The following is a 115,343-nucleotide window of genomic DNA, read 5'->3' as shown; positions in this document are numbered from 1 at the left end:
CCGGTATTATACGATCAGACAAATGGCCGGCGCTATGATGTGGATGCAGGCAATGCTTCTTTATTAAAAGTATTCTTACCTGCTGCGGGACAGACACAGGACCTGGTGCTGGTGAGTCAGGCTGCTGCCAATATCAGAACCGTCCCTTCGCTGGAACCACGGACATTTGTAAACTATGCCGCCACCCAGAACCAGGGGGATTACCTGATGATCACCGACCGGTCGTTGCTCACAGGCAGCAATGGGTCGCAACCTGTAAATGATTACCGCGATTACCGGGCGTCTGCTGCAGGAGGCGGGTATAATGCAAAGATCTATCTGATGGATCAGCTCATCGACCAGTTTGCATTTGGTATCAGCTATCATTCCCTGAGTGTCCGGAATTTCCTTAGGTTTGCCAGGGCCCGGTTTTCGGCAGCTCCTAAAGAAGCATTCCTGATAGGGAAAGGCGTTTCTTACTATGTTTCCCGTTCCTATCCGTCCGGGGCACTCGGAGCTCAACTGGCGCAGCTTAACCTGGTACCTACTTTCGGGTATCCTGCATCAGATGTGTTGCTGAGCGCGGAAGGCAGCAGTTCTCAGCCGCTTACCTCCATCGGAAGGCTGTCTGTTTTGAATGGGAATGAAGTGGCCGTTTACCTGGAAAAAGTAAAACAATACGAGCAGCAACTGGCAAATACACCTCCGGGCATCAATGAAAGCAGCTGGAAGAAGAATGTGGCTCATATTGTAGGAGCCAGTGATGATGCCACCAGCAGTTTGCTCTACAGCTTACTGGAAAAGCAGAAGGCGATCATAGCGGATACCCTGTATGGGGCTTCTGTCAGCGATTTTTTAAAGAGCGCATCCGGGGAATCACAGGGATCCAGCAACGACCGGCTCCGCAACCTGATCAACGGTGGTATCGGAATGCTTACTTATTTCGGACACTCTTCTTCCACTACACTCGATTATAATCTAGAAAATCCCGGGAACTATTCCAATGCAGGAAAATATCCCCTGTTTAATATGATGGGATGTAATGTTGGAGATATCTTCGGTTATGACGTGAACCGGCCGGGAAGACCTGAAACCATTTCAGAAAAATACCTGCTGGCAAAGGACGGTGGAAGCATCGGTATGCTGGCGGGTACCAGTGTAGGATATATTTCCACACTGGATTTTTACAACACCAAGTTGTATACGCTGATGTCCGGAAAAGACTATGGCCAATCGATCGGTACCCTGATGGCCAGTACCATTGCCGCGGTATTTAAGGAATCAAGCGAAACTCCTTTATTACAAAGGGCACAATGCGAGCAATACACACTGAATGGCGATCCGGCTATACGGTTATACCAGTTTGATAAGCCGGATTATACCATCGAGGACGCATCAGTGAGCATTACACCGGCCTTTATATCGGTTGCCGAGAAAGATTTTACTGTCAAAGCAACGATCCATAACCTGGGAAAGGCGATCAGTAAAAAAGTAATTGTAGAGCTGAAGCGCACCTATCCCGATCAGTCATCTGAGGTTTTTAAAAGAGATACACTTTCTGCGATCCGGTTTTCGGATTCTGTTACTTTTACCATACCTGTAGATCCCTTACGGGATAAAGGAGCGAATAAGGTCACGGTTTCTATTGATCCGGACAACCTTATCCCAGAGCTGAACAAAGGCAATAACGCTATTACCAAAGATATTTTCATTTATCAGGATGAGCTGCGGCCTGTTTATCCCTATGATTACGGGATCGTCAATAAGCAGAATCTCCTGTTTACCGCTTCCACAGCCGATCCGTTTGCTGCGTCGAAACAATACATTATGGAGCTTGATACATCCAGGCTGTTTAATTCGGCGGCAAAAGTTACTACTACAAAAACAGCATCAGGAGGCATTGTTGAGTTTCAGCCATCGGTCTCATTCAGAGATAAAACAGTTTATTACTGGAGGGTGGCAGATGTACCGGCAGCCGGAGAAACGCCGCACTGGAATTATGCTTCGTTCACCTATATAAACGGGAACCAGACGGGATTCAGCCAGTCGCATTATTACCAGCTGCAGGATTTAAATCTTTCACAGCTGAAAGCAGGAACGGGGGACCGTTTGTTTCACTTCGATTCAACCATATCTTCTATATTTACGAGCACGGGATTCTTTCCCAATGCAAACGCAGCTTCCGACCTGGAACTGCGTATCAACGAGGTTACTGCCCAGCGATGGATGCTGAGTCCTGCCAGCGGTGCAGGAAATGTCAACAATTATACACTGCGTTTTTATGTGGTTGAGAACAGGATGATGCGTACCTGGAACAACGAGGACCTGGGTACTTCAGGTAAGTACGGGAGCGTAAGACCGATCCCCGCACAGAGCAACACAATACCGACATTCTTTCAATTCAAGGTCAGGACCCCGCAGGAGCGAAAGAATGTGATGGATTTTATGGATTCGATCCCGAAGAACTATTTTATTGTTATTACGAACAGCCCGATGCTTCCCAATGTGCTGCCTTCCGAATGGAAGGCCGATGAGGCGGTTTACGGTACCGGCAATACCCTGTATCATAAGTTGCAGAAAGAGGGCGTTACTATTCTGGATAATATCAAAACAGATGCACCGTTTTTGCTCTTCCTGCAAAAAGGATCGGGCCGGCCGCTTAAAGAAGTAATGGGATCCGTTCAAACAGATAAACTTGCAGAAACAGTTGATGTAAGAACAATACTGCACGAAGGCAGCTACCAGACCCCTTTATTTGGACCGGCAAAAAAATGGCAGACGTTGACCTGGGATGGCGCAAGCCTTGAGAGCCCCGGCACCGATATTTTCAGCCTTGAAATTTTTGGTGTTACTAAAAACGGGAATGAGACCTCACTGCTGCGGGATCTTTCGCCTGCAGACAAGACCATCGATTTGTCGTCGATTGACGCAAAACAGTACCCGGGTTTGAAAGTGATGCTACATGTGAAGGATACCACGCATTTTACACCCTACCAGCCAAAAAACATAAAAGCATTCTATCAGCCGGCACCGGAAGGGGCATTGGCTCCTAATTTGTATTTTTCAGCGAAGGATACGCTGGATCCGGGCGAACCGCTGAATCTGGGGATCGCTTTTAAGAATGTAAGTGACTATAATTTTGACAGCATGACAGTACGGCTCAGTATCCGGGACCGGAACAATGCTGAAACCGTTATTCCGGTGCCAAAACAAAAGGCGCTCGCTGTGGGTGACACCATAAAGCTGAACATTCCTTTGGCCACCCAAAAGTATTCGGGGAACAATACCGTGTTCCTTGATATTAACCCGGACGATAACCAGCCGGAACAGTACCATTTCAATAATTTCTTCTATAAGAATATTTATGTTCGCAGCGATTCATCCAGTCCGTTTATGGATGTAACATTTGACGGAACACATATCCTTAACAAAGACATTGTTTCCAGTAAGCCGGATATCCTGATAAAACTGACCGATGATGCCAAATGGCTGCTGCTGGACAACCCGGATCTGATCCAGGTACAGCTGGTCAACAAAACAAAAGAGATCACCTATAACTACAAAGTAGGTACAGATACCCTGCGGTTTACTCCGGCCGGGCAGGACGGAAATAATACCGCCACCATGAATTTTAAACCGCATATGGATGACGGAGATTATGAACTGCTGGTAACTGCAAAGGACCAGAGCGGCAACGAAGCCGGGCAGATCCGCTATAGGGTAGCCTTCCAGGTGATCAACAAGCCGATGATCTCGAACATGCTGAACTATCCCAATCCTTTTACCACCGCCACGGCGTTTGTGTTTACGCTTACCGGTGCTGAAGTGCCGCAGAATATACGGATCCAGATCCTTACCATCACTGGGAAGATCGTGCGGGAAATCACAAAAGCAGAGTTGGGGCCGCTCCGCATCGGAAGAAATATCACTGAGTTCAGGTGGGATGGCACCGATCAGTACGGGCAAAAGCTTGCAAACGGTGTATATCTTTACCGTGTAATCACCAATCTGAATGGCAAGTCGCTGGATAAATACCGGGCAAAAGATGACAATACGGATAAGTATTTCAACAAGGGGTATGGCAAGATGTATTTAATGCGGTAACCGCAAGATCTCTGGTATAAAGCGGCGTTTCTTAAGTTTGCGTAAATGGAACTATTCAAAAACAGGTTTTCCAATTCCTTTGACTTTTTGAGATTAGCCGGCGCGGTAGGGGTGATCTATTTACATTCCTATCATCTGTTGAAACAACAGCATGCTGTTGCCCTGGATCAGCTATTTCAGCACCGGATCAACCTGACGGTTATCATGCTGGGGATCTTTTTTACGGTAAGCGGTTTTCTCATCGCCAGAAGTGTTGAAACATCTGTTTCGCTGAAGAACTATATATGGAAACGGATGTTACGGGTTCAGCCGTTATTAACGGTTGTCTGTCTTCTGACCGTTTTCCTGATAGGGCCCTTATTTACAGAAACAGGGGTGGGGAACTACTTTAGAAACCGGGACTCCTGGATGTATTTAAGGACCATTCTGCCCGTTTTCGGGATCCAGTTCCACTTACCCGGCGTGTTTGAACACAATACCGGAGAAAGCGGCGTGAATGGTTCGCTGTGGACATTGATCATCGAAGAACGGGTTTACCTTGCAATGTGTCTGCTGTTCTATGTGCAACGGAGCCGTACAACGATCTTTATGTTGTTTGTTGCTATACTGAATATCCTCTACCTGGTCAACTTTTTTAAATGGGGCGGTCTGAACATTCCCTGGCTTGACAAGTATGAGGCACAGTACTTCTTACTTTTTTTTAACGGGGCACTGGTCTATTTTCTTAAAATTCCGCTTCACCGGATCAATACCGTTACCGGGATCCTGATCGTAGCGGCTATTTATTATCTCACACGTAATACTGTCTGGTCAACCTTATTTGTATTGCCATTGCTGATCCTGCTGATCGGTAGCAGGAAAACGATCGTTTCTGCTATTGCAAAAAAAGGAGACATCACTTATGGATTGTACGTATTGTCTTTCCCCGTACAGCAAATGCTGATCTACCTGTCTGAAAATACGATCCGTCCGCCCGTGCTTTTTCTTTGTACGCTATCGGTATGTATTCCCCTTGCTTATTTATCCTGGCATTTTCTTGAAAAAAAAATCCTAAGACTTCGCAACCGGATCCGGTAAAGCTGTCAACGGTTGCGTCTGTTTCAGTATGTATTTCCCGATCACGTCAAATTCCAGGTTCACAATACTTCCTTTTGTTACTGCCTGCATATTCGTGTGCGTAATGGTGTAGGGGATGATGGCGACTGTAAAGGTTGTTTCCGTTACATTAAAAACCGTGAGGCTGATACCATTCAGGCTGATCGAGCCTTTTTCAATAACAAGAGGAGCGAAGTTGCGCCCGAATTCAAAAACGAATTCCGTGCTTCCGTCCTTAGAGATCATATCAATGCAGGTTGCCATACTGTCTACATGCCCCTGAACAATATGTCCGTCGAGGCGGCCATTCATCACCATACAGCGCTCCAGGTTTACAATTGTACCGGTTTGCCAGCTGGCCAGGTTACTTACTTCCAGGGTTTCGGCTATCGCCGTTACCTGGTGCCGGCCGTTCTCTACAGCTTCAACGGTAAGACATACTCCGTTATGACTGATGCTTTGATCCGTTTTTAATTCAGCAGAAACCGGACTTTCCACCCAAAAAGTGATATTGCTGCCTTTTTCTGTCCGGGAAATCACGGTTCCCATCGCTTCGATAATTCCTGTAAACATGCATCAAATTTCCGGGACAATCGGCACCTGTCCAAATCCTGGGTACGGTCTTGAAAAAATTTGGCAGCTGCCATTGGAGAATTATCATAAAAGCCCTATCTTTGCAGCCTTAAAAACTACCAAAGGAGGTATAAAAGATTTATGTTAATTATTGATTCTAAAGACTGCGAAAACATTGATAAGGCTTTAAAGAAGTACAAGAAGAAGTTTGAAAAGTCAAAGACGCTGTTGCAATTGCGTGAGCGCCAGCACTTTACAAAGCCTTCTGTGAAGAGCCGTGGTCAGCGTTTAAAGGCCATTTACAAGCAGCAGATAGCCAGCGGAAAAATAGAATTATAAAATAGTTGATATTTTATATAATATTGTGACCTCAAGCATAGCTTGAGGTTTTTTTATGTCCGGACAATTGTCAGCCCATATCGATGCCTTTGTAAATTTCCTCCGCTTCGAGAAGCGGTATTCTCAGCATACAGTCATAGCTTATACAACCGATCTGCAGGAGTTTACCAGTTTTCTTAGTGCGATCTATGGGGATATCCGTCTCGAAGAGATCTCCTACACTTTTATCCGGAGCTGGCTGGCCCACCTGATGGAGCAGGAGATTTCCCCCCGGAGCATCAACCGGAAGATCTCTACCCTTAAGTCCTTTTTCAAATATCAGATCAAAACCGGTGCGGTTGCGGAAAACCCTATGTTCAAAATCGTTGCGCCAAAAGCAGGCAAACGGCTTCCGTCATTTGTAAATGAGGAGGATATGAAGACGCTTACCCAGGCGCTCGAGACCGCCACGGAAGACTGGAAAAGCCTGAACGCCAAGATGCTTATCGAGCTGTTTTATGGCACCGGCATGCGGCTGAGTGAGCTTCTCCAGCTTAAAGAAACACAGGTGGACCTGTCCCGTAAACAGGTAAAAGTGCTGGGGAAGGGCAATAAGGAGCGGGTGCTGCCCCTGGATACCAGGCTCATGGCATCGGTCCGGGAATATCTACAGCTCCGGCGGAAACATTTTACCGAACTGCCGGAAGAATTGCTGGTAACGGAAAAGGGACGGAAACTCTATCCGAAATATGCTTACCTGCTGGTAAAGAAATACCTGTCTGCGATTGCCACCCTGGATAAAAAAAGCCCGCACGTGCTGCGTCATACCTTTGCAACCCATCTTATGAATAACGGCGCAGAGATAAAAGCCGTAAAAGAGCTGCTGGGGCATGCGAGCCTTGCTGCCACCCAGGTCTATACCCATAATTCCATAGAAAAACTAAAAGAGGTCTACCGGAACGCACATCCCAAAGCCCGCTAAAAATGTGCATAAAAAACCGGCCTGCACTCCTAAAAATTAGCATTTATTTTTTGGGAACCGATATCTTTTTTAATTAACTTTAGACTAAAGAGCGTTAGGTCTTTGACATAGAAAAATATCGATTATTCACTTTTAAATTCAACTATCATGAATGTGAACATTCAAACAGTTAATTTTAACGCAGACAGGAAGTTGATTGACGTAATCAACCGTAAAATGGACAAATTAGCTACATTTCACGATCGCATCATTGGTACGGATGTCTACCTGAAACTAGATAACATAGTGCATAATATCAAGGATAAGATAGTAGAGATCCGGGTACAAGTGCCCCGACATAGTTTTTTTGTAAAAACCACCAGTAAATCTTTTGAAGAATCTTTTGAAAACGCATTTGACTCTTTGGTAAACCAGGTAAAAAGGCGTAAGGAAAAGCTGATCGCCTAAGGCCGTCTGAAAGAAAAATAAATCCTATTATATAGATCTTATATTATTACTGATCCGCTCCGGTACTTGCCGAAGCGGATTTTTTTTTTGCCCGGTTAACAAAGAATTAACGGAGCATTAGGCCGCTTATGCCTTTACCCGCCTGTCTTTACAGAGAAAGTTGCTGAGCGTGAGCGCTTTTGGTCTTTATTAGAATAGTTTGGCACAGTTTTATATATATTGAAAATAGATTTTTAATTCGGACTTTTAAAAACGTATTACTATGATTAAGAAAATAATACCTTTCGCCGTGATCGCAATTATGCTGTTGGCAGTTGCGTGTCGCAATACGAAAAAGGAAGACAGCGCCGGTACGATCTCCGTGCAGGATACATTGGGACTGGCCGAGTACCAGAAATGGAAAATGGAAAATGAAGTGCGCAACCGCCTGCAACAGGAGCAGCAGCTGGAAGAGAATACAACACCGGCCGCCCCGGCCCGCTCTTCTTCGGCCTCGCGCTCCAGGAGCAGTGCAAGCAGCAGCAGCCGCGGCACCTATAGCAGCGGAGGTGGCGGAGATTATTCTTCCGGATCTTCCGGTACGGTAGCAGAAGCTCCCGCCCCTGCACCCCAGCGTAAAAAAGGCATGAGCCATACCGCTAAAGGGGCGATAGTAGGTGCTGCATCCGGTGCCATTATCGGAGCTGTGGCAAACCGTAAGAACCGTTTGGGCGGTGGTGTGGTTGGTGGTGTGATCGGTGCTGCAACCGGTGCCGGCGTGGGTGCCATCGTAGATAAAAAACAACGCCAGCGCGATGGTTATTAAATACTATTGATGTCGTTAAAAAGCCCGGATCTGACACCGGGCTTTTTCGTAACTTTTACAGATTCTTGGCAGAGTATTTGTTTACTATTGAATATCACTTTTGAAAACAACTTAAAATTATGAAAAGAATACTTGGACTTACCCTCGTTGTTGCTGCTTTTGCAGCCTGTAATAATCCTGAAACACAAACTGCGGAAACTACGCCTGATTCTTCCGGAGCTCCGGTTGTTACTGTTGATACCACAGTAGCTCCGCCGCCTACTGTTCAGTATGTAGACGGAGATGTGATCCTTAAAGAAGGAAAGGTATTTGTGTATACGAACGGTAACTGGGTGGCTGCCGATAAGGAGATCAAGCTGGATAATGGTACTGTTATTACCCCTGCGGGAGAGGTGAAGAAAGATGGTAAAGTGGTAACACTGCAGGAAGGTGAATATGTAAATAAAACCGGCAACTTCTTCGACCGGACCGGTAATGCGGTTGAAAACGCCTGGGACCGTACCAAAGAAGGTGTATCAAAAGGTGCTGAAGCAACAAAAGAAGGCGTTGAAAAAGCTGCTGAAAAAACAAAAGCAGGTGTGGAGAAAGGAGTAGAAGCCACCAAAGATGCCGCTCATAAAACCGGTGACGCTATTAAAAAGGGTGCACAAAAAGTAGGAGATAAAACCAAAGAGATCGTTGAAGATATAAAAAAATAGTTACGATTTTTCGATTATGTTTTGATGACGGGCCCGGGTAACCGGGCCTTGTTTTTATGGATGACCCTGCAGCCGGATCGATCCGACGGTACCGGCAGGCCCTGCAAGAAAAGCAACCTTCTTTGTTCTGTTGATAAATACGGAGTTGAAAGTGCCGGCCGAAACCGGTGTCCAGTTCTGCCCCCCGTCGGTAGAAAGATCCACGCCATTCAGCCCGCAGGTGATCCAGACCGAATCATCTAAAGCTGCTACTGCACTACGGTAGCCGCCCGGACCGGTCACGGGCTGCACAAAGGTCTTGCCGTTATCCCTGCTGATGACCAGTACACTGTCTTTCCGTGCCGGTTGCTGAAAATCGCCGCCGGCCACCATCAGCGCCCGGCCAAAGGCCGCAATACCATTGGCGCCGGTGCTGGAGCTGCCCTGCATCAGGGGCAGCGTAACGGTCGTATTGCCGGTGATAAGCCGCGAGGCATTTCCGCCGCTCACCAGCATCAGCTGCCCGCCGGCGCTGGTGAGGTTGCTTCCGCTCGCTGCAAAAAAAGCTTCGCCAGCTAATGGCTGTATTGAAGCAAATACTGCTGCCGGTTGCCAGGAGTCGCCTCCGTCCCTTGTTTGGGCAATGAATATTTTATTATGCACCGGATCCCCGATCACATAACCGGTCTTTTGATCGTCAAAGAACAAGGCATCCAGAAACATGGCGGAGTCTTTGTTTTCATAGACCTTTTTCCAGCTTTTTCCACCATCTGTTGTTTTTAAAAGATAGGCCGGACTGCCGATGGCCATTATCAGGGCCGTATTTTCATCCAGTACCGCGATATCACGAAAATCGTTTGTTTCGTAGCCCTTGACCTGTTGCCAGGTCCAGGTAGCGCCATTATCCGCGGAGCGGCCGGTATAGCCATTGCTGCCACTGGCCCAGATCGTGTTTTTAAAGGCATCCAGGCCTCTTAAATTGGTCTTGGTGCCTGTAGTAAGCAGTTCCAGGTCCTGTGCCTGGGTCCGTCCGCAGGTGATCCCGCAGACCAGGAGCAGCAATAGATGTTTTAACATATTGGAAGATTTGTTTGCTAAGATAGCAGGTTTATCACAGAAAAAGCCCCCGGAAACGGGGGCGAAACCAGGTCAGCTATAACCGGCCGCAATACCGTTTCCCGTTGCCGGGTCACTTCAGTTAATGATAAACAGGGAAGGGGGCTTAGTCCTCATGCCCTTTATGATGCATCTTCATTTTCCCTTTCCATTTTTTCATGGCTGCCGAGTTGATCTGCATCCCCAGGCTCATGGTCAGCCCCCTGTTGGTGAACGTAGGCGTTTCACTGTTGTTATTAGGCTTTTGCTCCACAAAGCCGTGATAATAGTTGATCTCATGATTAAGATAAAAACCGTCAAAAACGCGGATGTTTACACCCAGTGAAGCATTGCCGCCCACATCTATTTTTGTATTCATGGCTTTGGTGGTGTAACGCCCGGCAAAAGCATCCTCATCTGTTTTGATAAAAGATTTACCGCCCACCAGGAATTGGACGGAGGGCCCTATCGTCAGTCGCGGACGAACCCGCTGTTCCGCATCGCCAAAATTAAAACTGGCAAAAACAGGGATCTTTATATAATTCGCTCCTGCGATAAGGCGGTTATCCGTATCCTCATCTTTAAAGCTGGCGCCCTGGCTGCTGAAATAAGTACCAAAGCCAACGCCTGCCCGGTCGCTGAAATTGTAGGTTGCCGCCCGGCCCAGTTCAAAAGTAGGGTGGAACTGCCGCTTGGCACCTTCCGGTGTATTTCCCACCGTCCAGCTATGTCCGAATGCGGCCCGGTCTCCGATATTCCAGCCTGTTTGTGCGGTTGCGATCTGACTTCCTGTAATCAGGAGCATCGCTGAAAAAAATAATTGTTTCATCTTCTAGGATTTTGAATGTTTAGTGGGCATCGATCACCGGCGGTGACTGCCGGGAATATTCCTCTGACCCGGTTGTTCCGTTGTCTTCGTTATATATTGGATCTATTTATCAAGTAAAAAGCCGGCAAAATCATGCCAGAACAACCAGGGGGCGGTAAATTTCCCTGATCCGGCAGGAAAAACGGACAAAAACAGAAGAAGGGATATTGCCTTTTGTGTACTGGTGATTCTTTGTTAATTTTGCAACCTTATTTTATTGAATTTTAATGAATATGATCCATATAACATTTCCCGACGGGGCAAGCCGTGCCTATGAGGCCGGAGTAACCGCTTTGGATATCGCGAAATCCATATCCGAGGGGTTGGCAAGAAAGGTAATTGCAGCAACAGTAAACGGTGAGGTTTGGGATGCGACGCGTCCCATTGACAAAGACAGCACGCTCGTATTGCTGACCTGGAGCGATACGGACGGGAAGAAAGCCTTCTGGCATTCTACCGCCCACCTTATGGCAGAGGCCGTAGAAGCTGCTTTTCCCGGGGTTAAATTCTGGGTAGGTCCCCCGCTGGAATCCGGAGGCTTCTATTATGATATGGACCTGGGCGACCGGAAACTTTCGGAAGAGGACCTGAGCGCCCTTGAAAAAAAGATGAACGAACTGGCGCGGCAGAATAATGCCTATGTGCGGAAGGAAATCCCCAAAGCAGAAGCCATCAGCTATTTTACTGAGAAGGGCGACGAATACAAACTGGACCTCCTGAATAACCTGGAGGACGGGAACATCACCTTCTACACACAGGGGAACTTTACCGACCTCTGCCGCGGGCCGCATATACCGGCAACCGGTATCATTAAAGCCATAAAGCTTACCAGTGTGGCCGGGGCTTACTGGAAAGGGGATGAAAAAAATAAGATGCTGACCCGGGTTTATGGTATCAGCTTTCCCAGTCAGAAAGAACTGGATGAATACCTGCAGATGCTGGAAGAAGCCAAAAAGCGTGATCACCGCAAGCTGGGAAAGGAACTGGGTATTTTCACCATGGATGATGATGTGGGTCAGGGATTGCCTTTGTGGCTGCCGAACGGTACCATCGTTATAGAAGAACTGGAAAAACTGGCAAAGGAAACCGAAGAGGCGGCAGATTACAAACGGGTGGTTACCCCGCATATTGCCAAGGAGAGTATGTACCTTACCAGCGGGCATCTTCCCTACTACCAGGACAGCATGTACCCTCCCATGGAGGTGGACGGGCAGAAATATTACCTGAAGTCGATGAATTGCCCGCACCATCATAAAATATTTGCGGCGGAACCAAAAAGCTACAAGGATCTTCCTTTACGCCTGGCAGAATACGGAACCTGCTACCGGTATGAGCAAAGCGGTGAGCTGTTCGGATTGATGCGTGTGCGCTGTCTGCATATGAATGATGCGCATATCTATTGCAGCAAAGAACAGTTTGCGCAGGAATTCAGGGCTGTAAATGATATGTACCTGAAGTATTTCAAGATCTTCGGTATCGACCGGTACGTAATGCGTTTATCGTTACACGACCCGGAAAAACTGGGACAGAAATACATTAATGAACCTGAACTGTGGCTGGAAACAGAAGCGCTTGTACGGGATGTTTTAGTTGAATCCAATATCCCTTTTGTGGAAGTCAAAGGCGAAGGGGCTTTTTATGGCCCCAAGATCGATGTACAGATCTGGAGTGCCATCGGGCGTGAATTTACGCTGGCCACGAACCAGGTGGATTTTGCGCAGGGCAGAAGGTTTAACCTGCAGTATACTACTGCGGATAACGGACATGATGTGCCCCTGATCATTCACCGGGCACCGCTGGGAACCCATGAGCGGTTCATCGGCTTCCTGCTGGAACATTATGCGGGCAAGTTCCCGGTATGGCTGGCCCCGGTACAGGTAAAGATCCTGCCGATCAGCGATAAGTTTTCAGACTATACAAAAGAAGTGTATAAGGCGCTGCGCAGTGCCGGCATCCGCGCCGAAATTGATGACCGCAATGAAAAGATCGGTAAGAAGATCCGTGATACGGAACTGATGAAAGTGCCGTACATGCTGGTGCTGGGTGAAAAAGAGGTGAACGAGCGGAAAGTGGCGATCCGCCGCCAGGGTAAGGGAGATGCCGGTACCAGGTCAATAGAAGAATTTGTTGCCGCGGTGAAGCAGGAGATCGAGAACAGGACAGACGCGATCTGAGGAGGTGTTTTATGCCTGTAACAGGAATTGAAGGTTTGTTCGGTTAAAGAACTACTTTTACATCCGATATTTAAAATTTTATAATTAATGAGTTTTACCGTAGCAATAGTAGGAAGGCCAAATGTGGGGAAAAGCACGCTGTTCAACCGCTTGCTGGAGCAAAAGAAAGCAATTGTGGATGATGTGAGCGGTGTTACCCGCGACCGCCAGTACGGGATCAGTGAATGGAACGGTAAGACCTTTAATGTAATTGATACGGGAGGTTTTGTACATGGCAGCGATGACGTATTTGAACGGGAGATCGCCAAGCAGGTATTGGTGGCGGTGGAAGAGGCCAATGTCATTCTTTTTATGACGGATGCGGCAACCGGCATCACCGACCTGGACGACTCCATGGCCAAGGTTCTACGTAAAAGCACCAAACCCGTTTTTTTGGTGGTGAACAAAGTAGATAACAATGAGCGCATGCTGGAAGCCAGTGAGTTTTACAGCATGGGCTTTGAACAGATCTATTTTATAGCCTCCGCATCCGGAAGCGGGACCGGTGAACTGCTGGATGCCGTAACGGACCTGATGGTGGAGGAGACCGGTATTGACGAACACATTGCGCAGCTTCCGAAATTTGCCATCATCGGGCAACCCAACGTAGGGAAGTCGTCGCTGCTGAATGCACTGGTGGGCGAAGAGCGTACCATTGTAAGCAATATCGCCGGCACCACGCGGGATACCATCCATACCCATTATAACCTGTTCCAGAAAGAATTTGTACTGATCGACACCGCAGGTATCCGCCGGAAGGCGAAAGTGCATGAAGACCTGGAATTCTATTCCGTGATCCGTGCCATCAAGGCAATGGATGAAGCGGATGTCTGCATCCTGTTACTGGATGCTGAAAAAGGGATCACTGCTCAGGACCTGAACATCTTCAGCCTGGCTGCAAAAAAAGGAAAAGGCATTGTGCTGCTGGTAAATAAATGGGATCTGATACAGGATAAAAAAACAAATACCGCTAAGGAATATGAAGATCAGCTCAAAAAACGGCTGGCGCCCTTTAGCGATGTTCCTATTTTATTTGTTTCGGCAACAGAAAAGACCCGTATTTATAAAGCAATAGAAATCGCGCTTGAGGTGTATCAGAACCGTCAGCGGCGCATTCCCACCAATAAACTGAACGAGGTAATGCTGAAAGCCGTGGAAGCACATCACGCACCGGTGGTACGCGGGCATTCCATCAAAATCAAGTTTGTGACCCAGCTGCCTACCGTGGTTCCTTCATTTGCATTTTTCTGTAATTTTCCGGATGATGTAAAAACCCCTTACCGGAACTACCTGGAGAACCAGCTCCGTAAGAACTTTAATTTCAGCGGGGTTTCTGTGCGCCTGTTCTTTAGAAAAAAATAACAGGCCGGCGGGTTACTTTCCCCTGAACAGTGGTATAATTAGGAAATAAAAGAACGTTATGAAAAATCAATTAAAATTGACCGCTTTGGGAATGATCGTGCTTATGGCCTCCTGTAACCTGAGCTCAGGCACCAGCGGACAAACGGATGCGGATTCGTTGTCATCTGATTCCCTCTCAAAAGTTACGGACAGTACTACAAAGGCCGTTACGGATAGTGCAAAAGCCACAGGAAAGGGCATCGATAGCTCATTGAGAAGCCTTGGAGACTCGTTAAAGGCAGATCTCCGGGAGGTAAAAGACCGTTCGGTGGAACTGGGTAGCAAGGCCCGGGAAAAGGCACAGGAAGGGATCAATGCCATAAAAAATGGTGCTGAAAAAATCGGAACTGCCGCAAAGGCCGGCGTTGAAGCTGGTAAAGAAGCGTTAAAAAAATAAAACCTGCAAAACAGGTAGTTGTTGCATCCGGCGGTCTGTCCGCCGGATGTTTTGTTTTGGAACAGAATTTGTTTTAACCGCCGCAGAAGCATAAATGATCTGATATGAAAACAAATTTTTTTACAATAGTTTTTATCGCTCTCGGAGGGCTGTTTTTTACCGCCTGCAATACGGGAGCGGATGTGAAAAGCGTTGACCTCGATTCGCTCCGTGCCGATTCTGTATGGAAGGTGCGGATCGCAGACAGCATCAACCAGGCGAGGGGGATGGGGGATGTTCCCTCGGGCCCGGATACCGGCAGCGCCATTGATATTGAAACAGTAACCAGCGGGATGAAAGAAGGATTGAATAAAGTACAGGAAGGACTGGACAAAGCAAAAAAGCTGACCGACGAGAGCAGCAAGAATGCCCGGGAACTGAAGGAGGGCATCCGCAAAACATCGGATGCCGTTCATAAAACGGTGGATGAGGCCCGTAAAACCATTAATGGAGAATAGTGGTTACGCGATCTGTGCAGACAGTAATTCGATTTCTTTTTTAAACCGGATTGTCTCTTCTGCCTGTTCGTTGATGAATTGATTGTCCTCCAGTTTTCCGACAACTGCTTCCATTTCTTCTTTGGAGTCATAAACCATTTTCCGGAACGGATTCTCATAATCCTTTTCTTTTGACAGGTAGACGGATTTTTCGATCCATACCTTCATTTCTACTGCCTTTGCCAGAAGGTCCCGGAGCATTGGGGCTTCAATATCGCCCGGTTTAAAATCCGCGATCTCCATAAGCGCCCGCAGTCCATGTCGCAGTTTTAACACCGGATAGCGCAGTGCCTGATCCTGATAAAAAGCATGGATCTGTTCCCAGCCTTCGGGAAGTCTGTTGGCCTCAATATCATGCAATAATCCGCGCACCTGGTCTTCCGGGATCAGCTGCCCGCCCACATTTAACCAGGCGGTCCGTTCGCCGGCGGTTTCAAAGAGTCCCCGCACAGCGGCGCTGGTTTTATCGCTGGTTTGCTGAAGATGTTCGATCAGCCGGATGGTGCCGTAATAAGCGATCATTTTCCGGCAGATCGCATAGCCTTCCTGTACTTTGAGGAGGTGTACCGGTCTGCCGGAATTTTCAAAGCCGGATGCCCGTATTTCCAGGGTATTTACAACAGGAGCCTTGTTATCCAGCAACTCTTTTCCCTTTTGTTCATAATCCTTGTTGCTTCCGATCAGCTGGTTCTTTTTATAAAATGCCTGCCCGGTAAAACGGCGCAGCAGCTGCAGGGAATAAAAAAGCTCATTTACGGTATCCGGTGCCAGGAAATCATATTCCAGTAACTGGATTTTATCTTTTCGCCGGTCCCGGTCTGCAAACTTGCGCTCATTACGCAGGATGGCGTACATATTATACAGGAACCAGTAACCGGGCATTACCAGCAACCGGTCGTTATGCACATCATTACTGACAAGACAGAAGGGCATGGGAATATGCAGCTCGGCAGGATAGTCTCCCTTGGCGATCATGGTAAAGGAGGCAAATTTGGAATTATGTTTCAGGCTTACACAGAGCCCCGGCCAGAACCCTCGTCCAGCCTGTATTTCACCATCCGCGGCGCGGGAATTATGATTGGAGCCAATGGTGGCGCCTGCGGCGATATTGCTTTGTCCCATTACAAGGGAGGCGCATAAAAAGGAATTGTTGTGGTGCTGCTCATGCGCCGGGAACAACAGGGTGTTGAGCACCTCGCAACAGGAGATAGTGGCGTTCTCCCCCAGATAGGAATTGATAAGACGTGCGCCATATTTGAGCTGGGAAAAAGGAGCCAGGATAAAACGTACGGCTTTCACCCCGTAGAACGCGCGGCTTCCGGCACCCATAACACCGTTTACCATTTCGCATCCCTCACCAATCTGTGATTTGGCGTGCTCATTGGAATTGATGGTAAGGTTCTTTAGCTTGTTGGCACCTTTGATATAGGCATCGCTGCCGATCTTTACATCTTTTATGATATGGGTGTTTTTGATGACCGTCCTTTTTCCCACGGTGCCATAGGTGCCCCGGAAAGTGCCGAATTGCCGGTCGGTAAATTCCTTAAAGGTCTGCTGTAATTTTTCGCTGGCCCTGTATCGGGACCAAAGCCACGCGTCGCCAGGCAGCATTCCGTCGAACGGGATCACTTTCCTGCCGCCATTTTCATTACAGATCTCCAGCCAGATGCGTACGTCTTCGGATTCACCATCTTTTACAATGCCGTTGCCAAACTTGCTGTGAGAGGTGCAGGACATTTCATTTACATTGATAAGGATGGCTTCGTCTTCAATGATGTAATGACTGAGCATCCGTACATTATTAATGGCTACATTGTTACCGATATCGCAGCTCACGATCAGGCTCCGGTAAAGCCCCACGGGGGTGCGCAGCTGACTGAACTCCAAAAAATACGGTTCCAGTTTCCCGATCCGCACCAGTCCGAAAAACGTACACTCTTCGATCAGCAGGATATCGATACCTTCCCGCACAAGAACATGCGACCAGTTATCGGACCGGTTGCCGTTTGATTTGAGGATCGCAATTTCCTGCCGTGTCAATGGCCGGTAATCGGTAGCAGGGTTTTGCTGAAAACGGATATAGAACTCGTCTTTTCCTTCCGGAAGAAACTCATGGGGAATAAAATTATATCCCAGGGTTGCTACCGGGTGCTTTTTTATCAGATTCATGGTAATAGTAGGGGCTTATTCAACAGTAACGCTTTTAGCTAAATTCCGGGGCTGGTCTACATTGCAGTCCTTTGCCACTCCAATGTAATAGGAAAGAAGCTGGAGCGGAATAACGGTAAGCATGGGTGCCACGATCTCGTCGGCTTCCGGGACGCTTATATAATCATCACAAAGCGCAGCGCTGGAGGTATCGCCTTCGGTAATGATCCCGATCACCTTTCCTTTGCGGGCCTTGATCTCCTGCATATTTGAGATGACCTTTTCGTGATAGGCATCCCTGGTGGCAATAAATACCACGGGTAGCTGATCATCTACAAGGGCGATGGGGCCGTGCTTCATTTCAGCAGCGGGGTAACCTTCTGCATGTATATAAGAGATCTCTTTCAGCTTCAATGCGCCTTCCAGTGCTACGGGAAAATTGTATCCGCGTCCAAGGTACAGGAAGTCTCTTGCGTCTTTGTATTTTTCGGCGATGGCCCTGATCGTTTCATGGTGATTGAGGATCCAGGCTACCTTCTCCGGAACGGCATCCAGCTCCAGTAACAATTTTTTATACCGGTTGGAGTCGATGCTGCCCTTTATATAAGCGATCTTTAATGCGACCATGGTAAGCACTACCAGCTGGGCTGTAAATGCCTTTGTGGAGGCAACGCCGATCTCGGGACCGGCATGGGTATAAGCGCCGCCATGACTGATCCTTGCAATAGAGGAGCCTACCACATTCACCACGCCCAGGATAATGGCGCCTTTTTCTTTTGCCTTTTCGATCGCTACCAGGGTGTCGGCTGTTTCTCCGCTCTGGCTTACGGCAAGGATCACATCCCCCTTATTTACGATGGGATTGCGGTAACGGAATTCCGATGCGTATTCTACTTCCACATTGATGCGGCATAGTTCTTCAAAAATGTATTCCGCCACAAGACCCGCATGCCAGCTGGTACCGCAGGCAATGATAATAATACGGTTGGCGTTGATGATCTGTTCGGCGTATTGCTGGATGCCGGACATGGTGATGGTCTCATTGGCCGCATTCAGCCGTCCGCGCATACAATCGAAAATGGTTTGCGGCTGTTCAAAAATTTCCTTCAGCATGAAATGGTCAAATCCCCCTTTTTCAATGGCCGCCAGCTCCAGGTCCAGCTTTTGCACATAGGGAGTGATCATTTCATTACCCAAGTTTTTTAATATCAGCTGATCCGGCTTTACAATGGCCAGTTCATAATCATTGATGTAGACCACTTCCTTTGTATACTCCAGCATCGGGGAAGCGTCGGATCCAAGGAAATGCTCATTCTTTCCCACACCAATCACCAGCGGGCTCCCTTTTCGGGCCGCGATAATGGTATCCGGATTCTCGGCCTCCATTAGAAGGATCACATAGGCTCCTGTAACTCTTTTCAGCGCAATACGCGCGGCTTCTTCAAGCGTGCAGTTATTGTGCTGCTTGATATCATCGATAAAATTGAGCAATACCTCCGTATCGGTATCACTCTGGAATTCGTATCCCTTCTTCAGCAATTCGCTTTTCAGCTGGGCATAATTCTCAATGATCCCGTTGTGGATCATAGCGATCGTTCCGCTTTTGGAAATGTGCGGATGCGCATTTTTATCGCTGGGCTCACCGTGTGTGGCCCATCTTGTATGGCCGATGCCGGTGGTACCTTCCACATTCCTGGTGCCGATTTCATCTTCAAGGTCGGCTACCTTACCTTTCTTTTTGTAGATCTTAAGTTGTTCTTTGTCTAACAGGGCAACTCCGGCGCTGTCGTATCCCCGGTATTCGAGTCTTTTTAGTCCTTTCACAATAACCGGGTATGCATCCCGGGTACCGGTGTAACCAACGATTCCGCACATGATGTTTATTATTTTTTAGTAAAGAGGACGAAAGTAAATAAAATTTTGCGCAATCGATTGCGCATCTTTATTAAATTATTGTTTAAAGGAGTGTTCCCTTCAGTACCATATAGGCTACAGAAAAATAAATGATAATGCCCGTTACATCCACCAGTGTAGCTACAAAAGGAGCAGAGGAGGTAGCAGGGTCGAGTTTAAGACGTTTTAATACGATGGGCAGCATGGAACCGATCACACTTCCCCACAGCACAATACCGATCAGCGTAAAGAAAATAGTGATGCCTACCAGCAGCCAGTGCTGGCCATAGTCGTATAAATGCAGCCGCTGCCAGAGCATGATGCGCAAAAGTCCGATGGTTCCCAGGGTTAACCCCAGCATCAGACCGGAAAGTAACTCGCGGCGCATTACACGCCACCAGTCGGCAATGGTAACTTCCCCCAGGGTCATGGCCTGGATGATCAGCGTGGAAGCCTGTGAGCCGCTGTTACCGCCACTGCTCATGATCAGCGGAACAAAAAGAGCCAGCAGGGTCGCTTTCTCAATTTCCACCTCAAAAAACTGCATGGCCGTCGCTGTAAGCATTTCACTCAGGAACAGGATAATGAGCCAGCCCACGCGTTTTTTATACAGTTTAAAAAGTTTGATGTCCAGGTAGGGCTCTTCAAAAGCCTGCGTACCCCCCATTTTCTGCATGTCCTCGCTGTACTCTTCCGTTGCTACCCATAACACATCATCGATGGTAACGATACCCAGCAGCTTATTGCTCTGGCTTACTACGGGCAATGCGATCCGGTTGTTCATTTTGAACACCTCACTGGCCGTTTCCTGGTCGTCGTATGCATTCAGGGAGATCACCCGGCGCTCATCCATAAGGTCGGAGACCAGCGTATCCGCAGCGCTTAGGATAAACTCACCGATCCGGATATCATCCAGCAGTTCGCCCTTATGATTGATGATATAAATCACGTTGATGGCCTCACTGTTCTTTCCATATTTACGGATGGTATCAAAAACCTCTGCCACCGTATTGTAGGGGTACACATAAACATAATCGGGGTTCATCAACCGCCCGATGCTGTTTTCAGGGTAGCCCAGCAGGGACAGGGTGATCTTGCGTTCTTCCGGATCCAGCAATTTGATGAGCTCGCGGACCGCACCGGAGGGTAATTCTTCCAGAAAATCCGTACGGTCATCCGCCGGAAGGTCGTTGAGCAGCTCTGCTGCTTTACTGGGAGGAAGTTTATGGATGATGTCTTTCTGATTGCTTGTCTCCAGTAGTTTAAAAACGCTGGCCGCCCGGTGCATCGACATGTTTGCAATGATCTGACTGTCGAATTCCGGCATTTCGTAGATGAGGTCAACCACATCCGTAATATTCTGGGCATCCAGGAATTTCTTAATGTCCAGTTTGTCTTCCGTGGCGATGACCTCTTTAAAAGATTCTACCAGTGTTTTATCTTCCGCTTCAAAAGACATGCGTCAAACGTACATAAAATTTTTTATACCCTATTCAACAAACGGGGTGAAAAATTTTCCGTTCCGCCGCCCATTTATCCGCCCGGAAGATTTCAGGCGTAATTGGGCGGTAAAAAAGAAGTTTTGTAAGTAAAGATTTCCGATTTTTGACTATTAATTTTTTATGAAAACAGTTTTTCAAAAGACAAAACAGCCGGAGTGATTGCACCTTGTTTATATATTGCCGCAACCGTGGAAATGGGAAAGGGGGTATTTACCGGTTCGCCCGTTACCGCAGGTTCCGTTATTGAAATAGCGCCGGTGATCGTGATGACGCAGCGGGAACGGGAGTTGCTGGATCAAACGCAGCTGCATGATTATATTTTTGAATGGGGAAGCAACAGCGACCAGTGTGCGCTGGCCCTGGGATGGGTTTCCGTTTACAATCATTCCTATTCTGCCAACTGTGAATATGAAATGGATTATACTACAAATTCCATAGCGATCCGGACGGTACGGGATATTGAAGCAGGGGAACAATTATTTATCAATTATGGCGGCAGCTGGGATGAACAGAAACCGGTGTGGTTCGAAACGAAGTAGAGGGAAAGGGCCGGAAAGTGAACAGGGAATAGGGAAAAGCGGGGCTGACTGCTCAAAGCTGATGGCTTGCAGTTATTCGAAATAGATCCGTACGGTCTGGTATAAGAGCTGGTTTTGCATGATATTGGACGACTGGCTGGCCTTGTCTGAAAACCCCTTTAGCCCGAATAAGCCAGCGGCATTCCCCTTGTTGATAGCGATTTCCAGGTAGCCGGCGCTGTTAAAAAGCGCCAGTTTATCGCCTTCCCGCACATCGGCATAGGATTCTGAGATCTTATCGATCATCTCATCCCTTTTAAAAACGATCTTAAACGTGCGGCCGTTACGTTGCTCCTCGAACTGTTCCCGGGTGATATTTACAATAACGTTCTCAAAATTGTCGATAAAGATGATCTGTCCTTCGATATAATTGCTGTTTACCAGGGGCTGCAGGGGGTTCTTTTCCCTGAAATTAAAGTCGGGTATGCCGATCTTTTGTATCGATTCCCCGTTTACCAGCCGCTCCACTGTACGGGCCATTACTTCGGTTACATAGAGCGTATTCTTCACCGCCTTTTTTTCCAGCGGAACGCCGATAATGATATCGGGTTTTTCCTCCAGGATCATGCTCAGCAGCCCGTTGTCGGCACAGATGATGTACTGGTTCTTATGAAAGGCCACCAGCAGGTTTTCCGGCCGGGTGCCAAAAAGGTTCACCAGGATGAGATGGAAGGTAAATTCCGGGAAATTTTTAAAAGCCCCCCTGCAAACATAGGAGGCCTGGGGAAAATTAAAAGGGGTGATGTTGTGGGAGATATCCACCAGATGCAGGTCTGCATTTACTTGTAACAATTGGGCCTTTACCGCACCCACTAAATAATCCTGGTAGCCAATATCGGATGTTAATGTTACAAAATTCATTTCCTGCGCTGTAGATTCACTTGTTTTTTGTTACGGATATATCCTGCAAAGTAAGCGACCATTTACTATTTTATCAACTCTTTGTTTTTGAAGTAAAATTTGTGAACCAGCCTGTCCGCCAGCGAGGGGAAGAATTTATTGAGAAAAACGGTTTCTTTTCCGGTGGTCGTCATTACAATGGTTCGCTTTTTGTTTTTTATGGCCTTCAGGATCCGCAATGCTGCTTCCGCAGCGGTCATCATTTTCCCCTCATCCATGGGGTTTTCTTTTTGTTTTTCACCTTTATCATTCAGGGCATTGTCCCGGATACTGGAAGCCGTAAATCCCGGGCTCACCCACATTACATGCACATTATCGTCCTTCAGTTCTGTCATCAGGCATTCCAGGAAGCCCTGAAGGGCAAATTTGCTGGAAGAATAGCCTGTTCTTCCCGGCAGACCACGGTAACCGGCGATGGAGGAGATGCCCACAATGGTCCCTTTGTTTTTGATCAGCGCGGGCAATGCAAACTTGGTGCAATATACCGAACCATAAAAGTTGACATCCATCAGCTTCCGGATCACGCTCACTTCAAGGTCCTTAAAAAGCCCCCGCATACTGATACCTGCATTATTGATAAGGATGTCTATTGCGCCAAATACTTCAATAGTAGAATCGATAAACCGCTGGCACTCCGTTTCTATGCTTACATCCGCAACCAGCGTATGCAAAAAAGACGAAGGATGTGTTGCCTGCAGGGCATATAATTTATCATGACTGCGCCCACAGGTGGCCACTTTAGCCCCGAATCCCAGTAATATGTCTACAAGCGCCCGGCCGATACCGTCGGTTCCTCCGGTAATCACTACCACCTTATCTTTGTAATATTCGTTCATGCGCCTCTAAAATATTTCAACAAACCTACTTATAAAATATTAAAAAATAACTTTTAATGCCTGGATATATACAACCGCTATTGAAGAAAGTGCTGCTTTGGACCCTAGGTATAATTACAGGCGGAGTAGCAGGAGGTCAGTCCTGGATCCGGATCAACCAGCTGGGCTATACGGAGCAGGATGTAAAAGTGGCCGTTCTGGTATCGAAAGCTGCCATCCGCTGTTCTTCTTTTTCACTTGTGGATGCCGCTACAGGGGCGGTTGTCTTTACCGGGAACAAGGTGCGGTCATTTCCGGCTTATGCTGCTTTTAAAACAGGCTTCCGCCTGGATTTTTCGGCCTTCCGCAAACCCGGCCGCTATTATATAAAGGCAGGGGATGTGGTATCCCCTGCTTTTCCGGTCAGCAACCGCGTTTACGACGGCACCGCGGATTTTATCCTGAACTATATGCGGCAACAGCGCTCCAGATACAATCCGTTCCTGGATGACAGCTGTCATACGGCGGACGGGTTTATCGTATATCATAATGACAAAAGCAAGGATTCCACCCGGATCGATGTGGCCGGCGGCTGGCACGATGCTTCGGATTACCTGCAATACCTGCCTACGTCTGCCAATGCCACGTTTCAATTGCTTTTTGCCTATATGAAAAACCCCGGAAGCTTTGGTGATCATTATGATGCGGCCGGAAGAAAGGGCAGCAACGGTATTCCTGATATCCTGGATGAGGCGCGCTGGGGGCTGGAATGGATGGTTAAAATGAACCCCGGGAAAGAAGAATATTACAATCAGATCGCGGACGACCGGGATCACCGCGGAATGCGGCTGCCCACAAAGGATACCGTGAAATACGCGACCAATATGGGATTGAGCCGGCCGGTCTATTTTATTTCCGGCAAACCGCAGGGGCCTAAATACCAGAACAGGACCACAGGTGTTGCTTCCAGTGCCGGCAAGTTCGCATCAGCTTTTGCGCTGGGCGCGCAATTGCTGGAAGCCCGCGACCCGGCATTTGCAAAAGAACTGGCAGCAAAGGCAAAGGAGGCCTATGCCTTCGGAAAAAAATATCCGGGAAATAACCAGACGATCCCCTTCGGTGCTCCTTATTTCTATGAAGAGGATAACTATGTGGATGATATGGAGCTGGCAGCACTGGCACTTTATGGAATAGACAAAAAACAGGATTATCTGCAGGAAGCTATCGGCTTTGCCCGGAAGGAGCCGGTGACGCCGTGGATGGGGGCGGATACGGCCCGTCATTACCAATGGTACCCCTTTGTGAACCTGGGCCATTATTTTGGAACAAAGCAGGCCGTCCATTCGAAAGAGTACCTCGCCTTTATGAAGGACGGTATTGAACGCGTAAAAAAGCGTGGGGCCGGAAACCCTTTTCTGATGGGCGTTCCTTTTATATGGTGCTCCAATAATCTTACAGTAGCGATCCTTACTCAGATCAGCCTGTACAAAGAAGCCAGCGGGGATCATCAGTACGATGAACTGGAGGCGGCCCTTCGCGACTGGCTGCTGGGGTGCAATCCCTGGGGAACCAGTATGATCTGTGATCTTCCCGAACAGGGGGTTGCGCCCAAAGATCCGCATTCTGCATTTACGCATTTATATGGCTATAAGATCTCCGGAGGACTTGTGGACGGACCTATTTACGGAAGTATCTGGAATAAGCTTATCGGGATCAAACTGTACAGGCCCGATACATTCGCTGCCTTCCAGTCGCCGCTGGTGATTTATCATGATGATTACGGCGATTATTCCAGCAATGAACCTACCATGGACGGAACTGCCAGTCTGAGCTATTATCTTTCGCGGCAGCAGGCTTCTGCACATCAGGAAGAGCAATTCGTTACCGATAAGGAAGGCGCGGTTGTAGGTATCCCCGGTAAAAAAGTGTACCTGATCTTTTCCGCACATGATAACGGAGAGGGCGGACCGTACATCAATGCGGTACTGAAAAAAAATCGTGTAAAAGCCAGCTTCTTTTTTACGGGAGATTTTCTGCGTGATCCTGCTTTCCGGCCCCTGGTGTTGCAGTTGAAAAAGGACGGACATTACATCGCGTCACATTCCGACAAACATTTATTATATAACGACTGGAAGCAGCGGGATTCACTGCTCGTGACCCATGAAGCATTTTCGGCAGACCTGAAAAATGCCTATAATGAATTGCATGCCCTGGGGATTGAAAAAGGAAAATGGTTCCTGCCGCCGTACGAATGGTACAATAAAAAAATAACGGAATGGGCCGCCGGCGAGGGGCTGACGGTCATCAATTTTACACCGGGTACCGGCACCAATGCGGACTATACCTGGCCGGAGCAACCCAATTATAAAAGCAGCGGGCAATTGCTGGACCGGCTGAAACAACGGGAGGCGGAAAAAGGACTGTCCGGGAATTTCATACTCATTCATTACGGAACCGATGACCGGAGAACGGATAAATTTTATAAACACCTGGATGCGATCCTGTCATTCCTGCGATCAAAGGGCTATCAGCCCGACCGGTTGCCCTGACAAACACAGCGGATGCTGAAACATGGTCTATCGGTCAGATCGCAACATACTGATCAGAATTATAAGAAAGAATAAGGTTAGCTGAACAGGATAAAACCGGTTCATGTTTTCCCTTATGGCCGTAGTATGCTGAAGAAAGTCATCTGCGTGTGTTATAACTGCATCCCGAAGCCGGTGCCCCTGCCTGTTGCCAATAAGAAGCCCGTTTAATATTAAAGCTGCAACCAGTATCATTTTTATTTTAAACCACAACCGGCTCCACAGAACCTGTTTATCAAGTACCAATAATACGATCCCGGTAAGGATAATCGTTATGGCGCCGCTCCTTATAAATGTTCCATACCTGGCCATTAACGGTATCAGCCCGGTCGCCCGGCGCTGATCAGCGTCTGCAAGTGTCCAAAAGGTATTAAATGTGAGGCAGTCGATCATCGTGGTGCCGGCCATAACTACGATCCCTGTCACATGCAGCACCAGTATTATCCTGCGGATTAAAAGCGTATTCATAGTGGTTCATCCGTTTACAGACAGGTTCTGTTTAATTGAATTTAAAAACGCTGAGGATATAGATGATAAGGAACAGCAGCAGTTGTATCAATTGCACCAGCGCAAAATTTCTTTTAAGGCCACTCCAGTTCTTATCAGGTTGGGCGTTATCTTCTGCGATCATCTTCTTCAATCGTGTACCCAGTATACGGCGCAGCCCCAGGCCGTTGATGATGATCAGCAACAGTATGCCCATTTTTATACGGAACCAAAGCTGTGCTCCCCACAGGGCATGGAGCTTTACCATCATGGTAATGCCCGACACCAGGATGAGGAGCATCCCGATCCCTAAAAAGCGTTGCAGCGTATAGAGATAGTGCGCTAAAACCCAGCTTTTGCCGGTGTCGCCGCCATAGGCTTTGCCAAAAGCCCTGAAGGCGATGAAGTCGGTAAATGAAGTGCCGGCCATCACCGTAATGCCGATAATGTGCAGCACCAGTGCCGCCTGATAGAATGTTACACTCATAAGATATTGTATATATTATTTTTTGACAGATCTGTTTTTGATACATAACGCATGGCGAGGAATACCAGTACGAGGTCAACTGATACGAAAATAATTCTGGAAACCGGGTCGCCGCTGCAGATATGTGCGATCAGTGCGGATATCATCGAGATTAAAAAACCGGTATAGATCCAATCCTTCACCCGCACCGGAGTAAAAGGGAGTAAGAGCAGGAGGGCACCGGCTATTTTGGCAATTACCAGTTCCAGGCGGAAATAATCGGGGAATCCCAGCTTTTGCAGATCTGCTGCATGCGTATAGGAAAACCAGGCACTGAATAGCATAAAGAAGCTGATAAAGCCTTTGGCAACCCGGTAAAACAGGATTTTTTGATTTGCTTGTTTCATGATTATTACGAAAACGTAGATTTTTTATCAAATATAATTCGTTTTAAGAATAAATAAACGTTTTCGGAATATTTTTTTTATTTTTGCTCCGAAAACGATGTATTATAGTGTTATGAATAAAACGATACAACTGGTAAATCATTGGGGTGATTTTGAAATGAAACACCCGGAAGGAAGCATTGCTGACTTTTGCCGTTATTTCCTGGCGCATCAGCAGAAAGAAAAAGAGGAGGGCACTTTAGTCGGTGGGGTCGTGCCTTTTATTAAAGCGGGATTGCTGCTTAAGATAATTGGCCGCATCAGTAAACTGAATATGTCTTATGCCAATATCGCACTGGAAGGAACAGGGCTTAACCAGATTGAGGAATTTGGCATCCTGCAGACGATCAAGAAGGAAAAATCCCCCCGGAAAACGGAAGTGATCTACGCCAACCTGTTTGAACTTTCCAGTGGCACTGATATGCTGAATCGTATGCAGAAACGGGGACTGATAAAAGAACATGCGGACAAGGAAGATAAGCGCTCCAAGCGGATGGAGCTGACCGAAAAAGGTGAGAGGGCCATAAAAACCAGCACTGAAAAAATAAAAAGAAATGCGACTATGCTGCTGCATGGTCTGGCTGAGGAGGACCAGGAGCTGTGTATACAACTGTTAAAAGGCATAGAGATAAAGTTATCCGAGCAATGGCAGAAGCACAAGGGAAAATCGTTTGAAGAAATTTATGAGGAGCTGATGGAAGAAAAAGCGAAAAAGAAGAAACAGCACTGAGACGCGTCTTCCTAAACCTGGTGGTATCTATTGCCTGCTTATGCCGACCAGAAAGGGATGGGGGCCTGAAAGGACCGTCTCCGCCGGCTCAGATCATCGCGATTGCTTACTGCATACCATCATAATAATGCCCTTTTAAACAAAGCAACTTCGGACGTTTGAACAAAGCCTCCGGCTTTAACACCTGCTACTTTTGTTCCATCAATAACAATTAAAATTTAAAAAATGGAACAGAACAATTATCAGGGAGCGTTGCAAAAACCCCTGGGTTCAGGATTCAATGCCACATCAACAACCAGTGATGTAATTAACGGTATCGACCTTACCGGAAAAATTGCCATTGTAACAGGGGGGAACGCCGGTATTGGTTTAGAAACGACCAAAACCCTCGCAGGCGCGGGAGCTACCGTAGTTGTACCCGCAAGGGATAGGGAAAAGGCAAAGAAGAACCTGCGGGGCGTTGCGAATGTAGAAATAGAATCCATGGATCTGATGAATCCCGGCTCCATTGATCTTTTTGCAGAAAAATTTATAGCATCCGGCCGGCCGCTTCATTTGCTCATCAACAATGCCGGCATTATGTGGGTGCCGCTGCGCAGGGACAGCCGTGGTATCGAATCTCAGTTGGCAACCAATTACCTGGCGCAGTTTCAGTTGACATCCAAATTATGGCCCGCACTCAAACAGGCCGGCGGAGCCCGGGTCATCAACGTTTCTTCGCAGGGACATCAGTTTGCACCCTTCAATTTTGAAGATCCTAATTTTTTGAACCGGGAATATGAAACACTGCAGGGATATGGTCAATCCAAAACCGCCAGCAACCTGTTTGCATTGGAGCTGGATAACCGGGCCAAAGCATTTAACGTACGCGCTTATTCCCTGCACCCCGGCGCTATCGGCGGAACAGAGTTAGGGAGGGAAGCGCCGCTGGAGTTGTTTCAAAAAATGGGCTTCTGCGATGCGGATGGAAATATATTGCCGGAAGTAGCCGCTTCGTTAAAAACGGTTTCCCAGGGAGCCGCTACCACGGTCTGGTGTGCTACTTCGCACCGGCTTCATGATATCGGCGGTGTGTATTGCGAAGATGCCGACATCGCAGACCTGACAACCGAGGGATCCACCACCGGTGGTGTGAGATTGTACTCGCTGGATGCTGCCAATGCAAAACGGCTGTGGGCGCTGACTGAAGAGATGATCGGCTTTAAATTCGATCTGTAAAACCCGGCCGATTTGCATCATATAAACTACGATTCTTTCTATTTTTGCATTACTGGTTTGCTTACTGAATAAACGGGATCATAAAATCTTGGCGATGGAATATCAAGCAAAATATATAACGGATGATATTAAGCTTTCGTGCTACGAAGACCGGTTTTTTAAGTCGGATATCACCTTCGGGCAGCATATGCTGATATGGTTTATTTCGGGGGAGACAAAGATTATTCAGGCGGATGCGACTTATTTTTTTAAGAAAGGCGACATATTTTTAATTCCCAGGAACCAGTTATCCACCATTATCAACTATCCCAAAGACGGGCGGCCACATAAAACCGTTGTAATGCATTTGTCGGTGGAGCGGCTCAGAAATTTTTATAGAAACCTGGATGTAAAACCGAAACCGCCTGCATCCCGGAAAATATATCGTTTCATCAGTCATCCTTTATTGGAGAGCTGCCTGGCCTCACTGATCCCATATTTTGAAATGAAAGAGCTGCCGGAAAACATCGCCTCGCTGAAGATCACAGAGGCCATCAGTATTCTCCGGACGATCGATATAGGAATAGATGGTGTATTGGCTAACTTTGAGGATCCGGGAAAAATTGATCTGGCGGATTATATGGAAAAGAACTTTATGTTCAACCTCCCCCTGGAAAAATTCGGATACTTAACCGGCCGGAGCCTTACAACCTTCAAACGGGATTTTAACAGAGCTTATAATACCACGCCGCAGCGCTGGCTTACGCAAAAGCGGCTGGAACTGGCCCATTACCAGTTTGTGGAAAAGCAAAAAAGACCGGTCGATGTCTGTTATGAAGTAGGGTTTGAGAACCTGTCGCATTTTTCGTATGCGTTTAAAAAACAATATGGGTATACACCTACTGAATTATTAAATAGATTGAATATAATTAGTTGATAAAAACAAACAGATATGCCCTGGGATCCCCAAAAGTACAATCAGTTTAAGCGTATCAGATACCAGCCGTTTTTTGATTTGATGCACCTGATCGTTGAACGTAATTTAAAAACTTGTGTTGATATTGGTTGTGGTACCGGAGAACAAACAAATATCCTCTCGGAAAATTTTAGCAGCGCCACTTTTTTAGGTATTGATGCTTCGGAAGAAATGCTGGCCGGATCGAAGCAATTTGAAAGTGAAAAACTGGCATTCCGGCTATCCTCTATCGAGGCTTTTGCCGCTTCCGGTTCAAGATGGGATCTGATCTTCAGCAATGCGGCATTACAATGGGCAGACGATCACAGTACGCTGTTCCCGGCGCTTATTTCAAAACTAAACGGGGGCGGACAATTTGCCGTACAAATGCCGGTACAACATGAAAACCTGCTCAACAAGCTATTAATGAACCTGGCCCGGGAAAAGCCGTTTGTTGATTTCCTGCAAGGCTGGAAAAGAACATCCCCCGTTCTGAGCATTGATAAATATGCACAAATAATGTTCCGCGGTGGCCTGGAAGAAATTCAGATCATCCAGAAAGTCTATCCGATCATTGCCGGGGATGCAATGCAGTTATATGATTTCATCGCAGGCACAGCACTTATCCCTTATCTGGAAAAGTTATCCGCAACAGCGCAGGTAATATTCAGGGAGGAATTTAAAAAACGGATCAGTGATGCATTCGGAGATTTTCCGGCCATTTATGCATTCAAACGGCTGCTTCTTTACGGTAGAAAAAAATAAGTTTCCTCGCTGACACTTTTGAAGCGGTCAGATGGGAATAGTGCCTGGAAAGGGTCTGTTCCTCCAGGATCTCAATGCCGGTATAAATTGGGAAAAGGAACGAAAGGAGATTCAACTCAAAAACGGAAAGAAAGCGACCCGAAAAAAAAGCCTCAAATATGCTAAAGGTAATATATGACACCGTATCATAAAGTGTTGTTATTTAAATCATATTCCGGCAGTTTCTTCCTTCCAGATTTTCCATAATCCAGAGTTGCATGTTGACTTTAATGGAGGTCAAATTAATTCTACAGAAAGCTTTCGATTATTTAAAATAATTTTTTTTGATAATATTATCCATTCGTGTATATTTACTTTAATATTTAGAAAATATAAATATACTATGTAAGACAGACAGACCTGGAAACCGCTGTTTATGAAAGTTGGATTGCAACCTCAAACCTGCCAGATAATGTGCTTACGACACCAAGGGTAATTTCCAATGAATTCATAATGTATTGTTAGTTTCTGTTGCTTAAAAGTAGGTAGCTGAAAGGTGTTCTTGATTAAGCATCAAGTATCATGCGGGCGCATTTGGACTTGTAGGCGCTGTTATTGTTCTATGGGACCAAATAGGCAGTAAAAATAGGATAGTTGCCAAACTTGATGTTACAAAAGATTGTTTCGGATTCGACTAAATAGTTAAACATCGATTTAATAAAAGACACTCTGTTTATGATAATCTCTTTAAGACATTGGCTGAATTGCCATAGAATTGTGTTGGTTCTATTGATCGTACAGTTTGTATTAAGTAAGACCATTTTTTCACAGAATACGGATATTTTTAAGTCTCCAAAGATAACCCCTTCCAGTCCAAAAGCAAGTGCGTTGTATAAATTCACTGAGACTCCTTTAGATTATTCGACTGGCGCTGCCAATAAGCGGAAATGGAACAAAGGTTCAGAGTTTCAGAATAAAGAATTTAGTGATGGAAGCGGGTTAGAATGGTATGCAACACCGTTAAGAACTCTTAACCCACAAATTGGCAGATGGCATCAGATAGACAGCAAGCCCGACTATGCACAGAGTTTGTATAGTTCGATGGGCAACAACCCTATTTTATATAATGACCCATTAGGTGATACTTTAAGAGTTCAGTTTAGAACAGGCTTTTTAGGTTTAGGCAAAAAACAAGAAGTTGTTTATAATAATGGAAGTTTAACCAATAAGGATGGCGGTGCCTATGCAGGAAAAGTAAAAGGTTATTTGGGTAAAGTTGTTGGGGCATTAGGTTCGCTGAATAAGACAGCAGAGGGGAAATCAATGGTATCGGAGTTGCAAGGCTCTAATAATAATTTTACAATCAAGAATGGTTCATCCAATTCATTTACACCTTCAAATTTGACGGCTTCTTACGGAAATATTCCTTCCCTTCAAAAAGTTTCTAATAGCGCTCTCCCAACTGGTGGCAGTGGAGGAACAATAGTTTGGAACCCTGGTATATCAACAAGCGGAATGAATACCGCAGGAAATACTAATAGACCAACTTACATAGGATTAGGGCATGAAATGGCTCATGGACGAGATGCCAACCAAGGTACATTATACATTGGAAGTGATTATACAAATCCCTTAAACGGAAATTCTTACTTATCAAAAGACCAAGGGTTAAATAAATCGGAGTGGCGTGCAGTTTATTATGAAAATATAATTAGACAGCAAGCGGAATTGCCATTGCGTACACAATATGGCTTGCAAGATAACGGAGGTAGTTTTACAGGAACAGGACCTTCTTTATTAACTCCATCAGGACTTCCAATTAATTTTCCAATACAATAATCAATCTTATGCAACAGAAGTTAATTTTTATAGCGATAATGTTTTTAATCTTCTCTTTTAATTTGCATGCTCAAAAAGAAGCTACTCTTTGTAAAGGGAAGGGATATTGTGGGTATATGTTTGATACAAGCTATATTGTTTTGAAATCCATAAAAGAGCAACAAGGCAGAATTATTTTATCATGCGATGATATACATATAGCGGAAGGAATTTTAAGAGAACAACTGTTCGGTTTGAACGACAGTAAGGAAAATCAATCAAAAGGATGTCCTAATATCAATCGAAAACTTAGTAAATATTGCAGGCAATATTTTGGCTTTATCAATACTAAAGGAGAAAAGATAGTCTGGATAAACATGTTTTGGAATAAAGATTTAAGAGGTAGAGCGAAGTATGATTTAATCAGTGTTAATGATGGTTGTAGCTATTATTGGAATGTAGAAGTTAACATAACGACGAAAAATCTCTCAAACCTTCAAATAAATGGTAATGGATAAAACAAAAAAGTGCCGGACGTTTACAGGTCAGCGATATTTTTTTATAGAAGTCTTTGGGCTTTTCATTTATGGAAATCTAGACTTTGAGTTTAAGCGATGGCCAGAATTTTGTTTCAACCAGCCACATTTTGGGGGCGAAGGTTTTATGACTCTTGCACTTGATAGAAAAATACCTGGAACGAACTTAGAGAAGATTGCTCAGTATGATCATAGCCGTCCTGGAGGAGTTCATTATCCATCTGCCTTAGTTCCTGAAGGTATGAATGTAAATAGAGGAGGGGATATGGGTTTTGTAAAAGACGTAGTTAAATATTCGCCATCAGCTAAGTTTAATGTTTACACCTGAGATGATGAACAGTATACTCCTTTTCGCAGTACTGATACTCAACCAGATCTCGAAAACATAATTATTATTAGTCGGCAAAAAAAAGTAGCATGAAAGCATTAATACTTTGTTTTTTTTTATGTCATTGGGATTCTTTGAAACCGAGCAAATTATTGATAGTTCAAAATGTCAAAAACAGAAACTGCCGGTTTATAATGCAATTAATTGTATTGATAATTTGCTTAAGGAAATAGTAAAGGCAAATCATAAATTTTATAAAAGCAGTCAAGATTTCTATTCAATGTCGTTTAAAAAGAAGAATAATAAACGATATATCGTTATAGAGGTGGGACAATATAAATCTTCTAATGCCCTTGACTATATCGGAGCGATAAAAATTAATAATGCCATTTTTTTATGCCGTGGCGATATCACCTTAGATACCATTTTTCGACGAATAGATCATTCTTTTATTAATGTTTGCCTGAAAAAATCCTCAAATCCAGCAAGTTTTGATTTTGGTACTGAGCCTAGTTTAAGAGGACAATATCAAGAATGCTTAGGGATTGACATAAGTCTGGAAGTTTATACAAAGGCTGCATTGCCCGGTTATAAAATGGAGGAGCGTAATCAATATAAGGAAATGGAAAAATAGAATGAGTATAGCTCTATTCAATTATTTCATTTGTAAATAAAACAAAAAGGCTACAGGAAGAGACGCATTATTATCCGTTTTGTCTAACAAAAAAAATCTCAGTTTTCAAAAGCAAAAGTATCAGAATATATAAAGATGTTTAATGGTATAGAGCAAGCCAAAGAACTGGCCCTGAACTAATATGATGCTTTCTATCGAACACTTGATCCACAATTGAACGGCTGGTGGCAGATAGATCCCAAACAGATTATTCCTTACTTCCGATGCCTATGCTTCTATTTCAACAACGAGCCTCAATGTTGACATTATATATATTGCAAGCAATAAATTAAATTACTTATGATTAATAACTGTCTGATATTATGCTTGATATTTGTTTGCTCCTGCTCTGTCGCCCAAAAACAGATCGTAGTTTATCCGCCGCATATCCTAATTACAAATAGTAAACAAGAATGTGGAAGCATAGAGGTAAAGAACAACGGCCGGCCAATTGGGTACATTGTAAAACCTTTTATTGGAGATACGCCTGATAAAGAAAATCAAATTACTGTTTTTGAAAAATTGTTGCATACTACCCATGATAATTTTTACAATAAATTTTACAGAGTTTATACATTTATTAGTAATACGAAAGGTGAGCAAACTTTAGAAGTAGTAATGTTGACAAACAAGCAAACCACTTTGATTTCCGATTGGAAATGTGAATTACAAGATGTGGATACTTATATGTTGGGTCGTAGGAATACTTTCTCTCCTAAATACCCTCAATTTTTCACCTATATCTGTTCAAAAGGTAGGTTTAAAACTATAAATGACCCAGACTGAAATTTGGTTTCAATTTTACAAATAGAGAAAATTAAATTCACGTACAGCAACTGGCGGTTGAAGCCGTACAGGAAATGCGTATTAAACACCGATGGGAAGAGCTGGATAAAGAAAATGATGCCATCGCGGAGGCTAAAAAAAGTAAGGGACCGTATATCCCGGAGCTTTTGTCCAATGTAGACTCGCCCAAGCAGTTACTGGCCCGCAGCCGTTATCTGCTGTTCAAACATAAAGCTGCCTGGACATCATCCCAATTACATCGGGCCCGGCTACTATTTGAACGCTATCCAGCTATTGAAAAAGTCTATAAACTATCAAAAAAACTAAGTGATATTTTTTCCAACTGTACTGATAAAATAATCGCATTTAAAAAGCTGGCGCTCTGATATAATGAAGTTGAAACATCCGGGTTAAAAGTGTTCCGAACGGTAGCCAGGTCTATCGAAACCCACCATCAAAGTATCCTTAATTACTTTGGTAACCGGAGTATCAATGCTGCTGCCGAATCCTTTAACGCTAAAATCAAAGCCTTCAGAGCCGCTGCAAGAGGCGTAAGAGATATTAACTTCTTTCTTTTCAGACTCGCAAATATTTATGCTTAGTCGCTGCATTCCCAAAATATTCAACCTGATCCGTTTAATGTCTGTTTGGCACCGATTTTTTCAGAAAGTCAATTAAATCATTTATTTAAACGAAAGAAGCACTCAATAATGAGTGCTTCTGTGAACCCCTTGGTACAGAACTCGAACTCGCTATTAGAAGATTTGCGGCGATTAAACCAGCTAAAAGACATTGCAAATCAGACAAATACGACTTCCCCGAAAGTTGATAAACCTACCTCCGCTCAACCTCAACATTCCCCCAAAATGGGAAAACTAAGACGATAAGGTTGATTTATCGCAATAAAATTAAGAACCGCTAAAAGTATCGCTTCTAATAAAAAATATCACCCAAGTTGGGTTTAACTTGGGAAACAAATTCATAGTTAAAGATAAACTTTGTAATCGTAATCTTCCCTTAGTGAAAGCAAATCTTAACTATGAAGCATCCGTTACACAAAATTGTTTCGGAAATCCAAAAACAGGAAAGAAAGTTTTCTGCCGAAACATCCAGCGTTATTGACGAGGCGTATAAGATGACGCTTTATCTTCGGGAACTTCTTTGCACCGTCAAAGAAGATGTGATAAAAGAGGGCTTTTCCTGCAAAGAAGATGAAGTTCATTTTTTCAAACAGGTGAAGCCTAATATCCTGGGGAAACTCATTTACTACAACAAAGTATATAGGATTGAAACAGCTTGTCCCGCAAACAATGGGAAATTGTACCAAAGCTATTTCGCCCTGCAACTAAAAGAACTGAAACAGGAATATAGGGAGTATATATGCAATTCGGATTTTTACCGATACTACCGTTCCGGCAGGACTGACCGGGACGAACAGTATTTTATGTTGGGGAACATTAACTACAATGATGGGTTAAGCAGTTTTGTGTTTGAAATAGACCCAAAATTCTCCACCTATTTCGATTATAAGGTGGCAAAAATCATAGGCAACGAACTCATCTATAATTACCTTACGACAAAGATAACCCCTGAACAAAACCCGGATATTCTGTTACAAAACGATGGAACGAAAGATATTTTCTGGACACAATCAAAGAATGCCCTTATTGAACTGATTTATGCCCTCTATGCGGCTGGAGCCATTGCATACGGGAAAATAGGCATTCGGAAAATCAGCATGGTGTTTCAGATATTATTTCGTGTTTCGCTCAATGACGTTCATAACAGCTTCCACCGAATGAAGACCCGCTCCGGCTCCCGGACGTTATTTATAGACCAACTGAAATCCAACTTAGAAGAATACATGGATAAAGAAGATAGCTTTTAATATCCGTCTTTCCTTAAAAAAGAACAGCATCATTGGTGCTGTTCTTTTTTTGCCCATTTGTCTATATGTGTATATAGACATATCCCCTCTTTGGATGCCTTACCATTTACGAAAAAACGCAGCAAACGGCTTATAAAACGCACTTTATACCAAGTACAAAAAAATAAAAAAATCTGCCTTTTTGATAGACACGTATCGGAAGACAAACCGAGCCATGCAATTCAATTTTGTACCGTAATTAAAGCGTATCGGTATGAACATAGACAGAATGGAATTTATCTCATGGATGGAGCGCATTATGGAACGCTTTAATATCCTGAACGATAATATCAACGATATACAGAAACAGCGCAACAGCATAGACGGTGAAGAACTGCTGGACAATCAGGACTTATTACAAATGCTCAAAATAAGCCACCGTTCATTGCAACGATACCGTTCGTCCGGTAAGCTGCCCTATTACACCATTAGCGGCAAGCTATATTATAAACTATCCGATGTACACCAGTTTATCCGGGAAAGTTTCAATGCGCCCCTGCAACGCACAAAGGACAATACATGACAAACTGCGCCAATAGAAGACAGATACCGCCTTTGCGTATAGCCTCCGGCTACTTTCGGAAAATAACAACATTAAAAAATAAGTATCATGAGTGAACAGACAACGACAAACCCACAATATCCCGAACAGCTTTCGGATATTTTGTTGGTGCTGGATAAAGACAAAAAGAAAATCCAGGCAGTTACAGGGATAGACAAAAACGGAGAACTGCAAACCGTTGATGCCGATAAGAAAAACCAAAGCCAGTTTATGCGGGTGGATAAGAGCGGGGATATATTTTCCAACTTCTTCTCCAACTTTTGGCGGCAGCTTAAAAATCCTGCCCACTTCAATTTCTTTAAAGTCCCGGCATCAGAGGCGGTTGATACTGCCAAAGAAATGCAGAAACAGGTTGATGCGCCAACCAAAGAGGGCGAAGCAATCATGGCAAAGCATGAGGTAAAAGAGCCAAAGGAACAGCAAAATAAAAAAGATATGGAAACAGCACAGACAACGCCTAATGCAACTACAACACAGGCGAAGCCGGAAACAACGGAGTATCGTTTTAAGCCGGAGCAGATTGATTGGGAAACCATGAACAATTTGGGGTTAAGCAAGGAAAGGCTTGAAAAGGCTGGCGTAATGGACACCCTGTTAAGGGGGTACAAAACCAATATATTAATGCCAGTAAGCCTTAACCTCGGTACGGCAGTTACCCGTATGGATGCAAGGCTTTCGCTGCAACCCGGTGAAAACGGAAGCGCAGTAGTCGCCATTCACGGCATCCGAAAAGAACCAAACCTTAATACACCTTTCTTCGGTCATGAATTTACCAAAGAGGATAAGGAGAATTTGCTCAAAACCGGGAACATGGGGCGTGTGGTGGATTTGACCAACTCCAAGACTGGAGAAAAAATACCCTCCATCATCAGCATTGACCGATTGACCAATGAGGTTGTCGCCTTACGGCAGGACTGGATGAGAATACCCAATGAATTTAAAGGCGTAATACTCAATGCAGAGCAAAAACAAACTTTGCTGGAGGGCAAGCCGCTTCTTTTGGAGGGTATGATTTCTAAGAAAGGAGAACCTTTCAGTGCGCCTATTCAGTACAACGCTGATAAGCGTTTCATTGAATTTCTTTTTGACAGGAGCAATGCGCAGAACCAGACACAAAGCCAACAGGCAAGACAGCAGGGACAGCCACCGTATGAAGCATCACACATATATAGAGGTAAAGAGCTGACAGACCAGCAATATGAAAAGTACAATGCGGGTATAACAATTCATATTGATGGGCTAATTGACAAGAAAGGTAAAAGCTATCAGGGCTATATCACATTCAATAAGGAAACAGGTCAAACAGACTTTTCTTTCACCAACCCGAACAAGCTGAAAGAGAAAATACAACCTGCCGAAGCTAATAAAACGCAGGTCGCAGTTAATTCCGATGGAAAAACCAACGAGGCTACAAAGAACATCAATGAGCCTTTGAAGCCGAAGCAGCAGGCGCCGAATGACAAAAAGCAGCAGCAAAAGCAGGATGCGCCCAAAGCCCGGGCTAAATCCAAAGGCATCAAAAGGTAATCACTACAAAAAGGAGGAAATGTTATGAAAGCAGTGATTGCAGAAAAACCAAGTGTAGCCCGTGAAATAGCCGCCTTGTTGGGAGCCACCGATAAAAAGGATGGCTACCTGACAGGGAACGGCTATCAGGTAACATGGGCGTTGGGGCATCTGGTCGGGCTGGCTATGCCGGAAGACTACGGGCTATCAGGCTTCCAAAGAGAAGCCCTGCCCATATTGCCCAATCCTTTTTTACTGACGGTACGGAAGATAAAAAAGGATAAAAGTTTTGTTCCCGATAGCGGAGCGGTAAAACAGTTGAAGATTATAGAGCAGGTCATTGGTCGTTGCAATAGCATTATCGTAGCAACCGATGCCGGGCGTGAGGGTGAGCTTATCTTCAGGTACATTTATGAGTATTTGAAATGTGGCAAACCCTTTCAGCGCTTATGGATAAGCTCACTTACTGAAAAAGCCATTAAGCAGGGTTTTGATAACCTGAAACCCGGAAGCGATTTTGACGGGCTGTATCGTGCAGGGCAAGGGCGAAGCCGGGCTGACTGGTTGGTGGGCATCAATGCTTCGCAGGCATTGAGCATTGCGGCAGGGCGTGGCGTGTACTCGCTCGGACGTGTACAAACGCCCACGCTCGCCCTGGTTTGTAAACGCTATCTGGAAAACAAAAACTTTACCGTTCAGAACTATTGGCAAATACAGTTGGAACACCGTAAGGAGTTTGTTGATTTCAAAAGCCTTTCCAAAACAAAATGGGACGATAAACAACTTGCTGAAAATACGCTTAAATCCATTCAGCGAAGCGGAACGGCTACCGTTACGGCAGCAGAAACAAAAACGGTTTCGGAGCAACCGCCGTTGCTGTTTGACTTAACGGGGCTGCAAAAGGAAGCTAATAAAAGGTTGGGATTTTCAGCCGAAGAAACATTGAACATTGCACAAAGCCTGTACGAAAAGAAATTTATCACCTATCCCCGCACCGGAAGCAAGTACATACCCGAAGATATGTGGGCGGAAATTCCTGCACTCATCAGGGCATTGGAAGCAAGACCATCCTGTAAAGATGCGCTTGCCAAAATTAAATGGGGACGTTTCAATAAACGCATTGTGAACGATGTAAAGGTAACAGACCATCACGGTTTACTGATTACCGACAAAACCCCCTCCGCTTTACCAGCAAAAGAAGATGCCATATACGATATGATTGCCTTTCGCTTGCTGGAAGCCATATCGCAAGCCTGTTCCAAAGAAATAACCGACATCACATTGCAGGCTTTGCATTATGATTTTGCAGTAAAGGGATGCAAAATTATGGAACCCGGATGGCGTGCCATCAGGGGAAATTTTACAGAGGAAGACAGTGAGCCAGTACAGGAATTGCCGGAGTTAAAAGTCGGTGATGAACTGAAAATAAAAGAAGCATCCGTATTGGAAAAGAAAGCCAAACCGCCTGTGCTTTATACAGAGGCGGGCTTATTGGCGGCAATGGAAAATGCCGGGAGGGAAATAGAGAACGAAGACGAACGGAAAGCCCTGCAAGGTATCGGTATTGGTACACCAGCCACGAGAGCCGCCATTATTGAAACCCTTTTTAAAAGGGATTATATCAGGCGTGAAAAAAAATCCCTCATCCCAACCGAAAAAGGATTACAGGTTTACCAATCGGTAAAGGATAAAAAAATTGCTGATGTAGCCATGACCGCCGAATGGGAAATGGCTTTGCAGAAAATTGAAAATAACGAGGGGGATGCAACCGCTTTTCACAAAGACATGGAAAGTTATGCCGCTTCCATTACGCAGGAACTTTTGGATATGAGCATTGCCAAAGAAAAGCATCCCGAACTAACCTGCCCGAAATGTAAAAGCCAGCAACTAATTATCCGGGATAAGGTAGTTAAATGCCCGGACGAGGCTTGCAACTGGCTTCTTTTCCGCAATATCTGCGGCGTGCATTTAAGCATTGCAGAAGTTGAAAACCTTGTAAGGAAAAACAAAACATCCTTTATCAAAGGCATGAAAAGTAAAGCAGGTAAAAAGTTCAATGCCTCTATTGTAATGAATGACAAAGGAGAAACCGCTTTTCAGTTTTAAATAATACCCAAAAAATGAGCGATAATATTGTCATAAGCCGAAAGGAAATAGAAACCCTTATCTATACAGTAAGGGGTAAACAGGTTATGATTGATGAAGACCTGGCTAAACTTTATCAGGTGGAAACCAAGATACTGAACAAAGCTGTGAAAAGGAATATAGAGCGGTTTCCCGACACGTTCTATTTCCAGTTGACCGATGCCGAAAGCAAAACTTTGAGGTTCCAAATTGGAACCTCAAACGCCGGACGGGGCGGACGGCGTTATTTAGCCCACGTATTTACGGAGCAAGGGGTCGCCATGCTATCGGCTGTATTGCGCAGCGATATAGCCGTAAAGGTCAGTATTGAGATTATGAACGCATTTGTAGAAATGCGCAGGTTGTTGATGGGTAACGCTGTGCTGTTCTCCCGGATGGATAAAATAGAACTAAAGCAAATAGAAGCAGACGGCAAATTTGAAGAAATCTTTAAGGCACTGGAAAGCGGCAAGCTGCGCAGTGATAAGGGTATTTTCTACGATGGGCAGATATTCGATGCTTACACTTTTGTTGCTGATATTATCCGAAGCGCACAACGTTCCATTATACTGATTGACAACTATGTGGATGATACAGTCCTTACCCTGCTTGCGAAGCGTGGGCAGGCTGTATCTGCCACTATCTATACAAAGAGCATCAGTAACCAACTGCAACTGGACGTACAACGCCATAACAGCCAGTACCCGCCTGTTACTATCCACGTTTTTGCTCATGCCCACGACCGTTTTTTAATCATAGACGGTACGGAACTGTACCACATCGGGGCATCGTTAAAAGACTTAGGTAAAAAATGGTTTGCCTTTTCAAAGATGAATGCAGAAATCGGCAAGATGCTTAGTTTCCTGAATGGCATATAGCGTGAGGGATAGAAGCGGCATCCTTTTGTTAGGAACGAACAAAAGATATAGCGGATAGCCCGACAGCGTTTGCATTTTTTCAGCGGTTTTTTGTGCGTTGGTAAAATCAGGCGATGACACGCTCAAATAAGACAATAAGCCTATTTTTCGTCCTGCTCATCCATTTTCTTAATGAGACCATCCCGCAACGTATCAATAAATTTTGTTCGATTAATTTTTCTGTTTTTAATTTCCAAATATGTATGGTAAAAATCGCCTAAATCAACACTAAACGCATTCTCAAAATACTTGGCTATCATCCTTATGTCACTGTTCCCATTATCAAAAACACCCTGATAATGCAGCGCATAGATTAGTTCAATCATTGCAACTTTACTACCTGTCCAATTCAATATTTCTGTGGATGCCGAATTACTGTCTTGGGTTTTGCTGTACAGTTGACCTTCGATATAAACTTGTATCAAGTCGTTGGCAATTATCTTAGCAACCTTATAATCATGGGAAGTGGAAAAGGTTTGGTCTGATTGGAAGTAGTAGGTGTCCAGCCACAGTTTTATATCGTGCTTGCCACGTACAAAAAAATTTTCATCAAGAAAAGAATTATTGCTACGATAATACTTATAGAAATCAAGGTTATTATCAAAGAACCTTTTGAGTTTTTTCAGTTCTTTGTTAAGGTATTTTCTTATCGGCTTTGCTCCGTAAGGTTTCCGTGCCTCAATTTTGTAGATAGCATTGTGGTAAATCAGCTTTGCTATAATGGCTGGTTTCTGATATTTGAAAAAGTGTATTTCTTCCTGCACATTTTTAAACCCCGTCTTTAATACATATTCTTTCAATTCAGAGGTCTTATGTAAAATAAGTTCAACTGCTTTTTCAGAGGAAGCTAAAACATTGCCTTGCTCGTATGTCAATTCTTTTATTTCTTCTTCTAACTCCTCCATGATTTTTGTATAAAATCCCGTCATTGACTTTCACTTTAGATATTAAGACTTAATTATTCTATATATGCGGTTCAAATTTTCAGTTATCCCATTGTACCTTTTTCACAGTTATTAGCTCCGGAAAGATTATTAGCTATCATTAAACATTTACACCAAACAGATGCCCCACCAATGCAGACAAGCCCATTGCAATTGTTCCCCAGATAGCAATTCTTACAATAGCTTTACCGATGCCCGCACCGCCTGTTTTTGCCGATACTATTCCCAACAAAATGAGAAAGACAAGCGTAAAACAGTAGAGCCAGTATTCCATCCCCACAATGGGAGCCAGCAGCGTTACTGCTAAAGGCAATATTCCGCCTGCCGTGAAAGATGCCCCTGAAGCCAGTGCCGCCTGCATGGGGTTTGCCTTGCTGATTTCGTTAATCCCCAACTCATCCCTAACATGGGCAGCCAAAGCATCTTTTTCCATCAGTTCCTTAGCTACCTGCATGGCGGTTTCTTTTTTCAATCCACGCCTTTCATAGATTTCTGCCAATATGTTGCGTTCTGTTTCCGGCATATCACGGAGTTCTTTTGCTTCCCTTTCTATGTCGGCTTTTTCAATATCAGTCTGTGAACTTACAGACACGTATTCGCCTGCCGCCATTGACAGGGCTCCGGCAACAAGCGAGGCAATAGTAGCCAGCAATACCGGTTCTCTTGTTGTGCTTGCTGCCGCTATTCCAATAGCCAGACTGGACACGGATATAATACCGTCATTGGCTCCCAGCACCGCGGCTCTAAGCCAGTTGCTACGATTGATGTAATGGTTGTTCCAATAGTTGTCAATCGTAATTTCATTTACCTCTTCCTTTTTGTTTTTCATCGCTTTTGAATTTTTGTCAATTACTATTTTCGTTTAAACAATTTATAAACCTCAAACCACAGAACGGAAACCGATGCAATAAGAGTAGCTATGCTCAATTCTTTTAGCCTCAAACCTGTAACCTTGAAGAAGTCGGACAACGGCGGGTAATACAGTATCGCTAAAAGAAGTACTAAGGTTGAGCCATTGATGACCACAAACAGGGCATTACGATTTTTGAAACTCTCAAACAGGCTGTAATAGAATGAACGGTTGGTCAAGCTCAACAGAATGTTTGCGAAAATCAACGTAGTAAAAACCATTGCCCTTGTCTGCTGCTCACCACCACCGGTCTGCACCGTATATCGGTACGTGAACAATATGCCTGCCGTTATTACCAGTCCCTGAACAATACTTATTCCAAGCTCTTTCCAGTTCAGGAATGTGTCAGTCATTTTTCTTGGTTTTTGCAACATTGCATTTTTTTCCATTGGCTCATTTTCATACACAATGGAACAGGTTGGTCCCATGACCAACTCTAAAAAGATAACGTGTACCGGCGTGAATATCTGTGGAAATGTCCAGCCCAAAAACAAGGGTAAAGACACTGTAAGGATAATGGGAATATGAATGGAAATGATGTACTGAACGGCTTTTTTGATATTAGTGTAAATTCTTCTTCCCGCCACTATTCCCGTAATCAGCTTGTCCAAATCATCGTTGATGATAACTAAAGAAGCAGCGGCTTTCGCAATCTCCGTTCCTTTGCTACCCATTGCCACACCAATATTTGCGGCTTTCAATGCCGGTGCATCGTTCACACCATCACCCACCATAGCTACAACTTCACCGTTTTGTTTTAATGCATTTACCACAGTCAGTTTCACATCGGGGTACATTCTTGCAAACAGCACTTTTTCCTCTACTGCTTCCAATAGTCGCTCCCCGGAATATGCCATAATTTCCGTTCCTTCCACGGCATTGTCGGCATTGACAATACCTGCCTGTACCGCAATACTTTTTGCAGTGTCGGCATTATCGCCCGTAATTACCTTTACTTTAATCCCGGCATCGTATATATGCTGAAATACACAGCGAATGCCTTCTTTAGGTGGGTCATAAAATACTACCAAGCCCAAAAACTCAAACTGAAAATCCTGTTGTCTTTCAGGAAAGGTATTACCTTCAAAATGTGATTTTGCTACACCCAAAACACGAAATCCCTGTTCCCCAAACGCTGTTATCAACCCGCGAATTTTACTTTTTTCGTTTTCAGGAAGTGTGGACACCTGAAGAATGGCTTCCGGCGCACCTTTTGCCGCAACAATCCGGTGTTTCTTCGTATCTTGGAAAATATGCGTCATCATAGGCGGTTTGCCGTCCAAAGGATATTCATGGAACAAGGTAAAGTAGCCTCTATGGTCGTCCTTTTGTGTCTGTCCATATATTTGGTGCAGGGTCTTCTCCATCGGGTCAAAGGGTACTGGCTCGCTGCTCCACATGGCATAGTTTATCAACTCCGAAAGTGAGGTATCGTTAAAGTCCTGCTCATCAAAAATTTTGTCCGAACGGTAATCATACAGATGTTTCAGGTGCATCGTGTTTTCTGTAATCGTCCCGGTTTTGTCGGTACAAATAACAGTCGTACTACCGAGTGTTTCAACCACGCTGCTCCGTTTAACGATGATGCCCTCACGCATCAGCTTCCATGCGCCCAATGCCATAAATGTGGTAAACGCTACCGGGATTTCTTCAGGCAAGACAGACATTGCCAGAGTAAGCCCGTTAAGCAGACTTTCGAGCAGGTTTCGGGTATGGTAATAATTGACAACACAAACCAACAGGAAAATGACAATACCAATCACCGCCATTGTTTTGACAAACTTCCTGATTTGAAGCTGCAAAGGCGATGCAGCCTCTTTTATATCAGATAAAGACGTGCCTATTTTTCCAAGACGGGTTTCCCTGCCGATTTTTTCCACTTCAAAAACCGCCAGTCCCGACACTGCAACCGTTCCGCTGTACACTCTGTTATCATCGCTTTCGCCGCTTTTGAAAACCGACAGGCTTTCACCTGTCAGAGATGCCTCGTTCACCGAAAAATCATTGCTGTGGACTATCTTTCCGTCTGCATTAATCATTTTCCCTTCTTCCGTAATACACAGGTCGCCTACCGTAATTTCTTGGGTAGGGATTTGTACTACTTTGCCATTTCGGACAACAGTACTTAAAGGCTCGTTGAGCTTTTCCAACGCTTCCAATGCTTTTTTGCTCCGGTTGTCCTGATAGAATGAAACAGCCGAAACCGCAACGATGGCAACAAACATGAACAATGCCTCTCCATAATTGCCAATAATTAAGTAAATAACAGAAATGGCAAACAACAGGATAAGCATTGGTTCTTTCAGTATGTTCAAAAGCAGTTCCAGCCAATCGCTTTTGTGGGTGGCATCAATACGGTTGTAACCGTGCTTCTTTCTTGAAGCGGTAACTTCACTGTCGCTAAGACCTTTGAAATGGTAGGGAATATTATAGGACATAGTTAATTAAATATGGATTATAAATTATACTGATTATCTTCATTGCTATTGACGTAATCTTATCATTGAGCCTTTTGTCACATTCATCAATGTTATTTGAATTTTAAATTCAGTGAAATAATATTAGCGTTCATAATATTAGCGTTCATTTTTGTTGACCTGTAATAATGCCCGTAGCGCAGTTCAAGCGTGTTCAGTTGCTTGATGCCAAATACGCCGCCCGGCGGTGTGAAATGAATACCTGCACCTATGAATTGACTGGTAAACTTTGACAGGTCATAATTGCTGGTATAATAGTCTTCGCCTGCCTGATGGGTTTGGTAGCCTGCAAAATATTTGGCGGCACTTTGTTGGTAATACCTGTAAAAAGGGCTTACGGAGAAGAAAGGCGATATTTTTACGGGGACTTCCAGTTCGGCGGTATGGGCATGGACACCCCAATTGTCCGTATAATAACGATAATAGCCACGCAGGATAAAACGGTCGCCTATAAAATAGCTTCCCCTAAAACCGATTGGCAGCTTAAACCTGTTACTTGGCAGTTGTTCCTGATGCACGCTGCCGTCCGTAAAATAAACCCTGTGGAAAGGCAGGCTCAAATAGCCGTGCTGCTGTACCACGTCGGCAAGAAACATTACCTGCAACCGCTCATTGATAATCTGTGAATAGGAGAATGAACCAGCGAACGTGTTTCGTGATGTTGTCGGGTAATCGTCGTGTTCTCTGCCCGGCGATGCCCGTAGCTCTATGGGAGTTACCAAACTTACCTGGTCAAGATATACCTGCAACTTGGCGGTAAACTCGCCCATACGGTTTTTTGTTTTCTGTGCAAACAGAACATTGCCGCCAAGGGAAAGGTAGTCAAACTCTTTGGAGGCTGATACACCTGCTCCGATAGTTGAGCCTTTGGCTTCATTTTCCATTGTCCAGCTAAGCGAGGGGTAAACCCTTGTATCGGCATGGGAAGCGGAGCTGTTGGCTTTCAGGTCAATCATATCCGATGATGCCGAGGTATAGTGGTCAATACCTACGTCCAGCAGGTAGCTATGCTTGCGGTTTTTCCTGTCATAACGGATGAGCTTCACGTCAATCGAGTTGGAAATGTCCGTCAGTTTCTCGGAGCCGATGCCCCCGGTTACGGCGGCGTTATTCCCGTCCTGATGGTAGTAACTGGATACGAGGTTTACCTCCTCCACTTTTAGTTTACGGGCAGTGTAGCCAGTGTCGGGAAGACTGCTCTGTGCGTAGGAATGCAGCATTGCCATAAGTGCGGCTGCGGTGAGATATATTCTTTTCATTTTATTTCTTGTTTTGAATAATTAGTTACAGCCGCAGCCACCGCCGCTTTTTCCTGCATTTGCACCGGAAGCTCCTTCCCGGTAGGACTGGAAATTGAGTTCTGTTTTTTCGATTTTGCGGTTGCCCAACACCATTTCGGCATCGTTGAGCCTGTTTTTCTGGTATTCCTTTACCGTAGTGCAGGAAGAACACAGCGCAAGTGCCGACAGGCTTATGCCGCACAGGGACAGTTTGAGATTATGGAACTTTTTCATTTTAAATGTATGTTTTGGGATGAGTAAACTTTGTTGTTGTCGTCTATGATAATGCAGGCTAAGTTGTCTATCTGGTTGACCATATCCAGCCCGGCCCTGACACCCATAATCGTAACGGGGGTTGCCATTGCATCGGCTATTTCCGCATTGGGGCATATTATCGTTACGCTTTTGATACCTGTCACCGGAAGCCCGGTCTTGGGGTTGATGGTATGCGAATATTTTTTGTCCCCGATAATGACATATTTCTCGTAATTGCCTGATGTGGCAATTGCCATGTTACTGATGTTAAGGTAGGAAAATGGTCGCCCTGCGTGGTCGGGGTCGGCAATTCCAATCGTCCACGGTTTCCCGTCTGCCTGATTTCCCCAAGTGCAGATGTCACCGGAAGCGTTCACTACACCGTTTGCTACCCCTTGTTGCAGCAACAATCGTTTAGCCATTTCAGCGGCGTAGCCTTTGCCGATACCACCAAAGCCGATACGCATACCAACTTCCTTTAAAAACACGGTACATTCGTTGCCGTCCAGCAGCACGTTGCGGTAATTGATAAGCCGAACCATTTCTTTAGCTGTTTCTGCATCCGGCAGGCTGGTCATGTTCCGGTCAAAATTCCAGAGGCGTTTGTCCACCGAGCCGTAGGTAATATCAAAAGCACCGTCTGTAATGGCACTGATGCGCAGGCTACGCTCAATCAGCCCGAACGTTTCCCGGCTTACCTGTACGGGTTGTACACCCGCATTGGCATTGACACGGTTGGTTTCGCTGTCTTCACTGAAAGTTGTGAGCAGTTGTTCTATCCGCCTGATTTCGCCGATAGCAGCATCTATCCTTTCTTCTGCCCACAATTTATCTTCACCTACAACGGTAACTTCAAAAGCATTGCCCATCAGCTTTTCTCCTCTACGAAATTCCTGTAATCTATTCATTCCGGTATTTTTTGTCGTAAACGGTAACGATTTCCTTTATCCAGTCCTCAACGGCTTCATCAGGCATACCGCTCCATGTTTTGAGCGGCGTTCCGTTTTCATCCAGCAACAGGGTGTAAGGGAATGCCCCCTGCGGATTGTATTTGTCTGCCAGTGCCTCGTTTTGTTTTTTGATGTTGCCGTCCAACTGGTTTTTCCTGTTTCGGGGAAAATCGGCATTTACCAGTACCAATAGGCTGTCAGCGGTCTTTTTAAACTCCGGGTTTTCAAAAAAAGACTTGTGCATTCTAATACAGGGTACGCACCAGTCGGAACCCGAAAAGCTCAACAGGATGAGCTTGTGGGTTTGTTTCGCTTCGTTTTGCGCCTGCTGAAAAACGGTTTGCCCGTGTGCCATTGCCAGCGAAAAAAGCAGGACAGTGGAAAAAATTATCTTTTTCATTTTTTCTTGTTTAGTTAATTAATTTGTTATTGTGCTTTGGACAAGGCGGTAGCCCAGTCTATCAGTACCTTTTTGTTTTCTGTACTAAGCCGGGCATCGCCGTGGATTAAGGTATAGGAAGACAAAGGCATCTCGTCTTTTTCAACGGTCTTTGCTATCTCCTGTAATTTTTTGATTTTCTTTTCCGCAGGATAAGTGTCGAACTCATCAAAATTCAAATGCCTTTTTCCATCATTGATGTGGCTGTTAAGCCAAAGAGCTACCGGCTGAATGTTATTGTACCACGGATATTTGGTATTATTGGAATGGCAGTCGTAGCAACTGGTTCTTAACAACGTACCGACATTCTGCGGTACATTGTAATGGCGTTCAATCGCATTGGCTGACACTCCACCGGAAATGTTCTTTGCCGGGTGGTACAGTTGCATAAGCGCAAAAATGGCGACAAGCACAAACAGGACTTTCTTCATTGTTATTTTTTTTTGTTGTTTCATTGTTTAAAATGTTTTAATAATTGTTAGACCTATATTTTTGGACTGGTAAAAAGGAACTAAGGAAAATGCTCCTTTATCTTTTTTTGAAGCAAACCATTTTGAGGTAACGGGAAACAGCCAGTAGGCAATTTCAGTGGACAGGATGCCTATCCCAGCTCCGGCAACGACGTCGCCTACCCAATGCTTGTCGTTGAAAACCCTGTAAATGCCAGTCATTGCGGCAACGGGATACCCCGAAATACTTAACCAGAAATTACTATCCTTGTACTCCCGGAACATAAACTGTGCAGATGAAAATGCCGTAGCCGTATGGCCTGACGGGAAAGACAGGTTATTGGAACCATCGGGACGCTGCTCGTGTACCAAATGCTTTGTCGGCAATATAATAGCTGCGGAAATCAGTTGGGACGTGGCATAGATAATGGTTCTGTCCTTAAAATTATGCTTTCCTTTTACTCCGGCAAGGTTAAGTCCATAGACCGCTATGGCTGGCACATACTGCATATAATTGTCAATTTTAGCTCCGGGCGTAATATGTTCGCTGCTTTCATAGCGAGTGGACTTGTTGAGCGATTTCAGACCGTCCACTGTCAAACTCAACACACCATAGGAAACCAGCACGGAGGGAACTATCAGCTTTTTTGCCGAAAATTTATATGCATTGTCATTAAGGCTCAACGTATCCATATTTTCAGTTTGGGCTTTTAAATCCAATGAAAGTATGGCGGTTATAAAAAGCAATACAAGTTTCATCCTAATCATCTGCCGTATTTTTCAAAACCATTAAAAGATTATAGGCTCCTTTGGTAACAAATGTCTGCCCTGCATATTTTGCCCCATTAATGATTTCCGTAAAACCGTTTTCGGAATTTCCAATTTGCACTTCGGTCATTTCAAACTGCTTATTTCCTTTCTGCACGAAAGCATAGTTCTTGTTTTCAAAACGGACAATGGCATCATCAGGCAGCACAGCGGTATTAGCTCCCGAAATTTCCATATCGGCGTTCATAAACATTCCGGGCAGTAAACTTTTGTCGTACTCCTCAAAATGACAATGGACTTGTGCGGCATTGTCGCCGGAAAGGTTCTTGCTGATTAAAATAACCTCGCAGGGGTATTTCTTTTCGGGATGCGTATTGGTATAAGCCAATAAATGCTGTCCTACTGCCAGCTTGTTCAGGTCTTTGTCAAAAACCGTTAATGCCAGATGAATGTCGTTCGGATTGACCAACTCAAACAGCACATCGCTCGGATTGACATATTTGCCGATGTTGACGTTTACCGCCGATACAAAACCGGAGATGGGAGAATAGATGTTGATACTTTTTGAAATATTGCCTGCGGTTACATTGGCAGGGGGCAAGCCTACCAGCCTTAGCTTCTGTTCCAGCGATTTTATCAGCACGTATTGGGTCTGGTAGGTTGCCTTTGCCTGTTCATATACTTTGTCGCTGGCGGCTTTACTTTCGTTCAGGTCTTTTTGCCTTTTGTATTCACTTTCGTTGAACGAAAGCTGCGCCTTTGCAGTAAGGTAGTCCTGCTGCAACTGTATATACTGCGGGTCTTCCATTATGGCCAGTACTTCGCCCTTGCTTACGTGTAAGCCGGGCAGTAATTTCGTGGACTTTAAATAGCCGCCCAAAGGAACGCTGACAGACACCATGTTTTGTGGCGGCACGTCTATCTTTCCGTTTAGTTTCAGTACCGATGAAATAGTTTTGTTTTCGATGTTGCCTGTTTCTATACCTGCGTTTTTATATTGGGCATCGGTAAGGGCAACTACATTTTCCACTTTGTTGACAGGCTGCTGCTCCTGCTGTTCATTGTTTTTCTTGCCGCCGCAAGAGGCAAGCAGCACCAATGCACTTATAAGGACAATTAATTTTTTCATTGATTTACTGTTATTATTTATTGAGATAAAAATTAAGTTCGGCAATAGCGCTGTTCCTGCTTTTTACCGCTTCTATGTAATCACTTTTGATGCTGACCGACTGACCTATAAGCAACGCCCATTCCAGATAATTGATGTCGCCGTTCAGAAACTGCTTGTTGGCGGTAGTGGTAATGGTTTCGGAATTTTTCAATGCGGTGTTCTCAAAATAAGCGACCGCTTCCTGATATTTCTGGTACTGCTTCAACGCCGAGGCAAAGGCGGCTTCAAAACTTTTCAGGTTGAGTTCGTAATCTTTTGCAGCTACTTCCTCGTTAATTTTTGCTGCATTGATTTTTGCTTTCTGACCACCCGTAAAAATCGGGATGCCCAAACCCACCTGCACCGCCTGAAAACGGGGTGTGCTGTTGTACACCTTATCGTCCGCACCCATTCCTTTCATCCCGGTAATGTTGTAGCCCAAAGTCAGGTCAGGCGACAATTTGGAGCGTTCCATTTTTGTGGCAGCTTGCGCAATTTGCTGTTGCTGTTTCAAAAACTGCATAGCGGGATGTGCAGCCAGTGTCGCAGTATCTATACCTGCAATATTGTTTTCCAATATTGCATTTTCGGACGGGACAAAAACCGTTTCGGTATTCAACAGTAATTGGAACTGCAACTGCAAGATTTCTATATCTTTTTCCAATTGCGAAAGCTGCAACCTGATTTGTCCACGCTGGTTTTCGGCAGTGGTCTTTTCGAGTACGTTGCTCTCGCCCTTGTTGAAACGAAGTGTGGCTTTGTCGAGAAATTCTGCAAAAAGAGTATCGTTCTTTTGCAGCAACGCTTTTTTCTGTTGCAGGTACACGAGCGTGTAAAACACCTGTGCTACCTGCTTTTTAAGCTGCGCTTCCTGTACGCCCACGTTCAGCACGCTGCTTTTCCATTCCTCGTTCAGCAGTTCCTTTTGCCGTTTATAAACGGTCGGGAAATTGATGGTCTGCGAAATGCCCAGCCTTGTGTCTTTGTAAAAACTGTTGATTTGTCCATACTCACCGAAAACCTGCGTTGCCGGGATGCTTGTTCCCGACTGAATAAGTTTCTGACGGTATTCGGTTTTCAGCCGTTCGTTTTTTACAGAACGGTTATTCGTCAAAGCGGTGTCAATTGCCTGCTGTAATGTTATCGGGATTTGGGCATTTGCATTTGTTGCCATTAACAACAACAGAACGGAAACAACCCCTGTTGCTTTTTTAGAAATGGAAACACCTTTATTGAACATCATATACAAGATAGGCAGTACAAAAAGCGTCAGGAATGTGGCAATCAGTAAGCCTCCAATCACCACCGTTGCCAATGGTCTTTGCACTTCTGCACCTTCTCCGTGGCTTAGTGCCATCGGTAAAAATCCCAAAGAAGCCACAAAAGCCGTCATCAGCACAGGGCGCAAACGGGTTTTGGTTCCCATAATGACAATGCGTTTCAAATCGGTATACCCCTCTTTCTTCAGGCGGTTAAATTCGCCCAACAGTACGATGCCGTTCAGCACGGCTACACCGAACAGGGCGATAAAACCGATACCCGCACTCACGCTGAACGAAATACCTCTTATCGCCAAGGCAAAAATGCCACCAATGGCGGAAAGTGGTATGGAGGTGTAGATGAGCAAGCCTTGCTTAACAGAACGAAATGCAAAGAACAAGAGTAGGAAAATCAGTACCAGCGAAACCGGAACCGCCACATACAAACGCTGTTTGGCAGCTTCCAGATTTTCAAAAGCACCACCGTAAGTGATGTAATAACCCGGTGGCAGTTTTATCTGCTGCTGCACTTTCTGCTGCAATTCATGAACAGTGCTTTGGATGTCCCTGCCACGGACGTTGAAGCCCGCAATAATCCGCCGTTGCGAATTTTCACGCTGTATCTGGTTCAACCCTTCTTCTATGTCCACGCTTGCCACGGTACTTAAAGGAATTTGCGTACCCTGCGGCGTTGCTACCAAAAGGTGCTGTACATCTTCCAGCTTCTTCCTTTTGTCTCCCGTAAGCCGCACCACGAGGTCAAACCGCTTTTCGCCCTCATACACCATACCGCTGCTTTCGCCCGCAAATGCGGCATTGACCACACGGTTGATGTCGCTGATGTTCATACCATATTGGGCAATGGCGGCGCGGTTGTATTTGACCACAATCTGTGGCATACCGGTTACAGCTTCCACATACAAGGCTTCGCTACCTTTTACCGTGTTACAGATTTTTCCCAACTTGTTGGCATAGCTTGCCAATGTATCTAAATTTTCACCGAAAATTTTACAAACAACATCCTGTCTTGCCCCCGAAATCAGTTCGTTGAAACGCATCGCCACAGGATATTGGAAGCCAAATGAAACACCCGGAACCGCTTCCAGTTCCTTTGAAATCTTTGCTTCCAGTTCGGGATAGGTTTGTGCGGAAGTCCATTCACTGCGAGGTTTCAGGATAATCATCATATCCGAGGCATCTACCGCCATCGGGTCAGTAGGTACTTCGCTGCTCCCGGTTTTACCTACTACTTTTTCCACTTCGGGAAATTTTTCGAGGATGATTTTGGAGGCTTTGGAAACTGCGTCAATGGACGTGTTTAGGTTGCTGCCCGGCAAAACTCTTGTATCTACCGCAAAATCGCCTTCGGGCAACGATGGGATAAACTCGCCGCCCAATGTAGTTAGCACAAAAGCTGCTGCCACAAACAAGCCCAACACGGTTGCAAGAACAGCTTTTTGATAACGCAAAAGTTTGGTCAGGTATTTTTGGAAAAAACGCTCCAAACGACCCATCATTCTGTCCGAAAACGTTTGTTTGTGCGTAATTTTCTTACTCAAAAACAAGGTACTCATCATCGGTATATAAGTGAGCGAAAGGATGAATGCACCGAGCAAGGCAAAGGCTACGGTCTGCGCCATTGGCTTGAACATTTTGCCCTCAATGCCCTCCAGCGTAAAAATGGGCAGGTAAACGATTAGAATAATGATTTGTCCGAAGACCGCACTGTTCATCATTCCCGAAGCGGAAGTTTGTACTTCCTTGTCCATTTCTGGCTGGGAAAGATTGTTTACATTCCTGAACCGCTTGCTGTGCGACAGTTTGTGCATGACCGCTTCCACGATAATTACCGCACCGTCCACAATCAAACCAAAGTCCAAAGCACCCAAACTCATCAGGTTGCCACTCACGCCAAAGGTGTTCATCAAGATAATGGCAAACAGCATAGACAGTGGGATAACCGAGGCTACGAGCAGTCCCGCACGGAGATTGCCGAGGAATAACACCAGTACAAAAATCACAATCAGCGCACCTTCCATCAGGTTTCTGGTAACGGTACTGATAGCATTGTTCACCATTTTGGTACGGTCAAGGAACGGGTCTATCGTAACTCCTTCGGGCAGCGTTTTTTCTATCTGCGCAATCCGCTGTTTGATGTTTTTAATGACTTCATTACTGTTTGCGCCTTTCAGCATCATCACTACCGCCCCCGAAACCTGCTGCTGACCGTTGTAGGTCATTGCTCCGTAGCGCGGTGCGTTCCCAAAGTGGACTTCCGCAATGTCACGGATTAAAAGCGGAGTGCCATCGGGCAGGTTTTTGACAACGATGTTCTGAATGTCATCCATATTGCCTACCAAACCCTCGCTGCGGATAAACAAAATGGTGGGGCCTTTTTCTATGTATGCACCACCTGTATTTTGGTTGTTCTTTTCGAGTGCGCTGAATACATCGCCAATGGTAATGTTGTAAGCCATCAGCTTTTCCGGCGTTACGGCTATCTCATATTGTTTGAGCAAGCCGCCAAAGCTGCTCACTTCGGCTACGCCTTTCACACCCAATAGTTGCCTGCGGACTATCCAGTCCTGAATGGTGCGCAGCTCCATAGCGTTGTATTTGTTTTCATAGCCTTTTTTGGGACGGACGGTATATTGGTAGATTTCGCCTAATCCTGTTGTTACAGGAGCAAGTACAGGTGTCCCAAATTCTTTCGGTATCTGTTCCTGCGCTTGTTGCAATCTTTCCGCAACCTGTTGCCTTGCCCAGTAAATATCCGTGTTGTCATCAAATACTATCGTAACCACCGACAGTCCAAAACGGGAAAAGCTGCGGAGTTCAAGCAGACCGGGGATATTATTGTTAACCTGTTCAATAGGGAACGTAATCAAACGTTCCACATCGGGGGCACCGAGTGCCGGAGCGGTGGTAATGACCTGCACCTGATTATTGGTAATGTCAGGCACAGCATCAATGGGCAGACGTTGTACTTCATAAACGCCGTAACCGATAAGGGCAAGCATAAACAGCCCTATAATGAGTTTGTTCTTGATAGAGAACTCAATGATTTTATTCAGCATAATAATCTTTTACTTGTTAAATGGGAAAAAGGAAAGAGAATGCAATACCCTGCCGAATGCACGGGGCAGCCACAACCACGACGGTCGTACATACGCCTGTCTTTATCGTTCGGGACACTCCATTGTGATTGTCCATAAGAGGACATTTTTTGCAAACGGAGCAGCTCGGCAAACGGGAAAAACATTACGTTGGCGATACAACGGTCATACAGCTATCGCACAATATCCCTTACCAGAAATATTGTCCAATAACATAACTGCCCGATGGACAGCATCGGGAATGGAAACGGAATTTCTCTTTCAGTGAAATTTTAACAAGCTCTGGGAGGCTGCCAGACGGAAGAATGGTAATTAAAGGAATAACCAATAGTGCTATAAATCAGGGGCTGTTTCTTTTCGATAAAAAATACCTTGGGAGCAATTATAGAAATTGGTGCCGGGGCTACATAGTTGGCAGCCGCAACAGTCGTGTGGATAGGTGTCTTAAATGGCAACTTCATATCTCTGTCATAATCATCATCGTGCGGCGAGCCGTGCATATAGTGCATATCCAGAAAAGCTAAAAAAGTCATATCCTTGTCCAACATCTTATGCTCGTGGTAATGCTGAAAAACCACTGGCAATTTGAGCAATTCAACTGCCTCCGTTGTAGAGAACAGGTAAATTGTCAGGAAAAATATGGATATAAGATTTTTCACTTTACAAAAGTACAAAAAAAAGAAAAATGAACAATAAAATGCTGTAATTTAGATTGTTTCAAGATAACAGGGCTTTTCCTGTCCGTTAGTTTTCACTCCTTTATGTTGCGAAGTATTTTATAGTCAATGTAAAAAGTTCCGAACGGAATAAAGCACGCTACAAGCACTTTCCAAGTCGTTTCTTTGAATTTCCACTTTTGTTCAATCCCTACACGTAGTGCATTGAAAATAAAAAGTAAAAATAGTGCGCCGTGTATAGGGCCGATATTTTTAACCCAATAGGCGTTGTCCAAAACATATTTTAGCGGTACGGCTATAAAAACCAAAACGAGTAATGAAATGCCCTCTAAAAAAGCGAAAAGACGTAAACGTCCGATAGTTGTTGTGAAGTATTGTTTCATAGTTAAAAGGTTCTGAAATTGGGTCTGCTTGACAGTGGTGAAAATGACCAGGGAACGGCAATAAAAATGATAACTAAGACTATGGAAAACCAAATTAGCATTGTCCTGAATTTTTCCCTGTCGGTTGATTTCCGTTTTGCCAATGCAGAGCCGATTGTTAATACAACAATGGCAGTCATCATCAATGTGATGTGTATCAAACCGTAAAATGTCAAGTCCTGATTTTGCAGTGCGGTTGTAGTGTTCGTCCAAAAATATTTTACAATCGGGCTTTGCGTGTAGAGTATCATTCCAATCATTAATTGGATATGCGCAACTGTTGCTGTCCAATGCCGAAAGAAATTATCGGTTTTTGAAAACAGTTTGTTTTGGATGTAACCATTAAACGCACGGTAAATTGAATATACTAAAAAGGCTAAAACAAGCCAGCGTGTTAATGAATGCAGGACTAATAATATTGAGTACATTTTTATGTTGTAACTGTTTTTTGCTTTCTGATTAAATTCCAGACTGAAGGCGCTCCCAGCATAAACCAGACGGCAAGTATTGGGTCGCATACTGCACAACCTGCCGATGAAGACGGGTCAAGATAAATAATAGGATTGCCATAGAAATGATGTACAACATCCCAACCCGCATGTAACAGCCATCCAACGCCGATGAAATAATAGCGCTTCAATCCTTTGAATGCTACTGCCAACAGAATTGCGCCAAAAACAAACTCCCATGCTCCCAAACCGCCTCTCCAGTACATACCTGCGGCTCCTGCTAAGATTATTGCATTTATCTTCTGCCTGTTTGGTTCTTTTACTAATGACATAATTGCAATAAAGGAAAATGCAACAAGTACCGCAGCCGATGCGTTAACGAGCGTAAACTCCGGGACAATGTGATTGTGTGTGTCCATATTTTTAAGATTATTTGTTTAAAATAAAATACTAATTGGTATGTTTTTGGGCAAAAAAAATCTCTGCTCAACTGCATTAATTCTGTGCTGCCGGACGAATAACAATATCACCTACCTCTACATCCTTTGGCTGACTTATGGCATAAATTACTGCGTTGGCAACGGCTACGGGATTTATGGCAATTTGTTCCATCCCTTTCTGAATGGCTGTTTTCATGTCTTCATTTTTCATGTTACTTGCAAAATCTGTTTTTACAAATCCGGGCGAAATGCCTGTAATTCGTATGCTTCCGTCTGTTTCTTGCCGAAATGCCTCTGTAATAGTGCGAACAGCATTTTTTGTTCCTGCATATACGCCCTGCATTGGCACAATCTTTATTCCTGAAGTAGAAATGATATTGACGATATGTCCCGATTGTTGTTTCTTAAAAACTGGAATGGCAGCCGCCATTCCATATAATACACCTTTGAGGTTAATGTCAATCATTTCTTCCCAGCCGTCAATATCAAGTTCATCTATACGGCTTAATTGACTAACACCTGCATTGTTTACAATAACGTCCAATTTTCCGTATTGCTCAATGGCTACATTTACCAACTGAATTAAGTCAGTTTTATTTCTTACATCCGTTTTTGTAAACACAGCCTCACCGCCGTTATTTTTAATTTCTTCAACAAGCTGTCTTAGTTGTTCTGTTCTTCTTGCACCCAAAACAACCTTTACGCCATTCTTAGCTAATTCTACTGCTATGGCTTTTCCTATACCACTGCTTGCACCTGTAATGGCTACTACTTTTTCTTTAATTTCCATTTTATGCGTTTGGTTGTAAAAAAGTCAGCGTATAACCGTTAGGGTCTTTGACAAGCAAAGTTTTTCCAAAAGGTGTATTGTTGATTGTTCCTAAAATGGCAACTCCTTTTTCGGTTAGGTCTTTTTGCAAATCTTCAATAGTACCGTCAATAGCAAACCAAAGTGAAGTACCAACTCCTAATTCCTTGTCGTCAATATTTCCAATTGGTTTCCTGATAGCAAAACTTGCCTCTCCTTTATTGTACCTGAATACAACGGCTTCAGGATTGCTCACTGAAATTTCAAAACCCAACTTGTCCTGATAAAAGGCTTTGGAAGTCTCTAAATCCCTTACCTGAAGGGATGCGAATGCTAATGTTCTCATTGTATAAAATTTAATTGTTGTTCGTATTTTATATTGCTACGGCAAAGGTAAGAAAAAAACATACCGATTAGTATGTTTAAGATGAAAAAACTATTCCAATGTGCTTAGATAGTTTTTAAGTTCCTTTAAATAAGATAAATAAACTTTTTTGCTGTTCTCTAATTTCCCGAAATTTCGTATTCCCCAATAGCCCGATAGTACAAAGATTGTTACTCGTTTTGCATTTACGTCTTTGCGGATAAACCCGTTTTTCTTTCCCTTTTCAATGGTTGCTGTCATTGCTTTTGTCCATTGTTCGGTAAGTTCATTCAATGCTTTATTGAAGTCGGCGTTCCAGGGTGTCATTTCCTGTGCGAAGTTGGATGCAGGACAGCCGTATTCCACTTTCAAAAACTTGTTTTCCATTAAAAGGTTGTGCATTAAATTATAAATAGCATCTAACGGATTTTGTTCGCTTTGCAACGGTTGAATGAAACTGTTTGTGAGTGTTGGTTTCAGAATTTCGTTGATAATGGCAAGCCCCATTTCGTCTTTGTTTTTGAAATGGTAGTAAAATGCACCTTTTGTTACCTGCGTTGTGGCAATAATATCGTCAATGCTTGTTACCTGATAGCCTTTAATGTAAATCAGTTCAAATGCTTTTTGTAAGATTGCCAGCCGTGTTGCTTCTGCTTTTTTCATAAAAGATACTGCTTAGTATTTTTTACAAAGGAACGAAAAAATAACAATTCCTGTATTTGTATTAGAATTGTCATTGCCATAAGAAAATTATTTTGTTACAGTTCCCTTGTACCAATTTCCGTTCCAACAGAATTGAAAGGCGGATAAAACCATTTCTGTAATCGGGTTTTGTGTTTTTGAAGAATAAAGAGAAAATAAAAAAACCTTTCAAAATGGCAATTCAGCACTTTTTGAGTGTGGATTTTTCCTGCATTTGCCAAGTCAAAAGCGGATAATGTTTTTTCTTTTGAGCCGTTGGAAGGACAGACGGAACAGGGCATCAATGCGATTACCCCTGTTGCAACAAATGTTGCAAATCGGGGTCGTTTTTAATACGCTCCAGTTCGCTTTCAACAATCTGCGTACTGTGCAGCTTCACCAGTTTGTAATTGGCTTCTATTTCCTGCTTCATATTATCCATTCCGTTTTCATCGGTGAAAGATAGTATCTGCGGTATCTTTTGATAGGCTTTGGTTTCTGCGGCTACCTTATCATTATCCACTACAATTTCAGCGTGGAAAATCTTTTGCTCGATGCGTTCATCGAAATTATCTGATACCGCACCCACAAACATACCCTGCGTGAGCGTTGAAATTTTGGAAGCAGGTATGAGGCTGTCCATTTGTGTAGATATGGACGTTGATTTATCATTGCGGTTAATGGTCATGCTCTGCCGTTTCTGCAATACCTTACCAAAACGTTCACTTAGGCTTTTAGCGGTTTCGCCCACTACCTGACCGGAGAAAATATTACCGACTGTATTTTGAATAACCTTGCTTTCCTTATCGCCGTAATCACGGGTTAACTGGCTAAAATCCTGGAAGCCTAAGCAAACTGCTACCTTGTTGCTTCTGGCAGTTGCGATAAGTGTGTCCAGTCCCCGGAAATAAATCGTGGGCAGCTCGTCTATGATAACGGAACTCTTTAGCTGCCCTTTTTTATTAATCAGTTTTACAATCCTCGAATTGTACAATCCTAATGCTGCCGAATAAATATTTTGCCTGTCAGGGTTACTGCCTACGCAAAGCACTTTAGGCTCTTTGGGGTTGTTGATGTCCAATGAAAAATCGTTACCTGTCATCACCCAATACAATTGCGGGCTAATCATTCTTGACAAAGGAATTTTTGCCGATGCAATCTGCCCCTGCAACTGGTCTTGCGCTCCGCCCTGCCACGCATCCATAAAGGGCGATAAATAATTTTCCAGTTCGGGGTATGAAGTGAGTATAGTAAAAACGTCTGCGTATTTTTTATTCAGCAGTTCAATAGCGTGCGGGAACGTACAGTATTTACCATTGTCGTAAATTTTCAGAAACCATATAATAGCAGCTAATAAAATAATTGGGCTATCCACAAAAAAATCCCCTTGCTTCAAAATCCAGCTTTTGTTAAGGTTTAGCATGATGGTATAAGCCGCTTCATAAGCATCCGATATGTCCGTCATGAAATCAGGGTTGAGCGGGTTGCATCGGTGGCTCCGGCGTGGGTCGTCAAAGTTTATCACGTAGAACTTCGGCTTAACCTTATACTTATCGGCGTGCTTCAGTAAATGGTTATAGGCAATCGTGGAAAGGTCATCAAACTTGAAATCGAAAATGTACATGGCAAATCCTTTCGAGATATGTTGCTTGATGTAGTTGTTCACGATTGCATAAGATTTTCCGCTTCCCGGAGTACCCAACACAATCGAGGCTCGAAAAGGATTTACTACATTAACCCACCCGTTGTTCCATTTTCCTTTGTAATAAAACTTGGTGGGAAGATTGACGGAATATTCATTTTCCATCAATTTGGTTTCCTGCTGGAAGCTCTCGTTCTCATTATTGAAAACATCTTCCATCAGGTTGTTGCGGAGCAATCGGCTCATCCATACCCCTGCCATGAGCAGGGCTATATATCCCACGCCCGTTGTAAGTATGTACAACGATGTGGCTATGCCCGCCGATAATTTCAGCAATGGCGTATTCAGGAAGAACAGTACAAAGCCGATGGCTAAGGCAGCGTAAATCTTACGCCATGTTATCTTTTCGTTTTTTACGCCTTTTGTACCCAAACAGCTTAAAACCAGTAATACCAGCGCAAAAATTTTGGTGTAAAGCGTATGGGAAAACAGCCCTGCGGTACGATTGAAATTGGTAAGTATCTTACTGACAACATCCAAAGTCCACCCACGTTCGGCAAAGAAGCCGTAGCAGAACCAATAAAAGTGCATCAGCACCAAAAGGATACTTACAGCACGCATAAAAGCCATTATTTTGGCAAGCCCTCTTAAATCGTCTTCTCCTTGCATACTTCAAAAAATTGATGTGATGCAAGTGTAGAAGCTATGAATGTCGGCTTACCAAAAGCGTAGGTAAATGGCTTTTTGTGGCGTTGTTTGGCTTGGGTGTGGTTCTGTTATGCAACGACGAAAATTTATCGCTGTCTTCCTGGTCTTTTGCGTGTTCTCTTTTTCTTCATCCGGTTGGCAAAAGCCTGTTCCTCGTAATCCTCGCCCTGCGCCTCCGGTAGCAACCCGCCCAATCCGTTTATCAGTCCAACATCATCAGTAGCATAATCAGGTTGCTCTTTATGCAGGAAATCAAATAGCTCGTGCGTTTCTTCCTTTTCATCAGCCATGCCTTTGCCTGTGTTAGTGGGCAATACGGTACGGTCGGCATCATTGCGCTGCTCAACTGCCTGTCCTTTCCACAAATCATTAAATACATTGGCAGCAAGATTTTTATCTAAGGCTGAACCGTTCCAAACGGTACGGCTTTCATGGTCTATAAAAGTGATGCCGTATATACGCCCCTCATCAGTGCGGCGTACAACGGTATTGATGCCCTGCTCAACCAGTTGCTTTTTAAAATCCGCTTCACCAGTGGTAATGTGCATGGTTGCTTCAACCGTATTTTTGAGAATGGCTCTTGTGGGGTCTTTTTTCATTTGCTCCTTAGCCTGTACAAAGTGCTTTTGCAATTCCTCCAGCCCTGCGTGTTTGCCAAAGCGGGATGCCTTAAAAGGGTTGCTGGCTTTTTCTCCCTGCGCATTCAAAGCAAAATATACCAGCCCGTTTTTGGGCTGCCCGTGTAGTTCCCCTTTCACTTCTTCAGCAGTAATATTAAAAAGCGACAATAAAGCATTGTACGCTCCGAAGCTGGCATATTGGTAATGCTTAGGCAGGTATCTTACAACTGATGCAATCTGGCTTTTAATATCCCCGGCTCTGTAATCCACCGGGCGAAATACCCGCTCATTCCCGGTGCGCTGCTTTTCGGTGGCGGGTATCAGGTTGTACTTTTGTTCCAACGCCCTGCAAGCATCCATTGAGCGCAGCTTCTCAAACGCATCAGGTATTTTTACACCGTAACGGTCAACGTTGGTAGATACAATATGAATATGGGTGCGCTCAATATCGGTATGCTTAAAGACGATATACGGCTGTTCGCCGTAGCCCATGCGCTCCATATAGTCTTTGGCAATCTGCCTAAAGTTTTCATCCGTTACCTTATCGCCGGGGTCGGGATTGAGCGATATATGCAATACGGGCTTTTCCGTTCTTTTATTTGCTATAAGGTAAGGTTCAAAAGAACGGTATAACTGCGCTACCGTATAACTGCCGTCCGGTGTTTCTATAATCTTTTGGGTGTCCAAAACCTGCCCGTTTTCCTTATCCACTTTAAGCTGGTTGTAAGAAAGTGCGCCTGTCATGTTAGCCCCATGCCCAATTTTAGCTATCATTTTCCACCGCTTTTGCCCAGGTGTTTGGCTTCAAACTCCTTTGTCAATTCCACAATATCACGGCATAATTTCGCCAACGCTGCCGTTTGTTTTTCCAGCTTAAAGAGATAGGCGGCGGCTTTCTTTTCCGAAAAATTGCGGTATAATATTTTTACAACCTGATTATAGTTTACACCAACTGCCCTGAACTGACCGAAAAGAGCAGTTAGCCGGGTGTAATAATCCATTGCAGCCATATCCACTTTTACGCTTTTAATCGGCTTGCTAAACAATAAGGAGGTAACAAACTGTGCTTTGTTATCCGCTCCCGATACTTCAAAAAGCGAAAGGAATTTGGCGTTTTCCTCGTCTGTAAGACGGAAAACGTAACGGTGGATGCTTGGGTTTGCTTTAGGGTTGCGCCCACCTTTGTGCTGTTTCTTTTTCTGCTGTTCACTCATCACCAATCCATTTTAATTCAACAAAACCCCGACTTCGGAGGGTGTTTTTAAAGCCCCCTGCAAGGGCAAGTTGTTTTGAGGCACGGAATGCGTTCCGAGTGCCTCAAAACACAACTTGCTCTGTTCGGGTGAACAGAAAATCCCGCTTGGGCGGGATTAGATATAGCAGAAAAAAACGGCTTAAAGCCGTTCCACCTGTTGCCTGTATCATGTAATGATTTTTCCATTCACCTTTTTATATGGGAGCCGTTACAAAATAAGCGCAGCTTTCCCAAAGCATTGCAGTGTAGCACACTGCCAAAGACTGCCACAGAACGCCAAAACAGGACAGCATCAGGAAAGCAGGTATCTATCTGCATTCCTTTGTACTGGCATCCCGCATTAACTGAATAAGTATGTACAAACGTGGCTGCATAGCTACGCATATATGCAGGCAGTTAAGCAGGTAAGTAATGATGTATAGGATTAGGCAGGCGTGTATAAAATGATATGAGCAGCCTTGTATGTAAACAGATAAAAATGTACGACTGCATTTTCACGCATACAGCTATATACAGTTACAGTCATCAAACAGGATGTATGCTTTTATAGGAATGCCTGCATACAAAAGCCTGTATATAAAAATGTGCAGATGCGCTTTTGCATCACTGCACATACTTAGGTAAACAGCTATAAGGGTACAGCGATATATAAATACATGAACAATTAAAAGCAGCTATGCAGATGGACACAAAGAAACAACCATTGTTTATTGCCTTTTCCTCCCAAAAGGGAGGTGTAGGTAAAAGCACCTTTACCACGCTTGTTGCCAGTCTTCTTCATTATCGGCTCGGATATAATGTTGCGGTCTTCGACTGCGATTTTCCGCAACACAGCTTAATGCAGATGAGGGCAAGGGATAAGAGCAGCATCATGGGCAATGAGGTGTACAAGAGAATGGCTCATAAGCAATTTACGAGCATCAACAAAAAAGCCTACCCGGTTATGCAGCACCGGGCAGACGGTGTGCTGGATGCGGTGGGGCAATTCCTGCAATCTTCTCCCGTTGCGGTGGACGTGGTTTTCTTCGACCTGCCAGGAACGGTTAATTCCGCAGGGATATTGAAAACGCTGGCGGGTATGCACCACATCTTTACGCCCATTATTGCAGACCGTGTGGTTATGGAAAGCACGTTGATTTTTACGCAGGTATTGAACGATGTTATCCGCAGGCACGGGGTAACGGCTATCCAAAGCATTAACCTGTTCTGGAACCAGGTGGATGGCAGGGAGAAATCGGGGCTGTACGGCATCTATGAAGATTTAATCAGCAGCCTGGGCATTCACCTGATGCGCACCAGCATTACAGATAGCAAGCGTTTCCGCAAAGAGGGGGAAGCCGATGCCAAAACCGTTTTCCGTTCCACCTTGCTACCTGCCGATGAGCGGCTGATGAAAGCCTGCCGGCTGGACTTGTTTATGGAAGAATTTTTAAGAACCGTGAAATTGTAAAGCTGTATGGAAAACGAACAAAAAAAGAAAAGCAAGCCGGAGGAAATAGACGAAGAATTTTTGATGAATATTATTGCCGATGGCGTGAAAAAGGACGGCTTGAATGTACCGCCTGAACCGCCCCAAAAACCGGAGCCGGAAAAGGAACCGGAAAAACCAGTAAGCAGGGAACGGAGCCGTTCTAAAAAAGTGAATGAAGCGGATTATGAAAAGCTGTTTTTCAAAAGAGCGGAAACCAACGCCCGTAACGGGAAATCGGTGTACATACGCCCCGATTTTCACGAACGGCTATCCCGCATTGTGCAGGTCATTGGCGAAGACAAGATTACGATATATGCCTATCTCGATAACCTGCTGGAATACCACTTTCAGGAATTTGGCGAAGACATCACCAAAAGTTTCAATGAAAAGTATAAACCCATTTTATAAGCATCGCTATGGAAATAATAATTGTTATCTGTTTGCTTATTGTTATTATCCTTTTGCTAAAAGACAAGCTGGTTATCTATAAGCCAGTGCGCAGGCAGCAAAAGCAGGAAAACAAAATAATGCCCGACCTGCCGGATATTATGGGGCAGCCTAAACCAGTGGAACGCCACACACTGCCAATGAATGCCTCCAAACGCCAAATAAATAAAAGCGACCATACACCTGATAATTTTGAAGCAGAAACCAAAGCAACAGGTTTTGAAAGGGAAATTCCGCAGGAAGAATTGGATGAAGTTTTCGGGAGTGTACCCGATTTGGAAGACAAGGAAGAAGAATGGAACGGATATGGGGATGAGAGCGGCGACAATGGGTTTGCTACGGGGGTTACCTTTGATGAACTAAGTACCGTTGGGGCATTGTTACAGCAAGATGTGCTGGAACCTGCGTTACAGAAAAAAGCGGCAAATATAGTTCAGCGCATACAGGGAACCGAATTGTTCAGCTTGCTTGAAAACTCAATGGAAGGGGCTTCGCAGAAGATAGCAGCGTTGTTGGATAAGAGCCTCTCCGCCGGAACGGATTTCAGTTCTTCCACTTTGCGGAATAGTAGTTTGGAGGGTTTCGACATAGGGGAGTTTGTCTGATAAGACAGCTTCCCTTTGTTTTTTTTGTATTGAAAGATGATGAGAGAATAAAAGCGTATCGCTAAAAATAATGAAGCGTTAAACACAAAAAGTTTGACGCTTTTTTTATGCCCTTTACACATTAGCAATGCCACTTACTGCCAAGTAATTCCAGCGAAAGACACATCATTATCGTGCCTTGTTTTCCATGACACTTTTGCCCCGAACGCTCGCAAGGTGCGGGCAAATAGTAACAAAAACAATTCAGTTTAATTATGGAAAAACAAAGTAAAAAAGTATTGCTGACGGGCGTTGCATTGCTCTCGGCATTTGGCGTGTTCGCACAGGGAAACGGAGGCGCAGGAATTAGTGAAGCCACGCAAATGGTAACATCTTATTTCGACCCCGCCACCAAATTAATCTATGCGATTGGGGCTGTGGTCGGCTTAATCGGGGGTGTGAAAGTTTACAACAAATTCAGCAGTGGCGACCCTGACACAAGCAAAACGGCGGCGAGCTGGTTCGGTGCGTGTATCTTCTTAATTGTTGCCGCTACTATTCTTCGTTCATTCTTCCTGTAAATCCAATGCCCTATGAGTAATTACAACATCAACAAAGGCATTGGAAGAACAGTAGAGTTCAAAGGACTGAAAGCGCAATACCTGTTCATTTTCGCCGGGGGCTTGCTCGGTGTGCTTATCCTCGTAATGATAATGTACATGGCAGGCGCAAACTCTTATCTGTGTCTGTTCATCGGGGCTGGCGGCGCATCGCTCATTGTATGGAAAACATTTGCGCTTAACGGAAAGTATGGCGAACACGGATTGATGAAGATGGGCGCAAAGAAAAAGCATCCCCGTTATATCATCTGCCGCAAAGCTGTACACCGCTATCTGAAGTTCACCCCTAAATCCAGTGGCTTATGAGAAACACAGCAAAAGCCACAACGCTGGAAAGCAAGTTTCCATTACTGGCGGTGGAACACAATTGCATCATTTCAAAAGATGCAGACATTACGGCTTGCTTTCAGGTGCATTTACCGGAACTGTTTACGGTAGCTTCTGCCGAATACGATGCCATTCATTCCGCATGGCACAAGGCTATCAAGACATTACCGGATTACTCCATTGTACACAAACAGGACTGGTACATTAAAGAAAATTATGCACCGGACATTGCGCAGGATGGATTGAGCTTTCTTGCAAAATCCTACCAGCAGCATTTTAACGAACGCCCTTTTCTTAATCATTACTGCTACCTGTTCCTTACAAAGACCACAAAGGAACGGATGCGGATGCAAAGCAACTTTAGTTCGCTTTGTAAAGGCGTTCTTATTCCTAAAGAGATAAGGGATAAAGAAGCCGTTCGCCGCTTCATGGAGGCGGTAGCGCAGTTTGAGCGCATTATCAATGATAGCGGTTTTGTAAAGCTGGAACGTCTTAGCGAAGACGACATTATCGGTACAGCCGACAAACAGGGATTGCTGGAGCAATACTTTACGCTGTCGAGGGAAGCGACAACCGCTATGCAGGACATAGCATTGGGCAGCGAAGATGTGCGTATCGGAAACAAACGCCTGTGTCTGCATACGCTTTCGGACACGGACGATTTGCCCGGAACGGTATCAGCTAATACGAGGTATGAAAAACTATCAACCGATAGAAGCGATTGCCTGTTGTCTTTTGCCGCTCCTGTGGGTCTGCTCCTTAGCTGCAACCACATTTACAACCAGTATTTGTTTTTGGATAACAGCGATGAGAACCTCCGCAAGTTTGAAAAGTCCGCACGCAATATGCACTCGCTGGCAAGGTACAGCCGGGCTAATCAGATAAACAAAGAATGGATTGAAAAGTACCTGAACGAAGCGCATTCATTTGGTTTGTCTTCCATCCGGGCGCACTTCAACATAATGGCGTGGTCGGACGAGCCGAACGAATTAAAGCAGCTAAAGAATGATACAGGCAGCGCACTCTCTTTAATGGAGTGCAAGCCACGCCACAATACCATTGACGTTGCTACGCTGTATTGGGCGGCAATGCCCGGCAACGCTGGCGACTTTCCGAGTGAGGAAAGTTTTTACACGTTCATCGAACCTGCTTTGTGTTTCTTCACCGAAGAAACCAATTACCAAAGCTCGCCATCGCACTTTGGTATTAAGATGGCGGACAGGCTTACGGGCAAGCCTATCCATTTGGATATTTCCGACTTGCCCATGAAGCGGGGCATCATCACGAACCGGAACAAGTTCATACTTGGCCCGTCAGGTTCGGGAAAATCTTTTTTCACCAACCACATGGTTAGGCAATACTACGAACAGGGCGCACACGTCCTGCTTGTAGATACAGGTAATTCCTATCAGGGTTTATGCGAATTGATTAAGGGAAAGACAAAAGGCGAAGACGGCGTTTATTTCACTTACACCGAAGACAACCCGATTGCTTTCAATCCTTTTTATACAGATGACAATGTATTTGATATTGAGAAAAGGGAAAGCATCAAGACACTCATTCTCACCCTTTGGAAACGGGATGATGAAGCGCCCAGGCGTTCGGAAGAAGTGGCGTTGTCCAACGCTGTGAGCGGCTACATCGAGCGCATTAAGCAATTGGATGAACGCCCCTCGTTCAACGGTTTTTATGAGTATGTAAAAGGCGACTACCGCAATGTTCTCGAAGAAAAGCAGGTAAGGGAGAAAGACTTTGACCTCGCAAATTTCCTCAATGTATTGGAGCCTTACTATCGTGGTGGGGAGTATGATTATTTGCTCAATTCCGACAAGCAACTTGACCTGTTGAGCAAACGCTTTATCGTGTTTGAGATTGATGCGATAAAAGACCACAAGATACTTTTTCCCATAGTTACCATCATCATTATGGAGGTCTTCATCAACAAGATGCGCAGGCTGAAAGGCGTGCGCAAACTCATCTTGATTGAAGAAGCGTGGAAGGCGATTGCGAAAGAGGGCATGGCAGAATACATCAAGTATCTGTTTAAGACGGTGAGGAAATTCTTCGGTGAGGCGATTGTCGTAACGCAGGAAGTGGACGACATCATTCAGTCGCCCATTGTCAAGGAAAGCATCATAAACAACAGCGATTGTAAAATCCTCTTAGACCAGCGCAAGTACATGAACAAATTCGATGACATCCAGGCGATGCTCGGACTTACTGACAAGGAAAAAGCGCAGGTGCTTTCTATCAACATGAACAACGACCCATCAAGGCTTTATAAAGAGGTATGGATTGGATTGGGCGGTACGCATTCCGCCGTATATGCTACGGAGGTATCGCTTCAGGAATATCTCGCATACACTACGGAAGAAACGGAAAAGCTCGAAGTGATGCAGCTCGCTCACGAATTAGACGGCAATGTGGAGCAAGCCATTAAGCGCATTGCTCTTGAAAGAAAATCGAAGCAGGACAATTACTAATTCTTAAAAATCAAAAACAGATGGGGAAAGAAAAAATAACGCTGCCCATTGGCAGCAGCAAGGCGCTCATTTTTGAAGCCGACCCCGCTAACAAAGATGAGCAGGATTTCGCAAAGCTGTGTAAAGAAGTCGCAGCCACGAAACCGCAAAGCATACAGGGATTTTTTACACGGCTCAATGAACTGCAACAGAAAAAGCCTCCTGAAGCCAGCAAAAAAATGAGCCGGAGAATGTAAGCAGCCTTTGCAACAGGCAAAAAGAAAAGCAAACAGTTATTAATCATTTTAAAAAATCAGAAACAATGAAAAGAACAATGTTACTGGTGTGTACGGCAATTATGCTTGCCGTTGCACCATCCGCTAAAGCGCAGTTTGTAGTAACCGACCCCGGAAACCTTATTTCCGGCATCCTCAACAGCGCAAACGAAATCGTGCAAACGTCCTCCACCGTATCGAACGTGATTAAAAACTTCGAGCAGGTGAAGAAAGTGTATGAGCAGGGCAAGGAATATTACGATAAGCTGAAAGCCGTAAACAATTTGGTGAAAGATGCCCGCAAAGTGCAGCAAACCGTAATCCTGGTTGGGGACGTGTCTGAAATGTACGTGAAGAATTTCGGCAAGATGATGAACGACCCAAATTTCACTCCGCAGGAATTGTCGGCAATCGCCAATGGTTATTCCATCTTACTGAACGAAAGCACAGCGCTGCTAAAAGAACTGAAACAGATAGTTACCGAAAACGGGCTTTCTCTCAATGACAAAGAGCGCATGGACATCATAGACAAGGTGTATAAAGAGGTTAAGGACTACCACAACCTCGTGCGCTACTACACTAACAAAAATATCTCCGTAAGCATTTTGAGGGCTAAGAAACAGAACAACACCAAAAGGGTGCTGGAACTGTACGGTACTGATGAACAAAAATACTGGTAAGCTATGGAATGGGATAATCTTCATGAACTCCTACGCTCACTGTATGATGAGATGATACCGTTGTCGGCAGATATGGCGGCAGTAGCAAAGGGCATTGCAGGGTTGGGCGCACTGTTTTACGTGGCGTTGAAAGTATGGCAGGCATTGAGCCGGGCGGAGCCGATAGACGTGTTCCCGCTTCTACGCCCTTTCGCTATCGGGCTGTGCATTATGTTTTTTCCAACAATGGTATTGGGTACTATCAATGCGGTAATGTCGCCCGTAGTGAAAGGCACGCACGCCATGCTCGATAATCAGGTGCTTGACCTGCACAAGCTGCAAGAGCAGAAAGACCTTTTGGAAAAGGAGGCAATGCTCCGCAATCCTGAAACAGCTTACCTCGTCAGCGATGAGGAATTTGATAAGAAACTGGACGAATTGGGATGGTCGCCGTCCGACCTGGTTACAATGACGGGCATGTACATGGAAAGGGGGATGTACGATTTAAAGAAAAGCATCCGTGATTGGTTTCGTGAACTGCTGGAAATGCTTTTTCAGGCGGCGGCACTGGTCATAGATACCATACGAACGTTTTTCCTGATTGTGCTGTCCATACTCGGACCAATAGCATTTGCTATTTCCGTGTGGGACGGCTTTCAATCCACCTTAACCCAATGGCTAACCCGGTATATCAGCGTGTATTTATGGCTGCCTATATCGGATATGTTCAGCTCCATGCTGGCAAAAATACAGTCGTTGATACTGGAACGGGATATTTCCATGCTGGCAGACCCTAACTACGTTCCCGATACCTCGAACACGGTGTATGTCATATTCATGCTGATTGGCATTGTGGGCTACTTCACCATACCAACGGTGGCGGGTTGGGTTATACAAGCTGGTGGCGCAGGAAACTTCATGCGCAACGTCAATCAGACCGCAGCAAAAACAGGCAACATCGCAGGAGCCGGAACCGGAGCCGTTACGGGCAACATAGGCGGCAGACTATTGAACAAATAATAATCATCTGTAAAAATGGAATTTAAAACACTAAGAAATATAGAGAACAGCTTTAAGCAAATACGGTTATATGCCATTGTATTTGCTGTACTCTGCATCAGTGTGGTAGGATATGCCGTATGGCAGTCCTACCACTTTGCGGAGTTGCAACGGCAAAAAATTTACGTGCTGGATAATGGTAAATCGCTGATGCTGGCATTATCGCAGGATGCAAGCATTAACCGACCTGTTGAGGCAAGGGAACACGTAAGACGTTTCCATGAATTGTTTTTTACGCTTGCCCCGGATAAGAACGCTATTGAAAGCAATATGAAGCGGGCTTTTAATCTTGCTGATAAATCAGCTTTCGATTACTACAAAGACCTTTCGGAAAAAGGTTATTACAACCGTATCATTTCGGGCAACGTGCAGCAACGCATTGAAGTGGACAGCGTGGTTTGCAATTTCGATACCTATCCTTATGCCGTAAGAACTTATGCCAAACAATTTATCATCCGTTCCAGCAATGTTACAAGGCGCAGCCTTATAACCTCCTGCTACCTCGTGAACTCCGTCCGTTCGGACAACAACCCGCAGGGCTTCAATATCGAAAAGTTTGCTGTGTTGGAGAACAAAGACGTGGAGGTAATAGAACGATAAAATCAATGTTGTTATGGAAGCATTATCAGATTTAAACACGTTTGCCAACATCCTTACAGCTAAAGGATATAGCGGCTATTTCCATACGCAGGGTGCGTATGCCGGGAAGCTGAAAGACAGCATCAGCGAATATCTGGAGAACTGCCGGAAAGGTACGGAGGGCGCACCCAAACCGGATTTAATGCTTACGGGCTACCTGCAATGGGCGGGTGAAGATAAACCGAGGGTGGAATGCTGTATGTGGGTAAAGTACCTGAACGGAAAATTTGACCTCAAAAAAATGCAGGTCGTGAAAAAGGACTGCTTCGGGCAATTACTCAAACAATCGGAGCTAAATAATCTATCCACCATTGCAGCACCCAAAGTAACGGAGGCTATTGCTATGGTTAATGATGCTCCTGCGCAAAAGGCTGTTCCCCGCAATAAGCGGTTCAGGTTCTAAAACGGAATAATAGTCAAGGCATGAAAAATTTAAAAACAATCATTAATCGGTGGCTGGATAGGTTCAATGGACAGTGGCGGACGTTGCCGCTTAAAAAGCAGCAACGCTATATGCTGTTGCTCTTTGCAGGCTATGCGCTGTTGTCCGTTGTCGTCCTGCTGAAAGTATGCTATGATGTTGGTAACTCCGGTAACGGAATAAAGATAGAGCATATTGAAAACCCGGTTATCCAGCAAAAAAAGTCCCCGGTTACACCGCAGGACAGTATAAGAACAATTTTAAAACGTAAAATGTATGAAAGATAACGAAAACAAAAAAGTGAGCTTTCTTGTCGAAGACGATGAGCAGAAAGCCGGAACCGATGCACCGAAAGACGGTGCGCAGAACAAAGCCGAAAAGCTAAAGAAGCCTATCATATTCGCCCTTATGGGCGTGGTATTCTTCGGCTGTATGTACCTCATCTTTAAGCCATCAGCCGATAAGAAAAAGGTACAAAATATTGGTTTGAATGAAGCCGTACCGCAGGCTACCGATGCCGGGCTTCAGCCAGATAAGCAAAAGGCTTATGAGCAGGAAATGCTCGAACAGAAAATGCAGGAAAAGCGGGATGGGCTTACATCCCTTTCTGATTACTGGAATGCGGATAGCGCAGCCGATAAAAAGAAGATAGAGCCGGATGAGGGCAACGAAGACGATTACCCCGGAGGCGGTAAGCCAGGGAACAGCAATCCCGCTTTGAGCAGCTACCGTAATGCGCAAAGTGCGTTAAGCTCGTTTTATGACAACGGCAACAATGAAACGCAGGAACTCCGCAAACAGGTTGAAGAACTGAAAGACCAGTTGGCAGAAAAAAATGTACCGCCACCTACTACCGTTCAAGACCAGTTGGCATTGATGGAAAAGTCCTACGAAATGGCGGCTAAATATCTTCCGTCCGGTGCTGCCCAACCCAATAAGCTGGACACAACCGCTTTAGCAAAAGAGGCTCCAAAGGAACACTTTACAGCTTTTACTCCTGCAAAGAAAAATGCCGTATCTGCCCTGTACCGTGAGCCTACGGATAGCGCATTTCTGGCAAGCTGGAACGAAACCCGCAACAGGGGATTTTATACGGCTGGTGTTTCGGAGCAGGTGGTACAGCCTAAAAACAGCATCAGGGCAGTAGTGCAGGAAACGCAGGTGGTAACGGCAGAGAGCGATGTAAAACTTAGGTTGCTCGAACCTGCCCGTACTCCCACTGTGGTTATTCCTCCGGGAACTACAATAACAGCCAAAGCCAAATTTGAGGGCAGCCGTGTACAGCTTAAAGTAACTTCTATTGAATTGGACGGCAATTTCATTACTGTGGATATAACAGTATATGGCTTGGATGGTCAGCAAGGGCTTAGTGTGCCTTACTCGCCGGAAATGAATGCGCTTACTGAAATCGCTTCCAACATGAGCCAAACCTCCGGCACATCGCTTATGATGACCCGCTCCGCAGGGCAACAGGTAGCAGGCGACCTTTCCCGTGGCGTGATACAGGGTGTATCGGGTTACTTCTCCAAAAAAGTGAGAACGCCTAAAGTAACCATCAAAGCAGGGCAACAACTGTTTCTTGTTTCAAAAAAATAAATGTTCAACGCTAATAAACTAAAAAGAAAATGAAATCAATATTTAAAAGCATACTGGTATTAACCCTGATAATGGGTTATCATATCCATTCCTTTGCTCAACAGGCAACGAATACGGGCAAGTTAAGCATGGGCAAAGTAGAGCCTTACGAAATGCAGGTAACGTATAATAAGACCTCGCACCTGATATTCCCGGCAGCCATCCGTTACGTGGATTTAGGCAGTGAGTACCTGATTGCAGGCAAGGCAGAAGATGCAGAAAACGTACTTCGTATAAAGGCTGCCGTAAAGGATTTTACGGAAGAAACCAACTTTTCCGTAATCACGAATGACGGCAGGTTTTACAATTTCAATGTGTTTTACAGCCCTAACCCCACCTCGCTGAATTATGATTTGCTTACCATGCAAAAAGCATCTGACAGGGAAAACGGGAACGATGTATTGTTTGAGGAATTGGGCAACAATTCGCCATCACTGGCAGGGCTGCTCATGGAAACCATTTACAAAAAGAACAAAAGAATTGTAAAGCATATCGGTTCCAAAAGCTACGGCATACAGTTTTTGCTAAAGGGCATCTATGTACACAACGGCAAATTTTATTTCCATACGGAGTTGAGAAATAAAAGCAATGTTCCATTCAAAATAGACTTTGTGAATTTCAAGGTGGTAGATAAAAAAGTAGCAAAACGTACCGTAGTGCAGGAAAATCCTTTAACCCCTTTGCGTATGTATAAGCCACTGGATGAAATAGCAGGCAATACCGTTGAGCAAAATGTGTTCCTGCTCGACCAGTTTACTATCGCCGATGACAAGGTACTGATTATTGAAATTTTTGAAAAGAACGGCGGCAGGCAGCAAACGCTTCAGGTGGAAAACTCGGACTTGGTACACGCAAGGCAAATAAACGATATGCACCTGAAGATTAATTAATCCCTAAACAGAAAGAACAATGAGGAAATACATTTTTGCCGTAATGCTTCTAATAGCAGGTGTTACGGCGGTACAGGCACAACGGATGATGCCCAAACAAAAAGGGCTGGAAATAAATGCGGGCTTGCTGACCAAAGAAGTGAGCGAAAACTACTACCTGAATGTAATGCTTACCGTAAATGGTAAGAACGGCAATTACTGGCTATGGGGTGCGGAGTACACGCACCAGGTTTCCGATTACAGGGATTTGCGGATACCGCTCGAAGCCTATACGGGCGAAGTCGGTTACAGCCTCCAGTTGTTAGGCAATGCAAGAAAGAGCATCACCCTGAATGCCGGAGTAACCGCCGTTGCTGGTTACGAAACCATCAACCGGAGCAAGGCAACGCTGTATGACGGTTCTACCATACTTAATAAAGACAATTTCATTTACGGAGTCGGTGGGCGGCTATCTTTTGAAACGTATTTATCCGACCGTTTTGTATTGCTCCTGCAAGGGCGTACCAAAGTGGTATGGGGTACGGATTTAAAACAGTTCCGTCCATCGGCAGGCGTGGGATTAAGGTTTAACTTCTAAAAAGAACGAACAATGAAACGATTATTGAATAAAAGCAAATTTTTATGGATGCTTGTTGCGGTCATGACAAGTGCCATCATGCTATCTTCCTGCAATAAGGACGAACTGGATATACAGCAGAATTATCCCTTTGAGGTAAAGGTAATGCCTGTTCCAAAGGGCATTACCAACGGGCAGACCGTTGAAATACGGATTACGATACAGCGAAGCGGGGACTTCAAAGATGCCAATTACTTTATCTGTTATTTCCAATATGACGGGCAGGGTACATTACGGTATTACAATGATGCGCCGTACATGCCTAACGACCTGTACCCACTACCTCAAACACAATTCAGGTTATATTATACCTCGCAGTCCACCGTATCGCAGTCATTTGATATATGGATTTCAGACAACTTCGGTAATGAGCAGCAAGTGAGCTTTGAGTTTAACAGTAGCGATTAAAAACAAAAGTCCTGCCCGATACGGCGGGACTTTTTCATTTAAACCCTATTTATATTTTGTATTTTTGTTACCTGACGAAACAGGTATTTTGGTAAATTCAAAGAGTATAAATTTAACTGGTTATCGTTATGGTTGCATCATTGGTTTTAGGCATAATCGCTTTGGTATTGGGCTTAGGGTTGCGGTACTGGATTAACCGCAGGAAGTTTTACAGGCGAAGCCCAACCGGAGCCGAGGGCTTTTCATCTTATGAAAAGTCAGTTATCGTTACGTTTCTCGAACGCACAGGGAAATGGATAGCCTATATCCTGATTATATTCGGGCTACTGTTTTTATGGAGTTATTCAAGGCAGAAAAAAGCCAAAGAAAAAGCTGTGCAAAATACGGAGATACAAAACCCACGATAAATAACGATACAATATAGGAACGGTACAGGTCTTTACAGGCTTGTACCGTTTTCTTTTGTGCAAAGCATAAAAGAAATAGCAAATATCGGATTGCGTAGAACAATCAACATTGCTATCTTTGCAACTGAAAATATTAGAAAAATTTAAAGTGTTTTTGCTTTAAATCTCGATACTAAAAACTGGTAATTTTTAAATCCCGAGATATAAGTAAGAACGCTCATGCCACGGCGTGGGCGCTCGCTTATTCGGGATTAGGCTACCAGTGCCTTAGTATCGGTAAGTGTAGTTGCCTGCGCTTTTTTTATTTGCAGGTTCCGCAACTTAAAAATAGATATTATGGACACTGCAAATAATACCTTTCCTGCCTTACAATTTCCTGCCTCTGAATTATCGGCTTTTGCGGTTACTATGGGTGTATTTACCATATCCCTGAAAAATGGCAAGCTGGTACAGTTTAAACCCCATAATGTACAAACCTTTTACGAGTGGCTAATAGCGCATGGCGTGAGAGATATAAAAGAAGATGAACGGGCAAAGGAGAAGCCCCCCGATAATACGAAAAGCGGCGGTTGGAAAGCATTATTTAAGTATAAACACAAAAATAAAAACCATGAGTGATAATAAAAACATAATCAGGATAGCACTCATAGACGACCACGACCTGCTAAGGCAGGGCATCTTACAACTTCTCGGAGGGGTCGGTTTTGAAACCGTATTTGAAGCTGAAAACGGGCAATCAGCTATGCAGAAAATAGCAGCCTGTGAAACCTTGCCCGACCTGTGTATCGTGGATGTCAATATGCCTGTAATGGATGGTTTTGAAACAACCAAAACACTGCTCGGCAGATACCCACAATTACGAATACTGGCATTTAGTGTAAACGACAATGAAAAGGACGTGCTGAAAATGCTCGAATGTGGGGCAAACGGCTATATCCTGAAAGGAGCCGACCCTGCGGAGCTAAAAAAAGCCATTGAGATTATCTATGATGGTGGCTGTTATTTCAGTGCCGGAGTTTCAGAAATAGCAAGAGGCTATTTTGAGCAACAATTACAATCTTAGGTTTCTTTGTTACTTTCTTTTTCGCTGAACTCACGAAAGAAAGTAATCCCCTTAAAACAATAAATGGGATAATGAATATCCCACTAACAAAATCTGCAACCTGTTTGGCAAAATGTATTCCGTATGCAGTGGTGCGCAGGCATTACATTTTGGCAAAGGGGTTGTACCGCTTTGTGCAAAAAGACTGTCCCGACCATCGGGAGGAAGTGTCTTTTTGCCGCCCTGTTTTTCGGGCTGGCTATGGGAACGGTACGCTTACCGTTCCCTGTGAATTGGCTTCTTACTATCACGGTTATAATTAATCCTGTACCCGTTGGATTGGATAATACCCTCTAATAAATTCCTTGCCTGTGTAGTATCCCAATCGTCAATTTTGGTCATGTCTAAATAGTGCAGCCTTTCAAATTGCTTTACCATTATAGCAAGTATGTTCAATGCCTTATATTCCGTTTTATCTGCAAGATTGCTCATTTTTCTTTGATTTTAGTTGTAATAATTTTTGGTATATATCCCGCCAATATGCTTGCCTTGCCTTTCCTTGTCGCTTTCCACTGGCGGGACGTGGTGGCAATCTTTAAAATATTCTGCCTGTTCAATGGCTTTGTCAAGGTCGGTTACTTCTTTTCGTAAGCCGTTTAAATCTGTTATGTACTGCATGGCTATTGGATTATTTGCGTTAATAAAATGTCTTCCGTCCAAAATTCTTCGCTCGTATGCTTGCCGTATGCTGTATAGTAACCTGTACCGTTTGCCCGTAATGCTATCCTGTAACAATCCAATCGGTTTTCAGGCGGAGTAAGGCTTGCCAGTTCGTTTTTATCCAGTTCCACAAATGCCCAATCTTTGTACCCCAACAAATTTTCAATGTCGGGCTTATCTTCTTCGCCAGTGTTGTAAAAATCTACGGCGGTATCATAGAAGTTCATAGACTGGAATTGATAATTCCCCTGCAAGGGTGCAAGAAATTCAATGCGCTTTTGCTGTTCCTTTTTCCATTCTTCCGTAATATGGATAATGGCAAAATTGCAGTTATCCCATTCGCTGTTGGTGTTTGCTTTCACCAATAAATATGCGGTTGCTTTATCTGATAGTTTCATTGTCTTTGTTTTAAATTGTTCATATAAATTTTTGAAGATTGGCGGCGGCTTCTTTGTTCTCCTTTGTAATGGGTTGCCATTGGTCAGCCATTGTGGAAAGGATAGCATGGTATATGATTTTGGCTAACCTGTAATCCTGCTCCAAATCGTTTTCATAATCCAAAGCACCGCTATTCAATGCCTTGTTAAATAATTTTTCTATTTCGGTCAACGGTGGGTGCTGTTTTATTAACTCCTTGAACCGTTTTTTTAAATCTTCTTTTGTCATTGCTTTGATTTTTTTACAGGCGACCACCTTTGCGGTCGCCTGTGGTTAATACTAATTGTTAAGGGCTATTTTTCTATCCAAAAGCGTTTCCAGTATTTCAAATTCGCTTTCGTATGTTTCGCCCTCAAAATGATAGAGGTCTGTATCTTCGTCTAATTCAAAAGCATCAAAATCGCTTTGTTCTAAAAAGGTGTTGGTTAATATGCCGTCTGTATATGTTACCCTGCCATATACCAAACAACCTAATTCCTCATAGTCGTATGTAAAATTCACTTTATAGTGTTCTGCTATCTGCCGCACTATTTCAATGTTAGGCGACCATCGGGTATCATAATAAAGTGCGTCTTCTTCTTCCCAGCGAATATCAAAAAACCAATCTCTTTCATCTTTTATGAATGCGGGTAGTTGCCCCTCCCGTGTTGCCTTTTCCTTTTTTGCCATTTGCAGGAACATATTTTTTATGCTCTGCAAAGTGGTTGGGTCTGCTTCAAACCAAACCACATTATTGCACCAATTAGCCATAATCAATTTTCGTTTAATGTTATTTGTAATAATTTTTCACTTCCGAAAAGCAGGTGTATTGCCTGTTTTAATTGGGGGTTACATTCGTCCATATCTGCATATTCAATAAGGCAGTGTACGGCAAACAGGGAATTATGCCCGTCAAAAAAATGGTCAGCAAACCAGCGGGGGCGTTTACATAATTTGTCCTGGTTCTTCTCAATTTCTTTGTGTGCATCCTGTACAAGCCTGTACCAAAATTCTGCGGTGAAAAAACCGCCTTTATGCCATCCCTCACGAAATGCGGTTTCATTTTGCAGGAAATACCCGCATTGCTTTTGTATGGCGTTTTGAATGTTTTGTAATTCTTCGGGAAACAACCCGCTTAGCAATGCGCCTTTATCTAAGTTGTCCATTTTGTTTAATGCTTTCATGTTACTATACTTTTTTGCTGTTAATCAATTTTAATTTTATGATTGCTCTTTCGGGGCAACCCTCTACGGCTGTTATCTGCTGTATTGCGCCCTGTTCCCCGCTTAGCGATACTACCCTAAGCCGTACCGTTCCTTTATCGTGTTTTAGGGTTGCTATATAAGTTTCTATTGTCATTGTCTTTGATTTTTAAAAAGCGACCACCTTTGCAGGCGGTCGCCTGTGATTAAAAACTGTGTTTATGAATTGTAGAATACATAGCCGTCCTCACTCCAATAATCCCCGCAAAACAAGTCTTTGGCGTATGCCTCGTAATCGAAATACTGTTTAGCGAAGTCGCTTAAATCCTCCCTTTCTTCAACAAGTTCCATTGCAAAATCTTCTTCGCTATCGTATTCGCCGATATAGTCGCTTTCAAAGACGCTGATTAGGTCGTCTATATCTTCGGATGATAGGCTACGATGCCCGTTATTGCACCATATTAGAAAAGGTTCTTTTTGGCTTTCCTCCATATTCTCGAAAGCCTCGATAACCTCAAAAATGTTATCGCTCATTCCGCATTCACTTATTAAACCCTCCGGGATGTTTTCGTAATCCTGAAACATAAATTCGGGGTCTTCCTCGTCATTGTGGAGTTCATGACAAGCGGTGTAAAATTCTTTCTTGTTGGCATAGTCGGACAGCTTCAGCCACTTTCCGAATATTGAACCGTCATTGTATTTTCCGTATGTTCCTACATATACGCTTGCTTCTGATATATTGATTTGATGTGTCATTTCTTTAGTATTTGAAAGTGATTGAATTGATTTTTTTGATTTATTCGGTATGGTGGGGAGGTGCTGTTTCGTTTCATTACCATTTCCACTGCTGTTAATCTTCATACCTGACATTTTTTTTATTCGTCTAAGGAGCCGGAGTATGCTATGTTTCGTTTCACGAGCATAAAAGGTTAGTGTTTAGGAGGCACAAGGTTTTGGGAAAAAATACTACCCAACGGGTGGAGATTTTTTCCCAAACTTGCATGACCTTTTGCCTCCGTTAAGAACACGGTCATACCTTTGCTCTTGAAACGAAACGATAAAAGCATACTCGCTTCTTCAATAAAAAAAATCGTGGAAGTAATGAAGATTGCAGTGGGAATGGTATAAAGCGTATAATAACCATTCATCCAGCTACCGGATTTTACTGGCAAAGACAATCGAAGCCAAATAATACTACTGAAAGACAACATCAAAGGCTCATTCCATCAGCTATTTAAGTTTACCAATACGGAATATTCCGACACGGGAACAACTTAAATAAAGTGGAATGGAAAGAGAGCAGGAAAAAGGTTTAACTCCCGAAAGAGTTATGCAAATCTTAGAGAAGAAAGGAACTCATGTAGATATAGAGGAAGCAAAAATCATTTTGGAATTTGTTAAGAAGATTGCTCACATAGCAGTCAACCAATATCTTAGGGGATGCATTTAAAAAACGGTTGTAATGAGGAAAGCAGATTTGTATATACGGGTATCAACCGATGAACAGGCAGACAAAGGGTATTCGCAGCGTGACCAGGAAGAACGTTTGAGAAAGTATTGCGAAATAAAGGGTATTTCTATAAGAGATATTTATATAGAAGACCATTCTGCCAAGTCTTTCAAACGCCCCGAATGGCAGAAATATTTATCCAATCTACGCAAATCAAAGAACAACAAATCAGGGGCGTTATTACTTTTTACTAAGTGGGACAGGTTCAGCAGGAACGCAGGGGATGCCTATCAGATGATTAACCAGTTGCGAACATTCGGAGTTGAACCGGGAGCAATCGAACAGCCTTTAGACCTGACCATCCCTGAAAACAAAATCATGCTGGCGTTCTATCTTGCTGCGCCGGAAGTTGAAAATGACCGGAGGGCATTAAATGTCTTTCACGGAATGCGCCGGGCAAAGAAAGAGGGCAGGTATATGGGTACTGCTCCATTGGGATATACCAATAAAATATCAGAGGATAAAAAGAAATACATCGCTCCACATGAATTTGAAGCCCCTATTTTGAAATGGGCATTTGAGCAGATTATCGCCAATAATTTCAATACGGAACAGATATGGAAAATGGTGCGGGAAAAGACCGATGGTAAAGGTCGGTTTAGTAAAAACAATTTTTGGGTAGCTTTACGGAACCCGTTGTATTGCGGCAAGATTTTCATTCCTCCGTACAAAGAAGAACAGGGTTATTTTGTGATAGGACAGCATCAGCCGCTAATCAGCGAAAAGATGTTTTGGGATGTTCAGGATATTCTCGATGGAAGAAAAAGAGTGGTTAAGCCCAAAATAGTAGCAATGGACAATCTGCCCCTTAGAGGGTTTTTGAAATGTCCTAATTGTGAGCGCATGTTAACAGGAAGTGCCTCAAAAGGCAAAATGGGGATATACTATAATTACTACCATTGCACTTCTTCGTGTGGTACAAGGTTCAAAGCAGAAACAGCGAATGAGGCGTTTATAAAGCAATTACGGTATCTATCTCCAAAAGAGGGTATGGTAGATATTTTCATCGAAGCCTTTATAAGAGATTTCAATAATAAAACTAAAGCCCAAAATAGTGAAAGAGCCAGCATAATAGGTGAGATTGATACCCTGAACAAACGCTATCAAAATGCACTATTAAAAAATGCGGACGGTGAAATGGCAGACGATGATTTTCAGGAAGTAAAAAAAATGACTAAAGGCAGGATTGAAAAATTGGAGCAGCGACTAAACGACTTAGCAATAGTTGGGACTGAAATTAAAGACCTGGTAGCATCAGCTTTAAAAAAGGTTGCAAACATTGACAGACGCTATGAGAATGGGGACATTGAAGAAAAAAGGACTATATTGAGTTCGATGTTCCCCGATTTTTTGGAATTTGACGGTACACGACATCGAACTCAAAGATTAAATTCTGCGATAACTCTTATGTATCAGAATACCAGCAAATTACAGGACAAAAAAAATGGGACAAGCCTTTCTTTTTTAGACTTGTCCCAAGAAGTGATCCCGCTGGGACTCGAACCCAGGGCCCATACATTAAAAGTGTATTGCTCTACCAACTGAGCTACGGAATCATCCCTTGTTCCCGTTTTGGGAGTGCAAAAATAAGTGAATCAATTTATTGTTCCAAAAAAAAATCAGGTTTTTGCAAAAATATTTTTCAAAAAAACCTGAAGATTGTACGGATTAACAGGACGGATACGGAAGCTAATAAGAACAATAGCATTGTCAACCTGAAATCCGGCCTGCCGGGCAGTGGTGGAAAATTGAATGGCGGGCGAAGTAAAACTGTCTTTACCGCTGTTCCTGCAACTGTTGTAAAGAATGGTCATTAAACGATCAATGATCCGGTACAACAACGTAATTCCTTTATTTCTGTTATCTTTAATTCATTATCAGCGTATACAATCCGTTCATGAATTCTACCGCCCGGCAAAATTCCGACAACTACCGTTATGAGGCATTGTTTAACCAGGCTTCCATGGGGATCATTGTGGTAAACAGTGCTGCAGCCATACAATCGGCCAATCCCTTTGCACTCCGGTTATTTGGATATACATTGGAAGAAGTACTGGGCCGGTCGATTGAAATGCTGATCCCCGGCCGTTATCATCACCGGCATGTCAGGCACCGGGAAGCCTATATTCATCATCCCAAAAACCGGCCGATGGGAGTAGGTATGGATCTGTTCGCTGTAAAAAAGGACGGCAGCGAGTTTCCGGTAGAAGTGAGCCTCAGTAACTACCAGGATCAGGAAGAGCAATATGTAATCGCATTTATCAGTGATATCTCCGTCCGTAAAAAAGCAGAAGCGGCGGTGGAAGAATTGAACAATAAGCTGGAGTCTACCGTGGAACAGCGCACCCGGGAACTTACCATTGCCATGCAGGAACTGGAGCATTCAAAAGATGAGCTGGCGAAATCGCTGGAAAAGGAAAAAGAACTGGGCGAACTGAAATCACGTTTTGTGTCGATCGCCTCGCATGAGTTCCGCACCCCGCTCAGTACCGTACTGTCTTCTACGTATCTTATTGAAAAATATACAGCGGCCGAAGACCAGCCCAGGCGCGAAAAGCATTTACAGCGTATTGTTTCCTCGGTGCAGCTGCTGACCGATATCCTGAATGACTTTTTAAGTGTGGGGAAAATCGAAGAAGGGAAGATACAGGTACGGTTTTCGCATTTTGATTTGCAGGAACTGATCGCCGGAGTAGCCCGTGAAATGGAAAATAATCTGAAAAAAGAGCAACAGCTGATCTACCGGCATACCGGGGAAACGGAAGTATACCTGGATGCCTCGCTGCTGAAGCATATTGTGATGAATCTTATTTCCAATGCCAGTAAATTCTCTCCGGAAGGCGGCCGTATCGAAGTGACTACTTCCTGTCACGAAGGAAATGTAACACTTTCGGTCAAAGACCATGGCATTGGTATTTCCCGGGAAGATCAAAAACATCTCATGGAGCGTTTTTTCCGGGCGGCCAATGCCGGCAATATTCAAGGCACAGGACTGGGATTACATATTATATCGAAGTATACCGAACTGATGAATGGTTCCATACAATGTATCAGTGAGCTGGAACAGGGTACCGAATTTATTATTACATTTAACCATATCATAAATAAAGAGCGCCAGGCAGTTTAGCATGAAAACGATCTTACTGATTGAAGATAATGATGACATCCGGTCGAACACGGCCGAAATACTGGAATTGTCGAACTACAAGGTGGTCACCGCAGCTGACGGAAAAGAGGGCGTGGAAAAGGCCATTGCAACGGTTCCTGATCTGATCATCTGTGATATTATGATACCGGTGCTGGATGGCTATGGTGTACTGCATGCCGTGCACCGGAATGCCGGTTTAAAAAATATCCCGTTTATTTTTCTTACAGCAAAAACAGAACGCAGCGATTTTCGCAAAGGGATGGAATTGGGGGCGGATGATTATATTACAAAACCCTTCAGCGGAACAGAATTGCTGAACGCAGTGGACGGACGGCTGAAAAAAATGGAATTCCTGAAAAAAGAATTTGCGTCCGGATTGGAAGGGCTGCAGCAGCTGCTGGAAGTGACGGATAGCAAAACAGCGCTCGCGTCGCTGACAGCGGACCGGAACATCAACCGGTACAAAAAGAAGCAACGTATCTATTCCGAGGGCAATCATCCCGCCCGGCTTTATTATGTGCTCAGCGGCAAAGTGAAATCGTACCGCACGAATGACGACGGAAAGGAGCTGACCACCGAGCTCTACAGTGCCGGCGATTTCCTGGGATATATTGCGCTTCTTGAAGGAACGGTGTATAAAGACACCGCGGAAGCACTGGAAGATGCGGAGCTGGCCGTGATTCCCCGGGAAGATTTTACGGAACTGATCTCCAGTAACCGGTTGGTGGCACAGCAGTTTATCCGGCTGCTTGCCGGGAATATTTCCGCAAGGGAGGAACAATTGCTCGGACTGGCCTATAACTCCCTCCGAAAAAAGGTGGCGGATGCCCTGCTTTTGCTTGAAAAGAAATACCGGCAGGAGGGCGCCGCCCCATTTGCTATTTCCATCAGCAGGGAAGGACTGGCTGCTATTGCCGGTACAGCCACAGAATCGCTGATCCGGACATTGAGCGATTTCAGAAGTGAAAAACTTATTGATATCCGGGAAGGAAATATCGTCATCCTTAACCGGGAAAAACTGGAAAACCTGTTGAATTGAAAAAATGGAAATGAGTATGGTTGGATTATCTATATATTTATTTTAAGTAAATAATATGAAATATTATTTTATGTAAATCCTATAAATATATTAAAACGAAATAAATAAAAAATTTATACAAAATTATTATTAATATAATGCATAATTTTATTTTTTATATAACTACCCGACTTTTTTTATTGTTTCATAATAGTTCCGCCAATTAAATGGCTGTTCCGGGTCATTCAGAGGCAACGTCTGGTACCTGTTTTTATGTGATTATAAAGGGGAAAACCTTGTGCCGGCAATCTCAACAGATTATCTTATTTTGCAGGTTTCCTGTTGAAAGGAGTGGTTTTGTAGAGGTATGACAAGCGAGCAAATTGCATTTTTAATCAATTCTTCACCGGCGCTGCAAATGTTACGGTTGCGTAATGCAGGCTGGGTATTACCATTTTTATATACCGTTTTTAAAGAGAGCCGCCGGATGGTGATCCGGGAGGATCAGCTGGTGCCATTGCTGGCGGAGACCCTGGGAGCACATGCGGACGGCACAGAGGACTGGGAAGAAGCGCGGATCGATTTTGGAGAAGATGAAGAGAGCCGGAGCCGTAAGTACCTGCTCAACTGGGTGCAAAAGCGGATCCTTCAGGACTTTCCCGATACGGAAGGAAATACGAATTACCAGCTAAGCGCGCATACCGAAAAAGTATTTCAATGGATGCAGAACCTGCAGCTGGGACAGCACCACGTGGGAACCGAAAGCCGTTTTAAAATGCTGTTTTCTTCCCTGCGCGATATGGTGGAAAACACTGAGGATGACCGGGAGCGCAAACTTCAAATATTAAAAGACCGCAAGGCAGAAATCGACAAGGAGATCAGGGCCCTGGAAATGGGCGTGGCGCCACAGCGGTACAACAATGCGCAGGTACAGGAGCGGATGGACCTGTTCATCAAACTCTGTTATGAACTGATCGGCGATTTCAGGGAGGTAGAGGATAATTTTAAACAGATCCACCGCAGTATTGTGGAGCAACACACACGTGCCGAACAGAATAAAGGAGCGATCGTAGGTTTTGCTTTTGAGTCGTACGATGCATTGCGCGGCAGCAACCAGGGAAAAAGCTTTTATGCTTTCTGGGATTTCCTGATCTCCCGCAGCGGACAGGAGGAATGGCGGCAGCTTACCGAACAATTGCTGCTGCTGCTCGAAGACCGCCAGCTGGAGGCAGATACGGATTTCCTGCAAAATATCAAATCGTTCCTGCTGGAGCAGGGCCGGTCGGTTTATGATGCCAATGATAAAATGGCGGAAAAGCTCAGCCGCATCATTACCGAAAAGGAAATTGCCCGTCACCGGCGGTTGCGCCAGCAGATCGGCGGCATTAAGGAACTGATCTTTGACCTGATGGAGGAAGAGCAGGTAACCGCAGGCCTGGTGCTCGACGATCCGTCAGATATAAAAATGGTAATGGACCGCGCGCTGACACTGGAGGCAAAGAAAACGGCCGGCGCTTTGAAACAGCCCGCGCCTGCTGTGGAAAAGATTGCAGACATCGACCGGTTTAACCGGCTGCTGAACACCAGCTTTATCGACAAAAAGCAACTCTGGAAAAAAGTAGAGCAGGTGCTGGAACAGAAGCAAACGGCTACATTAAAAGAGATCATTGAAGCCACGGAACTGAAGCATGGCCTGGCGGAGGTGATCAGTTATTATAGTTTTTTAAAGGAAAAATCAAAAAAGGTACAGGTAGTGGGCAATGCGGTAGAGCTGATTCCGCTGAACAGCAATGCCGATAAATTTGTGGAAGTACCTTATTTGTTATTTAGTAAATAGAAGGAACCGGATGGCTGAAAAAATACACACGTTTACCCCCGTTTTTATCAAACTGCTGAAAGGCCCCGTGGAGTACCTGGAAAAGAGTACCTGGCAAAAACTACTGCAATATAAAGCAGAGTTGATTGTCTTTCTGCAGCGGCTTGGATTAACGCTCGTGCTGGATGAGCAGGATGGCTATGCCTATATAAAGCATGCTATTTCCGAAGAAGATGCTGCCAGCGTAAGTTGGGTACAGCGCCGGGCACTGGCCTATGATGAAAGCGTGATGCTGGTGTTGCTGCGCGATATGATGGCAGAATTTGAAGTGGGAGAGGCCACCCAGCGGGAATTGATCAAAAAGCGGAGAGAGATAAAAGAATATGCCGAATTGTTCTTTAAAGAAAATGCCAGCAGGGTAAAAATGCTGAAGGACATCGACCGGCTCATTGAGCGCGCCGTGGAGAACGGATTCCTGGAACGTTCCGGAACACATGAGGCGCCGGATGAACAAAAGTTCCGGATCAAGAAATTGATCAAGGCCCGGGTAGACAGTGAAGTTTTAGAAGATTTTAAACAGCAATTGACAGCACATGCAGCTAAACGTATTCAGCACGGATAATGAAAAGAGCGGCTTCCGTTTACAATATATGGAGGTTTTTAACTGGGGAACGTTTGATGAACAGATCCATACTATCGTTCCCGGCGGCGAGACCAGCCTGCTTACCGGATCGAACGGAAGCGGGAAGACCACCTTTGTAGATGCCCTGTTAACATTGATCGTACCGGAAAAAAAATACCGGTTCTATAACCAGAGCAGCGGCAGTGAAAAAAAAGGCGACCGTACGGAGGAAACCTATGTATTGGGCGGCTATGGTACCATCAACAGCGAAAGCGGGGTTACAAAGGCCCTGTACCTCCGGGAGAACCGGGAAGAAGCGTACAGTATCCTGCTGGCGAATTTCACCAATGAGGCATTGCAGGAAGTGACCTTGTTCCAGGTGCGGTATTTTAATAATGGGGATATGAAACGGATGTTTGGCATCGCTCATAAAAGTCTGCATATAGAAGAAGATTTCAAACCATTTGATCTGGGCAATGCCTGGAAACGAAGACTGGATCAGCAATACAACAAAGGAAGCCGGAAGCAGGTGGAGTGGTTTGATGCCGCCAGCAAATATGCCCATCGCCTGGTGGATGTGCTGGGTATGCAGAGCATCCAGGCACTGACCCTGTTTAACCAGACAGTGGGTATCAAAGTGCTGGGAAACCTGGATGATTTTATCCGCACGCACATGCTGGAGCCGCGCGATATGGAATCGCTGTTCCAGGAACTGAAAAAACACCTGGCTACCTTACTGGATGCCCAGCGGAATATTGAAAAAGCAGAAGAGCAGATCCGCCTGCTGCAACCCATACAGGAGCATTATACGGGATTTAAAAGCTTGCAGGCGCGGCAGCAGGAAGTACAGAAAGCGCTGCAAACCGCAGCGGCCTGGAAGGGGTATACCCAGGATCAATTGTTACAACAGGCGCTGGAAACCGCCCGCGATGCTATTAACGCGCTCGAAGAAAAAACGGCAGCAGCCAAAACAGGCATTGACGCCCTGCATGAAGAGGAACGCATTACCCGGAACCAGATCGATCAGAACCAGGCAGGGCAACGCCTGAAACAACTGGAACAGGACCTGCAGGCATTACAAACCAGAAGGAGGGAGGCCGAAGACAACCTGGCCTTATTTACAGAATGGTGTGCCACATTGCACCTGGAAGATAAAATTGCCTCGGATGAAGAAGCATATAAACGGATGCTGAAGGAAGCCGGTCATTCGGCACAACGGCTCGAAAAAGAAAACCGGCTGAATGAATCGGATGACTTCGATGCAAAGAATCAGCATAAAAGAGCCGGAGAAGCAAAGAATAAACTGGAAGAGGAACTGAATATCCTGCTTCACAACAAAAGTAATATCCCTTCCTATCTGGTACAGGTACGCAGACAGCTGTGCGCTGCGCTGAAGCTGGATACCGCAGCACTGCCCTTTGCGGGTGAGCTGATGCAGGTGGGCCCGGAGGAACAGCGCTGGCAACCGGCAATTGAAAAATTATTATATGGATTTTCACTTCGCTTACTGGTGCCGGATCAGCATTATAAAAAGGTTACCCGCTATCTGAACCAGACCAATACCGGCACACGACTGGTCTATTACCGTGTACTGGATACCCTGCAGATGATCGCGGAGGAGGATACGGTATATCATAAGCTCGACTTCCATCCGGAGCATCCGCTTTCCGGTTGGGTGCAGCAGGAGGTGATCCGGCAGTTTTCCTATACCTGTCTGGAAGATGAAAAAACAATGGAACGTTATGACAAAGCCATTACCATAAACGGATTGATCAAGAACCGCGACCGGCATGAAAAGGACGACCGGCCGGGCAGTAACGATGCCGGGCGGTATGTAATGGGCTGGAACAATGAAAGCAAGAAAGAGGCACTGATCCGCGAACGGAATAAATTAACCGATGAACTTTCCAATGCTGCTGAAATCATTGAGCGGTGCCGCAACCGCGCCGTCCGGCTGCAAAAACAATTTTACGCATTGAACCGTTTGCAGGAGCATAGCGGTTTTGCAGTACTGGATGTAGCGGGTATCCAGCGCGGCATCCATAAAACAGAAGAGCAGCTGAAGGCCCTGGGTAAAAGCAATAACCAATTACAGGAGCTGACGACCCAGCTGGAAGCAATCACCCGGCAGCGCCGCGACGTGCAGCAGCAATGGGAGCTGGCGGCACAGGAGAAAACAACCCTGCAAAACAGGGCAGCTGCAATGGAACAGCAACGGGAACAACTGCAACTATTATTGCAGCATATTACCGAAACGGATAAAGAGGCGCTGCTCCAGTTTCAGCAGGCACATGCCCTGGTACTGGCAGAAGTGACCCTGGAGAATATCGAAACCGTATATACCCGGTTTAAAACAGAACTGGAGAATGAAACGCAGGAGGTCCAGCGCTTATTACATAAAGAAGAAACCTGTTTAAACCGCAGCATCAGCCAGATCAAAAATCCGTCGCCTGCATTATTACAGCGTTTCCCCGATTGGCATGGCGATGTGCAGTTCCTGCCGGAAGAGGCAGCACATGCGGAAGAGTTTAAAGAATGGCTGGATAAACTCACGAGTGAGAACCTTCCCAGGTACCGCCGTGATTTTGAAAATTTTGTGAACGATACCATTACCTATAAGATCGGTGGCCTGAATGAAGAGATGGAAAAATGGGAACGGGAGATCAACAATAGTGTCAACAAGCTGAACCAGTCGCTGGGCGGGATCAATTTTAACAAGTTGCCGGATACCTATATCCAGCTGGGAAAAAGAAAGGTACAGGATGCTACGGTAAATGCTTTTCGTAATGCTTTACTGGACGCATTACCGCAGGCCGCCAACTGGCAGCAAAGCAGCTTTGAAGACAAAGCCCAGCATTTTCGGCAGAAGGTTCAGCCGCTGATCGACAGTCTGGATGAAAGCGAAACTTACCGGGCAAGGGTAATGGATGTACGTAACTGGTTTGAGTTCTGGGCGGATGAGAAATACCGGAATACCGGCGAGCTCAAGAAGACCTATCGCCAGATGGGACAATTGTCCGGCGGGGAAAAAGCGCAGCTTACCTACACCATTCTTTGTAGTGCCATCGCCTACCAGTTTGGTATTACACGTGAAGGAAAAAACAGCCGCAGCCTGCGTTTTATAGCAGTGGATGAAAGCTTCAGCAACCAGGATGAGGATAAAGCAACCTACCTGATGGAGCTATGTAAACAATTGCATTTGCAGTTGCTGGTCGTGACCCCCAGTGATAAGATCCAGATCGTGCAGGATTATATAGCCCATGTGCACCTGGCGCAACGCGTGAACAACCGGCACAGCATCATGTATAATATGACCATCAAAGAGCTGCAGAAGCAGATGAAGAAGGCTTCCTGATCTCGTTCCGGGTTCAACGTTCAGGGTTTGATGCTTACCGGGAAACAGGCGATACCGTTTGATACCTGCTGACCATTGATGACTAAAAGCCAATAGCGGAATGCTATTCAACTTTTTTGCAGGCTCCGTATATTTTTTAACTGATTTATTCAATAACCAGATGCAGTTACCCGGACTGAGCCACGGCACCGGCAAAGTGATCAACATTACAATTCCTCCGCTGCAAAATCCGCGCAATAGTTTTTAATAAGTTGCCTTACTGCGCGGAACTGCTGCTTAATTTCTTCTTCTGTGCCGGCCGCCCTGGCGGGATCCGGAAAATTAGAATGGAATCTTTTTGCTGATGTGGGAAAAAGGGGACAGCGCTCTTTTGCGTGATCGCAAACCGTTATGACAAAATCAAAATCGACATCCTGGTATTCATTGATATTGTTGGATGTGTGTTGCGAAATATCGATGCCATCCTCGCGCATCGTTTCAATGGCTCGTGGATTTACCCCGTGCGTTTCCACACCGGCGCTGTAAACCTCAGCCCGGCCCTCTGCGTAGTGTTTCAGATAACCTTCTGCTATCTGGCTGCGGCAACTGTTTCCCGTGCACAGAACTAAAATTTTCTTTTTCATTGAGGTGATAATTTTCTGAAACTGCAGAACACAAAACGTTGCAGGGTATGGAAGGGAGTGTGGTGATCTGTTGTAATGCAGGTGATCTTTCTGAAAAATGATTTTAACCGGTTGGTCATGGAGCGGGCAGAATAACGCTTTACTTCAATGCCGCTGCATTTCCGGGGGCCATCTGTTGCAAAGGTTCCGATTACCAGGATGCCATTCGGGGCAATACCTTTTTGCGCGGCATTGAGATAGCCGGAAATATCCTCTTCCTTTGTGAGAAAATGAAACGCGGCCCTGTCGTGCCAGAAATCATAGCGGGAGGCGGGCTGAAAATGCGCTGCGTCAGCAACAATCCATTGAATCATTTCCGCTTTCTGACCCAGTCGTTTCTTTGTACGTTCAATTGCCGCCGCAGAAATGTCGAGAACAGTAATATCCCGGTAACCCAGCTCCAGCAGATGGTCTGCAAAGAAGCTGTCGCCCCCGCCAATATCTATAATACGTGCGGTAACCGGAATATTGAACCGCCTGATAAAATCCAGCGAAGCAACAGGAGTGGCCTCATACCAGCTGACTTCATCAGACTGCTTTGTGTTGTAAATCGATTCCCAATGTTCCTTACGGTTGAAGTTGTGCATACGGATGGTTTTTCTTTTAAATGTTTCCCTCTGGTCTTTAACAACAGCCGCCACCTGGTTGGCATCCGGTTGTTGTCACCGGCAATTCGGATAAGCTGCTTTCTGCTTTTTGAGGAACGATGCCGCAGGCGTCTTTTGCCAGGCAGGCCGTTGTCTTCGCCGTCAGGATAAAATGGTGCCCGTTAAAGTCCAGTCCGTACCGGCCGATGGTATCGCCCTGGTATTCTACTTCAATTTCCCCGTCCTGTATCCCCAGTTTTTCTTCCGAAAGCTGAATGATGCGGAGCAGTTTTGCCGGTTTCAGCCGGTGTTCGTAGTCATTGGCATTCCAGAGCTGAAAATTGATCGCGGATTCCCTGCGGAGGGTGCCGCCGCAATCAATAAAATCTTTAGTGACCATTCCTACCTCCGTTACGTGAAAATGATCCGGAACAAAGGCGCCGCCTTCCAATTGAAAGGCAACATGGTTCAGACCGGGCAACAGGCTTTTTAATTCAGATAATTTCATAATGGATTCTTTATTATTGGTATAACGCAATATTACGATGCATTTAAATAAAAAAATATTCAGCAGCAGTTTCCGGGTGCTACCTCGTCTGTAAAAAAATCGGCGAAATTTTTTTTCAGCTTTTCCCATATTTTTTCGTCGATGCAGTAGCAAACACTGGTTCCTTCAATGGTTCCTTTAATAATCCCGGCATTCTTTAATTCTTTCAGGTGCTGGGATATGGTGGCCTGTGCCAGGCCCAATTCTTCCACCAGATCATTGCAGATGCAGGTGTTCTGCTTTATAAGGTGCTGCAGGATCGCGATCCGCGCGGGATGGGCGAACGCTTTAAAAGCTGCTGCCAGCTGATTTTGTTTAAGTGTAAATATTTCGGATCTCGTTAGGCCCATTGCTTTATCAATATATTGCAATATTACGATTAATTGTGAAATTACCGCTGATTTTTTTTGAAACAGTAAAATCGGTATTATCTCAGATAATTTTTATAAGCGGGCCCCCGTTCTGTGGTTCGAGCAGGCCCAGCGGCTTCAACGGGTAACCTTGCCGGAGCATCAGCTCTTCAAAAGCGGCCGTACCTTCTCCGGCAACGGCTACCAGCAATCCGCCACTTGTTTGCGGGTCTGCCAGCAATTGTAACTGCCGTTCCGGAAGAGGGCCGATCTTATCACCGTAGCTGTTCCAGTTGCGGGTAGTGCCGCCGGGCACACAACCCTGCTCCAGGTAATCAAAGACAGTGGGGATCACGGGCACCTTATCAAATTCCACTACAGCGGAAAGTCCGCTTCCGGAGCACATTTCAGCCAGGTGACCGAGAAGGCCGAAGCCGGTTACATCGGTCATGGCCTTTACCGCATCCAGTTCGCCCAGCAGGGCCCCGGCTTTGTTTAATGTAGTCATACTTTTCAGGGCAATAGCAGCATCTTCCGGTTGCAGCAATCCCCGTTTTTGTGCAGTGGATAAAATTCCGACGCCCAATGCCTTGGTAAGATAAAGGCGACAACCGGCAGTGGCGGTTGCATTTTGTTTTAAATGGGGAAGTGCTACCATTCCATTCACTGCCAGTCCGAATACGGGTTCGGGGCAATCAATGCTGTGCCCGCCTGCCAGCGAAATGCCGGCTTCGGTACAAATGGCGCGGGCTCCTTCCAGCACCTGTGCCGCTATTTCCGGCGGCAGCAGGTTAATAGGCCACCCGAGTATGGCTATTGCCAGTACGGGTTTGCCTCCCATGGCATATACATCACTGATCGCATTGGCAGCAGCAATGCGTCCGAAATCGAACGCATCATCCACAATGGGCATAAAGAAGTCTGTAGTGGATATAAGTGCATGACCATTCCCCAGGTCCAGCACAGCGGCGTCATCACGTTTGTCATTGCCCACCAGCAGCCGCGGATCCCGTGGTGCGGCCGGAGCCGTGGTATGGAGTATTTTATCCAGCAGGACCGGACTGATCTTGCAGCCGCAACCGGCTCCGTGAGAATACTGTGTTAATTTATATGTGGTGCTCATGTTGAAAAAAGTAAAAAGTGAAACATCTAAAGTGGAGAGTAGAAGGCGGTTCCTGTTTTTTGCAGGGAGTCGTTTCAGAAAGTTCCGGCCTCTTTTACGGTGGTGAACAGTGCCAATCGCTGAAAGTCGGTTTCGGGATCGGCTCCCGAGATTTCCAGTGTTCTTATTTTATCTGGCGGGCGCAGGGCAAGTCCTTTGCGGTAGGCTTTATCATAGTACACGAGTACTATACGGATAAAATCGGTCATGCGTGCTTCGCGTATGGCAGCCACTGCCTGCCTGGTTTGAAGCGGCCCCAACCGCTTGCGGATGCGTTCCGTACCTTCTACCAGAAAATCCGGGTCAAGACTGCCATAGTCCCGGAGTAAGGTGTTTACCCGTTGTTCCAACGGCACCTGCAGGTCGATGAGCGGTGCATGGCGCATCTGGTGCCAGAGGGGTGCGGGAATACTGCGTTTTCCGATCTTCTGGCACTCATCCTCCAGCCACAGGGGCGCATCAGCGCTCATATCCTTGAGTTGCCAGGCAAGCTGATTCTCAAATTGTTCCTGTGTGGGTTGTATCAATTTATTCAGGGTGCCATAGGAGGAACCCTGGTGTTGCGCCAGCGCTTCCAGGTCGATGGCCTGCTGTCCTTTTCCCTGCATGTATTGCAGCAGACGGGTCTTTCCGGAACCGGTCATACCACCCATGATCCGCAGGTCGTAGGCCGACTCAAAGCGGTGGTGCGTCCAGCGGCGAAAGGCCTTGTAGCCTCCGGTAATGGTATCCGCTTTAAAGCCATACAGGCTCAACGCCCAGGCCATAGCACCGCTGCGCATACCACCCCGCCAGCAATGCACGGCAATATGTTTTTGCGGAGCGAGCCGCAGGCATTCCCGTATAAAGCCGGCCCATTTTGGTCCGGTAAGTTCAAAGCCCAGCAATATAGCCTCTTCGCGGCTTATTTGCTTATACGTGGTGCCTACCTGTACGCGTTCCTCATTACTGAACAGCGGTACATTAAAAGCGCCGGGCACATGGCCCTGTTCAAATTCCGCCGGGGTACGTACATCCACCAGCGGTAAGGTGTCCCGCTGCCGGATCCAGTCGCTTATGGTAATGCTTTGTGTCATATTACAGCGGGTAAAGGTAATATATTTTTACAACGGGCAGGGCCGGACAGCCTGCACCATGCATACCAATAGCAATTCAGGGTGACATTTCGTTTTTAATGTTTATCCATAGCAAAAATTTGCATTACCCCCTCCGGATACGAGCGAAGATCACTTTTTACAGGATGATCAATCAAGGGCTGCCTTTTCTTATCTTTATGTAGTTGGTTTTTGTTAAAATAATATATGCAATACAACGATCGTATGAATTCTTCCCGCAGACAATTTGTAAAAAAAGCGGCCGTGCTGGCCGCTGTACCCGTAATTATGGATTATAAAACAACCGCCCCTCAGCAACAGATCATTCACCATGTGTTCTTTTGGCTGAAACACCCGGAATCGGAGGACGATAAAAAAGCCCTGATCGAAGGTTTGAAAACATTAAAAGCGGTACCGCAGGTACGGCAATTGCTGATCGGCACACCGGCATCTACGGTTAAGCGGGATGTGGTGGACAACAGCTTCCAGGTTTCAGAGATGATGTACTTTAACAGTACCAAAGATCAGGACGATTACCAGGAGCACCCGGTACACAAGGCCTTTGTGGAAAAATGCAGTCATCTGTGGGAACGGGTAGTAGTGTATGATATGATCGTTGATGCAGCCTTCTCCAAATAACTCCCTGCATCAGGACCGCTTTAATTTATACCCGGCGATCAGCATCCAGATCATTCCCGTAAAACGGCCGATGGGTAACAGGATGGAAACCCCGGGGAATGCGATATTGAACATGGCGAGCACTGAAATGGCCGCAATAACCAATCCGCTCCACATCAGCCACCGGGGCAGCATGCGTCCCAGTCCGCCGGTAACTGCCAGCCCGGAAATGAGTAACCCGGACAGGGCAACATAACCGGTACCTCCAGTTGCAAATGCCAGCAGCTGTACGATCCTGGTGGTGCCGGGTGCATCCGTGATAATCGGCTGGGAAAGCACCCAGGTACACAAGCCGGAAATGGTCAGCATTATAGCAGCACCATAGCCGCCAAAGCTGGCAATATTCAGGCCTCCGCGGTGAACACCCTGACTGCTGAGGTGGCCGGTAAAGAAAGCGGTAAAAATACCCAGGGGAAGCGCCGACCAGAAAAGGAACAGCGCGTGAACCTGTACTATATGGTGATACTGATGGTAGTATTCCTGTGCTTTTTGCACCGGATCATAAGGGGTGGGGTAGGACGCACCGGAAGTACCTGCGATGGTATAGATCATACCCACTGCAAATAAAATAAAGTAAACCGTTGCCAGGATGCCTGGCGATGGGCCGCGATTGGCGCTACCCGCAGGTTTTTGATCAATAGTATTCATAATCATTGTTTTTAGGGTTTATTAATATATTTTATGGGCGCAGCGCTCCGGCAGCTGCAGATGGGTTGGCCAGCGGACTGAACTGGATGGAAGCCAGTTGCCAGTTGCCGTCGAATTCCACCCAAACCTGTGTTACTCTTGTGGCCAGCGCTACTTCCTGTCCGTTATAAGTCGCTTTATTCTGCTGAATATTCCGGACAATGGCGGTCTTTTCATAAAGACGGATGTCCACTTCGCTGATATCCATCCGGAGGTACCGGAATTGATGGTGCCTGCCGATCCACTGGGTCTTATCAAGCATAAAACCTTTGGGGCCGATCGAAAAGAAGTCTGCTGCCAGTAATGTTTCCAGAACTGCTGCGTCGGCCGTTAGTTCGGCCTGGTCAAATTTTTGCTGGAGTGCAAGGATGATTTCTTTCATTGTTTTTAATTTTTATGTGATCAGGTAACTTTATATAAAGAACAAAAAGCTTGTACGGGTTTACCGGTGCCATTCCTGGTTTATAAAACGGATCAATGCGGCATTCAACTCCTGCGGACGTTCCTGCTGTATCCAGTGACCACAACCCTCCAGAATGATGACCTCCCTTAGATTGGGCAGGGCCAGCATCATAGGCTCCGTGCTGCCAAATTTTACGGCGGCCTCTTTGGCACCGCCTATAAATAATGCCGGCTGCCGGATGCCTTTTTTGTAGGCTTCTTTCAATCCGGGATAATCGGCATCTGTATTCCTGTAAAATCCCAGGGCACCGGTGATACCTGTTTTTTTATACGCCGTTACGTAATACTCCAGATCGGGGCGGCTCAGCCATGCGGGCAGCGTGGTGGCAAGAGGCAGACTGGTCAGCAGCCGGTCATCGGGCGTGGTTTTTGTATACAGTTTTTCGACGGTGCCCTCGGGAGCATCTCCGGAAAGCCCGTAAAAGAACCGGTTGAAAAAACCTTCCGGATCACTTTCAAACTCGGCTTCCACAATCCCTTTCCGTTCAAAATTGGTAAACACGCTCGACCATTTCTGGCGGATCACGGCAGGGTCTCTCGGTTCCGGATAAAAAGGAATGCTGAGGGCAGCAACGGCGCGCACGGTTTCGGGGTAAAGCTGCGCCATCAGCCACATCAGGTTGGCGCCCCAATCGTGCCCCACCAGTACTACCTGTCCGCCACCAATCTGATCAATGAGTGCCTTTACATCACGGGCATGCTGAAACAGGCTGTAATCGCGGGTCCGGGGGGTTACTTCAGATCCTCCAAAACCTCTCAGGTCCGGGGCTACCGCATGGTAACCGGCCTGCGCCAGGGCAGTGAGCTGATATCGCCAGGAATACCATAATTCCGGGAAGCCGTGCAGCAACACCACCAGCGGACCTTTGCCGGCTTCTGCATAATGATAGCGGATGCCGTTGACCGTTGTGTACTGATGCGTGACCGGCATGGAATCAATTGTTGTTTTCATTGTTTTATAGTTTAATGGATGTATCGGAATGGATATAGTAGCGCGCGCCGTTGGATGCTGTCCGGCAATCAATGCGGCGAGTAATAGCAGGTTGTAATAATTTGTTTCCATAATCGAATATTTTAAAGTGCTGTTATCCTTGTTTTGCAATACAATATTACCCCCCCGGAAAAGAGCCCGGCGTGCAGAAGCGACGTGTCCGGCCGATGTGTAGACACGAAGCGGAATTGTGGAGATGAAAAACAAGGGAACGGACTATTGCCGGGGCCTTTTTCCCGCTGATTGGACGCGGATTATTCTTGCTGATTGTCGCTGGGAATGGTGTGGCTGATACTTCAGCCTATATCTGCGGTGCTCCGGAACCGGCTAAAGATTGTTTCAGCAAAAAGAAGGTTATTTTCTCCCGGGGATTTCGGTAATTACAACTGTTTTTGCCAGGAGGTCGTGTAATGCCCTTCTTTTTGAATGAGACAGTAATGTAAGTATATCAGCTATCATGTACAATGCCGGTGCCAAAAGCAGGAGAAGGCTGATAAAGGTTGTATAAGCTAAATCGGTGTCTGGCTCTGCATAGGTTACTATAGAATCAATGCATGAAAAGAGTACCACGGTAATACATAGAATCTCCCGTATCAATATTTGTCTTAGCGATACTTTTTTTGCTGTTTCATTCTTTACAATTTTCAGATTCATCACCCATTTACCCAGGGTCTGTCCATATCTATATTGCAGGAAAATATAATAAAATAATGAGAAAATATAAAAGATGATATCGGCAATATCAGCGGCAGATTCACTTGCCGGAAAAATAATAAATTTATTAATCAGTGCAAGTAAACCAAATGGAACGAAGTTGATAATAAAAGCAAGTAGCCGGCTGCGGAAAGTACTGTAAGTCAGTTCTGTCATTTATAGTGCAAATTAGTTTTTAGATTTCAGCATTAAAAATAAGAAATTTGTTGCATTAAAAAAGACATTGATCTCTCTTCGCTGATGACTTATACGATCAATCGAAATCTACACTGTGTCCGAGCGAATGATAGGACCGCCCGGGCAGGCCAGCAGCTTCTCCTGCATGTTCCGTTCTTTGGTCTTCGGCAGGGAAAGGACATCGGTGCCACCGGCTGCCGCGGATGGTTGGTTGAGCAATGTCTTCCCTCCGCCGTCTTTAGTGTAGTTAATATTCAAAATTAAAACCGGGGAACATCAGATTATTTTATAGCTTTAAGGATAATGATCACATTTGCGGAAAAAGTAATTCAGTTCAACAGCCGGCTGCGGTATCCCGGGCAGCTGCCGGGTGGATTTCAGGTGATGAACCCCTATCTGGATAACCCTGAAACAATGCAGGTAATGCGTCAATTCTATCATAAATATTACAAGGATACACACCGACGGAAATTTATCATCGGCATCAATCCGAGCCGGCATGGCGCAGGCGTGACCGGCGTCCCTTTTACGGATACAAAAAGACTGGAGAAAGTATGTGGCATTAAGATGCAATCGGCATACACCCATGAAGTATCTTCTGTATTTGTATATGATATGATCGCGGCCTGGGGCGGTGTGCGGGACTTCTATAAAAAATTTTACATCAATTCTCCTTTTCCGCTCGCCATTATCCGGCATGTAAAAGAAGGCAGCTGGCTGAATGCAAATTATTACGATGATCCGGAGTTGTTTGAGCAGGTAAAGCCCTTCATGATCGCATCCCTGAAAAAACACATCAGCCTCGGACTGGACACTTCGGAAGTATTTATCCTGGGAAAGAAAAATGCTATGTTTATTAACCGTCTGAACAGCACTGCCGGGTTATTTGACAGGGCCACGGTGCTGGAGCATCCCCGTTATATTGAGCAATACCGGTCAAGGGAAAAGCAGTTCTATATTGATAAATATATACAGGCGCTTGGAAGTACTGCAATACCAAAGTAATTAAATTGTAACAATGGTTTATGGCTTCATCCGGGCATTATGAACTATTTTAGCAAAAATTAAACGGCATGAAAAAAGTGATCCTGGACCTGGCCACCACACTCGACGGGTTTATTGAAGGTCCCAATGGAGAGATCGATTGGTGTATTATGGATGAAGAGATGGACTTTGACGGTTTTCTCTCGAACATCGATACGATCTTTTATGGCAGGGTAAGCTACGACCAATGGGGCAATTTTCAGCCGGATGCTGCTGCCGGTGCGGCGGAGCGGCAATTGTGGAAGGCCGTGCATTCAAAAAGGAAATATGTTTTTTCGCACCAGGGAAGGATGGATGAAAATGCTACATTCATTACCGAAGCGATCGCCGGCACGGTGGCACGTATTAAAAAGGAAGCAGGCGGGGACATCTGGCTGTATGGAGGTGCCCGTCTTATTCAAACCTTTATCCGGGAAGGACTGATCGATATATACCGCATCTCTGTGCACCCCATCGCCCTGGGCAGCGGCAAACCCCTGTTTGAAGATCTTAAGGAGCAGGTACAGCTGCGCCTGGTTAAAACGAATGTCTTCCGTTCGGGCGTGGTACAGCTGATTTACGAACCAACACGATAACAATTATAAAAGTGCTGCTGTATTTTTTCCCGATTCCGATAATCATTTTTCTGATATCGTAAACATTGAATTACTTGTTTGAAGTTACTTCGCGTTTTACTAAAAGTAAACTTCATGCATACAACAGATATATGTGTTATAGGCGCGGGGCCTGTTGGGTTATTTTCCGTTTTTGAGGCGGGCTTATTAAAAATGCGCTGTCATTTGATTGATGTCCTGCCCCAGGCAGGCGGACAACTTTCTGAAATTTATCCGCAGAAACCTATTTATGATATACCGGGCTATCCGGAAGTAAAGGCCCAGGAGCTCATCGATAACCTGATGAAACAGGCAGCCCCTTTTAATCCCGGTTTCACGCTTGGGGAGCGGGTGGAAAAAATAACCGGTGACACGGCAGAAGGGTTTACGGTGGTTACCAATGAGGGAACGGCTGTTTCCTGTAAAGTGATCGTTATTGCAGGAGGACTGGGCTGCTTTGAGCCCCGCAAACCGGTTATAGAGCGGCTTGCGGATTTTGAAGGGAAAGGTGTGTCCTATATCGTAAAGGATCCTGAGTTATTCAGGGATAAAGAGATCATCCTGGCCGGTGGTGGTGACTCCGCACTGGACTGGACCATCCTGCTTTCCGGTATTGCCGCCAAGGTAACACTGGTGCACCGGGGTGAAACCTTTCGTGGCGCACCGGACTCGGCGGAAAAAGTATTTCAGCTTGCCACAAACGGCCGGATCAACCTGGTGCTGAAATCCAATATCTCCAGGATCGAAGGCAACGGGCATCTGAAAGAAGTGCACATCACCGATGAAAAAAATGAAGTGAATATTATCAGCGCCGACTACCTGGTGCCACTGTTTGGTCTGAGCCCGAAACTGGGCCCCATTGCTGACTGGGGACTGCAGATCGAAAAATCAGCCATAACAGTGCAGACTACTGATTATTCCACCAATATCCCGGGCATCTACGCCATTGGTGATATCAATACCTATCCCGGGAAATTAAAGCTCATTCTCTGTGGGTTTCATGAGGCTGCAATGATGGCCCAGAGTGCTTTCCGCTATGTATACCCCGATCAGAGACTGAGCTTTAAATATACTACTGTAAATGGTATTCATTCATTTTAAGTTTACAAAACAAATACGATGCTGGTTTCAATCACCATTGAAGACCGTAACGGGCAGCGGCAACAGATCGAAGTGCCGGACGACATGAATCTGAGTCTTATGGAGGCCATGAAGGCTTATGAATACAATATCCTGGCCACCTGCGGGGGCATGGCGCTCTGCGCTACCTGTCATGTGCAGGTGTTGGAGGGAAAGGATCAGCTATCCGCTCTGAGCGATGCCGAACTGGATATGCTGGATACGCTTCCGGATGCTGCGGCCAACAGCCGCCTGGCTTGTCAGCTGCGCATCGATAAAAGTCTAGAAAATGCCGTATTCCGTATCTGCGGACAGGAACACGAATGACGCAACGATAACATATGTGCAATTTCCGGGTACTGGTGCAGCACGCCGATGGTTACGTGGTCTTTTGTCCGGACTGCAATGCCTTTCAACTGGCATTTGGCACCACGCTGCTCCGGATGCGTCCGGAATATTTCCGGGAATTTGTTCTTGCTATCGGGCGGAGCGGGGCGCTATGCCCTGAAACTGCCGGCAATGTAAAAAATATCTTCATCCCCCTGGAAGAGAACACCACATTATGCCTTACACAATCGGAACGGGATAAACTGGACCGGTTGCTCCGGGAGGCAGCTGCATTGTTTGAGACTTTTTTTATACTGGACCAGCTCTAGCCTGATGAGGAGCGGATGATCCTTTGGGCGTGTCCCGGGCAGGGGACATTGTCGTTAAGCCTTCTAACCATCTGCAATCTGTTGTTCCGCAGGGTCGGTAAAACAGTACAACTACCCCTGCCAGGGCCGGGCTGCTGCGGGGTCCGCTATCGCTTCCGTGCTGCGCTGCGCACCGGCCCGTACCGTGCCGCCCTCCGCATCCCTCACGCGAAGTCTTTTAAGCGGATACGTTCTCTGCAGACCGGGTATAGAGATTGATAAAGAGAATTTTTATTATATTTATATTATAAAACAATAAGTAACTGCTAATGAAACAACCGGAGACTGCGTATTCTTTGTCGGCACATTTAGACGACTGCCGGAAGCTCAGTGCCTGTTACATGTATTTGGCAGGAACAATATAAACAGGAAGAGCTGTAGATTTCAATCGCTATGAACTTTTTTAAACGAATTTTTGGCACAAATCAGCAACTTGTGGAATGCCCCCGGTGTTTGGGCAAAGGTCATGTTGATGAGGAGGACATCAAACGGCTCCGGCAGGAGTTAAAATGGACAACGGGGCCCTGTGCCTATTGCGAAGGGACGGGGACAATCGATCGCAAACTGATCGAAAATATTCCCGCGGATGCCGCTTTCCTGGTGATGGATCTGCCGGCAGAAGAACGAAAAAAAATGCTCAGTGGAAATCCGGACGCCATAGAGAGGGGCAGGCAGTATGCGGATCATATGGAGCATTTTATCAGTCAGATTAACTATCTGCATTTTGACGCAGGTCTTCAGGTTTTGCAAATTGCCCGTTTTTATCTGATCGGAGCGGAAGGAAGCCTGACTTACGAAACGGAGAAAAAAGACCTAGTTGAATATATTGAACGTGTGATTCAGTATAAAGAGGATAATGGCTAAACAAATTAAAGCGGTTCGTAACATGGTTGTCCGTTTCGGCTTTCGTCGCAACACTATTTCACACCTGTAAAATTTTAAAATCACCATTATGAAGCACTTATTTTTTCTGTTGATCTTCTGCTTATCGATGATCAACTCATTTCCACAGGATACGAACTGGCTGAATCCCCTGCCGGCAACCAAAGAAGAATTTATAAAAAGAGAACCCGAAGTGATTAACGTAATTGACTGGCTGGAAAATACCCCGCTGGATCAGGACGCGGACAAAAGAAAATACATGAATGCGTTATTGGTTGGCTGGCTTACAAATTCACCCACCGTTACTGTTGAGGTCGACAGTAAGGTGGCTCCAATGTCAAAAAAGAACCCCGGGTTATTACCCATTTTTTTGGGAGGCTGGATCAAATATTCTTTACAGAACGCGTACTCGAAGGATGCGGTAAAATGCAACCTGGCAGGGATCAAAAGCGTAATAAAGATATACAAGGCAGGCAATGGTATCAGGAAAGACAAAGACATTGAAAAGCTCGTAGCACTGGATAACAAGAATGAGCTGGAAACATGGATCGCCTCCCGGCTGGGGAAAAAATAACAGAACTGGTCCGGGGATACGGTTCCATAAATTACTGCCGGTAGTGGAAGGCGGTAATCTGTTAGTAAAAAGTATAGTTATGCAACAATTGCTTCAGCGGATATTTTTTTTCTCTTTAGCGCTCACATTATGTTCATGTAGATCAACGTCGGATGTTTCTGGTACTTATCAGTCCAATTTTGCTTTTGGTGGTTTCTTTGTGACCCGGGTTGTGCTAAATAAAGACTCCACGTTTGGTTACAGCTTTCAGGGAGATCTTGAGTATGATACCGCCGCGGGTTATTACCGGATCCTGAACAAGCAGGTGATATTACATCCCACGCAGGTTACTTCGGACCTGCTGCCGGAAAATACCGGTGCAGGGGAGTCAAAAGCCGATAACAGGACTGTCAAAAAAACGCATTACTTTTTAATTGGGCATCACCGGCTTTTTTCTATAAATGAGAAGGGGGTAAGGATGAAACGGCGATTGGGCTATTTCAAACGCAGAAAATTCCTGTTATTTGGTCCGCATTGGTTTAATAAACATTACTATCTAAAAAGAATAAGCAATTGAAGGAATCCGCCGGGTGAGAGCTGCGTTCTGTTCCGCTCAGCAAATTACGGAAAGGCTTCAGGTCGTGCGGCGCAGCCACCTACCCGTAATTAACATTTAATTAAACGAATGCCGGAACTCCAGCGGCGATTGGCTGGTTTTGGTTTTGAACAACTTACTGAAGGACTGCGGATGTTCAAAGCCCAGTTCATAAGCAATTTCACTTACAGACAGGCTGGTGGAGGAAAGTTTTTCCTTTGCTTTTTCAATCAGTTTTTCGTGGATCAGCTGCTGGGTGTTTTGCCCCGTGAGCGACCGCAGCATATCACTTAAATAGCGGGGCGACAGATTTACCTGGCCCGCCAGGTATTCCACAGAAGGTAACCCGCCGGTCAATGATTTTTCATCCGTAAAATAAGATTCCAATGCCTGTTCTGTTTTTGCCAGCAGGTCATTATTCGTCACCTTTCGGGTGATGAACTGGCGTTTGTAAAACCGGTTGCTGTAGTTGAGCAATACTTCCAGGTAGGATACCAGTACATCCTGGCTGATCTCATCAATGGACGTATTCAATTCATCGTTTATGCTTTCAAATAACCCCAGGATCACTTTCTTTTCTTTTTCCGACAGGTGCAGTGCCTCATTGGTATCGTAAGAGAAAAAACCATATTTCTTTATCGTTCTGCCGAGGGGATAATTACGGATCAGGTCCGGATGAAATAACAGCGTATAACCATAATATTCTGCCCCATTATCCGTAGCGATCAGCTGGTTGGGCGCCGTAAACAGCATCCCGCCTTCATTAAAATCATAATACCCCTGTCCATAGCCCATGCGGCCCGTAGTGGAAAACTTATAGGAGATCTTATAGAAATTAAGAAAAAAAGGACGATCCAGCCGCTCGATATTGGTGTTTATTTTTGAATTGTCGGCCAGGCTGATCAGGGGATGTACCGGTTTGGGCAATTGCAGCAGGGCATGCAATTCCGATATCGATGAAATGCGCAGCGGCGGTTTCTTTTCCATACTGTAAAAATACAAAATCCGGGGCCCGTGCAAAAAGGTATTATCCGGGCCCCGTGGAGATTAATGATGCAAAAATTGTTTTCCCAGCCAGGCGCGGAAGGTCTCATCGCCCTGTTCCAGCCGTTGGGCGTACAGTGCTTTCGCGTCTTCGCCGGCTACATAACGCAGTTTATTTTTGCCATCCGTGGCGGCCTCATATACCACTTCAGCAATTTGTTTCGCAGTGGAGGCCGTTTGCATCATTGCACCAAAGCCATTCATCATTGCCTGTATCATCGGGTCGTATGCTGCACTGCTTGTCAGATCCAGCGAGCGCCCTGCAAAATCCGTTTCAATGCCGCCGGGTGATACGGTCTTGATGTTTACACCAAAGCTGTTCAGTTCAAACGCCATGCTCTCGCTCCAGCCTTCCAAAGCCCATTTGGTGGCATGGTACGTAGACCCGAACGGAAAGGCGATAAGCCCACCGATAGAGGTAGTGGAGATAAAGAGGCCCTTTTTCTTTTCCCTGAAATAGGGGATAAAAGCCTGTGTTACACGGATCACACCCAGCAGGTTGGTGGTCAGTTGCCGCACGATCTGCTCATCGCTGAGTGCTTCCAGCGGGCCAATCAATCCATAGCCTGCGTTGTTGAATACCACATCCACCCCCTGAGCCGTGGCTGCGTTTACGGTGGATTGGATCTGTGATACATTGGTTACATCCAGCGGCAGGAGGGTAACATGCTCCAGGGTGGATAGTTCGGCAGCTTTTTCAGGGTTGCGCATCGTGGCGATCACCTTCCAGCCCCGGCTTTGAAACAGTTTTGCGGTAGCTTTTCCCAGGCCCGAGGAGGCTCCTGTAATAAAAATTGTCTGTTGCATTTTTTGTGTTTTAAATTGATACTGCAAAAATCGATCAGACAATACCCCCGGCACGAAGCCGGATTGAGTTTGGTTGTATCCAAAATGACAGGAGATAAGCTTGCAGAACCAAACAGGTGTTAGCATCTACCGGCGGGCTCAGGATTCCATCAGTCCCATTAATAGCTGAGGGGAAAGAAACCGGTCAATACCCGCCCCTTACTGGATGTTTTATCAAAATCAAACTACAGGCTCTCGATATCGGTTGCTACTATGGACAGGTCATCATTGAACTGATGGCCACCGCTGGGCAATTCACGAAAAACGGACCGGGGCAGCTGTTGCCGGTAACGTGTGAAGTGGTCGAACGGCACCACTTCGTCATCCCTGCATTGATAGAAAAAAAGCGGGATGTCTTTCGGCAGTTGCGCTGGAAAACCTTCCTGCAGCTTTAACGGCTGCACCCAATCCTGATCGCCGTTCCAGTAGGGGGGCGCGACGAGGAACACTCCGGCAATGGTTATTCTGACGGTGTTCTCTGAGAGGTATTTTAGCAGCATGGAGCCCCCTAGGGAATGGCCCGTTAGAATAAGCCCGTCGCTGGCAGCAGCGATCTGTTTGTCGATATGGTGAAGCCATTGGCGGGCTACTTCCATAATGATTTCATCGGCCTGCACCTGGGGATAATGTACCTGGTAAGCGGCGCCCAGCGCTTCCTGTAATGAGGCGGCCAATGGTGCATCGGCAGTAAAACCGTCGTCACCGCCACCCTGTATGAAAAGTACCTGTTTGCTCATATAAATTTATAAGATGGTTCGATAAAATGAAGGCCCGCATTACAAAGGTCTTGCCAACGCTGTTTTTTAGAGATTATATAAAGATAGTTTAAAATAATTTTCTGCAAATGGGCACTGGTACCTTTGCGGAGGAGCGGTATTTTCCGGGGGAATAATAAAGCACCCTGAAATAAATACCGCTGTTTGTTTTTAAAACGGGTGGTTACTGTGAATTGAATTATTTTTATCCTGCTTTTAAAACAGTAATACATACACATGAAACAACGATGCTTCCTTTTATTATTTTTCGTTTTTTCGTTGTCTGCATCCGCGCAGCAACGCCCCAATATTATCGTATTCCTGGTGGATGATATGGGATGGCAGGATTGTTCCTTACCCTTCTGGAAAGAAAGAACGCCACTGAACAAACGGTACCATACGCCCAATATGGAACGGCTGGCGGCGGAAGGGATGCAATTCACCAATGCCTATGCAGCACCGGTATGTACGCCTTCGCGCACGGCAATGCTTACCGGAATGAACCCGGCACACCTGCGGATCACCAACTGGACATCACCCGCAAAGAACAACAATACCGATGCCCCCGATGATCAGTTTGCACCGGCAGACTGGAACATCAACGGGCTAAGCCCCGTACCGGGTATTGAACGGACGGCCTATGCCACACCTTTCCCCGGCCTGTTAAAAGAGGCGGGCTATTATACCATTCATGTGGGCAAAGCACACTGGGGCTCGGTGGGTACACCAGGTGCCAGCCCGTACAATATGGGCTTTATGGTGAACATAGCAGGACATGCCGCCGGTCACCCGCAAAGCTATTGGGCCAGTGAGAACTATGGCAATTTTCCCAGGCAGCAACCGAAGGCACAGGCCGTACCTGACCTGGAACAGTATTTTGGAACGGATACTTTTTTAACCGAGGCGCTTACGCTGGAAGCATTGAAAGCACTGGAAACGCCCATAGAACGGAAGCAGCCTTTTTATCTGAACATGGCGCACTACGCCGTGCACACGCCCATTATGGCCGATCCGCGTTTTATAAAGAAGTACCTCGATGCCGGGATCGATAGTACAGAAGCCGCCTATGCCACCCTGGTGGAAGGGATGGACAAAAGTCTGGGCGATATTATGGACTACCTGAAACACAAAGGAGTGGACGGGAATACGGTGATCATTTTTATGAGTGATAACGGCGGGCTGAGTCTGGCTGGCGCAAGAGGCGGCAAAGCGCATACCCAGAACCTGCCGCTGCGGGCCGGTAAGGGTTCTGTGTACGAAGGCGGTATCCGCGAGCCGATGATCGTAAAATATCCCGGTGTGGTAAAACCCGGCACCATCGCTGAACAATATGTAATCATCGAAGATTTCTTTCCTACTATACTGGAACTGGCGGGTATAAAGAATTATAAATTGATACAACAACTGGATGGCAGGAGTTTTGTACCGTTGTTAAAGAACCCGGCATTAAAAGATGCCACGCGCGACCTGGTGTGGCATTACCCCAACAAATGGCAGAATGCCGGAGGCCCGGGCATCAACTATTTCAGCGCGGTAAGAAAAGGCGACTGGAAGCTGGTATACAGCCTGCGTACCGGCAAGGCGGAGCTGTATAATCTGAAAGAGGATATTGGAGAAACAAACGATCTTGCTGCACAGCAGCCGGCTACAACCAGGGAGCTGCAGTCCCTGCTGGGCCGGCGGCTGAAGGACTGGAACGCTCCCATGCCGGTGGATAAAAAAACAAACCGGCCCGTAGCAGTACCTTAAACCGGCGGCCGGTGAGACTCTATTCTTTAAAAGCAATTAATTATCATATACAGAGACTCTGTTGTAAATGCCTTGTGTTGGAGGATATAATTGGCGTTGATGCACAACGGCACCTGGAAAAAAATAACGGATGTCTTTTATCGTCAGGAGGAGGGAGTTCTAAAATTATCTTAAATACCGGGAAAGTCTGTCAGCGGTAGAATCGGCTAAGCCCTCTTTATGCAGCAGGACAGAAATGGCTTTCATTTGCATATAAGGAATGCTAAGGTACATATATCCCTTTCGGCCGGATTGGGAGCCCCAGGAATTTTTGCATTTATAATAAAGATGGTCCTGTTGATCTTTTACAAGCCCTGTGATGTGCATCAGATGGTCATCGGTGGTTTGGAAATTTTCAAAAGCGTCCTGGCGCAGCTGTTGTGTTACCTGCTTTTCCGGCCGGAATTCTGTTAGTATGCGCCGGTTGTCGGCGGTATCTGCAGGCAGTGAAACTACTCCCTGCTCAGCTGAAAAGGTGGGCTCTGTGCCATCTACATCGAGGGCTACAGAATAACCGGAAGTGATTGCATGGTTAATATTGTCAATAAACTCATCAAGCGGAAGATTCAGGAGCTCCTGGTTCGCCCAGTTGGCCGGTATACTTAATACAAAGGGCTTGTAAAAAGGAACATGGGAAAAAGAAGTAATGGTAATGTAATCATCGGGATTCAGTTTTGTATAGGCCAGGAAGCTTTGTGATGTATAGGTGTTGCCATTATAGTCAAACCGGGCCGGAACCGGCCCGAGGTATTTATCCAGTACCTGGGGGACGCTTTGCTTCCAGGCTACTCCCGGGTTACCGGCCGGATTTGCATATCTTTTTACCGAGTCTTCCAACTCCTTAAATAACTTGAAATGGTTGTGTTGGGTTTGGCCGTTGATCAGTCCGGTGTAGGCCGATTCGGGCAGGAGGCCATAAAAGGAAGCGCTGATGATGGGATCATGATTGAGCCCCCCTTCGGTAAAGCGGGCCGTGCCTTGCCTCAGGATATAATTCTGAGCTTTTAAAAGATAAGCACTCCGGACAAAATACATTTCGGATAGTTTGATCTGTTCTCCTTTCAGACGCATGATCTCGGACTCCAGGAAGGAGGCGGTTGAAAAGCTCCAGCAGGTACCCGAAGCCCCCTGTTCGGTCACCGGTAAGGCCGGCATTTCCTTTACAGGAGTGAAAATGTATTGGCTTTCCGGCAGCTTTGGCTGAGCGGGCTCTTTGGATTTATGATTACATGCCAACAAAAGGAAAAATAAAGGGAATATATATTTTTTTCTCATAGAGGTATTTGTGGTTTTATCTTATTGCTGGTGATATGGATAAGACGGCATCGCTACTATTTCAAAGAAAGTGCGATTACCGCCGAAAGCGAAGCTATAATCGGTAAAAGGCCATTTATGCCGGGCCAGTTACCGGTTAGAATAGGTGTTTACCGGCAATGGCTCCCGGCAGTTAAGTTAAACTTCGACTTGGGTTGCTAAAAACTGCCGCTGGTAAGATGCCAAATAAAACACGAATAGCATCAGTGTGCCTGCGGCGATTTTTTTATGCTTGCAGGGGACGATGGTTTTGCAGGCCCGGGTGGTGCTCCTTTTTGCATTTTCGCAGGTGATTTTCAAATCCATATTACCCGGAGCGGCAACTACGGCTTTTTGCTGCCACTTCAACGCCTCATCCCTTTCTGCTCTGTTTGAATAAAGTGTTTGTATGAATGTCCGTCATATGCAGTCCGAAAACCATTAGGAACGGAAAATACTCTATTTATGGGGTAGCCGGTTTATTATTGTGAAAATGACATTTTTTTTTATATTTGTGCAATCGATTTCATTTTTACGGATTTGTTTGTTATGATATATCAGGTGCCATATGTTTAAGCGGATTTTGATAAATGTGCTATTGCTTTGTGTTCCGGGGCTGTCTGTCCGGGATAAATTGTTCAATAATATGTTCATCCCAGGAGATATGGCGTGGCTGCCTGGCCTTTTTTGATAATTAAAATGAAGACTGCTTTATTCCTGATTAATTTATTAGTGTGGTGCTGCGCCGTGGCTCAGGATATTACATTTTCACCGTTGGACAGAAGATTTGAGCTCCATGAAGAGCAAATCCGTTATGTAACGCAATTACCGGACAGAAGGCTGGTCGTTTTTACAGAAAGTACTGTTAATTTATTCAATGGCGGAGGGTTTAAAAAAATTGATGTTGACGAAAAAAACGTAATAGCGCTGGACGAATATACGCCGTATCAATACAAAGGATATTTGACTGATGGCAGGCTTTGGGTAAAAAATCAGAACCGGCTTATTGTAATAAACATTGCCGCCGAAAAGAGCCAGGAGGATCCCCTGGATTATTTAAAAAGTCTTGGGTTCCCGGCCCCGCCTGTAAACCTTTTTGTTGATACTTATGGTGACATTTGGGTGCTTACAAAGACTGAAAAGTTGTATCGTTATGACCAACGGGAAAAGAAAGTATCCGTCTTTTTGGAAACAGTAACAGCTAATGGATTAAAGAACGATCAGCTGCTCGATATTGCAAGACTTAATGGACTGGTTTACCTTTTTTATCGATCAGGCCTGATGCGGTGCCTGGATGAAGCTACCGGCAAAGAAGTGTACCAGGAGAACTTTCAAAAAGAAGGATACGCGGATACCCGGACGCGGCTTTGGGTTAACGTGGTGGGACCGTATTTGTACCTTGTGCGAAATGATGTTGGGCAGGGGCAGCTGGTAAGATTTGATACCCGGAATCGCAGCGCTGCTGTATTACTGGAAACGAAACAGTATTGGCTCAATAATCTTACTGCAGATAAGTCGGGGAATTTCTGGATTTCAGCAAAAGTGGGAATGTGGTATTTCCCGTCAGGAGCAGATGCCGGAAGGTACTATCCTTATCTTACATTGACGGATGGACGCAGGGAAGATAATGAGGCATATACGTTATTATATGATCAGCAGGGAGGTTTATGGGTGGGCACCTTTAATAAGGGATTGTATTATTATCATCCGTCGCGTTCCCGCTTTTTGAATATTGATAAAAGTTTTTTTGAACAGGGCGAGGGAGATGACCTGCGTATCTATAGCGTTCTTTCATCTGCAGGAAAGCTTTGGGTGGGCGCTTTAGATGGTTTATACAGGACAGACTGGAAAAACGGGGCACCGGTCGGAAAATTTAAAAAAGCAATGGCGGGCTCGGAGGTCCGGGCTTTGTACCGTTCAAAATCGGGTACGGTATGGGTAGGTTTATCTGAAGGCTTGTATGTTTTAGGTAATGACGGAAGCTTGAGCCGGCATCTGGATATACCTGTAACTTATATTTCGGAGACAGCAGAGGGATCCTTGTGGATATGCACGCCCAATCGCGGACTTTATCTGTATGATCCTGTGGCAAAGAAGGCTACCTTATTGTTTTCTGCTGCGGTATTGAACGGTGTCAAACAGGTGATTTCCTGGAACCGCTACTGGGCGGGTGTTTCAGCAAAAGGGCTTTTTTTTATTGATAAGAGCGATCATTCCCTGCACCTTTCCACCGATAGCACCGGAATTAAGAATCGTTCTTATCCACTGATAAAAGATTATTTCATCTGTATTTTTTCTGACGACGAGGGGCTCCTGTGGATCGGGTCATTCGGCAATTTATACGTCTGGGACCCCGCGAAAAAAAAGCTGTATCAGCTGGGAGCCGGTGAGGGACTGGTGAATCAGAACATCAAAGGGATTATTCAGGACAAGGATAAAACACTATGGGTGACAACATCCCGGGGTATTAGTAATATTCAAAAAGTATCGGCTGATACAGGGTATCATTTTATCGTACAGAATTATAACCGGTATGATGGAGTAATGGATCATACGTTTTCCGAACGCGCCGTTTATGCCGATACCCTGCAGGAGCTTTTTTTCGGAGGCGTCGATGGATTAAATATGCTCAATCGAGACATCCGGGTTCATACATATGAAACGCTGTCACCGGTTTTGTCTGGCTTCAAATTGTTTGGAAAGCCCGTAAGCGAGGGGGCTGCCGATGACGGGAGAATTATTCTGGAGCATGCGGTGGCAAGCTCTGACAGGATCATATTGCGCTATAACCAGAATTTTTTCAGTATTGACTTTGCAGGATTAAATTATATTAATCCTTCCAATACGTATTTCAAATACCGGTTAGAAGGGGTAGATGATGACTGGCGCGTGGAAAGATCGGCATCCGGTACGGGCGAAGCCACTTACACCAGACTGGCACCGGGCGAGTATCGGTTTCTGCTTTTTGCCAGCGCAGACGGTAACAGGTGGTCAGAAACGCCAAGGTCGCTGCTTATCGTAATTGAGCCTCCCTTCTGGCTGACAATTTATGCCAAATTAATCTATGCCATCTTACTGATGGCTGTTGGATGGTATTTATACAGGCATTTTAAACAACGCAATGAACAGAAACGACAAAAGCAGCATAAAGAAGCTGTAGAACAAGCGAAAGCCGCTTTTATTACGAACATAAGCCATGAACTAAGAACACCGTTGACGTTGATCACCACGCCGTTGAAATCGCTTATTACAAGGGTTACTGATACAGAAGTAAAAAATGATTTGCAACGGATAAGCAATAATTCCGATTTGTTACTGGATAATATCAACCAGTTATTGGAATTCAAAAAAGTTGATGAAGCAGCCGAAGTGCTCCAATTAAAATATGTTACCAACCTTTCTTTCCTAAAGGAGCTGTTTGAGGTGTATGCACCCCTTGGGAAAGAAAAGCACATACATTTTGATGCAATGGTACAGGATATTGATAAAGAAATGTGGATCGATACTTCGAAGGTGACCCGCCTGGTCACTAATCTGCTGTCCAATGCATTTAAGTTTACACCGGCAGGGGAGCATGTTGTTGCAGAAGCAGGCCTGAACGCGGAAATGGATTTGCTGATCATTAAAGTTAAAGATACCGGGGTGGGGATATCAAAAGAAGATCAGGCCCGGATCTTCGACAGGTTTTACCAGTCTGCTAATCAAATTGACGGTAACACCGGTAGTGGAATAGGACTGTTTATGGCGAAACAATATGCCGAAATGCATGGAGGAACTATCGCTGTTTCTGGCCGCAGGGGAGAAGGCTCCCTGTTTGAAGTCAGGTTGCCTGTTGATGAGCGGAAACCAGGCGCCGGTGACAGCGAGTCAAAAGATGAGCAGAAAAAAACAATCCTGGTGGTGGAAGATCATGACGGGCTTCGCGAGTTTGTGAAAAGGGAGCTGGACGGTTCTTACAATGTCCTGACGGCAAACAATGGTGTGGTTGGACTTGAAATGGCATTACAACAGCATCCCGACCTGATTATTACAGACAGGATGATGCCGGAAATGAATGGAGATGAGCTGAGTAAAAGA

General features: G+C 45.2%; 116 protein-coding genes, 1 tRNA gene and 2 pseudogenes (2 of these 119 cut by a window edge). 65 read left to right on the top strand and 54 right to left on the bottom strand.

Annotated elements, in window-relative coordinates; genetic code table 11:
• Together porU2 and K7B07_RS24550 are read left to right on the top strand one after the other, a co-directional pair.
• Nucleotides 1-4,083, top strand: the 3' portion of a protein-coding gene (gene porU2 / locus K7B07_RS24555; protein ID WP_223713191.1) for a putative type IX secretion system sortase PorU2. It extends 990 nt beyond the left edge of the window; 4,083 of the gene's 5,073 nt are visible here — the last part of the coding sequence; the start codon falls outside the window, past its left edge; it ends in the stop codon at nt 4,081-4,083.
• Between the two features lie 45 nt (nt 4,084-4,128).
• On the top strand, nt 4,129-5,160 hold the full coding sequence (locus tag K7B07_RS24550) for an acyltransferase family protein (RefSeq protein WP_223713190.1): 1,032 nt from the start codon (nt 4,129-4,131) through the stop codon (nt 5,158-5,160).
• Here K7B07_RS24550 and K7B07_RS24545 read toward each other — a convergent pair.
• Complete coding sequence (locus tag K7B07_RS24545) at nt 5,134-5,751, bottom strand: riboflavin synthase (protein WP_223713189.1); 618 nt, start codon at nt 5,749-5,751, stop codon at nt 5,134-5,136. The two genes, K7B07_RS24550 and K7B07_RS24545, sit on opposite strands and share 27 nt — an antisense overlap.
• 141 nt (nt 5,752-5,892) lie before the next feature.
• Here K7B07_RS24545 and rpsU point away from each other — a divergent pair, with 141 nt between their 5' ends.
• The 5 genes from rpsU to K7B07_RS24520 all read left to right on the top strand — a co-directional run bounded on the left by rpsU (nt 5,893) and on the right by K7B07_RS24520 (nt 9,001).
• Nucleotides 5,893-6,090, top strand: coding sequence for a 30S ribosomal protein S21 (gene rpsU / locus K7B07_RS24540; protein ID WP_018626743.1), 198 nt, complete (start codon nt 5,893-5,895; stop codon nt 6,088-6,090).
• A 55-nt stretch (nt 6,091-6,145) separates the two neighbouring features.
• Nucleotides 6,146-7,051, top strand: a complete 906-nt coding sequence (locus tag K7B07_RS24535; RefSeq protein ID WP_223713188.1) for a tyrosine-type recombinase/integrase — start codon at nt 6,146-6,148, stop codon at nt 7,049-7,051.
• 147 nt (nt 7,052-7,198) lie between these two features.
• Complete coding sequence (locus tag K7B07_RS24530) at nt 7,199-7,498, top strand: HPF/RaiA family ribosome-associated protein (protein WP_223713187.1); 300 nt, start codon at nt 7,199-7,201, stop codon at nt 7,496-7,498.
• Between the two features lie 262 nt (nt 7,499-7,760).
• Nucleotides 7,761-8,303: a YMGG-like glycine zipper-containing protein gene (locus K7B07_RS24525; RefSeq protein ID WP_223713186.1), complete on the top strand. Its 543-nt coding sequence runs from the start codon at nt 7,761-7,763 to the stop codon at nt 8,301-8,303.
• A 119-nt stretch (nt 8,304-8,422) separates the two neighbouring features.
• Nucleotides 8,423-9,001: a DUF6799 domain-containing protein gene (locus tag K7B07_RS24520; RefSeq protein WP_223713185.1), complete on the top strand. Its 579-nt coding sequence runs from the start codon at nt 8,423-8,425 to the stop codon at nt 8,999-9,001.
• A gap of 54 nt (nt 9,002-9,055) precedes the next feature.
• Here the strand turns inward: K7B07_RS24520 and K7B07_RS24515 are convergent, their stop codons facing one another.
• Both K7B07_RS24515 and K7B07_RS24510 read right to left on the bottom strand, forming a co-directional pair.
• The gene (locus K7B07_RS24515; protein ID WP_223713184.1) at nt 9,056-10,057 is read right to left on the bottom strand and encodes a WD40/YVTN/BNR-like repeat-containing protein; all 1,002 of its coding nucleotides are present in this window, start codon (nt 10,055-10,057) and stop codon (nt 9,056-9,058) included.
• Nucleotides 10,058-10,202: 145 nt separating this feature from the next.
• The gene (locus tag K7B07_RS24510) at nt 10,203-10,904 is read right to left on the bottom strand and encodes an outer membrane beta-barrel protein (protein ID WP_223713183.1); all 702 of its coding nucleotides are present in this window, start codon (nt 10,902-10,904) and stop codon (nt 10,203-10,205) included.
• Nucleotides 10,905-11,176: 272 nt separating this feature from the next.
• On the opposite strand from K7B07_RS24510, the gene thrS reads away from it, so the two are divergent.
• The 4 genes from thrS (at nt 11,177) to K7B07_RS24490 (ending at nt 15,451) form a co-directional block, all read left to right on the top strand.
• Nucleotides 11,177-13,117 (top strand): threonine--tRNA ligase, encoded by a 1,941-nt coding sequence (thrS, locus tag K7B07_RS24505; protein WP_223713182.1) that lies wholly within the window; start codon nt 11,177-11,179, stop codon nt 13,115-13,117.
• 87 nt (nt 13,118-13,204) lie between these two features.
• Nucleotides 13,205-14,518 carry a ribosome biogenesis GTPase Der gene (gene der / locus K7B07_RS24500; RefSeq protein WP_223713181.1) on the top strand — a complete coding sequence of 438 codons (1,314 nt, stop codon included), beginning with the start codon at nt 13,205-13,207 and terminating at the stop codon, nt 14,516-14,518.
• Nucleotides 14,519-14,576: 58 nt separating this feature from the next.
• On the top strand, nt 14,577-14,954 hold the full coding sequence (locus tag K7B07_RS24495) for a hypothetical protein (RefSeq protein ID WP_223713180.1): 378 nt from the start codon (nt 14,577-14,579) through the stop codon (nt 14,952-14,954).
• 104 nt (nt 14,955-15,058) lie between these two features.
• On the top strand, nt 15,059-15,451 hold the full coding sequence (locus K7B07_RS24490; protein WP_223713179.1) for a hypothetical protein: 393 nt from the start codon (nt 15,059-15,061) through the stop codon (nt 15,449-15,451).
• A gap of 3 nt (nt 15,452-15,454) precedes the next feature.
• Here the strand turns inward: K7B07_RS24490 and K7B07_RS24485 are convergent, their stop codons facing one another.
• The 3 genes from K7B07_RS24485 to mgtE all read right to left on the bottom strand — a co-directional run bounded on the left by K7B07_RS24485 (nt 15,455) and on the right by mgtE (nt 20,990).
• Nucleotides 15,455-17,659 carry a DUF4954 family protein gene (locus tag K7B07_RS24485; protein WP_223713178.1) on the bottom strand — a complete coding sequence of 735 codons (2,205 nt, stop codon included), beginning with the start codon at nt 17,657-17,659 and terminating at the stop codon, nt 15,455-15,457.
• Between the two features lie 15 nt (nt 17,660-17,674).
• Complete coding sequence (glmS, locus tag K7B07_RS24480; RefSeq protein ID WP_223713177.1) at nt 17,675-19,513, bottom strand: glutamine--fructose-6-phosphate transaminase (isomerizing); 1,839 nt, start codon at nt 19,511-19,513, stop codon at nt 17,675-17,677.
• Nucleotides 19,514-19,595: 82 nt separating this feature from the next.
• Complete coding sequence (gene mgtE / locus K7B07_RS24475; RefSeq protein ID WP_223713176.1) at nt 19,596-20,990, bottom strand: magnesium transporter; 1,395 nt, start codon at nt 20,988-20,990, stop codon at nt 19,596-19,598.
• A 198-nt stretch (nt 20,991-21,188) separates the two neighbouring features.
• On the opposite strand from mgtE, the gene K7B07_RS24470 reads away from it, so the two are divergent.
• On the top strand, nt 21,189-21,572 hold the full coding sequence (locus K7B07_RS24470) for an SET domain-containing protein (protein WP_223713175.1): 384 nt from the start codon (nt 21,189-21,191) through the stop codon (nt 21,570-21,572).
• A 72-nt stretch (nt 21,573-21,644) separates the two neighbouring features.
• Here K7B07_RS24470 and K7B07_RS24465 read toward each other — a convergent pair whose 3' ends face one another.
• Both K7B07_RS24465 and K7B07_RS24460 read right to left on the bottom strand, forming a co-directional pair.
• Nucleotides 21,645-22,472, bottom strand: a complete 828-nt coding sequence (locus K7B07_RS24465; protein WP_223713174.1) for an SAM hydrolase/SAM-dependent halogenase family protein — start codon at nt 22,470-22,472, stop codon at nt 21,645-21,647.
• 65 nt (nt 22,473-22,537) lie between these two features.
• Nucleotides 22,538-23,347: an SDR family oxidoreductase gene (locus K7B07_RS24460; protein WP_223713173.1), complete on the bottom strand. Its 810-nt coding sequence runs from the start codon at nt 23,345-23,347 to the stop codon at nt 22,538-22,540.
• Nucleotides 23,348-23,403: 56 nt separating this feature from the next.
• On the opposite strand from K7B07_RS24460, the gene K7B07_RS24455 reads away from it, so the two are divergent.
• Nucleotides 23,404-25,875 (top strand): bifunctional glycoside hydrolase family 9 protein/polysaccharide deacetylase, encoded by a 2,472-nt coding sequence (locus K7B07_RS24455; RefSeq protein ID WP_223713172.1) that lies wholly within the window; start codon nt 23,404-23,406, stop codon nt 25,873-25,875.
• 27 nt (nt 25,876-25,902) lie between these two features.
• Here K7B07_RS24455 and K7B07_RS24450 read toward each other — a convergent pair whose 3' ends face one another.
• Genes K7B07_RS24450 through K7B07_RS24440 form a run of 3 tightly spaced genes read right to left on the bottom strand, consistent with a single transcriptional unit; the run spans nt 25,903 to nt 27,273 of the window.
• Nucleotides 25,903-26,382: a hypothetical protein gene (locus K7B07_RS24450; RefSeq protein WP_223713171.1), complete on the bottom strand. Its 480-nt coding sequence runs from the start codon at nt 26,380-26,382 to the stop codon at nt 25,903-25,905.
• A 31-nt stretch (nt 26,383-26,413) separates the two neighbouring features.
• A complete protein-coding gene (locus tag K7B07_RS24445) occupies nt 26,414-26,887 on the bottom strand; it encodes a hypothetical protein (RefSeq protein ID WP_223713170.1) in 474 nt (157 codons plus the stop codon).
• The gene (locus tag K7B07_RS24440) at nt 26,884-27,273 is read right to left on the bottom strand and encodes a DoxX family protein (RefSeq protein WP_223713169.1); all 390 of its coding nucleotides are present in this window, start codon (nt 27,271-27,273) and stop codon (nt 26,884-26,886) included. Before K7B07_RS24440 ends, K7B07_RS24445 begins: the two co-directional genes overlap by 4 nt.
• A gap of 112 nt (nt 27,274-27,385) precedes the next feature.
• Here K7B07_RS24440 and K7B07_RS24435 point away from each other — a divergent pair, with 112 nt between their 5' ends.
• The 15 genes and pseudogenes from K7B07_RS24435 (at nt 27,386) to K7B07_RS24365 (ending at nt 42,076) form a co-directional block, all read left to right on the top strand.
• Nucleotides 27,386-28,042, top strand: a complete 657-nt coding sequence (locus K7B07_RS24435) for a MarR family winged helix-turn-helix transcriptional regulator (protein WP_223713168.1) — start codon at nt 27,386-27,388, stop codon at nt 28,040-28,042.
• 225 nt (nt 28,043-28,267) lie between these two features.
• Nucleotides 28,268-29,260 carry an SDR family NAD(P)-dependent oxidoreductase gene (locus K7B07_RS24430; protein WP_223713167.1) on the top strand — a complete coding sequence of 331 codons (993 nt, stop codon included), beginning with the start codon at nt 28,268-28,270 and terminating at the stop codon, nt 29,258-29,260.
• Nucleotides 29,261-29,354: 94 nt separating this feature from the next.
• Nucleotides 29,355-30,176 (top strand): helix-turn-helix domain-containing protein, encoded by an 822-nt coding sequence (locus K7B07_RS24425; protein ID WP_223713166.1) that lies wholly within the window; start codon nt 29,355-29,357, stop codon nt 30,174-30,176.
• A gap of 15 nt (nt 30,177-30,191) precedes the next feature.
• Entirely contained in the window at nt 30,192-30,959 is a 768-nt protein-coding gene (locus K7B07_RS24420; RefSeq protein WP_223713165.1) for a methyltransferase domain-containing protein, read from the top strand.
• A gap of 714 nt (nt 30,960-31,673) precedes the next feature.
• The gene (locus tag K7B07_RS24415) at nt 31,674-32,777 is read left to right on the top strand and encodes a M91 family zinc metallopeptidase (RefSeq protein ID WP_223713164.1); all 1,104 of its coding nucleotides are present in this window, start codon (nt 31,674-31,676) and stop codon (nt 32,775-32,777) included.
• 8 nt (nt 32,778-32,785) lie between these two features.
• Nucleotides 32,786-33,274 carry a hypothetical protein gene (locus tag K7B07_RS24410; RefSeq protein WP_223713163.1) on the top strand — a complete coding sequence of 163 codons (489 nt, stop codon included), beginning with the start codon at nt 32,786-32,788 and terminating at the stop codon, nt 33,272-33,274.
• On the top strand, nt 33,267-33,620 hold the full coding sequence (locus K7B07_RS24405; RefSeq protein ID WP_223713162.1) for a hypothetical protein: 354 nt from the start codon (nt 33,267-33,269) through the stop codon (nt 33,618-33,620). Before K7B07_RS24410 ends, K7B07_RS24405 begins: the two co-directional genes overlap by 8 nt.
• 118 nt (nt 33,621-33,738) lie before the next feature.
• On the top strand, nt 33,739-34,254 hold the full coding sequence (locus K7B07_RS24400) for a hypothetical protein (RefSeq protein WP_223713161.1): 516 nt from the start codon (nt 33,739-33,741) through the stop codon (nt 34,252-34,254).
• Nucleotides 34,255-34,593: 339 nt separating this feature from the next.
• Nucleotides 34,594-35,079, top strand: coding sequence for a hypothetical protein (locus K7B07_RS24395; RefSeq protein WP_223713160.1), 486 nt, complete (start codon nt 34,594-34,596; stop codon nt 35,077-35,079).
• A 74-nt stretch (nt 35,080-35,153) separates the two neighbouring features.
• A pseudogene (locus K7B07_RS24390) lies at nt 35,154-35,681 on the top strand (ISAon1 family transposase).
• 437 nt (nt 35,682-36,118) lie between these two features.
• Nucleotides 36,119-36,967 (top strand): RteC domain-containing protein, encoded by an 849-nt coding sequence (locus K7B07_RS24385; RefSeq protein WP_223713159.1) that lies wholly within the window; start codon nt 36,119-36,121, stop codon nt 36,965-36,967.
• 253 nt (nt 36,968-37,220) lie between these two features.
• Nucleotides 37,221-37,529 carry a helix-turn-helix domain-containing protein gene (locus K7B07_RS24380; protein ID WP_223713158.1) on the top strand — a complete coding sequence of 103 codons (309 nt, stop codon included), beginning with the start codon at nt 37,221-37,223 and terminating at the stop codon, nt 37,527-37,529.
• A gap of 87 nt (nt 37,530-37,616) precedes the next feature.
• Entirely contained in the window at nt 37,617-39,095 is a 1,479-nt protein-coding gene (locus tag K7B07_RS24375; protein ID WP_223713157.1) for a DUF3945 domain-containing protein, read from the top strand.
• Nucleotides 39,096-39,119: 24 nt separating this feature from the next.
• A complete protein-coding gene (locus K7B07_RS24370; protein WP_223713156.1) occupies nt 39,120-41,180 on the top strand; it encodes a type IA DNA topoisomerase in 2,061 nt (686 codons plus the stop codon).
• 14 nt (nt 41,181-41,194) lie between these two features.
• Nucleotides 41,195-42,076 carry an ORF6N domain-containing protein gene (locus tag K7B07_RS24365; protein WP_223713155.1) on the top strand — a complete coding sequence of 294 codons (882 nt, stop codon included), beginning with the start codon at nt 41,195-41,197 and terminating at the stop codon, nt 42,074-42,076.
• Nucleotides 42,077-42,216: 140 nt separating this feature from the next.
• Here K7B07_RS24365 and K7B07_RS24360 read toward each other — a convergent pair whose 3' ends face one another.
• The 13 genes from K7B07_RS24360 to K7B07_RS24300 all read right to left on the bottom strand — a co-directional run bounded on the left by K7B07_RS24360 (nt 42,217) and on the right by K7B07_RS24300 (nt 57,172).
• Complete coding sequence (locus tag K7B07_RS24360) at nt 42,217-43,020, bottom strand: RteC domain-containing protein (RefSeq protein WP_223713154.1); 804 nt, start codon at nt 43,018-43,020, stop codon at nt 42,217-42,219.
• 139 nt (nt 43,021-43,159) lie between these two features.
• Nucleotides 43,160-43,888, bottom strand: a complete 729-nt coding sequence (locus K7B07_RS24355) for a VIT1/CCC1 transporter family protein (RefSeq protein ID WP_026773232.1) — start codon at nt 43,886-43,888, stop codon at nt 43,160-43,162.
• 23 nt (nt 43,889-43,911) lie between these two features.
• Nucleotides 43,912-46,407, bottom strand: a complete 2,496-nt coding sequence (locus K7B07_RS24350; RefSeq protein WP_223713153.1) for a cation-translocating P-type ATPase — start codon at nt 46,405-46,407, stop codon at nt 43,912-43,914.
• Between the two features lie 92 nt (nt 46,408-46,499).
• Complete coding sequence (locus K7B07_RS24345) at nt 46,500-47,705, bottom strand: DUF3570 domain-containing protein (RefSeq protein ID WP_223713152.1); 1,206 nt, start codon at nt 47,703-47,705, stop codon at nt 46,500-46,502.
• A gap of 21 nt (nt 47,706-47,726) precedes the next feature.
• On the bottom strand, nt 47,727-47,960 hold the full coding sequence (locus tag K7B07_RS24340; RefSeq protein WP_026773229.1) for a DUF4266 domain-containing protein: 234 nt from the start codon (nt 47,958-47,960) through the stop codon (nt 47,727-47,729).
• On the bottom strand, nt 47,957-48,889 hold the full coding sequence (locus K7B07_RS24335; RefSeq protein ID WP_223713151.1) for an FAD:protein FMN transferase: 933 nt from the start codon (nt 48,887-48,889) through the stop codon (nt 47,957-47,959). The genes K7B07_RS24340 and K7B07_RS24335 overlap by 4 nt, the downstream gene beginning before the upstream one ends.
• Complete coding sequence (locus K7B07_RS24330; RefSeq protein ID WP_223713150.1) at nt 48,882-49,331, bottom strand: thioredoxin family protein; 450 nt, start codon at nt 49,329-49,331, stop codon at nt 48,882-48,884. The genes K7B07_RS24335 and K7B07_RS24330 overlap by 8 nt, the downstream gene beginning before the upstream one ends.
• A 26-nt stretch (nt 49,332-49,357) precedes the next feature.
• Nucleotides 49,358-49,801, bottom strand: a complete 444-nt coding sequence (locus K7B07_RS24325) for a heme-binding domain-containing protein (RefSeq protein WP_223713149.1) — start codon at nt 49,799-49,801, stop codon at nt 49,358-49,360.
• Between the two features lie 27 nt (nt 49,802-49,828).
• On the bottom strand, nt 49,829-50,578 hold the full coding sequence (locus K7B07_RS24320) for a phosphatase PAP2 family protein (protein ID WP_223713148.1): 750 nt from the start codon (nt 50,576-50,578) through the stop codon (nt 49,829-49,831).
• A 1-nt stretch (nt 50,579) separates the two neighbouring features.
• Nucleotides 50,580-51,716: an efflux RND transporter periplasmic adaptor subunit gene (locus K7B07_RS24315; RefSeq protein WP_223713147.1), complete on the bottom strand. Its 1,137-nt coding sequence runs from the start codon at nt 51,714-51,716 to the stop codon at nt 50,580-50,582.
• A 13-nt stretch (nt 51,717-51,729) separates the two neighbouring features.
• Nucleotides 51,730-56,073: a CusA/CzcA family heavy metal efflux RND transporter gene (locus K7B07_RS24310; RefSeq protein ID WP_223713146.1), complete on the bottom strand. Its 4,344-nt coding sequence runs from the start codon at nt 56,071-56,073 to the stop codon at nt 51,730-51,732.
• A gap of 311 nt (nt 56,074-56,384) precedes the next feature.
• Nucleotides 56,385-56,771, bottom strand: coding sequence for a hypothetical protein (locus tag K7B07_RS24305; protein WP_223713145.1), 387 nt, complete (start codon nt 56,769-56,771; stop codon nt 56,385-56,387).
• 92 nt (nt 56,772-56,863) lie between these two features.
• Nucleotides 56,864-57,172: a DUF3817 domain-containing protein gene (locus tag K7B07_RS24300; protein WP_223713144.1), complete on the bottom strand. Its 309-nt coding sequence runs from the start codon at nt 57,170-57,172 to the stop codon at nt 56,864-56,866.
• A gap of 81 nt (nt 57,173-57,253) precedes the next feature.
• Here K7B07_RS24300 and K7B07_RS27725 point away from each other — a divergent pair, with 81 nt between their 5' ends.
• Entirely contained in the window at nt 57,254-57,379 is a 126-nt protein-coding gene (locus tag K7B07_RS27725) for a hypothetical protein (RefSeq protein ID WP_262903592.1), read from the top strand.
• Between the two features lie 262 nt (nt 57,380-57,641).
• On the opposite strand, the gene K7B07_RS24295 is transcribed toward K7B07_RS27725, so the two are convergent.
• The 7 genes from K7B07_RS24295 to mobA all read right to left on the bottom strand — a co-directional run bounded on the left by K7B07_RS24295 (nt 57,642) and on the right by mobA (nt 64,137).
• Nucleotides 57,642-58,079, bottom strand: a complete 438-nt coding sequence (locus K7B07_RS24295; RefSeq protein WP_223713143.1) for a DUF6010 family protein — start codon at nt 58,077-58,079, stop codon at nt 57,642-57,644.
• Nucleotides 58,080-58,155: 76 nt separating this feature from the next.
• Nucleotides 58,156-58,890 carry an SDR family oxidoreductase gene (locus K7B07_RS24290; protein WP_223713142.1) on the bottom strand — a complete coding sequence of 245 codons (735 nt, stop codon included), beginning with the start codon at nt 58,888-58,890 and terminating at the stop codon, nt 58,156-58,158.
• Nucleotide 58,891: 1 nt separating this feature from the next.
• Nucleotides 58,892-59,254: a VOC family protein gene (locus tag K7B07_RS24285; protein WP_223713141.1), complete on the bottom strand. Its 363-nt coding sequence runs from the start codon at nt 59,252-59,254 to the stop codon at nt 58,892-58,894.
• 90 nt (nt 59,255-59,344) lie between these two features.
• Nucleotides 59,345-59,935, bottom strand: coding sequence for a TetR/AcrR family transcriptional regulator (locus K7B07_RS24280; protein WP_223713140.1), 591 nt, complete (start codon nt 59,933-59,935; stop codon nt 59,345-59,347).
• A gap of 328 nt (nt 59,936-60,263) precedes the next feature.
• Entirely contained in the window at nt 60,264-62,264 is a 2,001-nt protein-coding gene (mobC, locus tag K7B07_RS24275) for a conjugal transfer protein MobC (RefSeq protein WP_223713139.1), read from the bottom strand.
• 125 nt (nt 62,265-62,389) lie between these two features.
• Nucleotides 62,390-63,697: a conjugal transfer protein MobB gene (gene mobB / locus K7B07_RS24270; RefSeq protein ID WP_223713138.1), complete on the bottom strand. Its 1,308-nt coding sequence runs from the start codon at nt 63,695-63,697 to the stop codon at nt 62,390-62,392.
• Nucleotides 63,694-64,137: a conjugal transfer protein MobA gene (gene mobA / locus K7B07_RS24265; protein ID WP_223713137.1), complete on the bottom strand. Its 444-nt coding sequence runs from the start codon at nt 64,135-64,137 to the stop codon at nt 63,694-63,696. The genes mobB and mobA overlap by 4 nt, the downstream gene beginning before the upstream one ends.
• A gap of 723 nt (nt 64,138-64,860) precedes the next feature.
• Here mobA and K7B07_RS24260 point away from each other — a divergent pair.
• From K7B07_RS24260 to K7B07_RS24175, 18 genes are all read left to right on the top strand, one after another.
• The gene (locus K7B07_RS24260; protein ID WP_223713136.1) at nt 64,861-65,628 is read left to right on the top strand and encodes a ParA family protein; all 768 of its coding nucleotides are present in this window, start codon (nt 64,861-64,863) and stop codon (nt 65,626-65,628) included.
• Nucleotides 65,629-65,634: 6 nt separating this feature from the next.
• Entirely contained in the window at nt 65,635-66,057 is a 423-nt protein-coding gene (locus K7B07_RS24255) for a DUF3408 domain-containing protein (RefSeq protein WP_223713135.1), read from the top strand.
• A gap of 8 nt (nt 66,058-66,065) precedes the next feature.
• Nucleotides 66,066-66,701: a conjugal transfer protein TraD gene (locus K7B07_RS24250; protein ID WP_223713134.1), complete on the top strand. Its 636-nt coding sequence runs from the start codon at nt 66,066-66,068 to the stop codon at nt 66,699-66,701.
• A 254-nt stretch (nt 66,702-66,955) separates the two neighbouring features.
• Nucleotides 66,956-67,261 carry a DUF4134 domain-containing protein gene (locus K7B07_RS24245; RefSeq protein WP_223713133.1) on the top strand — a complete coding sequence of 102 codons (306 nt, stop codon included), beginning with the start codon at nt 66,956-66,958 and terminating at the stop codon, nt 67,259-67,261.
• Nucleotides 67,262-67,273: 12 nt separating this feature from the next.
• A complete protein-coding gene (locus K7B07_RS24240) occupies nt 67,274-67,606 on the top strand; it encodes a DUF4133 domain-containing protein (protein WP_223713132.1) in 333 nt (110 codons plus the stop codon).
• The gene (locus tag K7B07_RS24235; RefSeq protein ID WP_223713131.1) at nt 67,603-70,110 is read left to right on the top strand and encodes a TraG family conjugative transposon ATPase; all 2,508 of its coding nucleotides are present in this window, start codon (nt 67,603-67,605) and stop codon (nt 70,108-70,110) included. The genes K7B07_RS24240 and K7B07_RS24235 overlap by 4 nt, the downstream gene beginning before the upstream one ends.
• A 20-nt stretch (nt 70,111-70,130) precedes the next feature.
• A complete protein-coding gene (locus tag K7B07_RS24230) occupies nt 70,131-70,346 on the top strand; it encodes a hypothetical protein (protein WP_223713130.1) in 216 nt (71 codons plus the stop codon).
• 65 nt (nt 70,347-70,411) lie between these two features.
• Nucleotides 70,412-71,044, top strand: a complete 633-nt coding sequence (locus tag K7B07_RS24225; protein WP_223713129.1) for a DUF4141 domain-containing protein — start codon at nt 70,412-70,414, stop codon at nt 71,042-71,044.
• A 3-nt stretch (nt 71,045-71,047) separates the two neighbouring features.
• On the top strand, nt 71,048-72,043 hold the full coding sequence (gene traJ / locus K7B07_RS24220) for a conjugative transposon protein TraJ (RefSeq protein WP_223713128.1): 996 nt from the start codon (nt 71,048-71,050) through the stop codon (nt 72,041-72,043).
• Nucleotides 72,044-72,058: 15 nt separating this feature from the next.
• Entirely contained in the window at nt 72,059-72,682 is a 624-nt protein-coding gene (gene traK, locus K7B07_RS24215) for a conjugative transposon protein TraK (RefSeq protein ID WP_223713127.1), read from the top strand.
• A 13-nt stretch (nt 72,683-72,695) separates the two neighbouring features.
• The gene (locus tag K7B07_RS24210) at nt 72,696-73,124 is read left to right on the top strand and encodes a hypothetical protein (protein WP_223713126.1); all 429 of its coding nucleotides are present in this window, start codon (nt 72,696-72,698) and stop codon (nt 73,122-73,124) included.
• A gap of 20 nt (nt 73,125-73,144) precedes the next feature.
• Complete coding sequence (locus K7B07_RS24205) at nt 73,145-73,429, top strand: nitrogen regulatory IIA protein (RefSeq protein ID WP_223713125.1); 285 nt, start codon at nt 73,145-73,147, stop codon at nt 73,427-73,429.
• Nucleotides 73,419-74,738 carry a conjugative transposon protein TraM gene (gene traM, locus K7B07_RS24200; protein ID WP_223713124.1) on the top strand — a complete coding sequence of 440 codons (1,320 nt, stop codon included), beginning with the start codon at nt 73,419-73,421 and terminating at the stop codon, nt 74,736-74,738. The genes K7B07_RS24205 and traM overlap by 11 nt, the downstream gene beginning before the upstream one ends.
• Nucleotides 74,739-74,767: 29 nt before the next feature.
• Complete coding sequence (traN, locus tag K7B07_RS24195; protein ID WP_223713123.1) at nt 74,768-75,667, top strand: conjugative transposon protein TraN; 900 nt, start codon at nt 74,768-74,770, stop codon at nt 75,665-75,667.
• Nucleotides 75,668-75,686: 19 nt separating this feature from the next.
• Nucleotides 75,687-76,244 carry a conjugal transfer protein TraO gene (locus K7B07_RS24190; RefSeq protein ID WP_223713122.1) on the top strand — a complete coding sequence of 186 codons (558 nt, stop codon included), beginning with the start codon at nt 75,687-75,689 and terminating at the stop codon, nt 76,242-76,244.
• A gap of 12 nt (nt 76,245-76,256) precedes the next feature.
• Nucleotides 76,257-76,691, top strand: coding sequence for a DUF3872 domain-containing protein (locus K7B07_RS24185; protein ID WP_223713121.1), 435 nt, complete (start codon nt 76,257-76,259; stop codon nt 76,689-76,691).
• Nucleotides 76,692-77,434: 743 nt separating this feature from the next.
• A complete protein-coding gene (locus K7B07_RS24180) occupies nt 77,435-77,716 on the top strand; it encodes a hypothetical protein (protein ID WP_223713120.1) in 282 nt (93 codons plus the stop codon).
• Nucleotides 77,709-78,161, top strand: a complete 453-nt coding sequence (locus K7B07_RS24175; protein ID WP_223713119.1) for a response regulator — start codon at nt 77,709-77,711, stop codon at nt 78,159-78,161. Before K7B07_RS24180 ends, K7B07_RS24175 begins: the two co-directional genes overlap by 8 nt.
• A 255-nt stretch (nt 78,162-78,416) precedes the next feature.
• Here the strand turns inward: K7B07_RS24175 and K7B07_RS24170 are convergent, their stop codons facing one another.
• From K7B07_RS24170 to K7B07_RS24140, 7 genes are all read right to left on the bottom strand, one after another.
• Nucleotides 78,417-78,632 carry a hypothetical protein gene (locus K7B07_RS24170; protein ID WP_223713118.1) on the bottom strand — a complete coding sequence of 72 codons (216 nt, stop codon included), beginning with the start codon at nt 78,630-78,632 and terminating at the stop codon, nt 78,417-78,419.
• A gap of 12 nt (nt 78,633-78,644) precedes the next feature.
• Nucleotides 78,645-78,818, bottom strand: coding sequence for a hypothetical protein (locus K7B07_RS24165; RefSeq protein ID WP_223713117.1), 174 nt, complete (start codon nt 78,816-78,818; stop codon nt 78,645-78,647).
• 2 nt (nt 78,819-78,820) lie between these two features.
• On the bottom strand, nt 78,821-79,258 hold the full coding sequence (locus K7B07_RS24160) for a hypothetical protein (RefSeq protein WP_223713116.1): 438 nt from the start codon (nt 79,256-79,258) through the stop codon (nt 78,821-78,823).
• Between the two features lie 19 nt (nt 79,259-79,277).
• Nucleotides 79,278-79,526: a hypothetical protein gene (locus K7B07_RS24155; protein WP_223713115.1), complete on the bottom strand. Its 249-nt coding sequence runs from the start codon at nt 79,524-79,526 to the stop codon at nt 79,278-79,280.
• A gap of 51 nt (nt 79,527-79,577) precedes the next feature.
• Complete coding sequence (locus K7B07_RS24150; RefSeq protein WP_223713114.1) at nt 79,578-80,048, bottom strand: DUF1281 family ferredoxin-like fold protein; 471 nt, start codon at nt 80,046-80,048, stop codon at nt 79,578-79,580.
• 2 nt (nt 80,049-80,050) lie between these two features.
• Entirely contained in the window at nt 80,051-80,461 is a 411-nt protein-coding gene (locus tag K7B07_RS24145) for a hypothetical protein (RefSeq protein WP_223713113.1), read from the bottom strand.
• 237 nt (nt 80,462-80,698) lie between these two features.
• Entirely contained in the window at nt 80,699-81,340 is a 642-nt protein-coding gene (locus K7B07_RS24140) for an antirestriction protein ArdA (RefSeq protein ID WP_223713112.1), read from the bottom strand.
• Nucleotides 81,341-81,767: 427 nt separating this feature from the next.
• Between K7B07_RS24140 and K7B07_RS24135 the strand changes: the two genes are divergently transcribed.
• Complete coding sequence (locus tag K7B07_RS24135; RefSeq protein ID WP_223713111.1) at nt 81,768-81,929, top strand: hypothetical protein; 162 nt, start codon at nt 81,768-81,770, stop codon at nt 81,927-81,929.
• Nucleotides 81,930-81,941: 12 nt separating this feature from the next.
• A pseudogene (locus K7B07_RS27930) lies at nt 81,942-82,739 on the top strand (recombinase family protein); the annotation flags it as partial.
• Between the two features lie 733 nt (nt 82,740-83,472).
• Here the strand turns inward: K7B07_RS27930 and K7B07_RS24125 are convergent.
• Nucleotides 83,473-83,545 (bottom strand) — tRNA-Lys (locus tag K7B07_RS24125).
• 341 nt (nt 83,546-83,886) lie between these two features.
• Between K7B07_RS24125 and K7B07_RS24120 the strand changes: the two genes are divergently transcribed.
• The 5 genes from K7B07_RS24120 (at nt 83,887) to K7B07_RS24100 (ending at nt 91,948) form a co-directional block, all read left to right on the top strand.
• Nucleotides 83,887-85,116 carry a PAS domain-containing sensor histidine kinase gene (locus K7B07_RS24120; protein WP_223713110.1) on the top strand — a complete coding sequence of 410 codons (1,230 nt, stop codon included), beginning with the start codon at nt 83,887-83,889 and terminating at the stop codon, nt 85,114-85,116.
• A gap of 1 nt (nt 85,117) precedes the next feature.
• The gene (locus tag K7B07_RS24115; RefSeq protein ID WP_223713109.1) at nt 85,118-86,176 is read left to right on the top strand and encodes a response regulator; all 1,059 of its coding nucleotides are present in this window, start codon (nt 85,118-85,120) and stop codon (nt 86,174-86,176) included.
• 346 nt (nt 86,177-86,522) lie between these two features.
• Nucleotides 86,523-87,992 carry a DUF3375 domain-containing protein gene (locus tag K7B07_RS24110; RefSeq protein WP_223713108.1) on the top strand — a complete coding sequence of 490 codons (1,470 nt, stop codon included), beginning with the start codon at nt 86,523-86,525 and terminating at the stop codon, nt 87,990-87,992.
• Between the two features lie 10 nt (nt 87,993-88,002).
• Nucleotides 88,003-88,593 (top strand): DUF4194 domain-containing protein, encoded by a 591-nt coding sequence (locus K7B07_RS24105; RefSeq protein WP_223713107.1) that lies wholly within the window; start codon nt 88,003-88,005, stop codon nt 88,591-88,593.
• The gene (locus K7B07_RS24100; RefSeq protein WP_223713106.1) at nt 88,565-91,948 is read left to right on the top strand and encodes an ATP-binding protein; all 3,384 of its coding nucleotides are present in this window, start codon (nt 88,565-88,567) and stop codon (nt 91,946-91,948) included. Before K7B07_RS24105 ends, K7B07_RS24100 begins: the two co-directional genes overlap by 29 nt.
• A gap of 206 nt (nt 91,949-92,154) precedes the next feature.
• On the opposite strand, the gene K7B07_RS24095 is transcribed toward K7B07_RS24100, so the two are convergent.
• The 6 genes from K7B07_RS24095 to mnmH all read right to left on the bottom strand — a co-directional run bounded on the left by K7B07_RS24095 (nt 92,155) and on the right by mnmH (nt 96,332).
• On the bottom strand, nt 92,155-92,571 hold the full coding sequence (locus K7B07_RS24095; RefSeq protein WP_223713105.1) for an arsenate reductase ArsC: 417 nt from the start codon (nt 92,569-92,571) through the stop codon (nt 92,155-92,157).
• Nucleotides 92,568-93,197, bottom strand: coding sequence for a class I SAM-dependent methyltransferase (locus tag K7B07_RS24090; RefSeq protein ID WP_223713104.1), 630 nt, complete (start codon nt 93,195-93,197; stop codon nt 92,568-92,570). The genes K7B07_RS24095 and K7B07_RS24090 overlap by 4 nt, the downstream gene beginning before the upstream one ends.
• Nucleotides 93,198-93,234: 37 nt before the next feature.
• Entirely contained in the window at nt 93,235-93,705 is a 471-nt protein-coding gene (locus tag K7B07_RS24085) for a DUF6428 family protein (RefSeq protein WP_223713103.1), read from the bottom strand.
• A 59-nt stretch (nt 93,706-93,764) separates the two neighbouring features.
• Nucleotides 93,765-94,094, bottom strand: coding sequence for an ArsR/SmtB family transcription factor (locus K7B07_RS24080; protein WP_223713102.1), 330 nt, complete (start codon nt 94,092-94,094; stop codon nt 93,765-93,767).
• Between the two features lie 82 nt (nt 94,095-94,176).
• Complete coding sequence (selD, locus tag K7B07_RS24075; protein WP_223713101.1) at nt 94,177-95,217, bottom strand: selenide, water dikinase SelD; 1,041 nt, start codon at nt 95,215-95,217, stop codon at nt 94,177-94,179.
• Between the two features lie 74 nt (nt 95,218-95,291).
• A complete protein-coding gene (mnmH, locus tag K7B07_RS24070; RefSeq protein ID WP_223713100.1) occupies nt 95,292-96,332 on the bottom strand; it encodes a tRNA 2-selenouridine(34) synthase MnmH in 1,041 nt (346 codons plus the stop codon).
• Nucleotides 96,333-96,557: 225 nt separating this feature from the next.
• On the opposite strand from mnmH, the gene K7B07_RS24065 reads away from it, so the two are divergent.
• The gene (locus K7B07_RS24065) at nt 96,558-96,989 is read left to right on the top strand and encodes a Dabb family protein (protein WP_223713099.1); all 432 of its coding nucleotides are present in this window, start codon (nt 96,558-96,560) and stop codon (nt 96,987-96,989) included.
• A gap of 9 nt (nt 96,990-96,998) precedes the next feature.
• Here the strand turns inward: K7B07_RS24065 and K7B07_RS24060 are convergent, their stop codons facing one another.
• The 4 genes from K7B07_RS24060 to K7B07_RS24045 form a co-directional block, all read right to left on the bottom strand.
• Complete coding sequence (locus K7B07_RS24060; protein WP_223713098.1) at nt 96,999-97,676, bottom strand: hypothetical protein; 678 nt, start codon at nt 97,674-97,676, stop codon at nt 96,999-97,001.
• A gap of 31 nt (nt 97,677-97,707) precedes the next feature.
• Nucleotides 97,708-98,097, bottom strand: a complete 390-nt coding sequence (locus tag K7B07_RS24055; protein ID WP_223713097.1) for a nuclear transport factor 2 family protein — start codon at nt 98,095-98,097, stop codon at nt 97,708-97,710.
• Between the two features lie 60 nt (nt 98,098-98,157).
• Complete coding sequence (locus K7B07_RS24050; protein ID WP_223713096.1) at nt 98,158-99,240, bottom strand: alpha/beta fold hydrolase; 1,083 nt, start codon at nt 99,238-99,240, stop codon at nt 98,158-98,160.
• Nucleotides 99,241-99,522: 282 nt separating this feature from the next.
• Nucleotides 99,523-100,038: an RDD family protein gene (locus K7B07_RS24045; protein WP_223713095.1), complete on the bottom strand. Its 516-nt coding sequence runs from the start codon at nt 100,036-100,038 to the stop codon at nt 99,523-99,525.
• A 324-nt stretch (nt 100,039-100,362) separates the two neighbouring features.
• Here K7B07_RS24045 and K7B07_RS24040 point away from each other — a divergent pair, with 324 nt between their 5' ends.
• The 8 genes from K7B07_RS24040 (at nt 100,363) to K7B07_RS24005 (ending at nt 105,522) form a co-directional block, all read left to right on the top strand.
• Nucleotides 100,363-101,064, top strand: a complete 702-nt coding sequence (locus K7B07_RS24040) for an SMUG2 DNA glycosylase family protein (protein WP_223713094.1) — start codon at nt 100,363-100,365, stop codon at nt 101,062-101,064.
• Nucleotides 101,065-101,132: 68 nt separating this feature from the next.
• Nucleotides 101,133-101,678, top strand: a complete 546-nt coding sequence (locus K7B07_RS24035; RefSeq protein WP_223713093.1) for a dihydrofolate reductase family protein — start codon at nt 101,133-101,135, stop codon at nt 101,676-101,678.
• A gap of 114 nt (nt 101,679-101,792) precedes the next feature.
• Nucleotides 101,793-102,797, top strand: a complete 1,005-nt coding sequence (locus K7B07_RS24030) for an NAD(P)/FAD-dependent oxidoreductase (protein ID WP_223713092.1) — start codon at nt 101,793-101,795, stop codon at nt 102,795-102,797.
• An 18-nt stretch (nt 102,798-102,815) separates the two neighbouring features.
• Entirely contained in the window at nt 102,816-103,142 is a 327-nt protein-coding gene (locus K7B07_RS24025) for a 2Fe-2S iron-sulfur cluster-binding protein (RefSeq protein WP_223713091.1), read from the top strand.
• 14 nt (nt 103,143-103,156) lie between these two features.
• On the top strand, nt 103,157-103,471 hold the full coding sequence (locus tag K7B07_RS24020; protein ID WP_223713090.1) for a DUF6686 family protein: 315 nt from the start codon (nt 103,157-103,159) through the stop codon (nt 103,469-103,471).
• Between the two features lie 492 nt (nt 103,472-103,963).
• Nucleotides 103,964-104,374 (top strand): hypothetical protein, encoded by a 411-nt coding sequence (locus K7B07_RS24015; protein WP_223713089.1) that lies wholly within the window; start codon nt 103,964-103,966, stop codon nt 104,372-104,374.
• Between the two features lie 88 nt (nt 104,375-104,462).
• Nucleotides 104,463-104,966, top strand: coding sequence for a hypothetical protein (locus K7B07_RS24010; protein WP_223713088.1), 504 nt, complete (start codon nt 104,463-104,465; stop codon nt 104,964-104,966).
• A 211-nt stretch (nt 104,967-105,177) separates the two neighbouring features.
• A complete protein-coding gene (locus tag K7B07_RS24005; protein ID WP_223713087.1) occupies nt 105,178-105,522 on the top strand; it encodes a hypothetical protein in 345 nt (114 codons plus the stop codon).
• Nucleotides 105,523-105,618: 96 nt separating this feature from the next.
• Here K7B07_RS24005 and K7B07_RS24000 read toward each other — a convergent pair whose 3' ends face one another.
• From K7B07_RS24000 to K7B07_RS23990, 3 genes are all read right to left on the bottom strand, one after another.
• Nucleotides 105,619-106,527 carry a helix-turn-helix domain-containing protein gene (locus tag K7B07_RS24000; RefSeq protein ID WP_223713086.1) on the bottom strand — a complete coding sequence of 303 codons (909 nt, stop codon included), beginning with the start codon at nt 106,525-106,527 and terminating at the stop codon, nt 105,619-105,621.
• A gap of 60 nt (nt 106,528-106,587) precedes the next feature.
• On the bottom strand, nt 106,588-107,391 hold the full coding sequence (locus K7B07_RS23995) for an SDR family oxidoreductase (RefSeq protein WP_223713085.1): 804 nt from the start codon (nt 107,389-107,391) through the stop codon (nt 106,588-106,590).
• 224 nt (nt 107,392-107,615) lie between these two features.
• Nucleotides 107,616-108,167 (bottom strand): alpha/beta hydrolase, encoded by a 552-nt coding sequence (locus K7B07_RS23990; RefSeq protein ID WP_223713084.1) that lies wholly within the window; start codon nt 108,165-108,167, stop codon nt 107,616-107,618.
• A gap of 255 nt (nt 108,168-108,422) precedes the next feature.
• On the opposite strand from K7B07_RS23990, the gene K7B07_RS23985 reads away from it, so the two are divergent.
• On the top strand, nt 108,423-109,934 hold the full coding sequence (locus K7B07_RS23985; protein WP_223713083.1) for a sulfatase: 1,512 nt from the start codon (nt 108,423-108,425) through the stop codon (nt 109,932-109,934).
• A 165-nt stretch (nt 109,935-110,099) separates the two neighbouring features.
• Here K7B07_RS23985 and K7B07_RS23980 read toward each other — a convergent pair whose 3' ends face one another.
• Together K7B07_RS23980 and K7B07_RS23975 are read right to left on the bottom strand one after the other, a co-directional pair.
• The gene (locus tag K7B07_RS23980) at nt 110,100-111,248 is read right to left on the bottom strand and encodes a C1 family peptidase (RefSeq protein WP_223713082.1); all 1,149 of its coding nucleotides are present in this window, start codon (nt 111,246-111,248) and stop codon (nt 110,100-110,102) included.
• Between the two features lie 177 nt (nt 111,249-111,425).
• Nucleotides 111,426-111,635, bottom strand: coding sequence for a hypothetical protein (locus K7B07_RS23975; protein WP_223713081.1), 210 nt, complete (start codon nt 111,633-111,635; stop codon nt 111,426-111,428).
• A 405-nt stretch (nt 111,636-112,040) separates the two neighbouring features.
• Between K7B07_RS23975 and K7B07_RS23970 the strand changes: the two genes are divergently transcribed.
• On the top strand, nt 112,041-115,343 hold the 5' portion of the coding sequence (locus tag K7B07_RS23970; RefSeq protein WP_223713080.1) for a hybrid sensor histidine kinase/response regulator transcription factor. 552 nt of this gene lie beyond the right edge of the window; 3,303 of the gene's 3,855 nt are visible here — the first part of the coding sequence; it begins with the start codon at nt 112,041-112,043; its stop codon lies off the right edge, out of view.

The organism is Niabella beijingensis (assembly GCF_020034665.1).
GTDB lineage: Bacteria > Bacteroidota > Bacteroidia > Chitinophagales > Chitinophagaceae > Niabella > Niabella beijingensis.
The sequence above is the reverse complement of the archived record's forward strand: the minus strand, read 5'-3'. Positions and strand labels throughout refer to the sequence as shown.

Coding starts and splice junctions, on each gene's coding strand:
- K7B07_RS24550 (WP_223713190.1), top strand. CDS start 4,129: ATGGAACTATTCAAAAACAGGTTTTCCAATTCCTTTGACTTTTTGAGA.
- K7B07_RS24545 (WP_223713189.1), bottom strand. CDS start 5,751: ATGTTTACAGGAATTATCGAAGCGATGGGAACCGTGATTTCCCGGACA.
- rpsU (WP_018626743.1), top strand. CDS start 5,893: ATGTTAATTATTGATTCTAAAGACTGCGAAAACATTGATAAGGCTTTA.
- K7B07_RS24535 (WP_223713188.1), top strand. CDS start 6,146: ATGTCCGGACAATTGTCAGCCCATATCGATGCCTTTGTAAATTTCCTC.
- K7B07_RS24530 (WP_223713187.1), top strand. CDS start 7,199: ATGAATGTGAACATTCAAACAGTTAATTTTAACGCAGACAGGAAGTTG.
- K7B07_RS24525 (WP_223713186.1), top strand. CDS start 7,761: ATGATTAAGAAAATAATACCTTTCGCCGTGATCGCAATTATGCTGTTG.
- K7B07_RS24520 (WP_223713185.1), top strand. CDS start 8,423: ATGAAAAGAATACTTGGACTTACCCTCGTTGTTGCTGCTTTTGCAGCC.
- K7B07_RS24515 (WP_223713184.1), bottom strand. CDS start 10,057: ATGTTAAAACATCTATTGCTGCTCCTGGTCTGCGGGATCACCTGCGGA.
- K7B07_RS24510 (WP_223713183.1), bottom strand. CDS start 10,904: ATGAAACAATTATTTTTTTCAGCGATGCTCCTGATTACAGGAAGTCAG.
- thrS (WP_223713182.1), top strand. CDS start 11,177: ATGATCCATATAACATTTCCCGACGGGGCAAGCCGTGCCTATGAGGCC.
- der (WP_223713181.1), top strand. CDS start 13,205: ATGAGTTTTACCGTAGCAATAGTAGGAAGGCCAAATGTGGGGAAAAGC.
- K7B07_RS24495 (WP_223713180.1), top strand. CDS start 14,577: ATGAAAAATCAATTAAAATTGACCGCTTTGGGAATGATCGTGCTTATG.
- K7B07_RS24490 (WP_223713179.1), top strand. CDS start 15,059: ATGAAAACAAATTTTTTTACAATAGTTTTTATCGCTCTCGGAGGGCTG.
- K7B07_RS24485 (WP_223713178.1), bottom strand. CDS start 17,659: ATGAATCTGATAAAAAAGCACCCGGTAGCAACCCTGGGATATAATTTT.
- glmS (WP_223713177.1), bottom strand. CDS start 19,513: ATGTGCGGAATCGTTGGTTACACCGGTACCCGGGATGCATACCCGGTT.
- mgtE (WP_223713176.1), bottom strand. CDS start 20,990: ATGTCTTTTGAAGCGGAAGATAAAACACTGGTAGAATCTTTTAAAGAG.
- K7B07_RS24465 (WP_223713174.1), bottom strand. CDS start 22,472: ATGAATTTTGTAACATTAACATCCGATATTGGCTACCAGGATTATTTA.
- K7B07_RS24460 (WP_223713173.1), bottom strand. CDS start 23,347: ATGAACGAATATTACAAAGATAAGGTGGTAGTGATTACCGGAGGAACC.
- K7B07_RS24455 (WP_223713172.1), top strand. CDS start 23,404: ATGCCTGGATATATACAACCGCTATTGAAGAAAGTGCTGCTTTGGACC.
- K7B07_RS24450 (WP_223713171.1), bottom strand. CDS start 26,382: ATGAATACGCTTTTAATCCGCAGGATAATACTGGTGCTGCATGTGACA.
- K7B07_RS24445 (WP_223713170.1), bottom strand. CDS start 26,887: ATGAGTGTAACATTCTATCAGGCGGCACTGGTGCTGCACATTATCGGC.
- K7B07_RS24440 (WP_223713169.1), bottom strand. CDS start 27,273: ATGAAACAAGCAAATCAAAAAATCCTGTTTTACCGGGTTGCCAAAGGC.
- K7B07_RS24435 (WP_223713168.1), top strand. CDS start 27,386: ATGAATAAAACGATACAACTGGTAAATCATTGGGGTGATTTTGAAATG.
- K7B07_RS24430 (WP_223713167.1), top strand. CDS start 28,268: ATGGAACAGAACAATTATCAGGGAGCGTTGCAAAAACCCCTGGGTTCA.
- K7B07_RS24425 (WP_223713166.1), top strand. CDS start 29,355: ATGGAATATCAAGCAAAATATATAACGGATGATATTAAGCTTTCGTGC.
- K7B07_RS24420 (WP_223713165.1), top strand. CDS start 30,192: ATGCCCTGGGATCCCCAAAAGTACAATCAGTTTAAGCGTATCAGATAC.
- K7B07_RS24415 (WP_223713164.1), top strand. CDS start 31,674: ATGATAATCTCTTTAAGACATTGGCTGAATTGCCATAGAATTGTGTTG.
- K7B07_RS24410 (WP_223713163.1), top strand. CDS start 32,786: ATGCAACAGAAGTTAATTTTTATAGCGATAATGTTTTTAATCTTCTCT.
- K7B07_RS24405 (WP_223713162.1), top strand. CDS start 33,267: ATGGATAAAACAAAAAAGTGCCGGACGTTTACAGGTCAGCGATATTTT.
- K7B07_RS24400 (WP_223713161.1), top strand. CDS start 33,739: ATGTCATTGGGATTCTTTGAAACCGAGCAAATTATTGATAGTTCAAAA.
- K7B07_RS24395 (WP_223713160.1), top strand. CDS start 34,594: ATGATTAATAACTGTCTGATATTATGCTTGATATTTGTTTGCTCCTGC.
- K7B07_RS24385 (WP_223713159.1), top strand. CDS start 36,119: ATGAAGCATCCGTTACACAAAATTGTTTCGGAAATCCAAAAACAGGAA.
- K7B07_RS24380 (WP_223713158.1), top strand. CDS start 37,221: ATGAACATAGACAGAATGGAATTTATCTCATGGATGGAGCGCATTATG.
- K7B07_RS24375 (WP_223713157.1), top strand. CDS start 37,617: ATGAGTGAACAGACAACGACAAACCCACAATATCCCGAACAGCTTTCG.
- K7B07_RS24370 (WP_223713156.1), top strand. CDS start 39,120: ATGAAAGCAGTGATTGCAGAAAAACCAAGTGTAGCCCGTGAAATAGCC.
- K7B07_RS24365 (WP_223713155.1), top strand. CDS start 41,195: ATGAGCGATAATATTGTCATAAGCCGAAAGGAAATAGAAACCCTTATC.
- K7B07_RS24360 (WP_223713154.1), bottom strand. CDS start 43,020: ATGGAGGAGTTAGAAGAAGAAATAAAAGAATTGACATACGAGCAAGGC.
- K7B07_RS24355 (WP_026773232.1), bottom strand. CDS start 43,888: ATGAAAAACAAAAAGGAAGAGGTAAATGAAATTACGATTGACAACTAT.
- K7B07_RS24350 (WP_223713153.1), bottom strand. CDS start 46,407: ATGTCCTATAATATTCCCTACCATTTCAAAGGTCTTAGCGACAGTGAA.
- K7B07_RS24345 (WP_223713152.1), bottom strand. CDS start 47,705: ATGAAAAGAATATATCTCACCGCAGCCGCACTTATGGCAATGCTGCAT.
- K7B07_RS24340 (WP_026773229.1), bottom strand. CDS start 47,960: ATGAAAAAGTTCCATAATCTCAAACTGTCCCTGTGCGGCATAAGCCTG.
- K7B07_RS24335 (WP_223713151.1), bottom strand. CDS start 48,889: ATGAATAGATTACAGGAATTTCGTAGAGGAGAAAAGCTGATGGGCAAT.
- K7B07_RS24330 (WP_223713150.1), bottom strand. CDS start 49,331: ATGAAAAAGATAATTTTTTCCACTGTCCTGCTTTTTTCGCTGGCAATG.
- K7B07_RS24325 (WP_223713149.1), bottom strand. CDS start 49,801: ATGAAGAAAGTCCTGTTTGTGCTTGTCGCCATTTTTGCGCTTATGCAA.
- K7B07_RS24320 (WP_223713148.1), bottom strand. CDS start 50,578: ATGAAACTTGTATTGCTTTTTATAACCGCCATACTTTCATTGGATTTA.
- K7B07_RS24315 (WP_223713147.1), bottom strand. CDS start 51,716: ATGAAAAAATTAATTGTCCTTATAAGTGCATTGGTGCTGCTTGCCTCT.
- K7B07_RS24310 (WP_223713146.1), bottom strand. CDS start 56,073: ATGCTGAATAAAATCATTGAGTTCTCTATCAAGAACAAACTCATTATA.
- K7B07_RS24300 (WP_223713144.1), bottom strand. CDS start 57,172: ATGAAACAATACTTCACAACAACTATCGGACGTTTACGTCTTTTCGCT.
- K7B07_RS27725 (WP_262903592.1), top strand. CDS start 57,254: ATGGAAAACCAAATTAGCATTGTCCTGAATTTTTCCCTGTCGGTTGAT.
- K7B07_RS24295 (WP_223713143.1), bottom strand. CDS start 58,079: ATGGACACACACAATCACATTGTCCCGGAGTTTACGCTCGTTAACGCA.
- K7B07_RS24290 (WP_223713142.1), bottom strand. CDS start 58,890: ATGGAAATTAAAGAAAAAGTAGTAGCCATTACAGGTGCAAGCAGTGGT.
- K7B07_RS24285 (WP_223713141.1), bottom strand. CDS start 59,254: ATGAGAACATTAGCATTCGCATCCCTTCAGGTAAGGGATTTAGAGACT.
- K7B07_RS24280 (WP_223713140.1), bottom strand. CDS start 59,935: ATGAAAAAAGCAGAAGCAACACGGCTGGCAATCTTACAAAAAGCATTT.
- mobC (WP_223713139.1), bottom strand. CDS start 62,264: ATGCAAGGAGAAGACGATTTAAGAGGGCTTGCCAAAATAATGGCTTTT.
- mobB (WP_223713138.1), bottom strand. CDS start 63,697: ATGATAGCTAAAATTGGGCATGGGGCTAACATGACAGGCGCACTTTCT.
- mobA (WP_223713137.1), bottom strand. CDS start 64,137: ATGAGTGAACAGCAGAAAAAGAAACAGCACAAAGGTGGGCGCAACCCT.
- K7B07_RS24260 (WP_223713136.1), top strand. CDS start 64,861: ATGGACACAAAGAAACAACCATTGTTTATTGCCTTTTCCTCCCAAAAG.
- K7B07_RS24255 (WP_223713135.1), top strand. CDS start 65,635: ATGGAAAACGAACAAAAAAAGAAAAGCAAGCCGGAGGAAATAGACGAA.
- K7B07_RS24250 (WP_223713134.1), top strand. CDS start 66,066: ATGGAAATAATAATTGTTATCTGTTTGCTTATTGTTATTATCCTTTTG.
- K7B07_RS24245 (WP_223713133.1), top strand. CDS start 66,956: ATGGAAAAACAAAGTAAAAAAGTATTGCTGACGGGCGTTGCATTGCTC.
- K7B07_RS24240 (WP_223713132.1), top strand. CDS start 67,274: ATGAGTAATTACAACATCAACAAAGGCATTGGAAGAACAGTAGAGTTC.
- K7B07_RS24235 (WP_223713131.1), top strand. CDS start 67,603: ATGAGAAACACAGCAAAAGCCACAACGCTGGAAAGCAAGTTTCCATTA.
- K7B07_RS24230 (WP_223713130.1), top strand. CDS start 70,131: ATGGGGAAAGAAAAAATAACGCTGCCCATTGGCAGCAGCAAGGCGCTC.
- K7B07_RS24225 (WP_223713129.1), top strand. CDS start 70,412: ATGAAAAGAACAATGTTACTGGTGTGTACGGCAATTATGCTTGCCGTT.
- traJ (WP_223713128.1), top strand. CDS start 71,048: ATGGAATGGGATAATCTTCATGAACTCCTACGCTCACTGTATGATGAG.
- traK (WP_223713127.1), top strand. CDS start 72,059: ATGGAATTTAAAACACTAAGAAATATAGAGAACAGCTTTAAGCAAATA.
- K7B07_RS24210 (WP_223713126.1), top strand. CDS start 72,696: ATGGAAGCATTATCAGATTTAAACACGTTTGCCAACATCCTTACAGCT.
- K7B07_RS24205 (WP_223713125.1), top strand. CDS start 73,145: ATGAAAAATTTAAAAACAATCATTAATCGGTGGCTGGATAGGTTCAAT.
- traM (WP_223713124.1), top strand. CDS start 73,419: ATGAAAGATAACGAAAACAAAAAAGTGAGCTTTCTTGTCGAAGACGAT.
- traN (WP_223713123.1), top strand. CDS start 74,768: ATGAAATCAATATTTAAAAGCATACTGGTATTAACCCTGATAATGGGT.
- K7B07_RS24190 (WP_223713122.1), top strand. CDS start 75,687: ATGAGGAAATACATTTTTGCCGTAATGCTTCTAATAGCAGGTGTTACG.
- K7B07_RS24185 (WP_223713121.1), top strand. CDS start 76,257: ATGAAACGATTATTGAATAAAAGCAAATTTTTATGGATGCTTGTTGCG.
- K7B07_RS24180 (WP_223713120.1), top strand. CDS start 77,435: ATGGACACTGCAAATAATACCTTTCCTGCCTTACAATTTCCTGCCTCT.
- K7B07_RS24175 (WP_223713119.1), top strand. CDS start 77,709: ATGAGTGATAATAAAAACATAATCAGGATAGCACTCATAGACGACCAC.
- K7B07_RS24170 (WP_223713118.1), bottom strand. CDS start 78,632: ATGAGCAATCTTGCAGATAAAACGGAATATAAGGCATTGAACATACTT.
- K7B07_RS24165 (WP_223713117.1), bottom strand. CDS start 78,818: ATGCAGTACATAACAGATTTAAACGGCTTACGAAAAGAAGTAACCGAC.
- K7B07_RS24160 (WP_223713116.1), bottom strand. CDS start 79,258: ATGAAACTATCAGATAAAGCAACCGCATATTTATTGGTGAAAGCAAAC.
- K7B07_RS24155 (WP_223713115.1), bottom strand. CDS start 79,526: ATGACAAAAGAAGATTTAAAAAAACGGTTCAAGGAGTTAATAAAACAG.
- K7B07_RS24150 (WP_223713114.1), bottom strand. CDS start 80,048: ATGGCTAATTGGTGCAATAATGTGGTTTGGTTTGAAGCAGACCCAACC.
- K7B07_RS24145 (WP_223713113.1), bottom strand. CDS start 80,461: ATGAAAGCATTAAACAAAATGGACAACTTAGATAAAGGCGCATTGCTA.
- K7B07_RS24140 (WP_223713112.1), bottom strand. CDS start 81,340: ATGAAGATTAACAGCAGTGGAAATGGTAATGAAACGAAACAGCACCTC.
- K7B07_RS24135 (WP_223713111.1), top strand. CDS start 81,768: ATGGAAAGAGAGCAGGAAAAAGGTTTAACTCCCGAAAGAGTTATGCAA.
- K7B07_RS24120 (WP_223713110.1), top strand. CDS start 83,887: ATGAATTCTACCGCCCGGCAAAATTCCGACAACTACCGTTATGAGGCA.
- K7B07_RS24115 (WP_223713109.1), top strand. CDS start 85,118: ATGAAAACGATCTTACTGATTGAAGATAATGATGACATCCGGTCGAAC.
- K7B07_RS24110 (WP_223713108.1), top strand. CDS start 86,523: ATGACAAGCGAGCAAATTGCATTTTTAATCAATTCTTCACCGGCGCTG.
- K7B07_RS24105 (WP_223713107.1), top strand. CDS start 88,003: ATGGCTGAAAAAATACACACGTTTACCCCCGTTTTTATCAAACTGCTG.
- K7B07_RS24100 (WP_223713106.1), top strand. CDS start 88,565: ATGCAGCTAAACGTATTCAGCACGGATAATGAAAAGAGCGGCTTCCGT.
- K7B07_RS24095 (WP_223713105.1), bottom strand. CDS start 92,571: ATGAAAAAGAAAATTTTAGTTCTGTGCACGGGAAACAGTTGCCGCAGC.
- K7B07_RS24090 (WP_223713104.1), bottom strand. CDS start 93,197: ATGCACAACTTCAACCGTAAGGAACATTGGGAATCGATTTACAACACA.
- K7B07_RS24085 (WP_223713103.1), bottom strand. CDS start 93,705: ATGAAATTATCTGAATTAAAAAGCCTGTTGCCCGGTCTGAACCATGTT.
- K7B07_RS24080 (WP_223713102.1), bottom strand. CDS start 94,094: ATGGGCCTAACGAGATCCGAAATATTTACACTTAAACAAAATCAGCTG.
- selD (WP_223713101.1), bottom strand. CDS start 95,217: ATGAGCACCACATATAAATTAACACAGTATTCTCACGGAGCCGGTTGC.
- mnmH (WP_223713100.1), bottom strand. CDS start 96,332: ATGACACAAAGCATTACCATAAGCGACTGGATCCGGCAGCGGGACACC.
- K7B07_RS24065 (WP_223713099.1), top strand. CDS start 96,558: ATGCAATACAACGATCGTATGAATTCTTCCCGCAGACAATTTGTAAAA.
- K7B07_RS24060 (WP_223713098.1), bottom strand. CDS start 97,676: ATGAATACTATTGATCAAAAACCTGCGGGTAGCGCCAATCGCGGCCCA.
- K7B07_RS24055 (WP_223713097.1), bottom strand. CDS start 98,097: ATGAAAGAAATCATCCTTGCACTCCAGCAAAAATTTGACCAGGCCGAA.
- K7B07_RS24050 (WP_223713096.1), bottom strand. CDS start 99,240: ATGGAAACAAATTATTACAACCTGCTATTACTCGCCGCATTGATTGCC.
- K7B07_RS24045 (WP_223713095.1), bottom strand. CDS start 100,038: ATGACAGAACTGACTTACAGTACTTTCCGCAGCCGGCTACTTGCTTTT.
- K7B07_RS24040 (WP_223713094.1), top strand. CDS start 100,363: ATGATCACATTTGCGGAAAAAGTAATTCAGTTCAACAGCCGGCTGCGG.
- K7B07_RS24035 (WP_223713093.1), top strand. CDS start 101,133: ATGAAAAAAGTGATCCTGGACCTGGCCACCACACTCGACGGGTTTATT.
- K7B07_RS24030 (WP_223713092.1), top strand. CDS start 101,793: ATGCATACAACAGATATATGTGTTATAGGCGCGGGGCCTGTTGGGTTA.
- K7B07_RS24025 (WP_223713091.1), top strand. CDS start 102,816: ATGCTGGTTTCAATCACCATTGAAGACCGTAACGGGCAGCGGCAACAG.
- K7B07_RS24020 (WP_223713090.1), top strand. CDS start 103,157: ATGTGCAATTTCCGGGTACTGGTGCAGCACGCCGATGGTTACGTGGTC.
- K7B07_RS24010 (WP_223713088.1), top strand. CDS start 104,463: ATGAAGCACTTATTTTTTCTGTTGATCTTCTGCTTATCGATGATCAAC.
- K7B07_RS24000 (WP_223713086.1), bottom strand. CDS start 106,527: ATGGAAAAGAAACCGCCGCTGCGCATTTCATCGATATCGGAATTGCAT.
- K7B07_RS23995 (WP_223713085.1), bottom strand. CDS start 107,391: ATGCAACAGACAATTTTTATTACAGGAGCCTCCTCGGGCCTGGGAAAA.
- K7B07_RS23990 (WP_223713084.1), bottom strand. CDS start 108,167: ATGAGCAAACAGGTACTTTTCATACAGGGTGGCGGTGACGACGGTTTT.
- K7B07_RS23985 (WP_223713083.1), top strand. CDS start 108,423: ATGAAACAACGATGCTTCCTTTTATTATTTTTCGTTTTTTCGTTGTCT.
- K7B07_RS23980 (WP_223713082.1), bottom strand. CDS start 111,248: ATGAGAAAAAAATATATATTCCCTTTATTTTTCCTTTTGTTGGCATGT.